Annotated in this window: 109 protein-coding genes and 1 tRNA gene; 83 read left to right on the top strand and 27 right to left on the bottom strand. The window is 72.3% G+C overall.

Features of this window, described 5'->3' with window-relative positions:
* The first annotated feature begins 38 nt into the window (after positions 1–38).
* Together ACIBIW_RS03900 and ACIBIW_RS03895 are read left to right on the top strand one after the other, a co-directional pair.
* Entirely contained in the window at positions 39–608 is a 570-nt protein-coding gene (locus tag ACIBIW_RS03900) for a TetR/AcrR family transcriptional regulator (RefSeq protein WP_399331569.1), read from the top strand.
* Positions 609–763: 155 nt separating this feature from the next.
* Complete coding sequence (locus tag ACIBIW_RS03895) at positions 764–2,230, top strand: MFS transporter (protein ID WP_399331915.1); 1,467 nt, start codon at positions 764–766, stop codon at positions 2,228–2,230.
* 150 nt (positions 2,231–2,380) lie between these two features.
* Here the strand turns inward: ACIBIW_RS03895 and ACIBIW_RS03890 are convergent, their stop codons facing one another.
* From ACIBIW_RS03890 to ACIBIW_RS03880, 3 genes are read right to left on the bottom strand one after another with little or no spacing between them, the layout of a single operon-like run.
* Positions 2,381–2,761 carry a YrdB family protein gene (locus ACIBIW_RS03890; RefSeq protein WP_399331567.1) on the bottom strand — a complete coding sequence of 127 codons (381 nt, stop codon included), beginning with the start codon at positions 2,759–2,761 and terminating at the stop codon, positions 2,381–2,383.
* 35 nt (positions 2,762–2,796) lie between these two features.
* On the bottom strand, positions 2,797–4,017 hold the full coding sequence (locus tag ACIBIW_RS03885; RefSeq protein ID WP_399331565.1) for a cytochrome P450: 1,221 nt from the start codon (positions 4,015–4,017) through the stop codon (positions 2,797–2,799).
* Positions 4,014–5,306, bottom strand: coding sequence for an FAD-dependent monooxygenase (locus tag ACIBIW_RS03880; RefSeq protein WP_399331563.1), 1,293 nt, complete (start codon positions 5,304–5,306; stop codon positions 4,014–4,016). Before ACIBIW_RS03880 ends, ACIBIW_RS03885 begins: the two co-directional genes overlap by 4 nt.
* Positions 5,307–5,516: 210 nt before the next feature.
* On the opposite strand from ACIBIW_RS03880, the gene ACIBIW_RS03875 reads away from it, so the two are divergent.
* Entirely contained in the window at positions 5,517–6,581 is a 1,065-nt protein-coding gene (locus ACIBIW_RS03875; protein WP_399331561.1) for a UDP-N-acetylmuramate dehydrogenase, read from the top strand.
* An 89-nt stretch (positions 6,582–6,670) separates the two neighbouring features.
* Here the strand turns inward: ACIBIW_RS03875 and ACIBIW_RS03870 are convergent, their stop codons facing one another.
* Positions 6,671–7,315 carry an NAD(P)-dependent oxidoreductase gene (locus ACIBIW_RS03870; protein ID WP_399331559.1) on the bottom strand — a complete coding sequence of 215 codons (645 nt, stop codon included), beginning with the start codon at positions 7,313–7,315 and terminating at the stop codon, positions 6,671–6,673.
* 186 nt (positions 7,316–7,501) lie between these two features.
* Between ACIBIW_RS03870 and ACIBIW_RS03865 the strand changes: the two genes are divergently transcribed.
* Positions 7,502–8,137 (top strand): TetR/AcrR family transcriptional regulator, encoded by a 636-nt coding sequence (locus ACIBIW_RS03865; protein ID WP_399331557.1) that lies wholly within the window; start codon positions 7,502–7,504, stop codon positions 8,135–8,137.
* Between the two features lie 48 nt (positions 8,138–8,185).
* Here the strand turns inward: ACIBIW_RS03865 and ACIBIW_RS03860 are convergent, their stop codons facing one another.
* Both ACIBIW_RS03860 and ACIBIW_RS03855 read right to left on the bottom strand, forming a co-directional pair.
* On the bottom strand, positions 8,186–9,235 hold the full coding sequence (locus tag ACIBIW_RS03860; protein WP_399331555.1) for an adenosine deaminase: 1,050 nt from the start codon (positions 9,233–9,235) through the stop codon (positions 8,186–8,188).
* Between the two features lie 155 nt (positions 9,236–9,390).
* Positions 9,391–10,617, bottom strand: a complete 1,227-nt coding sequence (locus tag ACIBIW_RS03855) for a pyridoxal phosphate-dependent aminotransferase (RefSeq protein ID WP_399331554.1) — start codon at positions 10,615–10,617, stop codon at positions 9,391–9,393.
* Between the two features lie 269 nt (positions 10,618–10,886).
* Between ACIBIW_RS03855 and ACIBIW_RS03850 the strand changes: the two genes are divergently transcribed.
* The 11 genes from ACIBIW_RS03850 (at position 10,887) to ACIBIW_RS03800 (ending at position 25,741) form a co-directional block, all read left to right on the top strand.
* Positions 10,887–10,959 (top strand) — tRNA-Trp (locus tag ACIBIW_RS03850).
* Between the two features lie 112 nt (positions 10,960–11,071).
* On the top strand, positions 11,072–11,362 hold the full coding sequence (gene secE, locus ACIBIW_RS03845) for a preprotein translocase subunit SecE (protein ID WP_399331552.1): 291 nt from the start codon (positions 11,072–11,074) through the stop codon (positions 11,360–11,362).
* Between the two features lie 76 nt (positions 11,363–11,438).
* Entirely contained in the window at positions 11,439–12,410 is a 972-nt protein-coding gene (gene nusG / locus ACIBIW_RS03840) for a transcription termination/antitermination protein NusG (protein WP_399331550.1), read from the top strand.
* A gap of 383 nt (positions 12,411–12,793) precedes the next feature.
* Entirely contained in the window at positions 12,794–13,318 is a 525-nt protein-coding gene (locus tag ACIBIW_RS03835; RefSeq protein WP_399331548.1) for a hypothetical protein, read from the top strand.
* Positions 13,319–13,565: 247 nt separating this feature from the next.
* Positions 13,566–14,000: a 50S ribosomal protein L11 gene (rplK, locus tag ACIBIW_RS03830; protein ID WP_399331545.1), complete on the top strand. Its 435-nt coding sequence runs from the start codon at positions 13,566–13,568 to the stop codon at positions 13,998–14,000.
* Positions 14,001–14,196: 196 nt separating this feature from the next.
* Entirely contained in the window at positions 14,197–14,925 is a 729-nt protein-coding gene (gene rplA / locus ACIBIW_RS03825) for a 50S ribosomal protein L1 (protein ID WP_399331543.1), read from the top strand.
* 235 nt (positions 14,926–15,160) lie between these two features.
* Complete coding sequence (locus tag ACIBIW_RS03820) at positions 15,161–16,129, top strand: hypothetical protein (protein WP_399331541.1); 969 nt, start codon at positions 15,161–15,163, stop codon at positions 16,127–16,129.
* Between the two features lie 417 nt (positions 16,130–16,546).
* Positions 16,547–17,077 carry a 50S ribosomal protein L10 gene (gene rplJ, locus ACIBIW_RS03815; protein WP_399331539.1) on the top strand — a complete coding sequence of 177 codons (531 nt, stop codon included), beginning with the start codon at positions 16,547–16,549 and terminating at the stop codon, positions 17,075–17,077.
* 119 nt (positions 17,078–17,196) lie between these two features.
* The gene (rplL, locus tag ACIBIW_RS03810; RefSeq protein WP_399331537.1) at positions 17,197–17,583 is read left to right on the top strand and encodes a 50S ribosomal protein L7/L12; all 387 of its coding nucleotides are present in this window, start codon (positions 17,197–17,199) and stop codon (positions 17,581–17,583) included.
* A 598-nt stretch (positions 17,584–18,181) separates the two neighbouring features.
* On the top strand, positions 18,182–21,667 hold the full coding sequence (rpoB, locus tag ACIBIW_RS03805; protein WP_399331535.1) for a DNA-directed RNA polymerase subunit beta: 3,486 nt from the start codon (positions 18,182–18,184) through the stop codon (positions 21,665–21,667).
* A 150-nt stretch (positions 21,668–21,817) separates the two neighbouring features.
* Positions 21,818–25,741 (top strand): DNA-directed RNA polymerase subunit beta', encoded by a 3,924-nt coding sequence (locus tag ACIBIW_RS03800; RefSeq protein ID WP_399331533.1) that lies wholly within the window; start codon positions 21,818–21,820, stop codon positions 25,739–25,741.
* An 87-nt stretch (positions 25,742–25,828) separates the two neighbouring features.
* Here the strand turns inward: ACIBIW_RS03800 and ACIBIW_RS03795 are convergent, their stop codons facing one another.
* The 6 genes from ACIBIW_RS03795 to ACIBIW_RS03770 form a co-directional block, all read right to left on the bottom strand.
* Positions 25,829–27,046, bottom strand: a complete 1,218-nt coding sequence (locus tag ACIBIW_RS03795; RefSeq protein WP_399331531.1) for a M48 family metalloprotease — start codon at positions 27,044–27,046, stop codon at positions 25,829–25,831.
* 73 nt (positions 27,047–27,119) lie between these two features.
* Positions 27,120–27,638 (bottom strand): Pycsar system effector family protein, encoded by a 519-nt coding sequence (locus ACIBIW_RS03790; RefSeq protein ID WP_399331529.1) that lies wholly within the window; start codon positions 27,636–27,638, stop codon positions 27,120–27,122.
* Positions 27,635–28,807 carry a hypothetical protein gene (locus tag ACIBIW_RS03785; RefSeq protein ID WP_399331527.1) on the bottom strand — a complete coding sequence of 391 codons (1,173 nt, stop codon included), beginning with the start codon at positions 28,805–28,807 and terminating at the stop codon, positions 27,635–27,637. Before ACIBIW_RS03785 ends, ACIBIW_RS03790 begins: the two co-directional genes overlap by 4 nt.
* Entirely contained in the window at positions 28,720–31,062 is a 2,343-nt protein-coding gene (locus ACIBIW_RS03780) for a hypothetical protein (RefSeq protein ID WP_399331525.1), read from the bottom strand. The genes ACIBIW_RS03785 and ACIBIW_RS03780 overlap by 88 nt, the downstream gene beginning before the upstream one ends.
* Positions 31,059–31,895 (bottom strand): hypothetical protein, encoded by an 837-nt coding sequence (locus tag ACIBIW_RS03775; RefSeq protein WP_399331522.1) that lies wholly within the window; start codon positions 31,893–31,895, stop codon positions 31,059–31,061. The genes ACIBIW_RS03780 and ACIBIW_RS03775 overlap by 4 nt, the downstream gene beginning before the upstream one ends.
* A 129-nt stretch (positions 31,896–32,024) precedes the next feature.
* A complete protein-coding gene (locus tag ACIBIW_RS03770) occupies positions 32,025–32,783 on the bottom strand; it encodes a Crp/Fnr family transcriptional regulator (protein WP_399331520.1) in 759 nt (252 codons plus the stop codon).
* 595 nt (positions 32,784–33,378) lie between these two features.
* On the opposite strand from ACIBIW_RS03770, the gene rpsL reads away from it, so the two are divergent.
* From rpsL to tuf, 4 genes are all read left to right on the top strand, one after another.
* Positions 33,379–33,750, top strand: a complete 372-nt coding sequence (gene rpsL, locus ACIBIW_RS03765) for a 30S ribosomal protein S12 (RefSeq protein WP_003948652.1) — start codon at positions 33,379–33,381, stop codon at positions 33,748–33,750.
* 3 nt (positions 33,751–33,753) lie between these two features.
* Positions 33,754–34,224, top strand: a complete 471-nt coding sequence (gene rpsG, locus ACIBIW_RS03760; RefSeq protein WP_014674364.1) for a 30S ribosomal protein S7 — start codon at positions 33,754–33,756, stop codon at positions 34,222–34,224.
* A gap of 39 nt (positions 34,225–34,263) precedes the next feature.
* Positions 34,264–36,384, top strand: coding sequence for an elongation factor G (gene fusA / locus ACIBIW_RS03755; protein WP_399331517.1), 2,121 nt, complete (start codon positions 34,264–34,266; stop codon positions 36,382–36,384).
* A 178-nt stretch (positions 36,385–36,562) separates the two neighbouring features.
* Positions 36,563–37,756: an elongation factor Tu gene (gene tuf, locus ACIBIW_RS03750; protein ID WP_399331515.1), complete on the top strand. Its 1,194-nt coding sequence runs from the start codon at positions 36,563–36,565 to the stop codon at positions 37,754–37,756.
* 167 nt (positions 37,757–37,923) lie between these two features.
* On the opposite strand, the gene ACIBIW_RS03745 is transcribed toward tuf, so the two are convergent.
* From ACIBIW_RS03745 to ACIBIW_RS03730, 4 genes are all read right to left on the bottom strand, one after another.
* Complete coding sequence (locus ACIBIW_RS03745; RefSeq protein WP_399331513.1) at positions 37,924–38,880, bottom strand: GlxA family transcriptional regulator; 957 nt, start codon at positions 38,878–38,880, stop codon at positions 37,924–37,926.
* Positions 38,877–39,428 (bottom strand): cysteine hydrolase family protein, encoded by a 552-nt coding sequence (locus ACIBIW_RS03740; RefSeq protein ID WP_399331511.1) that lies wholly within the window; start codon positions 39,426–39,428, stop codon positions 38,877–38,879. The genes ACIBIW_RS03745 and ACIBIW_RS03740 overlap by 4 nt, the downstream gene beginning before the upstream one ends.
* A gap of 132 nt (positions 39,429–39,560) precedes the next feature.
* Entirely contained in the window at positions 39,561–40,754 is a 1,194-nt protein-coding gene (locus ACIBIW_RS03735; RefSeq protein ID WP_399331509.1) for a Gfo/Idh/MocA family protein, read from the bottom strand.
* A 122-nt stretch (positions 40,755–40,876) separates the two neighbouring features.
* Positions 40,877–41,929: a zinc-binding dehydrogenase gene (locus ACIBIW_RS03730; RefSeq protein ID WP_399331507.1), complete on the bottom strand. Its 1,053-nt coding sequence runs from the start codon at positions 41,927–41,929 to the stop codon at positions 40,877–40,879.
* A 93-nt stretch (positions 41,930–42,022) separates the two neighbouring features.
* On the opposite strand from ACIBIW_RS03730, the gene ACIBIW_RS03725 reads away from it, so the two are divergent.
* The gene (locus ACIBIW_RS03725; RefSeq protein WP_399331505.1) at positions 42,023–42,583 is read left to right on the top strand and encodes a TetR/AcrR family transcriptional regulator; all 561 of its coding nucleotides are present in this window, start codon (positions 42,023–42,025) and stop codon (positions 42,581–42,583) included.
* On the opposite strand, the gene ACIBIW_RS03720 is transcribed toward ACIBIW_RS03725, so the two are convergent.
* Positions 42,580–42,996, bottom strand: a complete 417-nt coding sequence (locus ACIBIW_RS03720; RefSeq protein WP_399331503.1) for a VOC family protein — start codon at positions 42,994–42,996, stop codon at positions 42,580–42,582. The genes ACIBIW_RS03725 and ACIBIW_RS03720 overlap by 4 nt on opposite strands.
* 101 nt (positions 42,997–43,097) lie before the next feature.
* Between ACIBIW_RS03720 and ACIBIW_RS03715 the strand changes: the two genes are divergently transcribed.
* Together ACIBIW_RS03715 and ACIBIW_RS03710 are read left to right on the top strand one after the other, a co-directional pair.
* On the top strand, positions 43,098–43,889 hold the full coding sequence (locus ACIBIW_RS03715) for a helix-turn-helix domain-containing protein (protein WP_399331501.1): 792 nt from the start codon (positions 43,098–43,100) through the stop codon (positions 43,887–43,889).
* Between the two features lie 203 nt (positions 43,890–44,092).
* Positions 44,093–47,317: a glycosyl hydrolase 115 family protein gene (locus ACIBIW_RS03710; RefSeq protein WP_399331499.1), complete on the top strand. Its 3,225-nt coding sequence runs from the start codon at positions 44,093–44,095 to the stop codon at positions 47,315–47,317.
* A gap of 145 nt (positions 47,318–47,462) precedes the next feature.
* Here ACIBIW_RS03710 and ACIBIW_RS03705 read toward each other — a convergent pair whose 3' ends face one another.
* Positions 47,463–48,650, bottom strand: a complete 1,188-nt coding sequence (locus ACIBIW_RS03705) for an MFS transporter (RefSeq protein ID WP_399331913.1) — start codon at positions 48,648–48,650, stop codon at positions 47,463–47,465.
* A 236-nt stretch (positions 48,651–48,886) separates the two neighbouring features.
* On the opposite strand from ACIBIW_RS03705, the gene ACIBIW_RS03700 reads away from it, so the two are divergent.
* Together ACIBIW_RS03700 and ACIBIW_RS03695 are read left to right on the top strand one after the other, a co-directional pair.
* A complete protein-coding gene (locus ACIBIW_RS03700) occupies positions 48,887–49,750 on the top strand; it encodes an AraC family transcriptional regulator (RefSeq protein ID WP_399331497.1) in 864 nt (287 codons plus the stop codon).
* 40 nt (positions 49,751–49,790) lie between these two features.
* A complete protein-coding gene (locus tag ACIBIW_RS03695; protein WP_399331495.1) occupies positions 49,791–51,626 on the top strand; it encodes a protein kinase in 1,836 nt (611 codons plus the stop codon).
* A gap of 174 nt (positions 51,627–51,800) precedes the next feature.
* Here the strand turns inward: ACIBIW_RS03695 and ACIBIW_RS03690 are convergent, their stop codons facing one another.
* Complete coding sequence (locus ACIBIW_RS03690; RefSeq protein WP_399331493.1) at positions 51,801–52,238, bottom strand: ATP-binding protein; 438 nt, start codon at positions 52,236–52,238, stop codon at positions 51,801–51,803.
* 121 nt (positions 52,239–52,359) lie between these two features.
* Between ACIBIW_RS03690 and ACIBIW_RS03685 the strand changes: the two genes are divergently transcribed.
* From ACIBIW_RS03685 to truA, 32 genes are all read left to right on the top strand, one after another.
* On the top strand, positions 52,360–53,196 hold the full coding sequence (locus tag ACIBIW_RS03685) for a helix-turn-helix transcriptional regulator (protein ID WP_399331491.1): 837 nt from the start codon (positions 52,360–52,362) through the stop codon (positions 53,194–53,196).
* Positions 53,197–53,683: 487 nt separating this feature from the next.
* Positions 53,684–53,992 (top strand): 30S ribosomal protein S10, encoded by a 309-nt coding sequence (rpsJ, locus tag ACIBIW_RS03680; RefSeq protein WP_003948644.1) that lies wholly within the window; start codon positions 53,684–53,686, stop codon positions 53,990–53,992.
* Between the two features lie 14 nt (positions 53,993–54,006).
* The gene (gene rplC, locus ACIBIW_RS03675; RefSeq protein WP_399331489.1) at positions 54,007–54,651 is read left to right on the top strand and encodes a 50S ribosomal protein L3; all 645 of its coding nucleotides are present in this window, start codon (positions 54,007–54,009) and stop codon (positions 54,649–54,651) included.
* Positions 54,652–54,659: 8 nt separating this feature from the next.
* Positions 54,660–55,319 (top strand): 50S ribosomal protein L4, encoded by a 660-nt coding sequence (rplD, locus tag ACIBIW_RS03670; RefSeq protein ID WP_399331487.1) that lies wholly within the window; start codon positions 54,660–54,662, stop codon positions 55,317–55,319.
* Positions 55,319–55,735, top strand: coding sequence for a 50S ribosomal protein L23 (rplW, locus tag ACIBIW_RS03665; RefSeq protein WP_399331485.1), 417 nt, complete (start codon positions 55,319–55,321; stop codon positions 55,733–55,735). The genes rplD and rplW overlap by 1 nt, the downstream gene beginning before the upstream one ends.
* Before the next feature lie 37 nt (positions 55,736–55,772).
* On the top strand, positions 55,773–56,609 hold the full coding sequence (rplB, locus tag ACIBIW_RS03660; RefSeq protein WP_399331483.1) for a 50S ribosomal protein L2: 837 nt from the start codon (positions 55,773–55,775) through the stop codon (positions 56,607–56,609).
* Positions 56,610–56,621: 12 nt separating this feature from the next.
* Positions 56,622–56,903, top strand: a complete 282-nt coding sequence (rpsS, locus tag ACIBIW_RS03655; protein ID WP_399331481.1) for a 30S ribosomal protein S19 — start codon at positions 56,622–56,624, stop codon at positions 56,901–56,903.
* A gap of 42 nt (positions 56,904–56,945) precedes the next feature.
* Complete coding sequence (rplV, locus tag ACIBIW_RS03650; protein ID WP_399331479.1) at positions 56,946–57,293, top strand: 50S ribosomal protein L22; 348 nt, start codon at positions 56,946–56,948, stop codon at positions 57,291–57,293.
* Positions 57,293–58,156 carry a 30S ribosomal protein S3 gene (rpsC, locus tag ACIBIW_RS03645; protein ID WP_399331477.1) on the top strand — a complete coding sequence of 288 codons (864 nt, stop codon included), beginning with the start codon at positions 57,293–57,295 and terminating at the stop codon, positions 58,154–58,156. The genes rplV and rpsC overlap by 1 nt, the downstream gene beginning before the upstream one ends.
* A gap of 5 nt (positions 58,157–58,161) precedes the next feature.
* Positions 58,162–58,581: a 50S ribosomal protein L16 gene (gene rplP, locus ACIBIW_RS03640; RefSeq protein WP_399331475.1), complete on the top strand. Its 420-nt coding sequence runs from the start codon at positions 58,162–58,164 to the stop codon at positions 58,579–58,581.
* Complete coding sequence (gene rpmC, locus ACIBIW_RS03635) at positions 58,581–58,805, top strand: 50S ribosomal protein L29 (protein WP_399331473.1); 225 nt, start codon at positions 58,581–58,583, stop codon at positions 58,803–58,805. The genes rplP and rpmC overlap by 1 nt, the downstream gene beginning before the upstream one ends.
* Entirely contained in the window at positions 58,805–59,089 is a 285-nt protein-coding gene (rpsQ, locus tag ACIBIW_RS03630; RefSeq protein ID WP_399331471.1) for a 30S ribosomal protein S17, read from the top strand. The genes rpmC and rpsQ overlap by 1 nt, the downstream gene beginning before the upstream one ends.
* 157 nt (positions 59,090–59,246) lie before the next feature.
* Positions 59,247–59,615, top strand: coding sequence for a 50S ribosomal protein L14 (rplN, locus tag ACIBIW_RS03625; RefSeq protein ID WP_399331469.1), 369 nt, complete (start codon positions 59,247–59,249; stop codon positions 59,613–59,615).
* Positions 59,615–59,950 (top strand): 50S ribosomal protein L24, encoded by a 336-nt coding sequence (rplX, locus tag ACIBIW_RS03620; RefSeq protein WP_399331467.1) that lies wholly within the window; start codon positions 59,615–59,617, stop codon positions 59,948–59,950. The genes rplN and rplX overlap by 1 nt, the downstream gene beginning before the upstream one ends.
* Positions 59,950–60,507, top strand: a complete 558-nt coding sequence (gene rplE / locus ACIBIW_RS03615; protein WP_399331464.1) for a 50S ribosomal protein L5 — start codon at positions 59,950–59,952, stop codon at positions 60,505–60,507. Before rplX ends, rplE begins: the two co-directional genes overlap by 1 nt.
* 40 nt (positions 60,508–60,547) lie before the next feature.
* Positions 60,548–60,733, top strand: a complete 186-nt coding sequence (locus ACIBIW_RS03610; protein ID WP_390146790.1) for a type Z 30S ribosomal protein S14 — start codon at positions 60,548–60,550, stop codon at positions 60,731–60,733.
* A gap of 276 nt (positions 60,734–61,009) precedes the next feature.
* Entirely contained in the window at positions 61,010–61,408 is a 399-nt protein-coding gene (gene rpsH, locus ACIBIW_RS03605) for a 30S ribosomal protein S8 (protein WP_399331461.1), read from the top strand.
* A gap of 21 nt (positions 61,409–61,429) precedes the next feature.
* Positions 61,430–61,969: a 50S ribosomal protein L6 gene (gene rplF, locus ACIBIW_RS03600; RefSeq protein ID WP_399331459.1), complete on the top strand. Its 540-nt coding sequence runs from the start codon at positions 61,430–61,432 to the stop codon at positions 61,967–61,969.
* A gap of 3 nt (positions 61,970–61,972) precedes the next feature.
* Positions 61,973–62,356: a 50S ribosomal protein L18 gene (gene rplR / locus ACIBIW_RS03595; RefSeq protein ID WP_399331457.1), complete on the top strand. Its 384-nt coding sequence runs from the start codon at positions 61,973–61,975 to the stop codon at positions 62,354–62,356.
* A gap of 35 nt (positions 62,357–62,391) precedes the next feature.
* The gene (rpsE, locus tag ACIBIW_RS03590) at positions 62,392–62,997 is read left to right on the top strand and encodes a 30S ribosomal protein S5 (RefSeq protein ID WP_399331455.1); all 606 of its coding nucleotides are present in this window, start codon (positions 62,392–62,394) and stop codon (positions 62,995–62,997) included.
* Entirely contained in the window at positions 62,997–63,179 is a 183-nt protein-coding gene (gene rpmD, locus ACIBIW_RS03585; RefSeq protein ID WP_391352836.1) for a 50S ribosomal protein L30, read from the top strand. Before rpsE ends, rpmD begins: the two co-directional genes overlap by 1 nt.
* A gap of 2 nt (positions 63,180–63,181) precedes the next feature.
* Positions 63,182–63,637, top strand: a complete 456-nt coding sequence (gene rplO, locus ACIBIW_RS03580; protein ID WP_399331452.1) for a 50S ribosomal protein L15 — start codon at positions 63,182–63,184, stop codon at positions 63,635–63,637.
* Between the two features lie 399 nt (positions 63,638–64,036).
* Complete coding sequence (gene secY, locus ACIBIW_RS03575) at positions 64,037–65,350, top strand: preprotein translocase subunit SecY (protein WP_399331450.1); 1,314 nt, start codon at positions 64,037–64,039, stop codon at positions 65,348–65,350.
* Complete coding sequence (locus ACIBIW_RS03570) at positions 65,350–66,000, top strand: adenylate kinase (protein ID WP_399331448.1); 651 nt, start codon at positions 65,350–65,352, stop codon at positions 65,998–66,000. Before secY ends, ACIBIW_RS03570 begins: the two co-directional genes overlap by 1 nt.
* 623 nt (positions 66,001–66,623) lie before the next feature.
* Positions 66,624–67,463 (top strand): type I methionyl aminopeptidase, encoded by an 840-nt coding sequence (map, locus tag ACIBIW_RS03565; protein ID WP_399331446.1) that lies wholly within the window; start codon positions 66,624–66,626, stop codon positions 67,461–67,463.
* Positions 67,464–67,878: 415 nt separating this feature from the next.
* Positions 67,879–68,100, top strand: coding sequence for a translation initiation factor IF-1 (gene infA / locus ACIBIW_RS03560; RefSeq protein ID WP_003948620.1), 222 nt, complete (start codon positions 67,879–67,881; stop codon positions 68,098–68,100).
* Between the two features lie 55 nt (positions 68,101–68,155).
* Positions 68,156–68,269, top strand: coding sequence for a 50S ribosomal protein L36 (rpmJ, locus tag ACIBIW_RS03555; protein ID WP_003974245.1), 114 nt, complete (start codon positions 68,156–68,158; stop codon positions 68,267–68,269).
* 255 nt (positions 68,270–68,524) lie between these two features.
* Positions 68,525–68,905 (top strand): 30S ribosomal protein S13, encoded by a 381-nt coding sequence (gene rpsM / locus ACIBIW_RS03550; protein ID WP_399331444.1) that lies wholly within the window; start codon positions 68,525–68,527, stop codon positions 68,903–68,905.
* Between the two features lie 60 nt (positions 68,906–68,965).
* Complete coding sequence (gene rpsK, locus ACIBIW_RS03545) at positions 68,966–69,370, top strand: 30S ribosomal protein S11 (protein ID WP_003948617.1); 405 nt, start codon at positions 68,966–68,968, stop codon at positions 69,368–69,370.
* A 212-nt stretch (positions 69,371–69,582) separates the two neighbouring features.
* Complete coding sequence (locus tag ACIBIW_RS03540) at positions 69,583–70,605, top strand: DNA-directed RNA polymerase subunit alpha (RefSeq protein WP_399331442.1); 1,023 nt, start codon at positions 69,583–69,585, stop codon at positions 70,603–70,605.
* A gap of 237 nt (positions 70,606–70,842) precedes the next feature.
* Positions 70,843–71,373 (top strand): 50S ribosomal protein L17, encoded by a 531-nt coding sequence (gene rplQ / locus ACIBIW_RS03535; protein ID WP_399331440.1) that lies wholly within the window; start codon positions 70,843–70,845, stop codon positions 71,371–71,373.
* A 91-nt stretch (positions 71,374–71,464) separates the two neighbouring features.
* Positions 71,465–72,313, top strand: coding sequence for a tRNA pseudouridine(38-40) synthase TruA (gene truA / locus ACIBIW_RS03530; RefSeq protein WP_399331438.1), 849 nt, complete (start codon positions 71,465–71,467; stop codon positions 72,311–72,313).
* 58 nt (positions 72,314–72,371) lie between these two features.
* Here the strand turns inward: truA and ACIBIW_RS03525 are convergent, their stop codons facing one another.
* Positions 72,372–73,400 carry a hypothetical protein gene (locus tag ACIBIW_RS03525; RefSeq protein ID WP_399331436.1) on the bottom strand — a complete coding sequence of 343 codons (1,029 nt, stop codon included), beginning with the start codon at positions 73,398–73,400 and terminating at the stop codon, positions 72,372–72,374.
* 429 nt (positions 73,401–73,829) lie between these two features.
* Between ACIBIW_RS03525 and rplM the strand changes: the two genes are divergently transcribed.
* From rplM to glmM, 3 genes are all read left to right on the top strand, one after another.
* Positions 73,830–74,273 (top strand): 50S ribosomal protein L13, encoded by a 444-nt coding sequence (gene rplM, locus ACIBIW_RS03520; RefSeq protein WP_399331434.1) that lies wholly within the window; start codon positions 73,830–73,832, stop codon positions 74,271–74,273.
* A 41-nt stretch (positions 74,274–74,314) separates the two neighbouring features.
* The gene (rpsI, locus tag ACIBIW_RS03515) at positions 74,315–74,857 is read left to right on the top strand and encodes a 30S ribosomal protein S9 (protein WP_399331432.1); all 543 of its coding nucleotides are present in this window, start codon (positions 74,315–74,317) and stop codon (positions 74,855–74,857) included.
* Positions 74,858–75,180: 323 nt separating this feature from the next.
* Positions 75,181–76,539 (top strand): phosphoglucosamine mutase, encoded by a 1,359-nt coding sequence (gene glmM, locus ACIBIW_RS03510; protein WP_399331430.1) that lies wholly within the window; start codon positions 75,181–75,183, stop codon positions 76,537–76,539.
* Positions 76,540–76,589: 50 nt separating this feature from the next.
* Here the strand turns inward: glmM and coaA are convergent, their stop codons facing one another.
* Positions 76,590–77,582, bottom strand: a complete 993-nt coding sequence (coaA, locus tag ACIBIW_RS03505; RefSeq protein ID WP_399331911.1) for a type I pantothenate kinase — start codon at positions 77,580–77,582, stop codon at positions 76,590–76,592.
* A 107-nt stretch (positions 77,583–77,689) separates the two neighbouring features.
* Here coaA and glmS point away from each other — a divergent pair, with 107 nt between their 5' ends.
* The 7 genes from glmS to ACIBIW_RS03470 all read left to right on the top strand — a co-directional run bounded on the left by glmS (position 77,690) and on the right by ACIBIW_RS03470 (position 85,374).
* On the top strand, positions 77,690–79,540 hold the full coding sequence (glmS, locus tag ACIBIW_RS03500; RefSeq protein ID WP_399331428.1) for a glutamine--fructose-6-phosphate transaminase (isomerizing): 1,851 nt from the start codon (positions 77,690–77,692) through the stop codon (positions 79,538–79,540).
* 41 nt (positions 79,541–79,581) lie between these two features.
* On the top strand, positions 79,582–79,950 hold the full coding sequence (locus ACIBIW_RS03495) for a holo-ACP synthase (protein ID WP_399331426.1): 369 nt from the start codon (positions 79,582–79,584) through the stop codon (positions 79,948–79,950).
* A gap of 211 nt (positions 79,951–80,161) precedes the next feature.
* Complete coding sequence (locus tag ACIBIW_RS03490) at positions 80,162–81,604, top strand: NAD(P)H-hydrate dehydratase (protein WP_399331424.1); 1,443 nt, start codon at positions 80,162–80,164, stop codon at positions 81,602–81,604.
* A 386-nt stretch (positions 81,605–81,990) separates the two neighbouring features.
* The gene (gene alr / locus ACIBIW_RS03485; protein ID WP_399331422.1) at positions 81,991–83,136 is read left to right on the top strand and encodes an alanine racemase; all 1,146 of its coding nucleotides are present in this window, start codon (positions 81,991–81,993) and stop codon (positions 83,134–83,136) included.
* Positions 83,137–83,261: 125 nt separating this feature from the next.
* The gene (locus tag ACIBIW_RS03480) at positions 83,262–84,503 is read left to right on the top strand and encodes an alpha/beta fold hydrolase (RefSeq protein WP_399331420.1); all 1,242 of its coding nucleotides are present in this window, start codon (positions 83,262–83,264) and stop codon (positions 84,501–84,503) included.
* Complete coding sequence (tsaE, locus tag ACIBIW_RS03475) at positions 84,460–85,014, top strand: tRNA (adenosine(37)-N6)-threonylcarbamoyltransferase complex ATPase subunit type 1 TsaE (RefSeq protein WP_399331418.1); 555 nt, start codon at positions 84,460–84,462, stop codon at positions 85,012–85,014. The genes ACIBIW_RS03480 and tsaE overlap by 44 nt, the downstream gene beginning before the upstream one ends.
* 99 nt (positions 85,015–85,113) lie before the next feature.
* Positions 85,114–85,374: a hypothetical protein gene (locus ACIBIW_RS03470; RefSeq protein WP_399331416.1), complete on the top strand. Its 261-nt coding sequence runs from the start codon at positions 85,114–85,116 to the stop codon at positions 85,372–85,374.
* 52 nt (positions 85,375–85,426) lie between these two features.
* Here ACIBIW_RS03470 and ACIBIW_RS03465 read toward each other — a convergent pair whose 3' ends face one another.
* Complete coding sequence (locus tag ACIBIW_RS03465) at positions 85,427–85,984, bottom strand: hypothetical protein (RefSeq protein ID WP_399331413.1); 558 nt, start codon at positions 85,982–85,984, stop codon at positions 85,427–85,429.
* Positions 85,985–86,100: 116 nt separating this feature from the next.
* Between ACIBIW_RS03465 and tsaB the strand changes: the two genes are divergently transcribed.
* From tsaB to ACIBIW_RS03435, 6 genes are all read left to right on the top strand, one after another.
* On the top strand, positions 86,101–86,769 hold the full coding sequence (gene tsaB, locus ACIBIW_RS03460; protein WP_399331410.1) for a tRNA (adenosine(37)-N6)-threonylcarbamoyltransferase complex dimerization subunit type 1 TsaB: 669 nt from the start codon (positions 86,101–86,103) through the stop codon (positions 86,767–86,769).
* Positions 86,770–86,804: 35 nt separating this feature from the next.
* Positions 86,805–87,350 carry a ribosomal protein S18-alanine N-acetyltransferase gene (gene rimI / locus ACIBIW_RS03455; protein ID WP_399331909.1) on the top strand — a complete coding sequence of 182 codons (546 nt, stop codon included), beginning with the start codon at positions 86,805–86,807 and terminating at the stop codon, positions 87,348–87,350.
* Positions 87,343–88,512, top strand: a complete 1,170-nt coding sequence (tsaD, locus tag ACIBIW_RS03450; RefSeq protein ID WP_399331408.1) for a tRNA (adenosine(37)-N6)-threonylcarbamoyltransferase complex transferase subunit TsaD — start codon at positions 87,343–87,345, stop codon at positions 88,510–88,512. Before rimI ends, tsaD begins: the two co-directional genes overlap by 8 nt.
* The gene (locus tag ACIBIW_RS03445) at positions 88,497–88,748 is read left to right on the top strand and encodes a hypothetical protein (protein WP_399331406.1); all 252 of its coding nucleotides are present in this window, start codon (positions 88,497–88,499) and stop codon (positions 88,746–88,748) included. Before tsaD ends, ACIBIW_RS03445 begins: the two co-directional genes overlap by 16 nt.
* A gap of 158 nt (positions 88,749–88,906) precedes the next feature.
* Positions 88,907–89,257 (top strand): YciI family protein, encoded by a 351-nt coding sequence (locus tag ACIBIW_RS03440; RefSeq protein ID WP_399331405.1) that lies wholly within the window; start codon positions 88,907–88,909, stop codon positions 89,255–89,257.
* A 77-nt stretch (positions 89,258–89,334) separates the two neighbouring features.
* Complete coding sequence (locus ACIBIW_RS03435; protein WP_399331403.1) at positions 89,335–90,690, top strand: RNA polymerase sigma factor; 1,356 nt, start codon at positions 89,335–89,337, stop codon at positions 90,688–90,690.
* A gap of 60 nt (positions 90,691–90,750) precedes the next feature.
* On the opposite strand, the gene ACIBIW_RS03430 is transcribed toward ACIBIW_RS03435, so the two are convergent.
* Entirely contained in the window at positions 90,751–92,052 is a 1,302-nt protein-coding gene (locus ACIBIW_RS03430; protein ID WP_399331401.1) for a methyltransferase domain-containing protein, read from the bottom strand.
* Positions 92,053–92,478: 426 nt separating this feature from the next.
* On the opposite strand from ACIBIW_RS03430, the gene ACIBIW_RS03425 reads away from it, so the two are divergent.
* The 3 genes from ACIBIW_RS03425 (at position 92,479) to groL (ending at position 95,662) form a co-directional block, all read left to right on the top strand.
* Positions 92,479–93,279, top strand: coding sequence for a polysaccharide deacetylase family protein (locus ACIBIW_RS03425; protein ID WP_399331399.1), 801 nt, complete (start codon positions 92,479–92,481; stop codon positions 93,277–93,279).
* Positions 93,280–93,623: 344 nt separating this feature from the next.
* Positions 93,624–93,932 (top strand): co-chaperone GroES, encoded by a 309-nt coding sequence (groES, locus tag ACIBIW_RS03420; RefSeq protein WP_399331397.1) that lies wholly within the window; start codon positions 93,624–93,626, stop codon positions 93,930–93,932.
* A 107-nt stretch (positions 93,933–94,039) separates the two neighbouring features.
* Positions 94,040–95,662, top strand: a complete 1,623-nt coding sequence (groL, locus tag ACIBIW_RS03415) for a chaperonin GroEL (protein WP_399331395.1) — start codon at positions 94,040–94,042, stop codon at positions 95,660–95,662.
* Between the two features lie 504 nt (positions 95,663–96,166).
* On the opposite strand, the gene ACIBIW_RS03410 is transcribed toward groL, so the two are convergent.
* Both ACIBIW_RS03410 and ACIBIW_RS03405 read right to left on the bottom strand, forming a co-directional pair.
* Positions 96,167–96,940 carry an SDR family NAD(P)-dependent oxidoreductase gene (locus ACIBIW_RS03410; protein WP_399331393.1) on the bottom strand — a complete coding sequence of 258 codons (774 nt, stop codon included), beginning with the start codon at positions 96,938–96,940 and terminating at the stop codon, positions 96,167–96,169.
* Between the two features lie 103 nt (positions 96,941–97,043).
* Entirely contained in the window at positions 97,044–97,727 is a 684-nt protein-coding gene (locus tag ACIBIW_RS03405) for an MOSC domain-containing protein (protein ID WP_399331391.1), read from the bottom strand.
* A gap of 90 nt (positions 97,728–97,817) precedes the next feature.
* On the opposite strand from ACIBIW_RS03405, the gene ACIBIW_RS03400 reads away from it, so the two are divergent.
* On the top strand, positions 97,818–98,759 hold the full coding sequence (locus ACIBIW_RS03400; RefSeq protein ID WP_399331389.1) for a LysR family transcriptional regulator: 942 nt from the start codon (positions 97,818–97,820) through the stop codon (positions 98,757–98,759).
* Positions 98,760–98,873: 114 nt separating this feature from the next.
* On the opposite strand, the gene ACIBIW_RS03395 is transcribed toward ACIBIW_RS03400, so the two are convergent.
* Positions 98,874–99,248, bottom strand: a complete 375-nt coding sequence (locus ACIBIW_RS03395; protein ID WP_399331387.1) for a WhiB family transcriptional regulator — start codon at positions 99,246–99,248, stop codon at positions 98,874–98,876.
* Between the two features lie 406 nt (positions 99,249–99,654).
* Here ACIBIW_RS03395 and ACIBIW_RS03390 point away from each other — a divergent pair, with 406 nt between their 5' ends.
* From ACIBIW_RS03390 to ACIBIW_RS03375, 4 genes are all read left to right on the top strand, one after another.
* Positions 99,655–100,266 carry a response regulator transcription factor gene (locus ACIBIW_RS03390; protein ID WP_003948568.1) on the top strand — a complete coding sequence of 204 codons (612 nt, stop codon included), beginning with the start codon at positions 99,655–99,657 and terminating at the stop codon, positions 100,264–100,266.
* A 250-nt stretch (positions 100,267–100,516) separates the two neighbouring features.
* Positions 100,517–101,092, top strand: coding sequence for a sigma-70 family RNA polymerase sigma factor (locus ACIBIW_RS03385; RefSeq protein WP_399331385.1), 576 nt, complete (start codon positions 100,517–100,519; stop codon positions 101,090–101,092).
* Between the two features lie 128 nt (positions 101,093–101,220).
* Complete coding sequence (gene guaB / locus ACIBIW_RS03380) at positions 101,221–102,732, top strand: IMP dehydrogenase (RefSeq protein WP_399331383.1); 1,512 nt, start codon at positions 101,221–101,223, stop codon at positions 102,730–102,732.
* Positions 102,733–102,872: 140 nt separating this feature from the next.
* Positions 102,873–103,997, top strand: coding sequence for a GuaB3 family IMP dehydrogenase-related protein (locus ACIBIW_RS03375; RefSeq protein ID WP_399331381.1), 1,125 nt, complete (start codon positions 102,873–102,875; stop codon positions 103,995–103,997).
* A gap of 94 nt (positions 103,998–104,091) precedes the next feature.
* On the opposite strand, the gene ACIBIW_RS03370 is transcribed toward ACIBIW_RS03375, so the two are convergent.
* Complete coding sequence (locus ACIBIW_RS03370; protein WP_399331379.1) at positions 104,092–105,354, bottom strand: nucleotide sugar dehydrogenase; 1,263 nt, start codon at positions 105,352–105,354, stop codon at positions 104,092–104,094.
* 293 nt (positions 105,355–105,647) lie between these two features.
* Between ACIBIW_RS03370 and ACIBIW_RS03365 the strand changes: the two genes are divergently transcribed.
* From ACIBIW_RS03365 to ACIBIW_RS03355, 3 genes are all read left to right on the top strand, one after another.
* Positions 105,648–107,351, top strand: a complete 1,704-nt coding sequence (locus tag ACIBIW_RS03365; RefSeq protein WP_399331377.1) for a glycerol-3-phosphate dehydrogenase/oxidase — start codon at positions 105,648–105,650, stop codon at positions 107,349–107,351.
* Between the two features lie 286 nt (positions 107,352–107,637).
* Complete coding sequence (locus ACIBIW_RS03360) at positions 107,638–109,680, top strand: serine/threonine-protein kinase (protein ID WP_399331375.1); 2,043 nt, start codon at positions 107,638–107,640, stop codon at positions 109,678–109,680.
* 253 nt (positions 109,681–109,933) lie between these two features.
* A complete protein-coding gene (locus tag ACIBIW_RS03355) occupies positions 109,934–112,531 on the top strand; it encodes a protein kinase (RefSeq protein ID WP_399331373.1) in 2,598 nt (865 codons plus the stop codon).
* The last annotated feature ends 165 nt before the right edge of the window (positions 112,532–112,696 follow it).

Raw genomic sequence — 112,696 nt, 5'->3', positions numbered from 1 at the left:
GTTGACAAAGTTAGTGCTCAATCACTAACTTTGCATGCATGGTCAGAATGAGTGCGGAAGAGCGACGGGAGAGTGTCGTGCGTGCGGCCCTCCAGGAGTTCGCCCGGGGTGGCTACAACGGCACCTCGACGGACGCGATCGCCAAGCGTGTCGGCGTGTCGCAGCCGTACCTGTTCCGGCTGTTCCCTGACAAGAAGGCCATCTTCCTCGCCGCGGTCGAGCGCTGCATCGCGGAGATGAAGGGGCTCTTCGAGAAGGCCGCCGAAGGGCTTGAGGGCGAGGAGGCCCAGCACGCCATGGCCAGGGCCTATACCGAGGCCGTGGTCGAGGAGCCCCAGTGGCTGCTCATGCAGATGCACGCCTTCGCCGCCGTGGCCACCGCGGAGGAGAGCGGAGACCACGAGTTCGGCGCGGTGGTCAGGGCCAACTGGGAGGACCTGTGGGACACCGTCCACATCCCCCTCGGCGCCGAGATCGACGAGACGACCGCGTTCATGGCGTACGGCATGCTGATCAACTGCCTGCTCGCCATGGGCTTCCCCCCGGAACACCGGCTCTGGGAGGGGCTCAACGCCTCCGCAAGAGCCACCCGCCCCTTCGGCAACTGACCCGCCGGCCCCGCTCCGCCCGCCGACGGACACACGTACAGCGCCGCCACGCCGGTTCCGTCGGCACCCCGTACCCGCTCCTGGGCGCCTCCGCGTGCCCAGGAAAGTTAGTAATCGATAACTAATCGGCAAACACTCCCTCCTTGGAGAAAGCGATGAGCAAGGCCCGGCACACCACTGCCGCCGCCATTTGGGCGCTGGTGATCACCAGCGCAGCGGAGTTCATGGCGGCGCTCGACAACCTCGTGGTCACCACCGCGCTGCCGTCCATCCGCAAGGACCTGGGCGGCGCGCTCGAAGACCTGGAATGGACGGTCAGCGCCTACACGCTGACCTTCGCCGTCCTGCTGATGCTCGGCGCGGCGCTCGGCGACAGGTTCGGCAGGCGGCGGCTGTTCATCTTCGGCGTCGCGCTCTTCAGCGTCTCCTCCGCGGGAGCCGCCATGTCGGACGGCGTCGGCCAGCTCGTCGCGTGCCGTGCCGTCCAGGGCGTCGGCGCCGCGATCATGCTGCCGCTCAGCCTCACCCTCCTCACCGCGGCCGTCCCGGCGGCGCGACGTGGCCTGATGCTCGGCATCTGGAGCGCGATCAACGGCCTGGCGGTCGCCGCGGGCCCGCTCATCGGCGGCGGCCTCACCGAGCACATCTCCTGGCACTGGATCTTTTGGCTGAACGTCCCGATCGGCGTCATCATCCTGCCGCTCGCCGCCCTCAGGCTCGCCGAGTCCAAGGCCCCCGACCCCCGCCTCGACGTCCCCGGCACCCTGCTCGCCAGCGCCGGCCTCTTCGGCATCGTCTACGCGCTGGTCAACGCCAACACCGACGGCTGGACCGACAACCTCGTCCTCACCGGCCTGATCGCGGGCGGCGCGCTCCTGGTCTGCTTCGTGGTCTACGAGCAGCGCGCCGAGCGGCCGATGCTGCCCATGCGGCTCTTCCGCATCCCCGCCTTCACCGGCATCAACGTGGCGGGGCTGCTGATGTTCCTCGGCATGTTCGGCTCGATCTTCCTGCTCAGCCAGTTCCTCCAGAACATCCAGGGCTACACGCCCACCGAGGCGGGGCTCAGGATGCTGCCGTGGACCGCCATGCCGATGCTGGTCTCGCCGATCGCCGGCTACCTCACCGACAAGATCGGCGGCCGGGTCGTCGTGGCCACCGGCATCGCCCTCCAGGGGCTCGGCCTCTGGCTGGCCGCCATGGAGGTGGGCACCGACGCCTCCTACGTCTCCGAACTGCCGTCCTTCATCGTCAGCGGCCTCGGCATGTCCCTCTACTTCGCGCCCGCCGCCGACCTGGCGATGACCAGCGTGCGCCAGGAGGAACAGGGCATCGCCTCCGGCGCCAACAACGCCATGCGTGAACTGGGCGGCGCGATCGGCATCGCGGTGCTGTCCACGATCTTCTCCACGTACGGCAGCTACGCCACGCCGGACGACTTCGTCGACGGCCTGGTCCCGGCGCTGTGGATCGGCGGCGCCGTCGTCGTCCTCGGCGCCCTGACCGCGCTCATCGCGCCGACCCGCCGCAAGCTCGCGGCCCAGGCCGCCGCCGCGGCCCAAGGCGCCCCCGCGGGCGAGAGCGGGAACGCCCCGGGCGACCGGGCCCCCGCCGGGGTCTGACGCCCCCCGAAAACGCCTCGGCCCCCCTACCCCGCACTGGGGGGTCGAGGCACCTTCGCGTCCCGGCGCCTTCGCCAGGGGCTGGGACCGTCGCCGGGGGCCGTGCCCGTCGGGGGAGCCCCCGCTCGGAGCCCCCCGCTCAGGCCCCGTTCAGTGGCTGATCAGCCAGGAGACCCGCTCGTAAGACGCGATGTGGTATGCGATCAGCACCCCCGCCAGCACCATCGCGGGCAGATGCGCCCCCGCCACGTACAGCAGCGCGGCCCCGCCGAACAGGACGAGCAGCTCCAGTACGAGACGGACCGGGCCCGCGGTCGAGACGACGGTGTCCCCGGAGCGCGACTCGTCCCCCGGGGTGGCGAACACCCCCCAGAGCACCGCGACCACCACGGGCGCGACGACCACGCCCACATAGCGCATGGCGCCGGGCGCGGTCTTCCACGCCCAGTACGCGAAGCACGCGAGTGCCACCAGTTCCAGCAGGAACCGCAGGCCGAGCATCGCCGGCGAGTAGGCGAGTGCGGTCTTCATGGGTGTCTCCTCGGTGGCGAGTGGCATGTCGGCGTTCACCACGCCACCGGCAGACTGGTGACGCCGTGCACCAATCGGCCCGCCGGGCGCGGAAGTTCCTCATAGGGAACCGCAAGACGCAGGTTCGGGAAACGGTGCAGCAGCGTCCCGATGGAGATCTGCAGCTCCGCCCGGGCGAGCCCGGACCCGAGGCAGTAGTGCGTGCCCTGACCGAAGGTCAGATGGGGGTTGCCCTCCCGCGTCACGTCGAGCACGTCGGCGTCGCCGAACTCGCCCGCGTCGCGGTTCGCGGAGCCAAGCGACGGCAGCACCGCGCTGCCCGCGGGGATGACCGTGTCGCCGAGCCGCACGTCCTCCAGCGTGATCCGCAGCAGCGCCTCGTCCCCCGGCGGGTACATCCGCAGCAGCTCCTCGGTCGCCCGGCCGATGCGGTCGGGGTGGCCCCGTACCTCCGCCAGTTGCCCGGGGTGGGTGAGCAGGGCGAGCACGCTGTTGCTGATCTGGTTGACGGTGGTCTCGTGCCCGGCGACCAGCAGGCTGATGCCGAGGTGGATCAGCTCCTCCTCGTCCAGCCGCCCGTCGTCCGCGTCGTGGATCGCGACCAGCGCGGACAGCAGGTCCTCGCCCGGGTGCGCCCGCTTCCCCGCGACCAGCATGCCCAGGTAGTCCCGGAGCGCGGCCTGCGAGGCGAGGATCTCCTCGACGGGCCTGCCCCCGGTGGACAGGAACGCCTCCGACCAGGCGGCGAACCGCTCCCGGTCCTCAAAGGGGACGCCAAGCAGCTCGCAGATCATGGTCACAGGCAGCGGGAACGCCAGCGCCGGCACCAGGTCGACCGGCGGGCCCTGCCGCTCCATCGCGTCCAGCAGCAGATCGGTCTGCTCCTGGATGCGCGGGCGCAGCGCGCTCACCCGGCGGGCGGTGAACTCGCGGGAGACCAGCTTGCGCACCCGGGAGTGCTCGGGCGGGTCCATGTTCAGCAGGCTGCGGAAGTTCTGCGGCGCGGGGCCGAGCCGCGGCGCGCCCGGCGCGGTGGTCGCCTCCCGGCTGAAGCGGGTGTCGGAGAGCACCGTGCGCACGTCCTCGTACCGGGTGACCAGGTAGGCGAGGTCGCCGCTCGGCATCCGCACCCGGCTGGTGGGCGCGTTCTCGCGCAGCGCGGCATAGTGGGGGCACAGTTCGAGCGCGGACGGGCGGGTGAACGGGTAGTCGAGCGGCACCGTCCCCTCGGCGGGGACGTCGAGCTGTTCTGTCATGAGGTCGGCCCTCCGGTCGGCGTGGGCGAGGCGGACGCAGCGGGGCGCGGCGCCAGCCGCAGGGTCGTGCTGCCGTCCCTGACGGACTGCTGGAGCTGGTAGTAGACGCCCGCGAGGATGCGCCGCTTCAGCGGCGGGCTCGCCGAGACGCCCCGGTACGCGGCCCTGCGCAGCGCCTTGGCCACCGGGGAGGCCAGTGCGAAGGCGCGCTCCTGGCGCAGTTGCAGCCCACGCGCCCGCGCCACGCCCGGCTCCCGTACCCGCTGGAACTCGGCCGTGGCCCCGGCGAGCGCGGTGCGGGTGCTCCCGGGGGCGGCCAGGGCGTCCGCGACGAGCGGGGCCAGGGTGACCGCGTCGATGACCGCGTGGTTGACGCCCTGGCCGAGGATCGGGGTGAGGGTGTGGGCGGCGTCGCCGAGCAGCACGAGACCGGGCCTCGACCAGCGCGGCACCACCGTCGTGAAGATGTCGAGTACGGACGTGTCGGACCAGCCCCGTACGTGCTCGCGCACCCCGGGCCCCGCCTCGGGCGCCAGTTCGTCGATGCGGGCGTGCAGCGCCCCGATGCCCTGCGCCCGCAGCTCCCGCAGCCCGCCCTTGGGGATGTTGAACCCGATACGCACCTGGTCGGGCACGGTCGGGATGAACAGCCCGTGCCGCTCGCCCAGGATGCGCACCCGGTAGGTGTGCAGGTCCCACTCGGCCGGCATCGGCGCCTTGAACCAGACGAAGTCCCGCTCCAGGGGCGTCTTGTCGTAGGAGAGCCCGGACAGCTCGCGCACCCTGCTGAAGCGGCCGTCGGCGGCGACCGTCAGGTCGGCGCCGATCTCGACGTCACCGTCCGGCCCCTTCGCCACCAGGCCGGTCACGGCGTCGCCGTCGGTCAGCAGCCGCAGCGCCTTCGTCCTGCGCAGCAGCCGGAACGACGGCAGCGTGGACGCCTCGTCGGCGAGCGCGGTCAGCAGCGGCGGCTGGGGCAGCTCCATGGGGTACGGGCACGGCTGGTCGAAGTCGGCGAAGGAGGCGGAGAGGACGATACGGCCCGCGTCGCCGACCTCCATGCGCCGCGTCTCCAGGGTGTGCTCCCTGACCTTGTCGAGGATGCCCAGCTCCCGCAGGAGCCAGACGGAGTCGGGCGAAATGGACTCGCCGCGGAACGAGCGGTCGAACTGGGCGCTCTGCTCCACCACGACCACGTCGACGGAGTGCCGGGCGAGCTGGAGCCCCAGAGCGAGGCCCGCGGGTCCACCTCCCACGACGCACACCTGTGCGGACAGTGTCGCTGACATGAATCCCCTCCAGTTGGCCCCGGCGTCCAGGCCGTGCCGCCCGGTCCGCGTGCTTGCGGAGACCAGCAGGACACGGCCTGGTGGCAGCGTGTGCCGGGGCGCTAAAAGACCGGTTGTGACGGTGCTCAGGACGCGGCGGCGCGGGCGTCCGCGGCGCGGGCGCGCGGGTGTCCGCGGCGGGCGCGCGGCCGTCCGCCGTAAACTTGCCGCGTGCACGAAGCCCTCAACGCCCCCCTCGCCCCCCTCACCACCTTCCGGATCGGTGGTCCCGCCGAGCGTCTTGTGACCGCGGAGACCGACGCCGAGGTGGTCGAGGCGGTACGGGCCGCCGACGCGGCCGGTACGCCGCTGCTGCTGGTCGGCGGCGGCAGCAACCTGGTCATCGGGGACCGCGGCTTCGCCGGCACCGCGCTCAGGATCGCCACCCGGGGCCTCTCGCTCGACGGCACCGCGCTCGAACTCGCCGCGGGCGAGGTCTGGAGCGACGCGGTCGCCGCCACCGTCGCCGAGGGGCTGGCCGGGATCGAGTGCCTGGCCGGAATCCCGGGCTCGGCGGGAGCCACCCCCATTCAGAACGTGGGCGCGTACGGGCAGGAAGTGTCGTCCACCATCACCGAGGTGATCGCCTACGACCGCACCACGGGCGAGACGGTCACCCTGTCGAACGCGGACTGCGCGTTCTCGTACCGCGACAGCCGCTTCAAGTCGGCGCCGGGACGCTTCGTGGTGCTCAGGGTGCGCTTCGCGCTCGAAGCGGCCGACGGGCTCTCCGCCCCCGTCCGCTACCCGGAGGTGGCGCGGGCGCTCGGCGTGGAGACGGGGGAGCGGGTGCCGGTGGCGCGGGCCCGCGAGACGGTGCTCAAGCTGCGCGCGGGCAAGGGGATGGTGCTCGACCCCGACGACCACGACACCTGGTCGGCCGGGTCGTTCTTCACCAACCCGGTGCTCACCGAGGAGGAGTTCGCCCGGCTGCGGCAGGCCGCGCGTGACCTGCTCGGCGACGCGGCCGAGCCCCCCGCGTACCCTGCGGGCGACGGCCGGGTGAAGACGTCGGCGGCGTGGCTGATCGACAGGGCCGGCTTCCGCAAGGGGTACGGGTCGGGCCCCGCCAGGATCTCCACCAAGCACGCGCTGGCCCTGACCAACCGCGGCGGAGCGGACGCGGCGGCCCTGCTCGGCCTCGCGCGCGAGGTGGTGGCCGGGGTGCGGCGCGCGTTCGGCGTGACCCTCGTCAACGAGCCGGTGATGGTCGGGCTGCGCCTCGACGAGACCTGAGCGGGGCGCGGGCACGGCCCCGCCTGGGGCGTCCGCGTCGGGCGCGCCCGCTTCCGCCCCGCCCCGCTCCCCCCTGGCAGCCCCCGCCCTCAGTAGGCCACCCCCACCCCCTGTCGTACCGTCGCCGGGTCGGTGAGGCTCGCGAGCATCGCATGGGCCACGTCCGCGCGGGAGATGGTGCGGCCCGAGCGCGGGTTCACTCCGATCTCCCTGCGGTACGAGCCCGTCAGCGGGCGGTCGACCAGCCGGGGCGGGCGGACCGACGTCCACTCCGTGCCGCTCTCCTCAAGCAGCCCCTCCATCCGCCGCAGATCCGTGTAGATGTCCCGGAGCAGCGCGCTGATCCCGGCCCGCGCCACGCGGTCGAGCAGCGGGGAGCCCGCGGGGTCGGGGCCCACCGGCGCCGCCGACACCACCACGAGCCGCCGTACCCCCTCCGCCCGCATCGCGGACAGCAGCGCCCTGGTGACCCGCTCGGCCACCCCCGCCTCCTTGCGGGCGCGGGCCCCGAGCCCGGAGAGCACCGCCTCCCGGCCCGCCACGGCCGCGCGCATCCGCTCCTGGTCCTCTGCCCCCTCGGAGAGGCCGGTGCGCACCACGTCCAGGGCGTCGCCCGACACGGTCAGCCGCGCCGGGTCCCTCACCACCGCCGTCACCTGGTGCCCGGCGTCCAGTGCCTGCCTGACGATCTCGCCACCGACGCCGCCCGTCGCGCCGAACACGGTCAACTTCATCGGAACGTCCCTCCGCTCTCCCCGGCCGCCTCGACCCACTCGGCCACTTGGTTGGTGAGCGTTCACTCACTCAGGTCCGCAGTGCGGGTGGGTAAGTGTTCACTCACCCCTAGAGTGGGTAAGCACTCACCCATCCGTCAAGTCTCGCCGTGGCCCCCACGCACCGCACCTTCCTGGAGTACCCGAATGGAGAGCAGGCCCACCCGGCAGCGGATTCTCGACGCCGCGCACGAGCTGATGCGCACCGTGGGCCTCGCCAGGGCCACCACCAAGGAGATCGCCCGCGCCGCGGGCTGCTCGGAGGCGGCGCTCTACAAGTACTTCTCCAGCAAGGAGGACCTGTTCATCAGCGTCCTCAAGGAGCGGCTGCCGCGCCTCTTCCCGCTGCTCGACGACGCCGGGGACGCCCCGGGCGGCGGCGCGGGGGAGGGGTTCGCCGGGGACCGCGAAGTCGAGGAGTGCCTGACCGACATCGCCCGCAGGGCCGCGCGCTTCTACGAGCAGAGCTTCCCGATCGCCGCGTCCCTCTACGCCGAGATGCAGCTCAAACACCGCCACGACGAGGCGCTGCGGCAGCTCGGCGCCGGGCCGCACAAGCCGATCGAGGGCCTTGCCGCCTATCTGCGGGCCGAGCAGCGGCGCGGCAGGATCGACCCGGGCGCCGATCCGTTCGCGGCGGCCTCCCTGCTGCTCGGGGCCTGCTCCCAGCGGGCGTACGCGTTCGACATGGTGCCGGAGGGCAATCCGCCCCAGAGCCTCGACGAGTTCGCCGCCTCCGTGGTCCGCACCCTCCTCGCCGGCATCGCGCCCACCGCGCCGTAGCGCGCCGGTGCGCACGGTCCGCCACCGCCCCGCGCGGCCCCGGCGGTGTCAGACGCCGGGGGCCGGGTCGCCCGGCTCGCTCGCCAGCCAGTCGTCCACCCCGGCGAGCAGCTTCTCGCGGGTCGCCTCGGGGGCCGCGCTCGCCCGCAGCGACTGCCGTGCGAGTTCCGCGAGTTCCGCGTCGGTGAAGCCGTGGTGGGCGCGCGCGATCTCGTACTGCGCGGCCAGCCTTGAGCCGAAGAGCAGCGGGTCGTCCGCGCCGAGCGCCATCGGGACCCCGGCCTCGTACAGCATTCGCAGCGGTACGTCCTCCGGCTTCTCGTACACGCCGAGCGCCACGTTCGAGGCCGGGCAGACCTCGCAGGTCACGCCGCGCTCGGCGAGCCGGTGCAGCAGCCTCGGGTCCTCGGCGGCGCGCACCCCGTGCCCGATGCGCGCCGCGCCCAGGTCGTCGAGGCAGTCGCGCACCGACGCGGCGCCCGTCAGCTCACCGCCGTGCGGCGCGGCGAGCAGCCCGCCGTGCCGGGCGATCGCGAACGCCCGGTCGAAGTCGCGTGCCAGGCCGCGGCGTTCGTCGTTGGACAGGCCGAAGCCGACCACCCCGCGGTCCGCGTACCGCACCGCGAGCCGCGCCAGGGTGCGCGCGTCGAGGGGGTGCTTCATCCGGTTCGCCGCGACCAGCACCCGCATCCCGAGCCCGGTGGCCCGCGCCGCCGAGTCGACCGCGTCGAGGATGACCTCAAGGGTGGGGATCAGACCGCCGAGCCGGGGCGCGTACGACGTCGGGTCCACCTGGATCTCCAGCCAGCCGGAGCCGTCCCGCAGGTCCTCCTCCGCCGCCTCCCGCACCAGGCGCTGGATGTCCTCGGGCGCCCGCAGACAGGACCGCGCGGCGTCGTAGAGCCGCTGGAAGCGGAACCAGCCCCGCTCGTCCGTCGCGCGCAGCTTCGGCGGGGTCCCGGCCGTCAGCGCGTCCGGGAGCCGGACGCCGTACTTGTCGGCGAGCTCCAGCAGGGTGGTGGGGCGCATCGCCCCGGTGAAGTGCAGATGCAGATGCGCCTTCGGGAGCCGGGCCACATCTCGTACCACTCGTGCCATCCCAGGATCTTGCCGCATCAGGGTGCCACGCCGATAGCGGGCGTCCCCTTTAGGGCGCTTGCCCGAACGCGGAAGCGGGCCCCGCGCCCGTACACGCGCGCGGGCCGCCCCCCTCTCCGGGAGACGGCCCGCGTGCGTGCGTGCGGCGGCCGGGGTCAGTCGCGGGCCTCCCCCAGGAGCGCCTGGAGCCGGGACACGCCCTCGACCAGGTCGTCGTCGCCGAGCGCGTAGGACAGCCGCAGATAGCCGGGGGTGCCGAACGCCTCGCCCGGTACGACCGCCACCTCGGCCTCCTCCAGGATCAGCGCGGCGAGGTCCACGGTGTCCTTCGGCCGCTTGCCCCTGATCTCCTTGCCGAGCAGGGCCTTGACCGACGGGTACGCGTAGAAGGCGCCCTCGGGCTCGGGGCAGACGACGCCGTCGATCTCGCCGAGCATCCGCACGATCGTCCTGCGCCGCTGGTCGAACGCGTCCCGCATCCTCGCCACCGCGTCCAGGTCGCCGGAGACCGCGGCGAGCGCCGCGGCCTGGGAGACGTTGGCCACGTTCGACGTCGCGTGCGACTGGAGGTTCGCTGCGGCCTTCACCACGTCCTTCGGCGCGACCATCCAGCCGACCCGCCAGCCGGTCATCGCGTACGTCTTCGCGACGCCGTTGACCACGACGCACTTGTCGCGCAGCTCGGGCAGGAGCGCGGGCAGCGAGACGGAGGCCGCGTCGCCGTACACCAGGTGCTCGTAGATCTCGTCGGTGAGCACCCACAGGCCGTGCTCGACCGCCCAGCGGCCGATCGCCTCCGTCTCCGCCTCGCCGTAGACCGCGCCCGTCGGGTTCGAGGGGGAGACGAACAGCAGCACCTTGGTGCGCTTCGTGCGCGCCGCCTCCAACTGCTCCACCGTGACCCGGTAGCCCGTGGTCTCGTCGGCGACGACCTCCACCGGCACCCCGCCCGCGAGCCGGATGGACTCCGGGTACGTGGTCCAGTACGGCGCCGGGACGATGACCTCGTCGCCCGGGTCGAGCAGCGCGGCGAACGCCTCGTAGATCGCCTGCTTGCCGCCGTTGGTGACCAGCACCTGGGAGGCGTCGACCTCGTAGCCCGAGTCCCTGAGCGTCTTCGCCGCGATGGCGCTCTTCAGCTCGGGCAGGCCGCCCGCCGGGGTGTACCGGTGGAACTTCGGGTTCTTGCAGGCCGCGACGGCGGCCTCGACGATGTAGTCGGGGGTGGGGAAGTCGGGTTCACCGGCACCGAAGCCGATGACCGGCCTCCCGGCGGCCTTCAGCGCCTTGGCCTTGGCGTCGACGGCGAGGGTCGCGGACTCGGAGATCGCCCCGACCCGGGCGGAGACCCGGCGTGCGGAGGGAGAGGTTGCAGCGCTCATACAGCCCATCGTTTCAGACCCGAAACGCGCCCGGCACACGGGTTTCATGTGCCGAACACTTGGGGACAGGCCCCTCCCGCCCAACTGCCGGGAGGCGTGCGTCCCCTATTGTTCGACGTCGACCCCCAGGACCACGTACACTCTCACCTCGTTGGCCTTCGGCGTCTCCGCGTTCAGCGCCCGGTGTTCTGTCGGATGTACGGTGCGGTCGGATTCCGGATCGGAAACCCGTTGCACTCGTGCGGATGCGGTACGTTGGGGGCGATCGAAGGGCCGTAGCTCAATTGGTAGAGCACTGGTCTCCAAAACCAGTTGTTGGGGGTTCGAGTCCCTCCGGCCCTGCTCCACACGTCTTCTGGACAGAAGGTGTGCGCAGGAACGTACGTACCGCAATGATCGCCGTGCGGCTCTACCGGGCGCGGCACGGCCACGACCCGGGATCAGGTGAGGAAGAGTGGCGGACGCCGTGAGCTCCATCGATACGCCTGATGCTCAGGACGAGGCGGAAGAGCCCAAGAAGAAGCGGGCCCGCAAGGGCGGCAAGCGCGCCAAGAAGGGCCCCTTCAAGCGGCTGGCGCTCTTCTACCGCCAGATCGTCGCGGAGCTGCGCAAGGTCGTCTGGCCCGCGCGTTCGCAGCTCACCACGTACACCACCGTGGTGATCGTCTTCGTCGCCATCATGATCGGCCTGGTGACCGTGATTGACTATGGACTCAATCACGTCGCCAAGTACGTTTTCGGCTGAGCCGAGTGCGAAGGGCGCCGTGGACCGGCGCCCCTTTTCGCATGTTCCACCCAGTAACGAGGAAGAAGCAGTCACCGTGTCTGACCCGAACGTGAACGACGCCGCGCACGCCGCGAGCTTCGAGTCCACCGAGGACCGGCTCGACAACGCCGAGGCGGCGGACACGCGCCAGGACCAGGCAGAGGCTGCCGACGCCCCCGAGGCGGACGACTCCTTCGCGCAGGCCCCGGGCGACGCTGACATCGCCGAAGGCGCCGACACCGCCGAGGCCGAAGAGGACGCCGCGCAAGGCGACGACACCGCGGAGCCGGACGATGCCGCCGAGTCGGACGACGCCGCGGAGCCGGACGACGCCGCGGAGCCGGACGACGCCGAGGCCGCCGAAGCAGGCGAAGACGCGGAGGAGGGCGCCGAGGACGACGCCGAGCCCGTCGACCCCGTCGCCGCGCTCCGCGAGGAGCTGCGCACCCTCCCCGGCGAGTGGTACGTGATCCACACCTACGCCGGTTACGAGAACCGCGTGAAGACCAACCTGGAGCAGCGCGCCGTCTCGCTGAACGTCGAGGACTACATCTTCCAGGCCGAGGTGCCCCAGGAAGAGGTCGTCCAGATCAAGAACGGCGACCGCAAGACCATCAGGCAGAACAAGCTCCCCGGCTACGTCCTCGTCCGCATGGACCTGACGAACGAGTCCTGGGGCGTCGTGCGCAACACCCCAGGCGTCACCGGCTTCGTCGGCAACGCGTACGACCCGTACCCCCTCACCCTCGACGAGATCGTCAAGATGCTCGCCCCCGAGGCCGAGGAGAAGGCGGCCCGCGAGGCCGCGGAGGCCGAGGGCAAGCCCGCGCCGCAGCGCAAGGTCGAGGTCCAGGTGCTCGACTTCGAGGTCGGCGACTCGGTCACCGTCACCGACGGCCCCTTCGCCACCCTCCAGGCCACGATCAACGAGATCAACGCCGACTCCAAGAAGGTCAAGGGCCTCGTGGAGATCTTCGGCCGCGAGACCCCGGTCGAGCTGAGCTTCGACCAGATCCAGAAGAACTAGACGTGGGGTGTCGGATCTCCCGTCGTCATCCCATGGGGTGCGGTGAGGGGTCCTGCTCCGGTTCGTAGGGCTTGCTCTTCGGTGAAGGCGAAAAGCGGCTTGTGGTGATTGGTCCCCCGTTGTCGCCCATAGGGCGGCGGCGGGGGATTTCTGTGTGTCCGGCCGGAACGGGACTGTTTCGTACGGCCGGTAAAGGCGCCGCAATGTTGTGGCGCAGGGCACAACCATCGGCCGGGCGCCTTGGTCTGACTTGGTACCGAAACGCAGCAACGGTGCCTCTATCGGTTGATCCACTGGTTTTTGCGGTGTTTTCCAGTGGATGACCGCATCGCGGCATATGCGCCTCGGCACCCGTCGACCACACTGCAAGGGGGAACCACCTCATGCGCGCTCGCAAGACCCTCATCGCGGCGGCCACCTGCGCCGCCGTACTCGTCCCCGCCTCCGCCGCGATGGCGGGCACAGGACCCGCGCCCGCACCCAGAGCCACGCCCAAGGCACAGTCCACCGCCCCCTCCGCCGAGGGCAACCCGATGAGCGCCAAGGCCCAGGCCGCGGGCGTCTGCTCCGACGCGTACCAGATCGGCACCACCGCCTACATCGACCGCGGCGGCCAGCACGCGGCCTCCGTCAAGCAGTTCTACTCGCCCAAGTGCAAGCGGAACTACGGCTACCTCTGGGTGTGGCAGAGCTTCCGCGACAAGATCAAGGACTACGACGTGAGCGTCGGCGTCTACAGCTACTCCAAGGACAAGGTCGTCGGCTCGGTCTCCTGGGCGCCCACCAACGCGCAGGAGTTCTGGTCGCAGCCCGCCGCCACCGTCTCCGACTGCACCGCCGCTGTCGGCAGCCTGCGCGCCCCCGGCGACCCGCAGCCCGGCCAGGCCACCTCCTCCAAGCGCTGCTGAACCGGCGCACACCGAGCGGCGGCCGGGTCCCCACGCGGGCCCGGCCGCCGCTTCGGCATGCCCACGCCGCCCCCGTGCACCCGCGTACGCCCGCGACGGTACGGGCCCGGGGGCGGGGAGTCAGGACGGACGGCGGGGAACGGATTCGTGCGCGGAGGGGCGCATCCGTTACCGTTGCTCGGTATGCCTCCGTACGGGCGAGCCCGTCGGGCGGCAGAAAACCTCTCACTAGGACCCGGAAGAGAACATGCCTCCGAAGAAGAAGAAGGTCACGGGGCTGATCAAGCTCCAGATCCAGGCCGGAGCAGCGAACCCGGCGCCGCCGGTCGGCCCCGCGCTCGGCCAGCACGGCGTCAACATCATGGAGTTCTGCAAGGCGTACAACGCCGCGACCGAGTCGCAGCGCGGCTGGGTGATCCCGGTGGAGATCACGGTCTATGAGGACCGCTCCTTCACCTTCGTCACCAAGACCCCGCCGGCCTCCAGGATGATCCTCAAGGCCGCGGGCGTGGAGAAGGGCTCGGGCGAGCCGCACAAGACCAAGGTCGCGAAGATCACCAACGCGCAGGTCCGCGAGATCGCCACCACCAAGATGCCCGACCTCAACGCCAACGACCTGGACCAGGCCGCGAAGATCATCGCCGGTACGGCCCGCTCGATGGGCATCACGGTCGAGGGCTGACGCCCCGTCCGGCACGGAGCCCGTACGGCGCCGCCCGAGCGGCGCGCCCAGGACGCCCCGTGCACAGCCCCCGGGCGGTGCGGCCCCGGATCACCGGGACCGTACAGGAACGCCTGTGGTAGGGCCGAGCGCTGGCCCGCCCCACGACTCCCCTCCGCCGCGCGACGCGCGGCGCCATCCGTTCACAGGAGCAGAAGTGAAGCGCAGCAAGACTCTCCGCGCTGCCGACGCCAGGATCGACCGGGACAAGCTCTACGCCCCGCTTGAGGCCGTCCGGCTCGCCAAGGAGACCTCGGCGACCAAGTTCGACAGCACCGTCGAGGTCGCGTTCCGTCTCGGCGTCGACCCCCGCAAGGCCGACCAGATGGTCCGCGGCACCGTGAACCTGCCGCACGGCACCGGCAAGACCGCCCGGGTCCTGGTCTTCGCGACCGGTGACCGTGCAGCGGCCGCGGAGGCCGCGGGCGCCGACATCGTCGGCTCCGACGAGCTGATCGACGAGATCTCCAAGGGCAACCGCCTGAACGAGTTCGACGCGGTCGTCGCCACCCCCGACCTCATGGGCAAGGTCGGCCGCCTCGGCCGGGTCCTCGGCCCCCGCGGCCTCATGCCCAACCCGAAGACCGGCACCGTGACGCCCGACGTCACCAAGGCCGTCACGGAGATCAAGGGCGGCAAGATCGAGTTCCGCGTCGACAAGCACTCGAACCTGCACTTCATCATCGGCAAGGTGTCGTTCGACGACAGCAAGCTGGTGGAGAACTACGGTGCGGCGCTCGACGAGATCCTCCGTCTGAAGCCTTCCGCGGCCAAGGGCCGTTACATCAAGAAGGCCGCCATCACCACCACCATGGGTCCCGGCATCCCGCTGGACCCCAACCGCACCAGGAACCTCCTCACCGAGGAAGACCCGGCCGCGGTCTGATCGCACGTCGGCGGGCCCCGCACATCCCCCTCGGGATGGGCGGGGCCCGCTTTTCGCTGCCCGCTCCCCGGGTACGGGCACGGGAGGAAGCGAGCGCCGGCGCGACGGTGCGGTTCCGGCCGGTCGCCCGCGGGCCGGGCGATATCCGGGCCCGGGCTGTCGGTGCGGTCGTATAGCCTGCGCTCACTGTGCGGGAACTGTGCGCTTACTGAGGGGTGGACACGTGGGGAACGGCATGCGTACGAGGAGTGGCGGGGCCAGGACGGCGGGCGCGGCGATAGCGGCCGTACTGCTGTGCGCGGGGGCGAGCGCCTGTTCCGGGGGCGGCGACGACGCCAAGGACCACGCGTCGGACGGCTCTTCGCAGAAGTCGGCCGCCCCGGGGGGCTCCGCGGTCCAGGCGCTCTCCGCCGCGTACGAGAAGACCTCGGGCGCCAAGTCCGCCAAGGTCGACATGGAGGTCTCGGGCGCGGGCGTGTCCGAGAGGGGCTCGGGCAACGTCACCATGAAGGGTGTCATGGCCTGGGACCCGATGGAGATGGACTACACGATCCACAGCGACGCCAAGGGGGCGTCGGGCGAGCCCCAGCAGACCCGGATGATCTGGGTCGACAACGTCATCTACATGGACATGGGCGCCGACGCCCCCCAGCAGATGGACGGCAAGCGCTGGATGAAGATGGACATCAAGGCCATGGCCAAGGAGAACGGCACCGACAAGGACATCCTCGACCAGTTCACCAAGATGACCGAGGGCGCCGACCAGGACCCCTCCCAGCAGATCGCCATGCTCACCAAGTCCCCCGACCTGAAGATGGTCGGCACGGAGCAGATGGACGGCGTCGATACCCGGCACTACAAGGGCTCCGTTTCCGTCGAGAGCATGCTGAAGTCCCAGCGCGGCGTCGACGGCCTCGACGACGACTACTGGAACAAGCTGACCGAGGGCATCAAGAAGTCCGGCGTCAGCGCCTACGACATGGACCTCTGGGTGAACGACGAGAACTACCCGATCCGTGTCGACTCCGACGCCGACACCAAGGAGGGCCCCGTCAAGTCCAGCACCCACTACTCCGACTACGGCGTCGAGTCCGGCGTCGAGGCGCCCCCCGCCAAGGACTCCGTCGACCTGATGAAGATGCTGGAGGAACTGCGCAAGCAGGGCGGCGACAGCGGCGCGGACGGCCTGGGAGGCTCCGCCTGACGCCCCGCCCCGAGCGGCCTCCGCATCCTCTGCGGCCTCCGCGCTCTCCGCGCTCTTAAAGGGAGCCCGCCCCCGGCCCCCTGGGCGGCGGGAGGCCGGCGATTTGCCCCGGCCGCCCGCGCTCCCGTACTCTTCCCGCGTAGCCAAAGACCGCAGGTCGTTGTCGTGCCCCGACGGGGTGTGACGGCCGAAGGACTCGCAGGACGCGAGCGACCCGCGCAGGTGACGTGGACAGTGTTCCCGAGCGTCGGCTCTCTTCCGATGCCCGGTCGAGCCATCGCCCCGTGCGCCTGCGCCGGGGCGTTTCTTCTGCCCCGCCTTCTTCTCCGGAACGCCTGATCCGGGCGGTCCTTCGGCTCGTGGCGGTCGGCCGTGAGGCCGGCCGAAGCTCACCACCCCGGAAGGAGGCCGAGGCTCATGGCGACGTCCGACAAGGTCGCAGCCGTCGAGGAGATCGCGGGCAAGCTCCGCGCTTCCAACGCGACGGTCGTCACTTCGTACACCGGACTGTCCGTGGCACAGCTCAAGGAGCTGCGCCGTTCTCTCGGCGAGGACGCTCAGTACCGAGTGGTGAAGAACACGCTCACCAAGATCGCGGCCAAGGAGGCCGGGGTTCTTGAGCTGGACGAGCACCTCAAGGGCTCGACCGCCGTCGCCTTCGTGACCGGTGACCCGGTCACGGCCGCGAAGGGTCTGCGTGACTTCGCCAAGGACAACCCCGCGCTCGTGATCAAGGGCGGTGTCCTCGACGGCAAGTCGATGTCCGCCGACGAGATCAAGAAGCTCGCGGACCTTGAGTCCCGCGAGGTTCTGCTCGCCAAGCTGGCGGGCGCCATGAAGGCCAAGCCCTCGCAGGCTGCCGCGGTCTTCCAGGCGCTCCCGTCGAAGTTCGTCCGCACCGCGGAGGCGCTTCGCGTCAAGCGCGACGAGCAGGGCGGTGCCGAGTAACTCGGCTCGCACATTGACCGACGGGCCCCGTCACACGGGCCACGACGGTCGCCGCGGGCCACGTACGCCCGCCGTCATGTACATCCGGCACCAGCCGATTTAGTGGAAGGACCGCCATCATGGCGAAGCTCAGCCAGGAAGACCTCCTCGCGCAGTTCGAGGAAATGACCCTCATCGAGCTGTCCGAGTTCGTGAAGGCGTTCGAGGACAAGTTCGACGTCACCGCCGCCGCCCCCGCGGCCGTCGCGGTCGCCGGCGGCGTCCCCGGCGCGCCCGTCGAGGCCGAGCCGGAGAAGGACGAGTTCGACGTCGTGCTCACCGGCGCCGGTGAGAAGAAGATCCAGGTCATCAAGGTCGTGCGGGAGCTGACCTCGCTCGGCCTCAAGGAGGCCAAGGACCTGGTCGACGGTGCGCCGAAGCCGGTCCTTGAGAAGGTCGCCAAGGACGCCGCCGACAAGGCCGCCGAGTCCCTCAAGGGCGCGGGCGCGTCCGTCGAGGTCAAGTGACCTCGCAGCGTTGACGGGATCGGGGCGTGTCCCCGGGAAGCCGCGGGCCCTTGTGGTCCGCGGCTTTCGCGTGTGCGGGCACCCGCCCGGCACGGCAGGACACCGGCCGCCGCCCGGCCCCGTACGCGGCCGCGTGGGCGCCCCCGCGGGACACGCCCCCAGGTTTCCGGGTGGTTGCGTCACACCCGCAGGCGGGTATCGTGATCGGCGGTCGGCTCGGGCGGCAGCCGGCAGCGCCGAGGGCCCCTTGACGAACCGCACGCAGCGCGCAATTCTCAGGACGAGTCGTCACATCGATCCGATTCCGAGGCATGGATCGACGGTGAAGCGGGAAGCATCGATATGCGCACGAGGGCGTGACCTACCGCAGGTGTTGAGAACAGCGAGGGCAAAAAAAGCTCGCACTGGACATCAGTGGGCCAAGTGGCTACACTGACCCTTTGCGCTGCCTGTTAGCTGCCTCCTGCCCGTCACCAGGAGCTTGCCCATGAGCGAGCATGCCGGACCGAAGCTACCCTGACCAGGGATTTCGGCCCGTCTGCCGCTCGTGGGACAGGGTACGCGCGTAGTGAGTCCGAGCCCTCGGAAGGACCCCCTCTTGGCCGCCTCGCGCACCGCCTCGACCGCGAATACGAACAACGGCGCCAGCACCGCCCCGCTGCGCATCTCCTTTGCAAAGATCAAAGAGCCCCTTGAGGTTCCGAACCTTCTTGCTCTCCAGACCGAGAGCTTCGACTGGCTGCTCGGCAATGACGCGTGGAAGGCTCGTGTCGAGGCGGCTCTTGACAGCGGACAGGACGTCCCCACCAAGTCCGGCCTCGAAGAGATCTTCGAGGAGATCTCCCCGATCGAGGACTTCTCCGGGTCGATGTCGCTGACCTTCCGCGACCACCGCTTCGAGCCCGCGAAGAACTCCATCGACGAGTGCAAGGAGCGCGACTTCACGTACGCCGCCCCGCTCTTCGTCACCGCCGAGTTCACCAACAACGAAACCGGCGAGATCAAGTCCCAGACGGTCTTCATGGGCGACTTCCCCCTGATGACCAACAAGGGCACCTTCGTGATCAACGGCACCGAGCGTGTCGTCGTCTCCCAGCTCGTCCGCTCGCCCGGTGTCTACTTCGACTCCACCATCGACAAGACGTCCGACAAGGACATCTACTCCGCCAAGATCATCCCCTCCCGGGGCGCCTGGCTGGAGATGGAGATCGACAAGCGCGACATGGTCGGCGTCCGCATCGACCGCAAGCGCAAGCAGTCCGTCACCGTCCTGCTCAAGGCGCTCGGCTGGACCACCGAGCAGATCCTGGAGGAGTTCGGCGAGTACGAGTCGATGCGCGCCACCCTGGAGAAGGACCACACCCAGGGCCAGGACGACGCGCTCCTCGACATCTACCGCAAGCTGCGCCCCGGCGAGCCCCCGACCCGCGAGGCCGCGCAGACCCTGCTGGAGAACCTGTACTTCAACCCCAAGCGCTACGACCTCGCCAAGGTCGGCCGCTACAAGGTGAACAAGAAGCTCGGCGCCGACGAGCCGCTCGACGCCGGGGTCCTCACCACCGACGACGTCATCGCCACCATCAAGTACCTGGTGCGCCTGCACGCCGGTGAGACCGAGACCGTCGGCGAGTCGGGACGCTCGATCATCGTCGAGACCGACGACATCGACCACTTCGGCAACCGCCGCATCCGCAACGTCGGCGAGCTGATCCAGAACCAGGTCCGCACGGGTCTCGCCCGTATGGAGCGCGTCGTGCGCGAGCGCATGACCACCCAGGACGTCGAGGCGATCACGCCGCAGACCCTGATCAACATCCGGCCGGTCGTCGCCTCCATCAAGGAGTTCTTCGGCACCAGCCAGCTCTCCCAGTTCATGGACCAGAACAACCCGCTGTCGGGCCTCACCCACAAGCGCAGGCTCAACGCGCTCGGCCCCGGCGGCCTCTCCCGTGAGCGCGCGGGCTTCGAGGTCCGCGACGTGCACCCCTCGCACTACGGCCGCATGTGCCCGATCGAGACCCCCGAGGGCCCGAACATCGGCCTCATCGGCTCGCTCGCCTCCTACGGCAGGGTCAACGCGTTCGGCTTCATCGAGACCCCGTACCGCAAGGTCACCGAGGGACAGGTCACCGACGACGTCGACTACCTGACCGCCGACGAGGAAGACCGCTTCGTCATCGCCCAGGCCAACGCGCCGCTCACCGACGACATGCACTTCGCCGAGGGCCGCGTGCTCGTGCGCCGGCGCGGCGGCGAGGTCGACTACGTCGCCGGGGACGACGTGGACTACATGGACGTCTCGCCGCGCCAGATGGTGTCGGTCGCGACCGCCATGATCCCGTTCCTTGAGCACGACGACGCCAACCGCGCCCTCATGGGCGCGAACATGATGCGCCAGGCCGTGCCGCTGATCAAATCCGAGGCGCCGCTCGTCGGCACCGGCATGGAGTACCGCTGCGCCACCGACGCGGGCGACGTGATCAAGGCCGACAAGGACGGCGTGATCCAGGAGGTCTCCGCCGACTACATCACCGTCGCCAACGACGACGGCACCTACACCACGTACCGCATCTCCAAGTTCACCCGCTCCAACCAGGGCACCTCGGTGAACCAGAAGGTCGTCGTCTCCGAGGGCGACCGCGTCATCGTCGGACAGGTGCTGGCCGACGGCCCCGCCACCGAGCGGGGCGAGATGGCGCTCGGCAAGAACCTCCTGGTGGCGTTCATGCCCTGGGAGGGGCACAACTACGAGGACGCGATCATCCTGTCGCAGCGCCTCGTCCAGGACGACGTCCTCTCCTCCATCCACATCGAGGAGCACGAGGTCGACGCCCGGGACACCAAGCTGGGCCCCGAGGAGATCACCCGGGACATCCCGAACGTCTCCGAGGAGGTCCTCGCCGACCTCGACGAGCGCGGCATCATCCGCATCGGCGCCGAGGTCATCGCGGGCGACATCCTCGTCGGCAAGGTCACCCCCAAGGGCGAGACCGAGCTGACCCCCGAGGAGCGGCTGCTGCGCGCGATCTTCGGCGAGAAGGCCCGCGAGGTCCGCGACACCTCCCTGAAGGTGCCGCACGGCGAGACCGGCAAGGTCATCGGCGTCCGCGTCTTCGACCGCGAGGAGGGCGACGAACTGCCGCCCGGCGTCAACCAGCTCGTGCGCGTGTACGTGGCGCAGAAGCGGAAGATCACCGACGGCGACAAGCTCGCCGGACGCCACGGCAACAAGGGCGTCATCTCGAAGATCCTCCCCATCGAGGACATGCCGTTCCTTGAGGACGGCACCCCGGTCGACATCATCCTCAACCCCCTGGGCGTGCCCTCCCGGATGAACCCGGGCCAGGTCCTGGAGATCCACCTCGGCTGGCTCGCCAGCCAGGGCTGGGACGTCTCCGGGCTCGGCGACGAGTGGGCCCGCCGCCTCCAGGTGATCGGCGCCGACCAGGTCGACGCCCGCACCAACGTGGCCACCCCGGTCTTCGACGGCGCCCGCGAGGACGAGCTGGCCGGGCTGCTGGAGAACACCCTGCCCAACCGCGACGGCGACCGCATGGTGCTGCCGTCCGGCAAGGCCCGGCTGTTCGACGGCCGCTCGGGGGAGCCGTTCCCCGAGCCGATCTCGGTCGGCTACATGTACATCCTCAAGCTCCACCACCTCGTCGACGACAAGCTGCACGCCCGCTCGACAGGGCCCTACTCGATGATCACCCAGCAGCCGCTGGGCGGTAAGGCCCAGTTCGGCGGCCAGCGCTTCGGCGAGATGGAGGTGTGGGCGCTGGAGGCGTACGGCGCCGCCTACGCCCTCCAGGAGCTGCTGACCATCAAGTCCGACGACGTCACAGGACGTGTGAAGGTCTACGAGGCCATCGTCAAGGGCGAGAACATCCCCGAGCCCGGCATCCCCGAGTCCTTCAAGGTCCTCATCAAGGAGATGCAGTCGCTGTGCCTGAACGTGGAGGTGCTGTCCTCCGACGGCATGTCCATCGAGATGCGTGACACGGACGAGGACGTCTTCCGTGCCGCGGAAGAGCTCGGAATCGACCTGTCCCGGCGCGAGCCGAGCAGCGTCGAAGAGGTCTGACGGGTCGGGCGGGAGCCTGTCCCGGCAAGCCCCCGCCTCCCCCGGGACCGCAAGGACCCGGAGGCCCCCATCCGGACCCCAGTCAGACCACACGGCGCCCTTCGTCCGCTACACGAAGGGCACGACCCCCGAAAGAGGGATTGACGACAAGTGCTCGACGTCAACTTCTTCGACGAGCTGCGCATCGGCCTTGCCACCGCTGACGACATCCGCCAGTGGTCACACGGCGAGGTCAAGAAGCCAGAAACCATCAACTACCGCACCCTCAAGCCCGAGAAGGACGGCCTCTTCTGCGAGAAGATCTTCGGCCCCACCCGGGACTGGGAGTGCTACTGCGGCAAGTACAAGCGCGTCCGCTTCAAGGGCATCATCTGTGAGCGCTGCGGCGTCGAGGTCACTCGCGCCAAGGTGCGCCGTGAGCGGATGGGCCACATCGAACTGGCCGCGCCCGTCACCCACATCTGGTACTTCAAGGGCGTCCCGTCCCGCCTTGGCTACCTGCTGGACCTCGCCCCGAAGGACCTGGAGAAGGTCATCTACTTCGCCGCGTACATGATCACGTACGTGGACGAGGAGCGCCGCACCCGCGACCTGCCGTCCCTGGAGGCCCATGTCTCCGTGGAGCGCCAGCAGGTCGAGCAGCGCCGCGACGCCGACCTGGAGGCCCGCGCCAAGAAGCTTGAGACCGACCTGGCCGAGCTTGAGGCCGAGGGCGCCAAGGCCGACGTGCGCCGCAAGGTCCGCGAGGGCGCCGAGCGCGAGATGAAGCAGCTCCGCGACCGCGCCCAGCGCGAGATCGACCGGCTCGACGAGGTGTGGAACAGGTTCAAGAACCTCAAGGTCCAGGACCTGGAGGGCGACGAGCTGCTCTACCGCGAGCTGCGGGACCGCTTCGGCACCTACTTCGACGGCTCGATGGGCGCCGCCGCGCTCCAGAAGCGCCTGGAGTCCTTCGACCTCGACGAGGAGGCCGAGAAGCTCCGCGAGATCATCCGTACCGGCAAGGGCCAGAAGAAGACCCGCGCGCTCAAGCGCCTCAAGGTCGTCTCCGCGTTCCTCCAGACCAGCAACAGCCCCAAGGGCATGGTGCTGGACTGCGTCCCGGTGATCCCGCCGGACCTGCGCCCCATGGTGCAGCTCGACGGCGGCCGCTTCGCGACCTCCGACCTGAACGACCTGTACCGCCGCGTCATCAACCGCAACAACCGCCTGAAGCGGCTTCTCGACCTCGGCGCGCCCGAGATCATCGTGAACAACGAGAAGCGCATGCTCCAGGAGGCCGTGGACGCGCTCTTCGACAACGGCCGCCGCGGCCGCCCGGTCACGGGCCCCGGCAACCGCCCGCTGAAGTCGCTGTCCGACATGCTCAAGGGCAAGCAGGGCCGGTTCCGCCAGAACCTGCTCGGCAAGCGCGTCGACTACTCGGCCCGCTCCGTGATCGTCGTCGGCCCGCAGCTCAAGCTGCACCAGTGCGGTCTGCCCAAGGCGATGGCGCTCGAACTGTTCAAGCCGTTCGTGATGAAGCGCCTGGTGGACCTCAACCACGCGCAGAACATCAAGTCCGCCAAGCGCATGGTCGAGCGCGGCCGCACGGTCGTGTACGACGTCCTGGAAGAGGTCATCGCGGAGCACCCGGTGCTGCTCAACCGCGCGCCGACCCTGCACCGCCTCGGCATCCAGGCGTTCGAGCCGCAGCTCGTCGAGGGCAAGGCCATCCAGATCCACCCGCTCGTGTGCACCGCGTTCAACGCGGACTTCGACGGTGACCAGATGGCCGTGCACCTGCCGCTGTCCGCGGAGGCGCAGGCCGAGGCCCGCATCCTGATGCTGTCCTCGAACAACATCCTCAAGCCGGCCGACGGCCGTCCTGTGACGATGCCGACCCAGGACATGGTGCTGGGCCTGTTCTTCCTCACCACCGACGGCGGCGAGCGCGACCTCAAGGGCGAGGAGCGTCCCTTCGCGTCCGTCGCCGAGGCGATCATGGCGTTCGACGCGGGCGACCTGTCGCTCCAGTCGAAGGTCGACATCCGCTTCCCGGTGGGCACCATCCCGCCGCGCGGCTGGACGCCCCAGGTGCCCGAGGACGCCGAGTCGTACACCGCCGAGGTGGGCGCGGCCGAGTGGCAGCCCGGCGACCCGTTCCGGCTGAAGACGACCCTGGGCCGCGCGCTCTTCAACGAACTGCTGCCCGAGGACTACCCGTTCGTCGACTACGAGGTCGGCAAGAAGCAGCTCTCCGAGATCGTCAACGACCTCGCCGAGCGCTACCCGAAGGTCATCGTGGCGGCCACGCTCGACAACCTGAAGGCGGCCGGCTTCTTCTGGGCCACCCGCTCCGGCGTCACCGTCGCCATCTCGGACGTCGTCGTCCCCGAGGCGAAGAAGGAGATCGTCCGGGGTTACGAGGCCCAGGACGAGAAGGTCCAGAAGCAGTACGAGCGCGGTCTCATCACCAAGGACGAGCGCACCCAGGAACTCATCGCGATCTGGACGAAGGCGACCAACGAGGTCGCCGAGGCCATGAACGCGAACTTCCCGAAGACCAACCCGATCTTCATGATGGTCAACTCGGGTGCGCGCGGAAACATGATGCAGATGCGGCAGATCGCCGGTATGCGCGGTCTGGTGTCCAACGCCAAGAACGAGACCATCCCGCGTCCCATCAAGGCGTCGTTCCGCGAGGGCCTGTCCGTGCTGGAGTACTTCATCTCCACCCACGGCGCCCGTAAGGGCCTCGCCGACACCGCGCTGCGCACCGCCGACTCCGGCTACCTCACCCGGCGCCTCGTGGACGTCTCCCAGGACGTCATCATCCGCGAGGAGGACTGCGGCACCGACCGCGGCCTGCGCCTGGCGATCGCCGAGCGCGGCGCCGACGGCGTCCTGCGCAAGGCGGACAACGTCGAGACCAGCGTGTACGCGCGCGCCCTCGCCGAGGACATCGTCGCGGACGGCAAGGTGCTGGCCCCGGCCAACACCGACCTGGGCGACGTGCTCATCGACGAGCTGGTGCGGCACGGCATCGAGGAGGTCAAGACCCGCTCGGTGCTGACCTGCGAGTCCGCCGTCGGCACCTGCGCCATGTGCTACGGGCGTTCGCTGGCCACCGGCAAGCTGGTGGACATCGGCGAGGCCGTCGGCATCATCGCCGCGCAGTCCATCGGCGAGCCCGGCACCCAGCTCACGATGCGCACCTTCCACACCGGCGGTGTGGCGGGTGACGACATCACGCAGGGTCTGCCGCGTGTCGTCGAGCTGTTCGAGGCCCGTACCCCGAAGGGCGTCGCCCCGATCTCCGAGGCGTCGGGACGGGTGCGGATCGAGGAGACCGAGAAGACCAAGAAGATCATCGTCACCCCGGACGACGGCAGCGACGAGACGGCGTACCCGATCTCGAAGCGCGCCAGGCTCCTGGCCCAGGAGGGCGGCCGGGTCGAGGTGGGCGAGAAGCTCACCGTGGGTGCCACCAACCCGCACGACGTGCTGCGCATCCTCGGCCAGCGCGCGGTGCAGGTGCACCTGGTCGGCGAGGTCCAGAAGGTCTACAACTCGCAGGGCGTGTCGATCCACGACAAGCACATCGAGATCATCATCCGGCAGATGCTGCGCCGGGTGACGATCATCGAGTCCGGCGACGCGGAGCTGCTGCCCGGCGAGCTGGTCGAGCGCTCGAAGTTCGAGACCGAGAACCGCCGCGTGGTCCAGGAGGGCGGTCACCCGGCCTCCGGGCGCCCGCAGCTCATGGGCATCACGAAGGCGTCGCTTGCCACCGAGTCGTGGCTGTCGGCGGCGTCGTTCCAGGAGACGACGAGGGTCCTCACGGATGCGGCGATCAACGCCAAGTCCGACTCCCTCATCGGCCTCAAGGAGAACGTGATCATCGGCAAGCTCATCCCGGCAGGAACGGGCCTGTCCCGCTACCGCAACATCCGGGTGGAGCCCACCGAGGAGGCGAAGGCCGCGATGTACTCGGCCGTCGGCTACGACGACATCGACTACTCGCCCTTCGGCACCGGCTCGGGCCAGGCGGTACCGCTGGAGGACTACGACTACGGGCCTTACAACCAGTAGTCCGCGCCACCGGGTCAATACCGGCGTCACCACGGGGCGGCCGCTCCCTTCGGGGGGTGGCCGCCCCGCGGCGTTCCACGGGCCCGCTCAGCGCCCCTTCTCCAGCAGCGGGATGAGCCGGTGCATGCGCGCGTACGGCTCGGGGTGGGTGGCGAGCAGGGCGGCCAGGCGCTTGCGCCGCACCGGGCCCCCCGCCTGCCGCGCCGCGATCAGCCGCTCCTGCTCCTCGGCGGTGTGGAACCGGCGCAGCACCGTCAGCAGCGGCGCGCCGAAGCCCAGCGCCGCGGCCTGCCGGTCGGCCCGCAGCTCGGCGCGGCGGCTCACATACGCCAGCAGGTACGGCAGCACAAGGAAGAACAGCGGGAGCCCGTACAGGGTGCCCACGCTGACCACCGCCACCAGCGCGAACCCGCCGTACACGGCGAGCACCCCGACCGCGCCGAAGCACGACGACACCCGCAGCCAGAACCGCACCCAGGCGAGCCACACCCGGAAGACGATCCTGCCCGGCAGCGCGTACCAGATGCCGAGGAGCGACGACCAGGCGTGGCCGCCGACATGGTGGCCGAGTTCGTGCGCGAGCACCGCGGCCAGCTCCTCCGCGGGCAGCTCCTCAAGCGCGAAGCGGGTCACGGCCACCACATGCCCGGCCGCCGCAAGCGCGTTCAGCTCACGCGACTCCTGCACCCACAGCTCGTACCGGGACGCGTCGGCCCCGGCGCGCGCGGTGACCTCGCGCCAGACGGGCGCCATCCGGTCGCGCTCGTCGGGCGCGGGGCGGCGCAGCTTCAGCACCCGGTGCGCGAAGACGCGCTCCACGCGCCGGTTGAAGACCAGCGCGCCGCTCAGCAGCCAGGCCAGCGGCAGGAACTGCCCCGCCGTGCCGAACGGCAGCGCGACCACCTCCATCACGAGGAGGCTGCACACGAAGTTGGGCATGTGCAGCAGCAGGTTGCCGACGGCGGCGAGGTCGGTGCGCCGCTGCCGCCTGGTGATGTGGACGCGGCCCGCCGCCGCGCCGCCCGGCTCCGGCGCCTGCCGCGGTGGCGGCCCGGGCGGCCGGGAGCCCGGAGTGTGGGCGACGGGAGGCGGCAGCGGCCGCTGCACGGGAGCGCCGGGCGGCGCCTGCGGCAGGGGCGGCGCGGGCGGCGCGGTGGCGGCAGCGGGGGCCGGTGCCGCCGCTGCCGGTTCCACGGGCGCGGGGCGGTCGGGGTAGGAGGGCGGGGCCGGGTACGAGGGCGGTCGTGGGGCGCTCGGGTAGCCGGGCGGCTGCCCGGGTGCGGTCGGTTCCTGCGGCTGGGGCATGGGTGTTCTTCCCTTCTGGGTGCGGCGTGGGGGGTGCGGTGTGCGGGGCGGGCGGCCGCGGCTGAGGCGGCGGTCAGTTCAGGAGCAGGGCGAGCGGGAGCAGCACCGCGGCAGCGCACAGGGCGAGCAGCCCCCGGTGTATCCACTGGTGCTTGCGCAGGGCGATCCGGCTGTTCTCGGTGAGCGCGGTCACCAGGCCCGCGACCGGTTCGCGTTCCGTCGCGGCGAGCGCGTCGGCCAGCCGCCCCTCGCGGGCGGCCTGCCGGACGTCGCCGAAGTACGTGAGCGGGGCGCCGGGGCGCCACACGGGGCCGCGGTAGCGGGGCAGCACCGCGAGCATCAGGCAGGTGATCGAGACCGCGAGCGCGGCGAGCCCCGTCCACCAGAGTGGGGCCGCGGCCCCGGCGAACCGGCCGGGCGGCGGCTCACGGTCGCCGAGGGTGCCGCCGCCGAGCGCCCCGGCTCCCGAGCCGAGCACGGCGACCAGGATCGACGCCTTGGTGTCGGCGCGGGCGATGTCCGTACGCAGGTCCCGCAGCAGCCGTTCCGCGGTGCGCACGCCCGCGGTGCCCTGGGCGCCCGCGGCGGTCATGGCGCGCCGTCCGGCTCCGCGGGTGGCGCGGTCCCGGTGCCGGGGGCCAGCGGGGAGGCGCCGTATCCGGGCGGCGGCTGCCAGTCGGCGGGCGGCGCCGGCGGGTCGGCAGGGGGGAGCGCGGTGCCGTGGGGGACCCCGGGCAGGCGCTGGGTGAGGATGTCGCTGACGGTGCGCAGGGCGAGCCGCTTGGGCTCGGCGAGTTCGTGGTCCTCGGCGCTCTCGCCGCCGAGGAGTTCGCGTACGAGCTGCATCTGGGACTGGATCAACTGGAGCTGGTCGGCCCGCAGGCTCTCCATCACGAGCCGGGAGTCCTCCGGGTGCTCCGCGAGGTGCAGCGCCCAGCCGTGCACCCCGCCCTGCTCCAGGTACCACTGGTAGAACGCGATCTTCTCGGCCTCCCAGGCCCGCAGTTCTGCCTCGTACCCGGCCTGCCGCAGGGCGCGAGCGTGGTCGCGGGCGTCCTGGTCCCTGGTGCGGTCGGCCACCGCGGCGTCGTGCTCGCCGCCGCGGTGGGTCTCGCGGATGCGCTCGGCCGCGGTGTGGTCGATCGCCCGGAGCCGCAGTTGGTGGTCGATGTTGTCCTGGTCCCTGCGCAGCCGCAGGGTGAGCCGGGCGCGCAGCCCCGCGGCCGTGCCCAGCGGCCCGTATCCGGCCAGCGCCCGGGCGAGCGCGGCCTCCGCGCCCGCGCTCGCCGCGATCGGGTACTGCCGGGCCAGCGGGCGCGCCATGAGCTGTAGCTCCGCGAGCAGCAGCCCCGGTACGTCGCGCTGCCCGCTGCCGACGAACAGGGCGGGGTCCACCACCTGCCAGGACAGGTCGAGGTCCGCGTCGAACTCGAACGCGTCGTTGTCGCTCGGCAGCCGCAGCGACGTGTGCACCGGGTGGACCCCGGTGTCGACCTCGTACACGGCCGTGAAGCGGCGGGCCGCGACGGTGGCCCTGCCGGGGCGGCGCGGCGGCAGATAGGCGACGTGGGCCCCGCCCGGGGTGGCGAACACCAGGGCGTGGTCGATACGGCTGTGGGACCTGCGGGTGAACTCGAAGGCGCCGAGCTGTCTGATGCTGACGACCGGGTCGGTCAGCTCGCTGCCCCGGTCGGCCCCCTGGTCCCACTCGGGCGGGGGGACGGGCCGGGGCCCGGGGGCGCGGGCGTGGAATTCCGACATGGCTCCTCGTCTCCTTCTCCGGTTTTTCTTGCTTCTCTTGCTTCTCTGGTCTCTCCGGCGGGCTGTTGCGGCGCGGGCCGCCGGCGGGGCGCGGCGAGGACGGTGCGCAGCCGGGCCGCGGCCGCGGGCGGGGCCCCGCCGCCCGCGCCGGGTACGGAGCCGAGCAGGTGGTCGAGGCGCCGCCGTTCCTCCGCGGTGGTGACGAGGGAGGGCAGCAGCGCGGCGAGCGCCCACTCGGTGTCCCGTGAGCCGTCGGCGGCGTACACCCAGCGCCGCAGCGCGTCGAGGGCGCGGCGGCGGTGGGCCGGGTCGTCGAGGGCGGCCCGCCACAGCGCGGTGACGGGGGCGCGCACGGCGGCCGAGCGCGCGTACCGGTGCAGGACCGGGGGTGTCGGGCCCTCGTCCTGGGGGTGCTCGCAGGCGAGCAGGAAGCCGCCGAGGGCGGCGGCGCGCACCGCGGGGTCGGGGTCGCGCAGGTCGGCCGCCAGCTCCGCGGCGACCTGCGCGCACGCCGGGGACAGGAGCAGCAGCGCCACCGCCTCCGCGAGCGCCGTGGCGAGGGCGCCGGGAGCGCCGTCGGCGCCGTCGGGCCGCGGGTGGGCGCGGGCCGCCCCGCGCAGCGCGGTGAGGGCCGGGCCCGGGTGTTCGGGGCCGAGGAGGCAGAGCGCGCGGATCGCGCTCCAGCAGCGGGCCTCGGCGGCGGCGGGGTTCTCGGGGGCGCCGCCGCACCAGTCGTCGAGGACGCGGAGCACGTTCGGGGCGCCGATGCGGTGGGCGAGGGTCAGCGCGGTGGCGGCGACGGTGCGGTGCCGGTAGCGGCGGGAGTCGGCCAGCCTCCCGATGACGAGTGCCATCGCGGAGGGCAGGTCGTGCAGGGCGAACACGGCCGCGGTCGCCGCGGCCCGGGTGCGGACCAACGGGCGTGCGTCGTCGGCGAGTTCGAGGAGCCAGCGGACCAGTGCGGGCCGGGCGGAGGGGTGGGAGGTCCACACCTCGCGCAGCAGGACGGGGGCGGTGTCCTCGTCGTGGAAGGCGGCGGTGAGCTGGTTCACCGGCCCCCACTCGGTGTCCGCCATCCGCGGGCGCTGGTGGGCGCGGGCGAGGCGCAGCCGCCGCGCGGGGTGGGTGCCGAACACCGGGACCCTGGGCGGCAGGGCCGGGTCCTGGGTGCGCTGGAGCAGCGCGTGCAGCAGGTCCCCGAGTTCGGCGGTGAGCGCGTACGGGGCCCCGTCGAAAGCGGCGAGCGCGACGAGGAACGCCTTCTCCCGCAGCGGCAGCTCCTCCTCGTCGGCGCCGAGCCACTCGGCCACCTGCTCCTGCGCCGCCCGCGCGGGGAACAGGCGCAGCTCCTCCTCGTCGGCCTCGCCCGCCGCGTACCGGGCCAGCAGCCCGGCGAAGGCGGCCAGTTCCCGCGGCTGCCGGGCGCCCGTGAGCAGCCCGGCCGCGGTGGGGTGGGCCAGCAGCCGCGCGACGGCGGCGGCGTCGGCGCCCGCCGCGCCGAGGTGGGCCGCGAGCACGTCGCGCGGCGGCGGCGGTGCCCAGCGGGCGACGGCCACGTCGCCGAGCCGGGGGGCGGCGTCCGCGGTGACGACGAGGTAGGCGTGGTGCGCGGCCAGCGCCTCGCGCGCGGCGAGCAGCGGCGCCTCGCCCAAAGCCCGGTCGGCCCCCGCGCCCGGCGCGGGATCGCAGAGCAGCAGCCCGCGCGGGGTGTCCCCGTCCCCGTCGGCCTTCGCGGCGCACCGCGCGGCCAGTTCGTCCTGCGGGGTGTCGGGGGCGAGCACCCGCAGCGGGGCGGCGCCCAGCCGGCGCAGCAGCATCAGGGCGGCGGTGCGGCGTCCGGAGTGCGCGGGGCCCGTCAGGACGAGGACGCGCTCGGTGCGCAGCCGCTCCACCAGGTCGCGGAAGGCGGGCTCGGGGGCCGCGAACGACGCGGCGAGCCCGGCGACCGCGGCCGCGGGCACCTCGCCCGCGGCGCGGGCCGGGGAGCCGGGGACGGTGTAGTGGATCTCGGTGGTGCCGCCGAAGAAGACGTCGCGTGCGTCGCCGCCGACGCCCTGGAAGTCCCCGCCGACCATGCTGCCGTCGAAGGAGGCGCGGTGTCCGACGCGCATGCTCGTCGGGGCGTGGCTGCGCAGGTCGCGCCGGGCCGACCAGGCGTCCTGGGGCCGGTCGGGCTCCTCGGCCGCCTCGTCGGGCGGCGGCTCGTCGGGCGGTGCGTGGTCCGCGTGCGGCGAGGCGGGTGCGGGGGTGCTCACTCCGGCTCCCCCGTGCCGTCGTCGGAGGGCGAGGGCACGGGGCCGCGTGCGTCGCCGCCGACGCCCCTGAGGTCACGTCCGACCATGCTGCCGCCGAACCTGGCACGGTCGCCGACGGTCATCACCGTGCCCGCGGGCGCCTGCCCGTCCGCGCTCGCGCGGCCCCCGTCCGCCCCGTCCCGGGCCCGGCCGTCCTGCTCCCGCGCGCCGCCCTCCGCCGCGGGCGCCGGGGCGGGTTCCGGGGTGGATGCCGGGGTGTCCTGCGGCGGTGCGCCGTACAGCCAGGCGGCGAGCGGGCCGTTCTTGCTCGGCACCGTCATCGGGTGGAACGCGGTCGTCGGGATGCCGGGGTGGCCGTGGCGGACGACGCCGCTGTGCACCTCGGCGGAGACACAGAGCGCGAAGTCGTCGGCGCGCGCGGCGAGTGCGGCCCGCAGCGGGTCGGCGTCGAGGAGCCGGCAGGCGAGGTTCAGATCGCTGCCGACCCAGCCGTCGTAGGGGTCGACGGCGACCTGTCCGACGGCGACGACGCCGCGCAGCCGCATCCGCGCGGTGGCCGACGCCATCCGGTTCACGGCGTGCAGCCGCGCCGGGATCTCCACGAGCACCGTGCGCAGCACCCGGGTGAGGGGGATGTTCGCGTCGATGAGGACCATCAGCCCGTCGCCGCGGTCGGCGCGCAGCGCCCCGGTGCCGTCGGCGCCCGTGCTCTCCAGCGTCGGCTCGACGACGTCGTAGAGCATCCGGCGCAGATACGCCTGCTCGACGTCGTCCCGGTGGCTGAACCGTTCGATGTCGAGGAGCAGCATGGTGCGGCTGACGGGGTCGGTCATGGCGGGCCTCCGGTCGTGTGGCGTGCGACCAGGCTGGCCGCGCGCCCGCCGGAGTGGTGAGGGCGGATGTCCCACTCGGAGTGTGACCGTGTGCACAGTTGCCCGGGCCTGGCCCGCGGGCCCCGGTGCTCAGCCCGGCGACAGCGGCTCCGTGCCCGCGATACGGCGCAGCACCTCGGGCCTGGTGATCACCATGCGCCGCCTGCCGGTGCTGACGACCCCGCGCTCGCGCAGGTCCCGCAGGAGCCGCTGCACCATCTCCCGCGAGGCCCCCACCGACCCCGCCAGCTCCTGCTTGCTGAGCGGTATCGACAGCTCGACGCCCTCCGCGGTGTGCTGCCCATGGGTCCTCGCCAGGTCGAGCAGCAGCGCCGCAAGACGCTCCCTGACGCTCATCGAGGCGAACTGGAGCCTGCGCCGGTCGGCGGCCCTCGTACGGTCGGAGGTGAGGCCGAGCAGCGCGAGGGAGGCGCTGGCCGACGAGGCGAGGAAGTCGGTGAAGTCCCGCCGCGGCACGGCGTTGGTGCGCACTTCCTCCAGCGCGGTCACGGTGGCGGCGCGCGGCCGGCCGGTGAACACGGCGGACTCGCCCACGATGTCGCCGGGGCCGCGCAGCGCGAGCAGCGCCTCGTAGCCGTTGCTCGCCGAGGCGGTCACCTTGGTCCAGCCCTGGTGCAGCACGAGCACATGGGACGACGGCTCGTACTGGTGCAGCAGGACGGTGCGGGCGGGGAAGCGCATCGCGGTGCCGAGGCCCATCAGGGCGGTGCGGTCGCCGCCCTCAAGACGGGCGAGGAAGGGCACGCGGTCGTCGAGGCCGGTGTCGCCGGGTTCGCGGCGGGGCTGCCGTCCTGAGGCGGGGCGGTCCGGTATCTGGGCCGATGTCATGACGGTCCCCCGATTCGATGGCGGGCGCTCAAGCTACTGAGTTATGGCCTGAAGTACACGGGAATGAACCGAAACGGAGCGGCCATATCGAGCCATTTCCCCCAGGGGACTCCCCGGCGTCGCCCCCGATCCGCCCGCCGCCCGCCCCGGCCCCGCGTCCGCGCTCGTCCTCGCAGGTCAGAGGGGCGCTCGCCGGGGCGGTTCTGTACGGGCGCCGTGCGGGAGGCGGGACAGAAGCGGGTGCGCGCGGCCGGTGCGCACGCCCTCGGTGCGCGCCCCGGGCGCCGGGCGGGGGCGGCCCGCTCCCGGGGGAGGAATCCGGGCTGCTCGGGCGGGGCCCGGTTTCATTTTGACCGAAGGGGGCGCGCCGGTTACGCTCAGACCTTGTGCCTGGGGTGTGCCCTGGCCCCCGTGTGTGCCTCGAAACGGCCCTTCCGTGGTCATGTGCCACGCGCGGGGAGTCCGAGACGGCCACCGTGACTCCGTGCTTGAACCGCCTTCGCGGGGGCCGTGCGGAGTCCGACACACCCGACCTCGTGGGTCGGAGAAGTTCCAGGTTAGCTTTACTACTCGGCACAGAGAAACCGGAGAAGTAGTGCCTACGATCCAGCAGCTTGTCCGCAAGGGCAGGCAGGACAAGGTCGAGAAGAACAAGACGCCCGCACTGGAGGGTTCCCCCCAGCGGCGCGGCGTCTGCACGCGTGTGTTCACGACCACCCCGAAGAAGCCGAACTCCGCTCTGCGGAAGGTCGCACGTGTGCGTCTGACCTCGGGCATCGAGGTCACGGCCTACATTCCGGGTGAGGGACACAACTTGCAGGAGCACTCCATCGTGCTCGTGCGCGGCGGCCGTGTGAAGGACCTGCCGGGTGTTCGCTACAAGATCATCCGTGGCTCGCTCGACACCCAGGGTGTCAAGAACCGCAAGCAGGCCCGCAGCCGTTACGGCGCCAAGAAGGAGAAGTAAGACATGCCTCGTAAGGGCCCTGCCCCGAAGCGCCCGGTCATCATCGACCCGGTCTACAGCTCTCCTCTGGTGACCTCCCTGATCAACAAGGTGCTGCTGAACGGCAAGCGCTCCACCGCCGAGCGCATCGTCTACGGCGCCATGGAGGGGCTGCGCGAGAAGACCGGCAACGACCCGGTCATCACCCTCAAGCGCGCCCTGGAGAACATCAAGCCCACCCTTGAGGTGAAGTCCCGCCGCGTCGGCGGTGCCACCTACCAGGTCCCGGTCGAGGTGAAGCCGGGCCGTGCCAACACGCTCGCGCTGCGCTGGCTGGTCGGCTACTCCCGTGCCCGCCGCGAGAAGACCATGACCGAGCGGCTGCTCAACGAGCTGCTCGACGCCTCCAACGGCCTCGGCGCGGCCGTGAAGAAGCGCGAGGACACGCACAAGATGGCCGAGTCCAACAAGGCGTTCGCGCACTACCGCTGGTAGTCGCTTCCCCATCGAGAACCGAGAGAAGACTGAAGCCTCATGGCTACCACTTCACTTGACCTGGCCAGGGTCCGCAACATCGGGATCATGGCCCACATCGACGCGGGCAAGACGACGACCACCGAGCGGATTCTGTACTACACCGGCGTCTCGTACAAGATCGGTGAGGTCCATGACGGCGCAGCCACCATGGACTGGATGGAGCAGGAGCAGGAGCGTGGCATCACGATCACCTCTGCTGCCACCACCTGTCACTGGCCTCTTGAGGACGTCGACCACACCATCAACATCATCGACACCCCGGGCCACGTCGACTTCACGGTCGAGGTGGAGCGCTCGCTGCGCGTCCTCGACGGTGCCGTCACGGTGTTCGACGGCGTAGCCGGTGTCGAGCCGCAGTCCGAGACCGTGTGGCGTCAGGCGGACCGCTACGGCGTGCCGCGTATCTGCTTCGTCAACAAGCTCGACCGCACCGGCGCCGAGTTCCACCGCTGTGTCGACATGATCGTCGACAGGCTGGGCGCCACCCCGCTGGTCATGCAGCTCCCGATCGGCGCCGAGGCCGACTTCAAGGGCGTCGTGGACCTGGTCCGCATGAAGGCGCTCGTGTGGTCGGCCGAGACCGCGCTCGGTGAGGCGTACGACGTCATCGAGATCCCCGACACCCACAAGGAAGCCGCCGACGAGTGGCGCGGCAAGCTCCTTGAGGCCGTCGCGGAGAACGACGACGCGATGATGGAGCTGTACCTGGAGGGCGAGGAGCCCTCCGAGGAGCAGCTCTACGAGGCGATCCGCCGCGTGACCATCAACTCCGGCAAGGGCGATGGCACCACCGTCACCCCGGTCTTCTGCGGCACCGCGTTCAAGAACAAGGGCGTGCAGCCCCTGCTCGACGCGGTGGTGCGCTACCTGCCCTCGCCCCTCGACATCGAGGCGATCGAGGGCCAGGCCGTGGGCAACCCGGACGAGGTCATCAAGCGCCGCCCCTCCGAGGAGGAGCCGCTCTCCGCCCTCGCCTTCAAGATCGCGAGCGACCCGCACCTGGGCAAGCTCACGTTCGTACGGGTCTACTCGGGCCGCCTGAACGCGGGCTCGCAGGTGCAGAACTCGGTGAAGGGCAAGAAGGAGCGCATCGGCAAGATCTACCGTATGCACGCGAACAAGCGTGAGGAGATCGAGTCGGTGGGCGCCGGTGACATCGTCGCCGTGATGGGTCTCAAGCAGACCACCACCGGTGAGACGCTGTCCGACCCGGCGAACCCGGTGATCCTGGAGTCCATGGACTTCCCGGCCCCCGTCATCGAGGTGGCGATCGAGCCGAAGTCCAAGGGCGACCAGGAGAAGCTGGGCGTGGCCATCCAGCGCCTCGCCGAGGAGGACCCGTCCTTCCGCGTCAAGACCGACGAGGAGACCGGCCAGACCATCATCTCCGGCATGGGCGAGCTGCACCTCGACGTGCTGGTCGACCGCATGCGCCGCGAGTTCAAGGTCGAGGCCAACGTCGGCAAGCCGCAGGTGGCGTACCGCGAGACGCTGCGCAAGGCGGTCGAGCGGCTCGACTACACGCACAAGAAGCAGACCGGTGGCTCCGGTCAGTTCGCCAAGGTCCAGATCGCGATCGAGCCCCTTGAGGGCGACGGTTACGAGTTCGAGAACAAGGTGACCGGTGGCCGCATCCCCCGGGAGTACATCCCCTCGGTGGACGCCGGCTGCCAGGAGGCCATGGAGTTCGGCGTGCTCGCCGGCTACCCGCTCACGGGTGTCCGGGTGATCCTCCTCGACGGTGCCTACCACGAGGTCGACTCCTCCGAGATGGCCTTCAAGATCGCCGGTTCGATGGCCTTCAAGGAGGCCGCCCGCAAGGCCAGCCCGGCCCTGCTCGAACCGATGATGAAGGTCGAGGTGACGACGCCCGAGGACTACATGGGCGACGTCATCGGCGACATCAACTCCCGCCGCGGTCAGATCCAGTCCATGGAGGACCGCCACGGGGCCAAGCTGGTCACGGGTCTGGTGCCGCTCTCGGAGATGTTCGGCTACGTCGGCGACCTCCGCAGCAAGACATCGGGTCGCGCCAGCTACTCGATGCAGTTCGACTCCTACGCCGAGGTTCCGCGGAACGTCGCCGAGGAGATCATCGCGAAGGCCAAGGGCGAATAAGTCCGCGGGTGAAAGACAGGCAGAACGTACCCGCGTCAACGCCTTAGGCTTGACTCCGGAGCCTACCGGGGCATTCCACCGCGAACCTGGCGGAATGCCCCGGACTCCGGGATTCCCAGCAAAGATCACCTGGCGCCGATGAGTAAGGCGTACAGAACCACTCCACAGGAGGACCCCAGTGGCGAAGGCGAAGTTCGAGCGGACTAAGCCGCACGTCAACATCGGCACCATCGGTCACATCGACCACGGTAAGACGACCCTCACGGCCGCCATTACCAAGGTGCTGCACGACGCGTACCCGGACCTGAACGAGGCTTCGGCCTTCGACCAGATCGACAAGGCCCCTGAAGAGCGCCAGCGCGGTATCACCATCTCCATCGCGCACGTCGAGTACCAGACCGAGACGCGTCACTACGCCCACGTCGACTGCCCCGGTCACGCGGACTACATCAAGAACATGATCACCGGTGCCGCCCAGATGGACGGCGCGATCCTGGTGGTCGCCGCGACCGACGGCCCGATGCCGCAGACCAAGGAGCACGTGCTCCTGGCCCGCCAGGTGGGCGTCCCGTACATCGTCGTCGCCCTGAACAAGGCCGACATGGTGGACGACGAGGAGATCCTTGAGCTGGTGGAGCTTGAGGTCCGCGAGCTGCTCACCGAGTACGAGTTCCCGGGCGACGACGTCCCGGTCGTCAAGGTCTCGGCCCTGAAGGCCCTTGAGGGCGACAAGGAGTGGGGTGAGTCCGTCCTCAACCTGATGAAGGCCGTGGACGAGTCCATCCCCGAGCCCGAGCGCGACGTCGACAAGCCGTTCCTGATGCCGATCGAGGACGTCTTCACGATCACCGGTCGTGGCACCGTCGTCACCGGTCGTATCGAGCGCGGCATCCTCAAGGTCAACGAGACCGTGGACATCATCGGCATCAAGCCGGAAAAGACCACCACCACGGTCACCGGCATCGAGATGTTCCGCAAGCTGCTCGACGAGGGCCAGGCCGGTGAGAACGTCGGTCTGCTGCTCCGTGGCGTCAAGCGCGAGGACGTCGAGCGCGGCCAGGTCATCATCAAGCCCGGCTCGGTCACCCCGCACACGGAGTTCGAGGCGCAGGCGTACATCCTGTCGAAGGACGAGGGCGGCCGCCACACCCCGTTCTTCAACAACTACCGCCCGCAGTTCTACTTCCGTACCACGGACGTGACCGGTGTGGTGAACCTCCCCGAGGGCACCGAGATGGTCATGCCGGGCGACAACACCGAGATGCGCGTCGAGCTGATCCAGCCCGTCGCCATGGAGGAGGGCCTGAAGTTCGCCATCCGCGAGGGTGGTCGTACGGTGGGCGCCGGCCAGGTCACCAAGATCATCAAGTAGTACTCACGGGTTCCGGCGGCGGCAACCGTCTCGCCGCCGGGGCCCGCGACCTTCTGGAAGGGGCTCCCGCGGTTCGCCGCGGGGGCCCCTTCCGGCGTTCCCGCGGGCGGTACGGGACGGCGTTCCCGGGGGCGGTACGCGGCCGGGCGGTACGGGTCCCGTGGGGCTCAGCGCCGCGGGGGAGCGGCGGCGGTGCCGTCGTCGGCGGCGGGGACGGCGCGGTGGCGGGCGCGCAGGCGGCGCAGGGCGCGGGCGTCCTCGAAGCCGACCTCGCGGGCCGCGGCCTGCGCGGTGCTGCCCTGGCTGACCAGGTGCTCGGCGCGCTCAAGACGCAGCGACTGCTGGTAGCGCAGCGGGGTCACGCCGGTGGCGCGGGTGAAGAGCCGGGTGAGGGTGCGTTCGCTGACCCCGGCACCGGCGGCGAGCCCGGCGAGCGGCAGCGGCTGCGCGTACCGCTCGTCGAGCACGTCCTGCACCCGGTGCACCGTGTCGTCGAGATGGGAGCGGTGCCGCAGCAGGGCGCTGGCCTGCGGCTCGTGGCCGCCCCTGCGGGCGTACACCACCATCTCCCTGGCGACCCGGGAGGCGAGCGCGGGCCCGTGCCGCCCGGCGAGCAGATGCAGCGCGAGGTCGATACCGCTGGCGATACCGGCAGAGGTCACCACCCGGTCGTCGGTGGTGAACAGCACGTCCCGCACCACGACCGCCCTGGGGTAGCGGGCCGCCAGCGCGTCCTGGACGTCGTGGTGGGTGGTGCAGCGCCGCCCGTCGAGCAGCCCCGCCCTGCCCAGCGCGTCGGTACCGGCGCACACCCCGGCGACGGTGCCGCCCGCCGCGTGGTGCGCGCGCAGCCGCTCCAGCGTGGCGGCGGCCAGCGGCGGCCCGGCGGCGCCGCCCGCGGTGTGCCAGCCGGGGACCACCACCAGGTCGCCGGGGCCGAGGCGGGGCCAGTCGGTGCGGGCGTGCAGCGTGAGGCCCTGCGCGCTGGCGACCCGCTCCCGCTCGGCCACGTAGTGCAGCCGGTAGCGGCACCCGAGGTCGTCGGCGGTGCCGAAGACCTGGGCGGGGCCCGCCAGGTCGAGCAGGTGCACGCCGGGCAGCAGCAGGAAGACGACACGGCTCACGCCGCCGCGCCCTCCCGCTCCGCGGCCAGCTCCGCCACGGTGGCGATACGCGCGAAGCGGTCCCGCAGCACGGCCTCGGTGCGCTCGACGATCTCCGCCGCGCCGAGCCCGCCGACCGGTTCCGTGGTGGTGGCGTCGGTGACGAACACCATGCGGTAGCCGAGGTCGCTGCCGACCCTGGTGGTGGTCTCCACGCACTGCTCGGTGCGGATGCCGCACACCCACAGCTCGCCCACGCCCGCCGCGGTCAGCCGCTGCTGGAGGTTGGTGGTGGTGAACGCGTTGTGGGACGTCTTGTACAGCACGGGTTCGCCGGGGCGCGGCCCGTCCAGCTCCGCGAGCGGCCGTACGTGGCCCTGCCCGGGGTCGAAGGTGCCGCCGCTGTCCGGCTCGGTGTGCAGCACCCAGTACACCGGGACGGCGTGGGCGCGGGCGAGGCCGACCAGGCGGCCGATCGGCTCCGCGATGTCCGGGTTGGCGATCGCGCTCCACTGGGCGCGGGCGCGGAAGGACTCCTGCGCGTCGATCACAATCAGTGCTCGGCTCATGTCCACCATTCTGAGCTGCGGTGACGCCGTGCGGGCAGGGCCGATGTGGTCCGGGGGCGGACCGATCGGGCCAGGGGGAGGAGGCCGCCTGAGGGGGGAGGCGGCCACCGCGGACCGCCTCCCCCGCCCCGGTCAGCCGTGCTGCTCCTGCCCCGCGGTGGCGCGGCGGGTGCCGGTGGTGGCGGAGAGCCGCACCGTGTCCAGGAGCCGGTGCAGCCGCACCCCCGCCGCGAAGTCCGGCACCCGGAGGGAGCCGGTGCGGATGTCGTCGGCGAGCGCCGCGTACATCCGGGCGACGTTGTGCGCCTGGGCGCCCGGGTCACCTCCCTCGGGCCAGGGGGCGCCCGCGGGCAGCGGCACCTCGCGGTAGCCGCCGCCCTCCGGGTCGGTGGCGAGCAGCCGCAGCGCGCCGATCTGGAGGCCCGCGGGCCCGCCGGTCTCGGTGGAGACGAGCGCGAGGTCGCCCTCGGTGCCGGAGACCTCGATCCTGGTACGGCCCTCGGTGATCTTGCCGTCGTGGATGTGGGCGCCCACCACCGCGCCGTCCGCGACGGTGCCGCCGAGCAGCAGGTGGTCCGGGCTGGTCACCGCCACCGGCTCGCCCGTCTCCTCGACCCGCTGCACGCCGGAGCGCACCGCGAGCGTGGCGGACAGCTCCGCGATGTCGCCGACGACGTACTGGAGCGCGTCCAGGGTGTGCCCGGCGCCGACCTCGACGAGCCCCGCGCCGTTGGAGGTGTCCAGGGTGTACGCGGCCCAGCCCTCGACCTGCTCCCGCGCGCCCTTGCCGCGCGCCGCGTACACCGTCGCGGACAGCACCCGGCCGATCGCGCCCTCGGCCAGCAGCTCCCTCGCGGCGCGCACGGCGGGCGCGTAGCGCGCCTGGAGGCCGATGGCGTCGTGCACGCCCGCGGCGCGCGCCGCCCCGGCCAGCGCCTCGGCCTCCTTGCTGTCGCGGGCGAGCGGCCACTCGCAGTAGACGTGCTTGCCCGCCGCGAGCGCGGCGCCGACAAGCTCGGCGTGCGCGGGCACCTTCACGGTGACGGCGACGAGGTCCACCTCGGGGTGCTCGGCGAGCCTTCGGGCGTCGGTGAACGCGTGCGCCGCGCCGAACTGCCGCGCGGCGGCCTCGGCGCTCTCCCGGCGGCTGGTGCCGACCGCGGTGATCTCGTACTGCGGCAGCGCGCGCAGCGCGGGGATGTGCGCGCGTACGGCCCAGCCGCGGTCGGGGCTCGCGCCGAGGATGCCGACGCGGATGGGCGGCCCGCCCGGGTCCGCTCCCCGCCCGCCGTGCCGCGCCGCCGCCCCGTCAGCCTCTGCCGCCATGTCCCGGCCCCTCTCCACTGGCCCCCGCGCGGGGGCGCCCCGTTGGTCGGTGGCCTCAACCGGGGCCGCGCGCCGGGTATTCCGACGGAATCCCTCGGGGCGTGGGCGGCGCGGGCCACGCCCTACGCGGCCCGCGGATGCAGGACGATCTTTCCCACGTGGCTTCTGGCGGCGAGCCGCTCCTGTGCGCGGGCGGCCTGCTCCAGCGGGAACGCGGCGGCGATGACGGGCCTGAGCGCGCCGCGGCGTGCCAGGTCCATGAGGAGGCCGAAGTGCCTGGGCGTGTGCATCGCGGAGCCGATGAGCTGCGCGTTGTGCAGGTAGAGGCGGCGTACGTCGAAGGCGACGCCGTAGCCGCCGAGCGCCCCCGCGACGACCCAGCGGCCGCCCTCGCGCAGCAGCGGCAGCCCCTCGGCCAGCAGGTCCCCTGCGACGACGTCGAGCGCGACGTCGACGCCCTCGGGGGCGGCGGCGCGGAGCTGCCCGCCGAGGTCGCGCCCGCGGTCGACGACGGTGTGCGCGCCCGCCTCGCGCACCGCGTCGGCCTTGGCCCCGCTGCTGATGGCGAGCACCCGGGCGCCGCGCGCCCGGGCGATCTGGACCAGGGCGAGCCCGACACCGCCGGACGCGCCGGAGACCAGGGCGGTCTCCCCCTTCGCGAGCCGGGCGCGTTCGACCATGCCGAGCGCGGTGCCGTAGGCGGTCGGCAGCGCCGCGAGCTGGTCGTCCGTGAGCGGGGAGTCCGTGACGTCGTGGACGCGCCCGGCCGGTGCGGTCACATACTCGGCGTAACCGCCGTCGCGTTCGCTGCCCATCAGGCCCACCGGGTTCGCGTCAGGCCCGTCGGAGTCGTAGACCGCCGGGTCGACGACGACGCGGCGGCCCACGGCGTCCCCGGCCACCCGGGCGCCGACCGCGGCGATCCGCCCGGCCACGTCGGCGCCCTGGATACGCGGGAAGTCGACCGGGCCGCGCCAGCCCGACAGCGCGTCCGGGTCGCCGGGGCGGCCGTAGGCGCCCTCCCGGGTCCACAGGTCGGTGTTGTTCAGCGCCACGGCCGCGACCCGGACCAGTACCTCGTCCGCGCGCGGCTCGGGCACCGGCACCCGTACGGGACCGAGGACCTCGGTACCCCCGTGGCCCGTGATCCGCACCGCGCGCATCGTCTCCGACATGGCCCTCACCCACCTTCATAGATATACTGATCTGTGTACTTCAGCCACCGTACACGACCAGGCAGGGGGTGCCCCGTGGGGGAAGCGCGGCCGATGACACCGGCCGGCCGCCGTATCGTCGCGGCCGCGGAGGAGCTGTTCTACGAGCGCGGCATCACGGCGGTCGGCGTGGACCTGATCGCCGAGCACTCGGGCGTGACCAAGCGGACCCTGTACCAGCGGTTCGGCTCCAAGGACGGCCTCGTGGCGGCCTACCTCGCCGAACGCGACCGGCGCTGGCGTGCGCTCGTCCGCGCTGCCGTCGACGCCTGCGGCGACCCCGTCGAGGCGGTCACCGCGCCCTTCGACGCGCTGCGCACCTGGAGCGGGGCCAGGGGGTGCGCGTTCATCAACGCGCTCGCCGAACTCCCCGACCCCGGGCACCCCGCGCACCGTGTCGCCGCCGACCAGAAGCTCTGGCTGCGGAACCTGTTCGCGGACCTCGCCACCGCCGCGGGCCGCTCGGACCCGGCCGCCCTCGCCACCCAGCTCCTCGTGCTGCACGAGGGCGTCCTCGCCACCAGGCCGCTCGCCCCCGACACCCTCGCGGAGGGCGCCGCCCTGGCACGGGAGCTGGTCAGGGCCGCCGCGTCCGTGAGGGCTCGCCGCTCCTAGAACCCCTCCGCCGTGGGCCGGTGCTCGACGTACTCGACGGTGGTGCCGTCGGGGTGGCGGGCCGTGAAGCCCGCGCCTGTGGGGACCCTCGCGGGGGCGACGGTGATCTCGGCGCCCTCGGCGACGAGGCGTTCGTGGTAGGGGGCGATCTCGTTCACCAGCAGGGTCCCGGTGGTCGAGCGGTACGGGCGCAGGTCGTCGGCCGTGCCCTCGATGAGCAGGAACGCCCCGACCATCGCGAGCCGCAGCGTTTTGAAGGCGAACCTGCCGTCCGCCGTCACGCCCTGGGCGCGCTCGTAGCAGGCGACGGCCCGCTCCAGGGTGCCGGGTTCGAGGAACGCCCGGATGAACACGCGTGGTTCCCGCAGCCCCGAGGAGTCGTCCGACACGCGCCACATGAGTTCGTCTGTCATACGGCGAGCCTCGCCGCGCCCGGCCGCCGGGGGCAGGCGTGCGTTCATGGTGTGACAGGGACTCACAGGCTCGGCGGGCCCCGGTCTCCTAAAATCTCCCCATGTCCGCCTCCCTCCGCAGAGAGCTGGGCGCCCATCTGCGGGCCGCCCGGGAGCAGGTCAGACCGCAGGACGTGGGGCTGCGGGGCGGCGGGCGGCGGCGCGCCGTGGGGCTGCGGCGCGAGGAGGTCGCGGCGCTCGCCGGGGTCAGCGTGGCCTGGTACACCTGGCTCGAACAGGGCCGGGTCCGCACCTCGCGCGAGGTGGTCGACGCGGTGTGCGGGGCGCTGCGGATGGGCCCCGACTCCCGTCGCCACGCCCTTGCCCTGGCCGGGTTCCTGCCCGCCTCCCCGCTCGCCGGGCCCGGCACGACGCGGCCCCCCGACGCCCTGTGCGCCCTGCTGCCCACCCTCGGCGACACCCCGGCCCTGGTGCTCGACGAGCGCCTCGACATCCTCGCCGCCAACGCCGCGTACACCCCCCTCTGGGGCGACCCGCAAGCCCTCCCCGCCGCCCGGCGCAACCTGCTCCTCCAGGCCGCGTCCGGCACCGCCCCGTACCGCGTCACCGAGCCCGAGCCGCTGGTGCGCGCGCTCCACGAGCACTTCCGCTCGGCGGTCGGGCACGCCCCCGACGACCCCAGGGCGGCGGAGATCGTCGCCCTGCTGCACACGCTGCGGCCGGACGCCGCGCACTGGTGGCGGTGCCGCGCGGTGGCGGAGTTCCGCACGATGACGGTGCCGCTCACCGGGCCCGGCGGCGCCGCGGCGGCGGTGGCGCTGACGCTGCTGCGCCCGGTGGGGGAGCGGGGCCTGGTGGTCCTGCTGGCGAGATGGGCCGACGCCGCCCGGTGAGGGCCGGGTAAGTGCCCTCCTGGTCGCGCGAAAAACTTTCGGGACTTCCCAGGCATTGTTTCGGGGAAATTCTCGGCCCAAGATGTGGCACGGCCGCATCCGCGCGTGTGGTCGCGGCGCCGCCACGCCCGCCTGCCCACCGGCAGGGCCCGCGGTGCAAGGCCCCTCGGCACGGCGCGGCGTACCGGCACGAAGGAGCGCGCATGGACACGGACGACTCCGCCGTACCCCCGCCGGGCGCGGGGCCGCCGAGCCGGCGCGCCGTGGTGGCGGCCGGCGCCGCGGGGGCCCTCGCCCTCGGCGCCATGCCGGGGCTCGGCGCCGCGCCGGGCCTCGCGGGCGCCGCGGAGGCCGCTCCCGGCCGCCCGAACGGAGGCCCGCTCCGGCCCACGGACCCCGGCTCCTACGTCTCCTTCACCCCCCGCCCCGGCTCTTTCCCGCTGGTCGCGCGCCGCCGCGCCGCACCCCTGCTGGTCTCCGCCGACGACCACCCGGGCGTACGGCGCGCCGCGGCCGACCTGCGTGCCGACATCGAGCGGGTCACCGGGATCGAACCCGCCCTGGAAAAGACCCGTAAGCCACCGAAACATTCCGGGGCACACTCCGAAATAACCGTGGTGGGGACCCTCGGCCACAGCCATCTGGTCGACGACCTCGTACGGCGCGGCAAGCTCGACGTCACCGGCGTCGAGGGCGCGTGGGAGACCTCGCTCCAGGCCGTGGTGGAGCACCCGTACCCCGGCGTCGAGCGGGCCTTCGTGATCGCGGGCAGCGACCAGCGCGGCACCGTCTTCGGGATCTACGACGTCAGCCTCGGCATCGGCGTCTCGCCCTGGTACTGGTGGGACGACGTGCGCCCGCGCCACCGCGACGCCCTCCACATCCTCCCCGGCCGCCACACCCAGGGCACCCCCGCCGTGAAGTACCGCGGCGTCTTCATCAACGACGAGAACCCCGCACTCGGCACCTGGGCCCCCGCCCACTTCGGCCCCGGCAAGGCCGAGGGCTACGAGGGCGGCTTCAACGCCGACTTCTACGCCAAGGTCTTCGAGGTCGTCCTGCGGCTGAAGGGCAACTACCTCTGGCCCGCGGTGTGGGGGCGCGCCTTCGCCGAGGACGACCCGGACAACCACGCGCGCGCCACCGAGTACGGCATCGTCATGGGCACCTCCCACGAGGCCCCCATGATGCGCGGCATCGAGGAGTGGAACCGGCACGCCAGGCCCGCGGTGCGCGACGCCGAAGGCACCATCACCACCCCGGGCTCCGACCCGTACGGCGGCACCGGCGAGTGGTCCTTCCGCAACAACGCCGACGCCATCAAGAAGTACTGGGCCGACGGCATCCGGCGCATGGCCGACCAGGGCTTCGAGGGCGTCGTCACCCTCGGCATGCGCGGCAACGGCGACACGGGACTGCCCGACGGCGACGGCATCGAGCTGATGCGGGACATCATCGCGAGCCAGCGCCAGATCCTCGCCGACGTCACCGGCAAGGACGTCACCTCCATCCCCCAGGTGTGGACTCTCTACAAGGAGGTGCAGCACTACTGGGACCGCGGTCTTCGCGCCCCCGACGACGTCACCGTCGTCCTCACCGACGACAACTGGGGCAACGTCCGTATGCACCCCGACCCGGCCGAGCCTGAGCGGGCCGGCGGCTACGGCCTCTACTACCACTTCGACTACGTCGGCGTGGGCCGCAACTACAAGTGGGTCGACACCACCTCGCTGCCGAACATGTGGGACCAGCTCCACCAGTGCTTCGCGTACGGCAACCGCGGCCTGTGGGTGACCAACGTCGGCGACCTCAAGGGCAACGAGGCCGCCACCCAGTTCTTCCTCGACTACGCCTTCAGCCCCGGCCGCTGGGGCCCCGACGCGCTCCCCGAGTGGGAGCACCGCTACGCCCGGCAGAACTTCGGCGAGGCCCAGGCCGGGGCGATCGCCGGCATCCTCGCCCGCTACGGGCAGCTCCAGGCCGCCCGCAAGCCGGAACTGCTCAACCGCAGGATCACCCTCGACCCGGCCAAGGACCCCGCCACCGACGACACCGCCGTCGTCTACGACGACGAGGCCACCCCCTTCGCCGAGACCGGCCACCGCGAGCTGGAGCGGGTCACCGCCACCTGGCGCAGGCTCGCCGAGGACGCCGAGCGCGTCGGCAAGCGGCTGCCCGAAGGGGACCAGGACGCCTGGTTCGAACTCGTCGGCTACAACGTCGCCGCCACCGCCAACCTCTACCGGCTGCGCGAGGACGAGTTCACCAGCATCCGCTACGCCGCCCAGGGCCGCGCCGCCGCCAACGACCGCGCCGCGGCGGCCGAGGCGGGACTCGACCGCGACTTCGCCCTCCAGGACCGCTTCAACACCAGGACCGCGGGCGGCAAGTGGCGGGGCTTCCAGACCCAGCCCCACATCGACTACGGCGACGTGGAGCGGTACGGCCCCAACGCCCCCTGGCAGCAGCCGGAACTCGACGACGTCGCCATCCCCGACGTCCTCTTCCCCGCCGTGCGCCGCGTTGACCTGCCCGCCGCCGCCGAGATGGGCGTCGCCGTCGACGGCAGCGACCTGTGGTGGCCGCACGCGGGTTCCAGGCCCCGGCTGCCCGTCTTCAGCCCTTACCAGACCCGCCCCGACCAGTACATCGAGGTGTTCAACCGGGGCCGTACCCCCTTCGACTACCGCATCGAGCCCGCCGTCCCCTGGCTGCGCGTCAGCCGCCCGCGCGGCCGGGTCACCAAGGAGGTGCGGGCCGAGGTCACCGTGGACTGGGCGAAGGCGCCGCGGGCCAGGACGGAGGCGGACATCCTCGTCCACGGCCCCGGCGGCTCCCTGGTCACCGTCACCGCCGTCGTCGACCGCCCGCGCGCCCGCGGCCTCTCCGGCTTCGTGGAGGCGGGCGGCTACCTCGCGATCGACGCCGCGCACACCACCCGCAGGGTCGGCGCCGACGGCGTCGGCTGGCTGCTGGTCGAGGGCCTCGGCCGCGCGGGCGCCGGCCTCACCCCCTGGCCGGTCACCGCGGTCGCCAGGACCCCCGGCGGCGCCGCACCGCGCCTTGAGTACGAGGTGAGCGTGCTCACCCCCGGCGAGGCCACCCTCTGGGCGTACCTCTCGCCCCGCAACCCGGCGCTCGCCCGCGAAGGACTGCGCTACGCCGTCTCCTTCGACGGCGCCGAGCCGCAGACCGTCGACATCATCGCCGCCACCGGCTCCGACGACGGCCTGATGAACCAGCGCTGGGCCCGCAACACCTCCGACAACATCTCCCGCACCGCCACCCGGCACACCCTCACCACGGGCAGGCACCGGCTGAAGTTCTGGATGGTCGACCCCACGGTCGTACTGCAACGCCTGGTGCTGGACACCGGCGGGCTCACCCCCACCTACTTCGGCCCGCCGGAGAGCCGCCGACTGCCCTGACGGCGCCACCGCCACGCCCCCGGGCGGGCGGGCCCGCGGCTCCCGGGACGGGCGACCGGTCCTTCCCGGGACCGGGTTGGTGGGACATGCCCCTGGCTCACCAGCCCACGGACGGCCGGCGCCCGAGCCGGCGCCGGCCGTCCGCTCACGGCTCGCGCAACGGCCGCAGCAGCAGCCAGCCCACGGCGGGCAGGACGATCAGCGGCGCGAGCGCGGCCTGGAGCGACGCCGCGTCGGCGAGGGCCCCGATCAGCGGGCTCGCGATGCCGCCGACGGTGACCGCGAGCCCCAGCGTGACACCGCTCGCGGTGCCCACCCGGCTCGGCAGGTAGTCCTGGCCGAGCGTGATGTGCAGCGAGAACGGCACGTAGAGACCGGCCGACGTGAGCGCCACGCACCCGTACAGCGCGGGCCCCGGCACGAGCACCACACCGGCCACCGCGAGCACCGTCAGCGCGTACGACCACCGCACCACCGGCAGCCGCCCGAACCGCGAGGCGAGCCTCCCGCCCGCCACCGTCCCCACCGCGCCCCCGAGGTAGAGCACGAAGAGCGCCGCCGTGCCCGCCGCCGCGCCGCCGCCCGCGCGATGGCGCGCGTACAGCGAGACGAACGTGCTCAGCCCGACGAACACGACCGAACGACAGGCGATCGCCCCCGACAGCCTCAGGAACGACGCCCAGTCGTCCCGGCCGCGCACACCACCCGCGCCGTCAGGACCCGGCCCCGCCTCCGGCCCCGGCGTCCGTACCCCTGCTCCCGCCCCAGGACGTGCCCCGGCCCCCGCCGCCGGGCCGCCACCCTCCGCCTTCCGCCGCCGCAGCGCCGCCGTGCTCGCCGCCGCGCCGAGGGCGGCGGGCACGACGAGCAGCGGCGAGGCGCCGAGGCCGCCGGTGGCGACGACGGCGGACACCAGCAGCGGCGCGGCGGCGAAGCCGAGGTTGCCGCCGAGCGAGAACCAGCCCATCGCGGTGTGGCTGCCCCGGCTCGCCGCGCGCGCCACCCGCGCCGCCTCCGGGTGGTAGGCCGCGATACCGATCCCGGACAGCGCCACGGCCCCCAGCGTCAGCGGATACGAGCCGCACACCCCCGCACACGCCACCCCCGCCCCGCCGAGCAGCGTGCTCACCGGCAGCAGCCAGGGCAGCGCCCACCGGTCCGTGACCGCGCCGAACAGCGGCTGGACCACCGAGGAGAGCAGCGAGGCGGCGAGGACGATGCCGGACGCGGCGGCGTAGGTGTAGGCGCGCTCGGCCACGAAGAAGGGCACCAGCGCCGCCACCGCCCCCTGGTACACGTCCACGCAGGAGTGACCGAGGGAGAGCAGGGGGATGGCGCGGGCGGTGCGGCGGCGGGGCTGTGGGGTGGATGAGGGATACGGGGCCGGTGGGCTGGACGGGGTGGACGTGTCCGGGGAGTCGGACGGGCCCGGGGAGTTGGAGGGGTCCGGCGGGTTGGAGGGGGTGGGCGGGGTGGATGCCTGGGGTGGGCGCGGGGTGGGCTGCTGGCTGGGCACGGGTCCATCGTGGCCGTCCGCCTGCGGGCGCACTTCCGATAAAATGCCAACCTATGCCGGAGATCCGCCATGTCGCCGCTGCGCCCGCCGCCGTCCGCGCGCTGGGACCGGGCCAGAGCATCGACGCGCACCGCCATGACGAGCACCAGATCGTCTACGCGGGCTCCGGTGTCGTGGCCGTCACCACCGACGCGGGCACCTGGTTCGCGCCCGGCACCCGCGCCATCTGGGTTCCGGCCGGATGCGTCCACGCGCACCGCGCCCACGGCCACCTCGCGCTGCACCTCATCGGCCTGCCCCGGGCCACGAACCCCCTCGCGCTCGACGGCCCCGCGGTCCTCGACGTGAGCCCGCTGCTGCGGGAGCTGATCCTCGCCTACACCGGGGGCGGCGGGGCCGAGCAGGACGGCAGGGACGGGCGGGAAGGCCCCGGCGGCCGGGACGGGCCCGCCACGACCCCGCAGCGGCGGCGGCTGCGCGCGGTGCTTCTCGACCAACTGCGTACCTCGCCCAGGCCGCCCGTCCACCATCTGCCGACCCCGGCCGACCCCCGGCTGCGTACCGTCTGCGCGCTGCTGCGCCGACACCCCGACGACCCGCGCACCCTCGCCGCCCTGGCCGCGGAGGCGGGGGCGGGCGAGCGCACCCTCAGCCGCCTCTTCCGCAGCGAACTCGGCATGACGTTCCCGCAGTGGCGCACCCAGCTACGCCTCTACCACGCGCTGCGCATGCTCGCCGACGGGCTCCCGGTCACCACCGTCGCCCACCGCTGCGGCTGGGCCTCGGCGAGCGCCTTCATCGACGTGTTCCACCACGCCTTCGGCCACACGCCGGGCAGCCACCACCACCGCACGGACACGTGCCCCCAACTCGGCCGCCCCCTGAGGCCGCCGAGCCGGGGGCACGACTTAGGCTGACGAGGCCGGTCGGACGACCGGGCAGGGGGGGCGAGGACTGGTGAACGACGCTACCGGGATGTTCCAGCCGCTACAGCGGGACGATCCGCCCGCGGTCGCCGGATATCGCCTCGCGGCCCGGCTCGGCGCGGGCGGCATGGGCCGGGTCTATCTGTCGCACACACAGGGCGGCCGACCGGTGGCGATCAAGGTGATCAGGCCGGAGCTGGCCGACGACCCCGCCTTCCGGCGCCGGTTCGGCCGGGAGATCAAGGCGGCCCGGCGGGTCAAGGGCGCGTACACCGCGGAGCTGATCGACGCCGACGCGGACGGCACGCCCCCGTGGTTGGCCACCCTCTATGTGCAGGGTCCTTCACTGACGGAGGCCGTCGCCCGCCGTGGGCCGCTGCCGGTGCCCACGGTGCTGTGGCTGATGGCGGGCGTGGCCGAGGCGCTCCAGGCCGTCCACGGAGTGGGGATCGTGCACCGGGACCTCAAGCCGTCGAACGTGCTGCTCGCCGCCGACGGCCCCCGGGTGATCGACTTCGGCATCTCGACGGCCGCCGACGCCACCGCCTACACGGCCACGGGCGGGGCGATCGGCACGCCCCAGTTCATGGCGCCCGAGCAGGCGGTCGCCGGTGAGATCACCACGGCGACCGACGTCTTCGCGCTCGGCCAGACGGCCGCGTTCGCCGCGCTCGGCAGATCGCTGTACGCGGACGGCCCCTCGGCCACCGTGCTCTACCGCATCGTCCACTCAAGGCCCGACCTGTCGGTCCTCCCGGAGCAACTGCGCCCCTTGGTCGCCCGCTGCCTCGCCGCCGACCCCGGAGAGCGCGCCACCACGGCGGAGATCGTCGAGTGGTGCCGGGGCCGACTGGGCCCGCAGGACGCCGCGGACGCATGGCCCGCCGTCTGGCGCGAGGTCAGGGGCCCCGAGACGGCGCTCCCGCCCCCCGTCCCCGACCCCACTCCTGCCCTCACCCCCCTGCTCCCGCCCCCGTCGGCGGCGGGACCCACGGGGTACGCGGGGCCGGTGGGACCGGCCGGACCAACGGGGCCGGCGGGGGCGGCAGGTCCCCTGGGACAGGGAGGCCCCATGGGCTCGGCAGGTCCCATGGAGCCGATGCGGCCCACGCATTCCCCGGAGCCTCAGGGGCCTCTGCGACCTCCCGGGCCTCTGGGGCCGGTGGGACAGATGGGTCCGATGCAACCCGGGGGGCCGGGAGCACAGGACGGCCGCCAGGCCCGTCGGCGCCGTACCGCGCTGATCTCCACGGCGGTGGCGACCGGCGTGCTGCTCCTCGCGGTCCTCGGCTGGACCTTCGCGAACCTGGTGCACTCCTTCGACCGGGGCCGGGACGCGTCCGCCTCGGGCCCGTCGTCCTCCGCCCGGTCCCCGGAGGCAACAGGGGACCCGGCGGCGTCGGGAGAGTCGCAGGCCCCCGCGGGCCCGGGCGGCTCCGGCCGGCAGGACGTCTCCGAGGAGTCCCCGGACACACCCCGGTCGCCACGGGCCTTCCCCTATCCCCAAGAGTGGCTGGACGAGAAGACCTCGCTGAGCTTGGACGAACCTGTCGAGCACAAGGACCGCACCGGGGACATCCGCTTCACCTGCAACGATCACGACTGCTCACTGGAGAGCGACACCACCACGATCGCGCTGCTCTACGACAAGCCGGGAGCGGGCCTCGACGCCTGCCGCAGCGTCCTCGCCGACGCGCACGCCCACGACCTCCCGCTCGCCGCGGTGGCGCCGGGCAGCGAGATCTGCGTCAAGGACGGCTCGGGGACCATCGGGCTGCTCGTGGTCCAGGTGAAGTCGACCGCGCTGCCGACGAGCGGGTCCAGCTTCCTGACCGCCGACATGACGGTATGGCGGAAGGGGACGTAACACCGCCGCCCCGTCCGCATCCGCGCCGGGGGCCGGGCGCGCGGCGGGCTCCGGCGTCGCGTTGATCGTCGCCACCAGGGAGTGGTACCTGGTCAGCAGCTTCAGACCGGGCGAACCACCGCCGGCCCAACCACGGGGCAGGCCCCGGCACGGCCTGGCGGGGCCCGGCGTGGCTCAGTACGGCAGCTCGACCTCCGCCCACACCGTCTTGCAGGGCGGCGGTCCCGAACGTGTGCCCCAGCGGGTGGCCAGCAGTTCGACGACGACGAGGCCGCGGCCCGACTCCGCGTCGGGCGCCGCCCGGTGCTCCCGGGCCGGGAGGCGGTCGCCGCGGGTGTCCGTGACCTCGACCCGCAGCAGCCGGTCCCACGCCACCATCCGCAGCCGGAAGTCACGGTCCGACACCCGCCCGTGCAGGGCGGCGTTCGCCGTCAGCTCCGCGACCACCTGCACCGCGGCGTCGAACAGCAGGCCCCACGAGCGCAGTTGCTCGGTGGCGAGCAGCCGCCCGAGACGGGCGCCGCGCCGGGTCGAGGAGAGCTGGACGGTGAACTCGCGTGCGGGCCCCGAGGGTTCCCGTCGCGGCCGGGTGACGGGGATTTTCTGATTCACATCCCCCAGGGTGGCCGTGCGTGGTTACGCTCACCGGTAACGACACAGGTACGCGCAGTCACCATCCGTGACGCCGCCCACGCCCCCAGGAAGCCGGAGCCCGACGCACCGTATGCCCGTCATGGAAGTCCAACGCAGAGAGCTGGCCGCGTTCCTGCGCAGCCGGCGAGAACGGCTCAGCCCCGAGGCCGCCGGGATCACGCCCACCCGCGGCCGCCGCCGCACCCCGGGGCTGCGGCGCGAGGAGGTGGCGCAGCTCGCCGGGGTCAGCCCGTCCTGGTACATGTGGCTGGAGCAGGCCCGCAGGATCAGGGTGTCGGAGCAGGTGCTGCGCGGCATCGGGGCCGCGCTGCGGCTGGACGAGACCGAGACCGCGCACATGCTCAGACTGGCGGGCGCCCTGATACCGGGGCCGCGCAAGCCGTGTGCGCGGGAGCAGATACCGGGGGAGTACCTCGCCTTCCTCGGGGCGCAGGAGCCGAACCCGGCGTTCATCGCCAACCGGCGCCTCGACCTGCTGGCGTGGACGGCGGGCTTCGCCGTCCTTGTGCCGTACCTGGAGACGCTGGAGCCCGAGCGGCGCAACGTCCTCGACCTGACCTTCGACCCCCGGGCGCGCGAGCTGCTCCCCGAGTGGGAGAGGGACGCCTCGCACACGCTGGCACTGTTCCGCGCGCAGATCGCCGACCGCGTCACCGAGCCGCCGTACACGGAGCTGATCGAGCGGCTGCGCCGCGAGCACCCGGCCTTCTGCGCCCTGTGGGAGCGCCGCGACCTCGCTACGGCCGCCCCGCCGATACGGACCTTCTCCCACCCCGAGGCCGGACAGCTCGCACTGGCACGCGTCACACTGCGACTCCCGGACGTGGAGGCGACACTCGTGGCACATCAGCCGCCGCCGGGAACGACACTCCCCTCAAGATTCCTGGAACTGGTGGCGGGCCACCCGGCGACATGACCGGCTTCGCCGGTCCCGACGCCAGAAAACGGCGAGTGTGTGTGCGATGCGGGTGCCGATGTTTCGGTCGCGCTCGCCCCCGGGTACACCCCTGGGCCGCGATTGGCCAGGCGGCGCAGGCGTATGGCAGACTGGCCCGGTTGCTCGGTTGAGTGTTGATGCTGCGTGCCTCCCGCCGGGAGGACCGGAAGCGAGTCCCACGGTACTCGTCGCCCCAACTGCCCCCTGGGTGGTGCTGGGGCGGACGTACGGGAATCTTCCGGGAAGCGTCGGCGGAGCACTCACCAGGCACTCGGTGGGACCACCGCGGTAAAACGCGGCGGGCGCCCCCTCGCGCGATCGTACGGTCGCCTCCCTCGCAGGGAAATCCCGCAGCGGACATCTCTGTCAGCAGGAGCGCGACACGCCCGACCGCGTGGGTCGGAGGTCCAGGCAGGACGGCCGCCGGGTTCCAGAGCGTGACGAGAGACAGGACTACGAAGTAGCCATGGCGGGACAGAAGATCCGCATCCGGCTCAAGGCTTACGACCACGAGGTCATCGACTCCTCGGCGAAGAAGATCGTCGAGACGGTGACCCGCACTGGTGCGTCGGTCGCGGGCCCGGTGCCGCTGCCCACAGAGAAGAACGTGTACTGCGTCATCAAGTCGCCGCACAAGTACAAGGACTCGCGCGAGCACTTCGAGATGCGTACCCACAAGCGTCTGATCGACATCCTCGACCCGACTCCCAAGACTGTTGACTCGCTGATGCGCCTCGACCTCCCGGCGGGCGTCGACATCGAGATCAAGCTCTGAGAGGCGCGGAAGAGATGACCAAGCAGATCAAGGGCATCCTGGGCGAGAAGCTCGGCATGACCCAGGTCTGGGACGAGAACAACCGTGTCGTCCCCGTGACCGTGGTCAAGGCCGGGCCCTGTGTCGTCACCCAGGTCCGCAGCAACGACAGCGACGGCTACGAGTCGGTCCAGATCGCCTTCGGCGAGATCGACCCGCGCAAGGTGAACAAGCCCCTCAAGGGCCACTTCGCCAAGGCCGACGTCACCCCGCGCCGCCACCTCGTCGAGATCCGCACCTCCGACGCCTCCGAGTACACCCTCGGGCAGGAGGTCAAGGCCGAGACCTTCGAGGCCGGCGTCAAGGTCGACGTCACCGGCAAGAGCAAGGGCAAGGGCTTCGCCGGCGTCATGAAGCGCCACAACTTCGGCGGCCTCGGCGCCGGACACGGCACTCAGCGCAAGCACCGCTCGCCCGGCTCCATCGGCGGCTGCGCCACGCCCGGACGCGTGTTCAAGGGCCTGCGCATGGCAGGACGCATGGGCAACGAGCGCGTCACCACCCAGAACCTGACCGTCCACGCCGTGGACGCGGACAAGGGCCTGCTCCTCATCAAGGGCCCCGTCCCCGGTCCGAACGGCGGCCTCGTCCTGGTTCGCACCGCGGCCAAGGGGGCCTGAGGTTAACCATGACCACGAGTGTTGACATCCTTTCGCCCGCGGGCGACAAGTCCGGAGCCGTCGAGCTGCCGGCCGAGATCTTCGACGCCAAGGTGAGCATCCCGCTCATGCACCAGGTCGTCGTCGCCCAGCTCGCCGCCGCCCGCCAGGGCACGCACAAGACGAAGACCCGCGGCGAGGTCCGCGGCGGCGGCAAGAAGCCGTACCGCCAGAAGGGCACGGGCCGCGCCCGCCAGGGCTCGACCCGCGCGCCCCAGTTCGCCGGCGGTGGCGTCGTGCACGGCCCCGTGCCGCGCGACTACTCGCAGCGCACCCCGCGGAAGATGAAGGCAGCCGCCCTGCGCGGCGCCCTCACCGACCGGGCCAGGAACAGCCGTATCCACGTCGTCACCGGCGTGATCGACGGCGACGCGCCCTCCACCAAGGCCGCCCGCACCCTCCTCGGCAAGATCAGCGAGCGGAAGAACCTGCTGCTCGTCATCGACAGGACCGACGAGGCCGGCTGGCTCTCCGCCCGCAACCTGCCCCAGGTCCACATCCTGGAGCCGGGCCAGCTGAACACGTACGACGTGCTCGTCTCCGACGACGTGGTCTTCACCAAGGCCGCCTTCGAGTCCTTCGTGTCCGGCCCGCAGCAGGCCAACGACACCGAAGGGAGTGACGCCTGATGGCCACGCGTCACCCGAGCATCGCGTCCAAGGCGGCCAAGGCCGCCAAGGCCGCCCGCGTCGCCAAGGCGCGGCGCCGCGCCACCGAGGGCGTGCAGACCGTCGAGACCCCCGCCAGCAAGGCGTTCACGGACCCCCGCGACATCCTGCTGAAGCCGGTCGTCTCCGAGAAGAGCTACGCACTGCTCGACGAGAACAAGTACACGTTCGTCGTCGACCCGCGTGCCAACAAGACCCAGATCAAGCAGGCCGTACAGCAGGTCTTCGAGGTCAAGGTCACCGGGGTCAACACGATCAACCGGCAGGGCAAGCGCAAGCGCACCCGCACCGGCTTCGGCAAGCGCGCCGACACCAAGCGGGCAATCGTGACCCTCGCCGAGGGCGACCGCATCGACATCTTCGGCCAGGTCTCCTGACGGAGGCCCTGGTCCGATATCGGACGAGGACTTAAGAATGGGTATCCGCAAGTACAAGCCGACGACCCCGGGCCGTCGCGGCTCCTCCGTCGCCGACTTTGTCGAGGTCACGCGGTCCACGCCGGAGAAGTCGCTGGTCCGCCCCCTGCACAGCAAGGGCGGCCGTAACAACGCCGGTCGTGTGACCGTCCGCCACCAGGGCGGCGGGCACAAGCGCGCCTACCGGGTGATCGACTTCCGTCGCCACGACAAGGACGGCGTGCCGGCCAAGGTCGCGCACATCGAGTACGACCCCAACCGCACCGCCCGCATCGCGCTGCTGCACTACGCCGACGGCGAGAAGCGCTACATCATCGCCCCCCGCGGCCTCGGCCAGGGCGACCGGGTGGAGAACGGCCCCGGGGCCGACATCAAGCCCGGCAACAACCTGTCGCTGCGCAACATCCCGGTCGGTACGACGGTGCACGCCATCGAGCTGCGACCCGGCGGCGGCGCCAAGCTGGCCCGCTCCGCGGGCGCCTCGGTGCAGCTCCTCGCGAAGGAGGGCGCCATGGCGACCCTCCGTATGCCGTCCGGTGAGATCCGCATGGTGGACGTGCGCTGCCGCGCCACCGTCGGCGAGGTCGGCAACGCCGAGCAGTCGAACATCAACTGGGGCAAGGCCGGCCGCAAGCGGTGGCTCGGCGTGCGTCCCACCGTCCGCGGCGTCGCGATGAACCCCGTCGACCACCCCCACGGCGGTGGTGAGGGCAAGACCTCGGGTGGCCGCCACCCGGTGTCCCCCTGGGGTCAGAAGGAAGGACGTACTCGGGCTCCCAAGAAGGCGAGCAACAAGTACATCGTCCGCCGCCGCAAGACGAACAAGAAGCGCTAGGAGCGGGTTGAGATGCCGCGCAGTCTGAAGAAGGGGCCCTTCGTCGACGACCACCTGATCAAAAAGGTGGACGCCCAGAACGAAGCAGGCACCAAGAACGTCATCAAGACCTGGTCCCGCCGCTCGATGATCGTCCCGGCGATGCTGGGCCACACCATCGCGGTGCACAACGGCAAGATGCACATCCCGGTGTTCGTCACCGAGTCGATGGTCGGTCACAAGCTCGGCGAGTTCTCCCCGACGCGGACCTTCAAGGGCCACGTCAAGGACGACCGCAAGTCGAAGCGCCGCTGACGGCGGAGCGAAACGAACATGTCAAAAACCGAAGGGACAACCATGGAAGCCAGGGCCCAGGCGCGGTACATCCGTGTCACGCCCATGAAGGCCCGCCGTGTGGTGGACCTCATCCGTGGCATGGCCGCCACGGAGGCTCAGGCGGTCCTGCGTTTCGCCCCGCAGGCCGCGAGCGTGCCGGTGGGCAAGGTGCTCGACAGCGCCATCGCCAACGCCGCGCACAACAACGACCACACCGACGCCGACACCCTCTACATCGCCGAGGCGTACGTCGACGAGGGCCCGACGCTGAAGCGGTTCCGGCCGCGCGCCCAGGGGCGTGCGTACCGCATCCGCAAGCGGACCAGCCACATCACCGTGGTCGTCGCCAGCAAGGAAGGAACCCGCTGATGGGCCAGAAGGTAAACCCGCATGGGTTCCGGCTCGGTATCACCACCGACTTCAAGTCGCGCTGGTACGCCGACAAGCTCTACAAGGACTACGTCAAGGAAGACGTCGCCATCCGCCGGATGATGACGTCGGGCATGGAGCGGGCCGGCATCTCCAAGGTGGAGATCGAGCGCACCCGCGACCGCGTCCGGGTGGACATCCACACCGCGCGCCCCGGCATCGTCATCGGCCGCCGCGGCGCCGAGGCCGACCGCATCCGCGGCGACCTGGAGAAGCTGACCAGCAAGCAGGTCCAGCTCAACATCCTTGAGGTCAAGAACCCCGAGACCGACGCGCAGCTCGTGGCCCAGGCGGTCGCCGAGCAGCTCTCGTCCCGGGTCTCCTTCCGCCGCGCCATGCGCAAGAGCATGCAGTCGTCGATGAAGGCCGGCGCCAAGGGCATCAAGATCCAGTGCGGTGGGCGGCTCGGCGGCGCGGAGATGTCGCGCTCCGAGTTCTACCGCGAGGGCCGGGTCCCGCTGCACACCCTGCGCGCCAACGTGGACTACGGCTTCTTCGAGGCCCGTACGTCCTTCGGCCGCATCGGCGTCAAGGTGTGGATCTACAAGGGCGACGTGAAGAACATCGCCGAGGTCCGCGCCGAGAACGCCGCGGCCCGCGCGGGCAACCGCCCGGCCCGCGGCGGCGCCGACCGCCCGGCCCGCGGTGGCCGCGGCGGCGAGCGCGGCGGCCGCGGCCGCAGGCCGCAGCAGCAGTCGGGAGCCGGTGCGCCGGCCGCCGCCACGGAGGCCCCCAAGGCCGACGAGGGCGCCCCGAGCACTGCTCAGGCGGCGCCCGCCGAGACCAGTGGAACGGAGGGCTAGGAGCCATGCTGATCCCCCGCAGGGTCAAGCACCGCAAGCAGCACCACCCCGGGCGCAGCGGGATGGCCAAGGGCGGCACCCAGGTGTCGTTCGGCGAGTACGGCATTCAGGCCCTCACGCCGGCGTACGTCACCAACCGCCAGATCGAGGCGGCCCGTATCGCGATGACCCGCCACATCAAGCGTGGCGGCAAGGTCTGGATCAACATCTACCCGGACCGCCCGCTCACCAAGAAGCCCGCCGAGACCCGTATGGGCTCCGGCAAGGGCTCCCCGGAGTGGTGGATCGCGAACGTCAAGCCGGGACGGGTGATGTTCGAACTGTCCTACCCCAACGAGAAGATCGCGCGTGAGGCGCTGCTGCGCGCCGCACACAAGCTTCCGATGAAGTGCCGCATTGTCCGGCGCGAGGCAGGTGAGGCGTGATGTCGGTCGGTACCAAGGCGTCCGAGCTGCGCGAGCTGGGCAACGAGGAGCTGCTCGAAAAGCTCCGCGAGGCCAAGGAAGAGCTGTTCAACCTCCGCTTCCAGGCGGCGACCGGGCAGCTTGAGAACCACGGCAGGCTGAAGGCCGTGCGCAAGGACATCGCCCGGATCTACACCCTGATGCGCGAGCGCGAGCTGGGCATCGAGACGGTGGAGAGCGCCTGATGAGCGAGAGCACTGTGACTGAAGAGAACACCGCCCGCGGTTTCCGCAAGACCCGTGAGGGCCTTGTGGTCAGCGACAAGATGGACAAGACCGTCGTCGTCGCCGTCGAGGACCGTGTGAAGCACGCGCTGTACGGCAAGGTCATCCGCCGTACCAGCAAGCTGAAGGCGCACGACGAGCAGAACGCCGCCGGCGTCGGTGACCGAGTCCTTCTCATGGAGACCCGGCCGCTCTCCGCCACCAAGCGGTGGCGGATCGTGGAGATCCTTGAGAAGGCGAAGTAGCCCGTAACGCGGGGGGCCCAGCCCCCTGTGAGCCCCCCGCCGGGGCGCGGTCCGCGAGGGCGGCCCCCGGCACCAGTTCCGCCAGGCTCGCGGGGCACGCGCACGGCAGACGCCGTGGGCGTCCCCGCGGGAACCGGCAGACGATCAGGAGATAGACGTGATCCAGCAGGAGTCGCGGCTGCGTGTCGCCGACAACACGGGCGCGAAGGAGATCCTTTGCATCCGTGTTCTCGGTGGCTCCGGCCGCCGCTACGCGGGCATCGGTGACGTCATCGTCGCCACCGTCAAGGACGCGATCCCCGGTGGCAACGTGAAGAAGGGTGACGTCGTCAAGGCGGTCATCGTTCGCACCGTCAAGGAGCGCCGCCGCCAGGACGGCTCGTACATCCGCTTCGACGAGAACGCCGCCGTCATTCTGAAGAACGACGGCGACCCCCGCGGCACCCGCATCTTCGGCCCCGTCGGCCGTGAGCTGCGCGAGAAGAGGTTCATGAAGATCATCTCGCTCGCGCCGGAGGTGCTGTGATGAAGATCAAGAAGGGTGACCTGGTCCAGGTCATCACCGGCAAGGACAAGGGCAAGCAGGGCAAGGTCATCGCCGCCTTCCCGCGCGAGGACCGCGTCCTTGTCGAGGGTGTCAACCGGGTCAAGAAGCACACCAAGACCGGTCAGACGGCCCGCGGCTCGCGCACCGGCGGCATCATCACCACCGAGGCCCCGATCCACGTGAGCAACGTCCAGCTCGTCGTCGAGAAGGACGGCAAGAAGGTCGTGACCCGCGTCGGCTACCGCTTCGAGGACGACGAGAACGGCAAGAAGCGCAAGATCCGCGTTGCCCGGCGGACCGGTGAGGACATCTGATGACCACAGCCACCGCGCCGCGTCTCAAGACGCGCTACCGCGAGGAAATCATCGGCAAGCTGCGTGACGAGTTCAAGTACGAGAACGTCATGCAGGTGCCAGGACTCGTCAAGATCGTGGTCAACATGGGTGTGGGCGACGCCGCCCGCGACTCCAAGCTGATCGAGGGCGCCGTGCGCGACCTCGCCACGATCACCGGGCAGAAGCCCGCCGTCACCAAGGCCCGCAAGTCCATCGCGCAGTTCAAGCTGCGCGAGGGCCAGCCGATCGGTGCCCACGCCACCCTCCGTGGCGACCGCATGTGGGAGTTCCTCGACCGCACCCTGTCGCTCGCGCTGCCGCGCATCCGCGACTTCCGCGGTCTGTCCCCCAAGCAGTTCGACGGCCGTGGCAACTACACCTTCGGTCTCACCGAGCAGGTCATGTTCCACGAGATCGACCAGGACAAGATCGACCGCGTCCGGGGTATGGACATCACCGTGGTGACCACGGCGACCAACGACGCCGAGGGCCGCGCGCTCCTCCGTCACCTCGGCTTCCCTTTCAAGGAAGCGTGAGCAGTCATGGTGACTGAGGATCGCAACAAGGAGGCGTGAGATGGCGAAGAAGGCTCTGATCGCGAAGTCCGCCCGCAAGCCGAAGTTCGGCGTGCGCGCGTACACCAGGTGCCAGCGGTGCGGCCGTCCGCACTCCGTGTACCGCAAGTTCGGCCTCTGCCGTGTGTGCCTGCGTGAGATGGCGCACCGCGGCGAGCTGCCGGGCGTCACCAAGAGCTCCTGGTAGTACGCGCGCCAAGCGCGAGCTTCCAGGACTCTCGGTAAGCAGCAGGACGGCCGGCGCACCCCGTCGTGATCCACGCGGGAGGCGCCGGGCGCCGGCCCCGGATGCCTTAGGCTTACGGGGCCCGGCGCCACGCCGTCCGGACATATCCGCGGACCCCCGGTCCGCGCGTAACGCTTACTACGCCGTAGGTCCCCGTGCCGCACCCGTCCCGTCCCGGATCGGGGAGAGGGATGGCACAGACAGGAAACCCCGGCGAGAGAGGCCCAAGGCCAATCCATGACCATGACTGATCCGATCGCAGACATGCTGACCCGTCTGCGGAACGCGAACTCGGCGTACCACGACGCAGTGTCGATGCCGCACAGCAAGATCAAGTCTCATATCGCGGAGATCCTCCAGCAGGAGGGCTTCATCACCGGCTGGAAGACCGAGGACGCCGAGGTCGGCAAGAGCCTCGTCCTTGAGCTGAAGTTCGGCCCGAACCGTGAGCGCTCCATCGCGGGCATCAAGCGGATCTCCAAGCCGGGCCTGCGGGTCTACGCGAAGTCCACCAACCTGCCGAAGGTCCTCGGCGGCCTGGGAGTGGCGATCATCTCCACCTCCCACGGTCTGCTCACGGACAAGCAGGCGGGCAAGAAGGGTGTGGGCGGGGAAGTCCTCGCCTACGTCTGGTAACTCGGGAACGGAGGAACGGCAATGTCGCGCATCGGCAAGCTCCCCATCCCGGTTCCCACCGGCGTGGACGTCACCATCGACGGGCGCACGGTCTCGGTGAAGGGCCCCAAGGGCGCCCTCGCCCACACCGTGGTGGCGCCGATCGAGGTCGGGCAGGGCGAGGACGGCACCCTCCAGGTGACCCGCCCCAACGACGAGCGTCAGAACAAGGCCCTGCACGGCCTGTCCCGCACGCTGGTGGCGAACATGATCACCGGTGTGACCCAGGGATACGTCAAGAAGCTCGAAATCAGCGGCGTCGGCTACCGCGTCGTGGCGAAGGGCTCCAACCTGGAGTTCTCCCTCGGCTACAGCCACCCCATCGTCGTCGAGGCCCCCGACGGCATCAGCTTCAAGGTCGAGAACCCCACGCACTTCTCGGTGGAGGGCATCGACAAGCAGAAGGTCGGCGAGGTCGCCGCCAACATCCGCAAGCTGCGCAAGCCCGACCCGTACAAGGCCAAGGGCGTCAAGTACGAGGGCGAAGTCATTCGCCGCAAGGTCGGAAAGGCGGGTAAGTAAGCCATGGCTTACGGTGTGAAGATCGCCAAGGGCAAGGCGTACAAGGCCGCTGCCATCAAGCGCCGCCACATCCGGATTCGCAAGAAGGTCTCCGGCACCGCGGAGCGGCCCCGCCTGGTCGTGACGCGCTCCAACCGCCACATCGTGGCCCAGGTCATCGACGACCTGAAGGGCCACACCCTGGCGTCCGCGTCCACCCTGGACGCCTCCATCCGCGGCGGCGAGGGCGACAAGTCCTCGCAGGCCGGGAAGGTCGGCTCCCTGGTGGCGGAGCGTGCCAAGGCGGCGGGTATCGAGGCCGTCGTGTTCGACCGTGGCGGCAGCCAGTACGCGGGGCGCATCGCCGCCCTCGCGGACGCCGCTCGCGAAGCCGGGCTCAAGTTCTGAGCCTGCCGTAACAGCGGAAAGAGAGAGGTAATCCAATGCCTGGACCCCAGCGCCGCGGTGGCGGTGCCGGTGGCGGCGAGCGGCGGGACCGGAAGGGCCGTGACGGTGGCGCTGCCGCCGCCGAGAAGACCGCGTACGTCGAACGCGTCGTCGCGATCAACCGCGTCGCCAAGGTTGTGAAGGGTGGTCGCCGCTTCAGCTTCACCGCGCTTGTCGTGGTGGGCGACGGCGACGGCACCGTCGGTGTCGGCTACGGGAAGGCCAAGGAGGTGCCGGCCGCCATCGCCAAGGGCGTTGAGGAGGCCAAGAAGCACTTCTTCAAGGTCCCCCGCATCCAGGGCACCATCCCCCACCCCATCCAGGGTGAGAAGGCGGCGGGCGTCGTCCTGCTCAAGCCCGCGTCCCCCGGTACCGGCGTCATCGCCGGCGGCCCGGTGCGCGCGGTGCTGGAGTGCGCCGGTGTCCACGACATCCTGTCGAAGTCGCTCGGCTCGGACAACGCGATCAACATCGTGCACGCCACCGTGGAGGCCCTGAAGGGCCTCCAGCGTCCCGAGGAGATCGCGGCCCGCCGCGGTCTGCCCCTGGAGGACGTGGCCCCCGCGGCCCTGCTGCGTGCGCGTGCCGGGGCGGGTGCGTGATGGCCCGCCTCAAGATCACGCAGAAGAAGTCGTACATCGGCAGCAAGCAGAACCACCGTGACACGCTGCGTTCGCTCGGCCTGAAGAGGGTCAACGACGTGGTCGTCAAGGAGGACCGCCCCGAGTTCCGCGGCATGGTGCGCCACGTCCGCCACCTCGTGACGGTCGAGGAGGTCGACTGATCATGGCTGAACAGGGCCCGATCAAGATTCACAACCTCCGTCCCGCCCCCGGCGCCAAGACCGCCAAGACCCGCGTGGGTCGCGGTGAGGCGTCGAAGGGCAAGACGGCAGGCCGCGGCACCAAGGGCACCAAGGCCCGCTACCAGGTTCCGGAGAGCTTCGAGGGCGGCCAGATGCCGCTCCACATGCGGCTCCCGAAGCTGAAGGGCTTCAAGAACCCGTTCCGCACCGAGTACCAGGTCGTCAACCTGGACCGGCTCGCCGACCTCTACCCCGAGGGCGGCGAGGTCACGGTGGCCGACCTGGTGGCCAAGGGCGCCGTTCGCAAGAACAGCCCCGTCAAGGTCCTCGGCCAGGGCGAGGTCTCCGTGGCGCTGACCGTGACGGTGGACGCCGTCTCCGGCTCCGCCAAGGAGAAGATCACCGCCGCGGGCGGCAGCGTGAGCGAGTCCCGCTGAGGACCCGCTGAGTGCCTGCTGTGAAAGACATGACCGGGGATGCCCACAAAAGGGGTATCCCCGGTCGGTCGTTTCGCGTCCGCCATCGGTGGGTCATTCCACGGCGGGACAGTCGCCGGTAAGGTGGCCCACGCTGCCGCTCCACCCTCCGGGACCATGTTGATTGCGTCTCCCGGGCCGCGAAGGCGCCGACGGCACGGTACGCCGCCGGGACGTCTTCCGTGGGTAGTACGACCGCGGGCGTGCCGCGGGCCGTCGTCGCGCGTTAGACCGCGAGGGCGCCCGGGCACTTACCGCGGGCTCCACCCGTTCACTAGTCGTTTGTCGTCCCCCAAGTCGTTTCCGTCCCTCAAAGAGCGTCGCAGAAGACGCCGCGCGGGGGTCGCGCCAGGAGGCACCGTGCTCACCGCGTTCGCCCGAGCGTTCAGGACACCCGACCTGCGCAAGAAGCTGCTGTTCACGCTCGGCATCATTGTGGTCTACCGGGTGGGTACGCACATTCCCATCCCGGGCGTCAGCTACAAGAACGTCCAGACCTGCATGGACCAGGCCAACGCCAACCAGGGCCTGTTCGGCCTCGTCAACATGTTCAGCGGTGGCGCGCTGCTCCAGATCACGGTCTTCGCGCTCGGCATCATGCCGTACATCACGGCGAGCATCATCCTCCAACTGCTGACCGTCGTGATCCCCCGTCTCGAAGCCCTGAAGAAGGAGGGCCAGTCGGGCACGGCGAAGATCACCCAGTACACCCGCTACCTGACGGTCGCCCTCGCGGTGCTCCAGGGCACGGGCCTGGTGGCCACGGCCCGCAGCGGCGCGCTCTTCCAGGGCTGCCCCGTGGCCGGTGAGATCGTGCCCGACCAGGCGATCTTCACCACCATCGTGATGGTGGTCACGATGACCGCGGGCACCGGCATGGTGATGTGGCTCGGCGAGCTGATCACGGACCGCGGCATCGGCAACGGCATGTCGATCCTTATGTTCATCTCCATCGCGGCGACCTTCCCGTCCGCGCTGTGGGCCATCAAGAAGCAGGGCACGCTCGCCGACGGCTGGATCGAGTTCGGCACCGTGATCCTGGTCGGCCTCGTCATGGTCGGCCTCGTGGTCTTCGTGGAGCAGGCCCAGCGCCGTATTCCGGTGCAGTACGCGAAGCGGATGATCGGGCGGCGTTCGTACGGCGGCACTTCCACCTACATTCCGCTGAAGGTCAACCAGGCGGGTGTGATCCCCGTCATCTTCGCGTCCTCGCTGCTCTACATTCCGGCGCTCGTGGCGCAGTTCGCGGGCGGCGACTCCGGCTGGAAGAGCTGGATTCAGGCGAACCTCACCAAGGGCGACCACCCCATTTACATCACGCTGTACTTCCTGCTGATCGTCTTCTTCGCGTTCTTCTACGTGGCGATCTCGTTCAACCCCGAGGAAGTCGCGGACAACATGAAGAAGTATGGTGGCTTCATCCCGGGTATCAGGGCTGGTCGGCCCACCGCCGAGTACCTGAGCTACGTGCTCAACCGGATCACCTGGCCGGGATCGCTGTATCTGGGACTGATCGCTCTCGTGCCGACAGTGGCGTTGGTTGGCTTCGGGGCAAGCCAGAACTTCCCGTTCGGTGGTACGAGCATCCTGATCATCGTGGGTGTCGGCCTCGAAACGGTGAAGCAGATCGAGAGCCAGCTTCAGCAGCGCCATTACGAAGGGTTCCTCCGCTGATGCGAATCGTCCTCGTCGGGCCGCCCGGTGCGGGCAAGGGAACGCAGGCCGCGCTCCTCGCCAAGAACCTCTCGATCCCGCACATCTCGACGGGCGACCTCTTCCGCGCCAACATCAGCCAGGGCACGGAGCTGGGGCGGAAGGCCAAGTCCTATATGGACGCGGGGAACCTGGTGCCCGACGAGGTCACCATCGAGATGGCCAAGGACCGGATGGAACAGCAGGACGCCGCGGGCGGTTTCCTGCTCGACGGCTTCCCCAGGAACGTCCCCCAGGCCGAGGCGCTCGACGACATGCTGAAGGCCGAGTCCATGAAGCTGGACGCGGTGCTCGACCTGGAGATCCCCGAGGAGGAGGTCGTCGAGCGGATCGCGGGCCGCCGCATCTGCCGTAACGACTCGGCGCACGTCTTCCACGTGGTGAACAAGCCGCCGAAGAGGGACGGCGTCTGCGACGTCTGCGGCGGGGAGCTGTACCAGCGGGACGACGACAGTGAGGGCACGGTCCGCAAGCGGCTTGAGGTGTACCACCAGAAGACCGAGCCGATCATCGACTACTACCGCCGCCAGGACCTGGTCGTGACCATCTCCGCGTCGGGTCCTGTGGAGGAGGTCACGGCTCGCGCGATGCAGGCGCTGGGCGTGTCCTGAGCGGGTGCCCGGCGTGTCCTGACCCTTCTCCGGGCCTTCGGCCCTGGCCTGGTGGTCGGGGGTGGGGTGGGGGTTGAGGGCCGTGCCTTTGGCCGCGGTCGTGGCTGGGCCGGTGTCCCGTGGGACCGGTGCGTGGCGATTCCGCCGGACCCTCACCATCGTGGTTACGCGCCGTACCGGCGATCAGAGGGGGGCCTGCCGGCCCCCCTTTCTGCTTCCCCCCACGGACCAGCACTCGCCCACTACCCCGGCCCCTTCCCTCCCTTCGCCCCCCCGGCCCGCACCCGCCCACGAGACGGAAGGCGTGGGAGGCGCCGGCAGGTGACTCCCACGCCGCCCCGAAGACGACAACCCGCAGGTCCGAGGGGCCCCGCCCCTCGCATCGCCGCGACGGCGAGCACTCCCCACCCAGAGGGTCCGGCGAAACAACAGGACGACCCCCCGGGACCGAACGAGGCCACGACCCCCGAGAAGGAACGGGGCGCCCAGCCCCGAAAAAGAGGGACAGCGGCGCCCACCCCCCCGCCCCCCGACAGCGACCGGGAGGCGCCTCACGCGGCTGACCGTCGGAGACGTAAGGTGGGGGAGTTGTCGAGCATCCGTCAAGGAGGGCGTAAGCCGCCATGGTCCAGATCAAGAGTCCCGAGCAGATCGCCACGATGCGCGCGGCGGGGCTCGTGGTGGCGGCGGTGCACGAGGCGACCCGGGCCGTGGCCGTCCCCGGCGCCTCCACCAAGGACCTCGACGACGTCGCCCGCAAGGTACTCGCCGAGCACGGCGCCAAGTCCAACTTCCTGGGCTACGGCGGCTTCCCCGCCACCATCTGCACCTCCGTGAACGACGTCGTCGTCCACGGCATCCCCCGCGAGGACGTGGTCCTCAAGGACGGCGACATCATCAGCATCGACGCCGGTGCCATCGTCGACGGCTGGCACGGCGACGCCGCCTACACCGCCTTCGTCGGCAGCGGGCACGCCCCCGAGCTTGTCGAGCTGTCCCGGGTGACGGAGGAGTCCATGTGGGCCGGGCTCGCCGCCGTGAAGAACGGCAACAGGCTGGTGGACGTCTCCCGCGCCATCGAGACGTACATCCGCCGCCAGCCCAAGCCGGGCGGCGGCCGCTACGGGATCATCGAGGACTACGGCGGCCACGGCATCGGCACCGAGATGCACATGGAGCCCCACCTCCTGAACTACGTCGAGCGCCGCCGCGGCCGCGGCCCCCGGCTGGTGCCCGGCTTCTGCCTCGCCATCGAGCCCATGGTCAGCCTCGGCACCGCGAAGACCCGGGTCCTCGACGACGACTGGACCGTGATCACCACCGACGGCACCTGGTCGTCCCACTGGGAGCACTCCATCGCCCTCACCGAGGAGGGCCCGCTGGTCCTGACCGCCCCCGACGGCGGCCGGGCCAAGCTCGCCGAGTACGGCATCACCGCCGCCCCCGACCCACTGGCCGACTGAACCGACCCGGGTCACCGGGACCTGTGGTATCGGGAGCCCGAGGGTTTTGGGTCTGACCAGTGGACTGCGGTGGCGAGGCTGCTCGTCCCCCCCCGGCTCGTCCCCCCTGGCTCGGGCCCACCGGCATCCGGCGCGCAACCGGCGCTCGGCCCGCCGCTGCCCCGCGCCCCGCGCCCCTCATCCCGGCTTAAAGATCTCCTCCGCCGGGCATCCATCCCCCGAAGCCCCCTGCCAAGGGCGATTCGTCTTTCCGGGTGCGCTGACGTAGACTGACTCGTCGGCTCTCGCGCACCCGCATGTCTGCATGTCCACGACGAAGCCACGCTCCTCCCCACCCTGGGATGCGGCCGTGGCCGGACGTGTCTCATGCCACTGCCCAGGAGTCGATCAAGGTAGTCGATTCGAAGGGCGAAGCGTGGCCAAGAAGCAAGGTGCCATCGAGATCGAGGGCACTGTCGTCGAGTCTCTGCCGAACGCCATGTTCAAGGTCGAGCTCCAGAACGGCCACCAGGTCCTGGCACACATCAGCGGCAAGATGCGGATGCACTACATCCGTATCCTCCCTGACGACCGGGTCGTGGTGGAGCTGTCTCCGTACGACCTCACCCGTGGCCGGATCGTCTACCGATACAAGTAGATCCCGCCCCGCCCCTCCCGTGGGGCGTGGCGCTGACCCGGAGAACCTCAATCCCATGAAGGTCAAGCCGAGCGTCAAGAAGATCTGCGACAAGTGCAGGGTGATCCGCCGTCACGGCCGGGTCATGGTCATCTGCGACAACCCCCGCCACAAGCAGCGCCAGGGCTGACGCAGCAGGACCGCACCCTCTGCCCATCGCAGAGCTTCGCGCGACGCAGCACGATACGCACCATCGACGTACATACGCAGGACCCGTCACTCCCCGTGGCCGCATGCGGCCGTGGAGGACGACACCCCCGGTTCGGAGGCCGGGGACCCACGGCGTACCGACTCCCCGGCACCCGCGCCCACGGCCGGGACCGGAGGGAACGGCGGGTGGGAGCGGCCCTGCGGAAGACCTCCGAAGACCAACTGGAGCCATTGCATGGCACGCGTTTCCGGTGTCGACATCCCGCGCGACAAGCGCGTGGAGGTCGCCCTCACCTACGTGTTCGGCATCGGCCGGACCCTCTCCCAGCAGACGCTGGCCGCCACCGGAGTCCACCCCGACACCCGCGTCCGTGACCTGTCCGAAGAGGACCTGGTCAAGATCCGCGAATATGTCGACGGCAACTTCCGCACCGAGGGCGACCTGCGCCGCGAGATCCAGGGCGACATCCGCCGCAAGATCGAGATCGGTTGCTACCAGGGCCTGCGGCACCGCCGCAACCTGCCCGTCCACGGGCAGCGCACCAGCACCAACGCCCGCACCCGCAAGGGCCCGCGTCGCGCGATCGCCGGCAAGAAGAAGCCGGGCAAGAAGTAGTCCTCAGCGGTCGATCGACAGCGAACGCTGCGGGACCGACCACCTCCACGGGAGATTTATATGCCTCCGAAGGGCCGTCAGGGCGCTGCCAAGAAGGTGCGCCGCAAGGAAAAGAAGAACGTCGCTCACGGGCACGCCCACATCAAGAGCACGTTCAACAACACCATCGTCTCGATCACCGACCCCACGGGCAACGTGATCTCCTGGGCCTCCGCCGGCCACGTCGGCTTCAAGGGCTCGCGCAAGTCCACCCCCTTCGCCGCGCAGATGGCCGCCGAGTCGGCCGCCCGTCGCGCGCAGGAGCACGGCATGCGCAAGGTCGACGTCTTCGTGAAGGGCCCCGGCTCCGGCCGGGAGACCGCGATCCGCTCCCTCCAGGCCACCGGCCTTGAGGTCGGCTCCATCCAGGACGTCACCCCCACCCCGCACAACGGCTGCCGTCCGCCGAAGCGGCGCAGGGTCTGACCCCCCCTCCCGGCGCACCCCCCGCGCGAGCGGAGGTGGGCCGCGGCACAGGGGCCGAACCCCGCGTCCCTGACGCGAGGAGCCTCCGGATACGGGTGGCGGGTCCGTTTCGGGCGCGTCACCCGTACCCTTGCAGTACCCCGCGCGGTCGGCCGCGCGGACCGTCGGGCGTCAAATAGCGGGCGTCCACGACTGAAGGATCTGATCCACACATGCTGATCGCTCAGCGTCCCTCGTTGACCGAAGAGGTCGTCGACGAGTTCCGCTCCCGGTTCGTGATCGAGCCGCTGGAGCCGGGCTTCGGCTACACCCTCGGCAACTCGTTGCGCCGTACCCTCCTCTCCTCGATCCCGGGTGCGGCGGTCACGTCCATCCGTATCGACGGCGTGCTGCACGAGTTCACCACCGTGCCGGGCGTCAAGGAGGACGTCACCGACCTCATCCTCAACATCAAGCAGCTCGTCGTCTCCAGCGAGCACGACGAGCCCGTCGTGATGTACCTGCGCAAGCAGGGCCCCGGCCTGGTCACCGCCGCCGATATCGCCCCGCCGACCGGCGTCGAGGTGCACAACCCCGACCTCGTCCTCGCCACCCTCAACGGCAAGGGCAAGCTGGAGATGGAGCTGACCGTCGAGCGCGGCCGCGGCTATGTCTCCGCCGTGCAGAACAAGCAGGTCGGCCAGGAGATCGGCCGTATCCCGGTCGACTCGATCTACTCGCCGGTGCTCAAGGTCACGTACAAGGTCGAGGCGACCCGTGTCGAGCAGCGCACCGACTTCGACAAGCTGATCGTCGACGTCGAGACCAAGCAGGCCATGCGGCCCCGCGACGCGATGGCGTCCGCGGGCAAGACGCTGGTCGAGCTGTTCGGCCTCGCGCGCGAGCTGAACATCGACGCCGAGGGCATCGACATGGGCCCGTCGCCGACGGACGCCGCGCTCGCGGCGGACCTGGCGCTGCCCATCGAGGAGCTGGAGCTGACGGTCCGCTCCTACAACTGCCTCAAGCGCGAGGGCATCCACTCCGTGGGCGAGCTGGTGGCCCGCTCGGAGGCGGACCTCCTCGACATCCGTAACTTCGGCGCCAAGTCGATCGACGAGGTCAAGGCGAAGCTCGCTGGAATGGGTCTTGCCCTTAAGGACAGCCCGCCTGGATTCGACCCCACGGCTGCGGCTGACGCCTTTGGGGCCGATGAGGATGCGGACGCCGGGTTTGTTGAAACCGAGCAGTACTGATCGTTCCCTGGGGTGGGTGGTCGCCGTTGGTTTGCGGCTGCCCGCCGCCGGGGGTCTGTAGCCTCCGTCGCCGAAAGCTCGTCCTCAAACGCCGGACGGGCTTGATGTGTGGCGGAGGCTGCTCGTCAGTGAGAGCCGTGGGGCTCGATGTGGCGAGGTGTAGCCCAGGGGCGACCGCCTCTGGGGACTGTTGCCGGTACCTGGTACGGCCGGTGCAGATGTGAAGGAGAAAGAGCAATGCCCAAGCCCACCAAGGGTGCTCGTCTGGGCGGCAGTGCCGCGCACGAGCGGCTGATCCTGTCGAACCTGGCCAGGTCGCTGTTCGAGCACGGACGGATCACCACCACCGAGGCCAAGGCCAGGCGGCTGCGTCCGTACGCCGAGAAGCTGGTGACCAAGGCCAAGAAGGGCGACCTGCACAACCGTCGCCAGGTGCTCCAGGTCATCACCGACAAGAGCGTCGTGCACACCCTGTTCACCGAGATCGGTCCCCGTTACGAGAACCGTCCCGGTGGCTACACCCGCATCACCAAGATCGGCAACCGCCGCGGGGACAACGCCCCCATGGCAGTGATCGAGCTGGTCGAGGCGCTGACGGTGGCCCAGCAGGCGACCGGCGAGGCCGAGGCCGCGACGAAGCGGGCCGTCAAGGAGGACGCGGCCAAGCAGGACGCCAAGCCCGAGACGCCCGAGGTCGAGGACGCCAAGCCCGCGACCGCCGAGGTCGAGGACGCGGCCCCCGAGGACGCGAAGCCCTCGGAGGACTGACGGGTCCTGAGCGTTGTGGCGGGTCCGTTCCCCCGGGAACGGGCCCGCTTCCCTTTTCTACGGTGGTTCCTACGGTGGTTCAGGAGTGCGCGTGGTCGTTCGGGTGCGGCTGGGGATTTCGTACGACGGCTCAGGCTTCGCCGGCTGGGCGCGGCAGAAAGAGGGGCAGCGGACCGTCCAGCAGGAGATCGAGGACGCGCTGCGGATCGTGACCCGCTCGGGCGGGACGGTGTACGAGCTGACCGTGGCGGGGCGCACCGACTCCGGAGTGCACGCCAGGGGCCAGGTCGCGCACGTCGACCTGCCCGACGAGGTGTGGGCGGCCCACCGGGAGAAGCTGCTGAAGCGGCTCGCGGGCCGGCTGCCCGCCGACGTACGGGTGTGGGAGGCGACCGAGGCGGCGCCCGGCTTCGACGCCCGCTTCTCCGCGGTCTGGCGGCGCTACGCCTACCGGATCACCGACCACCCCTCCGGCGTGGACCCGCTGCTGCGCGGGCACGTGCTGTGGCACGACTGGCCCCTCGACGTCGACGCCATGAACGAGGCGGCCCGCGGGCTCCTCGGGGAGCACGACTTCGCCGCGTACTGCAAGCGCAGGGAGGGCGCCACCACCATCAGGACCCTCCAGGAGCTGAGCCTGCTGCGGGGCGGCGACGGGATCGTCACGGCGACGGTGCGCGCCGACGCCTTCTGCCACAACATGGTGCGCTCCCTGATCGGCGCCCTGCTCTTCGTGGGCGACGGCCACCGGCCGCCCGACTGGCCGGCGAAGGTGCTGGCGGCGCGGGTGCGGGACTCGGCGGTCCATGTCGTACGGCCGCACGGGCTGACCCTCGAAGAGGTCGGCTACCCCGCCGACGAACTGCTCGCCGCCCGCAGCCGCCAGGCCAGGAACCGGCGCACCCTGCCGGGCGGGGGCCCCGCGGCGGGCTGCTGCTGAGCGGCCGCCGCCACCCGCCGCCGGGCGGCCGCCGTGCTGCCGCGCGAGCGCCCGTGGGCTACTGCTCCTTGGCCGCCTGCGACGCCTGGATCTCGCCGCGGTGCCTGATCTGCCGGAAGGCGTACTCGCCGAGGTCGTCGGTGGCGGTGAAGACGTCCGCGTCCTTCTCGGTGACGTCCTTGCCCGAGGTGTAGCCACCCACCGTGAAGTAGGCGTAGCGGCCGGTGAAGTTCACCGTGGTGCGGCAGACCTTGGTGTTGCAGAAGCCGGGGACGCCGTGGCCCGCGAGGGAGTCCACGTTGCCCTTCGACGCCTGCTGCGTCGTCTTGCGCGCCTGCGACTCGGTGTCGAAGACCGCGACGCCGACGGTGACCGCGAGCCCCTTGTCAGGGGTGTAGGTGGCGCGCAGCAGCCGGGTGCAGTCGTTCTTCTTCAGCACGTCCACCAAGGGGCCCTTGGCCGCCGAGCCGCAGTTCCCGGTGTCGGCGGTGGCGCCCCTGGTGTAGCCGTGGTCGCTGACCGTGATCTTCGCGTCGGGGAAGAGGTTCCCGGGGCTGAGCGGCGCCTTGTCCTTCTTGGCGCTGGAGATGAAGTCGGCGGGGTCGGGCGGCGGCGGGGGAGTGGTCGCGGCGAAGCTGGGGCCGGGGCTGCGGCTGTCGGTGGGCGGTATGTCCGCGGTGGCCGGCAGCTTGCCGTCGGGCTTGTCCGCGGTGTCGCTGCCGCCGGTGGAGACCACGGCGACCGCGACGACGGCGGCGACCACGGCGGTGGCGAGCGCCCCGCCGCCGATCATCAGCCATCTGCGGCGGCGGGCGCGGGCCGCGGACTGCTCGGCCATGGCCGCCCAGTCCGGGGTCGCGGTCCCCGCCCCGGAGTCCCAGGGCGTCGCCGCGGGCCGCTGGACCTGTGTCGGCTGCTGGGCGGACGACTCCTGCGGCAGGGGCTGTCCCCCCGGCTGCCGCGGGGCGTCGTACCAGGGGGCGCCGCCCTGGTCCTGCCCGGTGCTGCGGGGATCAGGCTGCTGCGGCCGCTGCCGCGGGTCGTCTCCCCCGGAACCCCACCCGGGTCCCCCCTGCCCAAAGCTCATGGCGCCCATGTTATGCGGGCCGGCACCCGTCTGGAACGTGTGTCTCCCCTTCGACACCTAGCCTCAACGCCGTTGGTATCGAGGGGGAGTGGGGCCGTGGCAGGGGTCGTGGTGCGGAGGAGGGAGCGGGCCCGCCGGGTGCGGGGGTGCGGGGGCGGGGTGAGACGGGCGGTAGGCCGCCGTGGGGCCCGGGGTGGGGGGCCGGAGGCGTTTTGACCCGCGGGGCGGGGCCTCGGTATCCTTCTGGTTTGTTATGTGTATTGGCTTTCTCATTCTCACGTGAGGGGCCCTTACACCGGTCCACCGGGCCGATGACCAGCGGCCTGCACTCGGTTGCGTCACCGATGTGCGGCCAGGGCTGTCGTGATCGTCCGTGGTGGCCTTGTCAGGACCCTGTCCCCATCACTTGAGAAGCGAAGGCTACGAACCGTGCGTACGTACAGCCCCAAGCCAAGCGACGTGACGCGCCAGTGGCACGTCATCGACGCCCAGGACGTCGTCCTCGGCCGCCTGGCGTCCACCGCCGCCAGCCTCCTGCGGGGCAAGCACAAGCCGATCTACGCGCCGCACGTCGACACCGGTGACTTCGTCATCGTCATCAACGCCGACAAGGTGCACCTCTCCGGCAACAAGCGGACCCAGAAGCTGGCCTACCGCCACTCCGGATACCCGGGCGGTCTCCGCTCCGTCCGCTACGACGAGCTGCTCGCCAAGAGCCCCGAGAAGGCCATCGAGAAGGCCGTCAAGGGCATGCTCCCGAAGAACACCCTCGGCCGTCAGATGCTCACCAAGCTGAAGGTCTACGCGGGCGACCACCACCCGCACGGCGCCCAGCAGCCGGTGCCGTTCGAGATCACCCAGGTCGCGCAGTAAGTCCGGCCACCCCCAAGACTGAAGAGAATCAGAGGAGCATCGTGGCCGAGACCACCGCAGAGCAGCCGATCGAAGAGCCCGTCAACGGGGCCGAGGTGACGGACCTGGCGGACGTCGAGCAGTACACCACCGAGTCCGAGGCGCCCGTCGAGGGCGAGTACACCACGGAGTCGCTGTCCTCCCGCTTCGGCGAGCCCCAGCCCGCCGCGGGCCTCGGACGCCGCAAGAACGCCATCGCCCGGGTGCGCATCATCCCCGGCAGCGGCAAGTGGAAGATCAACGGTCGCACCCTGGACAACTACTTCCCGAACAAGGTGCACCAGCAGGAAGTCAACGAGCCCTTCAAGGTGCTCGAACTCGAAGGCCGTTACGACGTCGTCGCCCGTATCGCGGGCGGCGGGGTCTCCGGGCAGGCCGGGGCGCTGCGCCTCGGCGTGGCCCGCGCGCTCAACGAGGCCGACGTGGACAACAACCGCGGCCCCCTCAAGAAGGCCGGGTTCCTGCGCCGCGACGACCGTGCGGTCGAGCGGAAGAAGGCCGGTCTGAAGAAGGCCCGCAAGGCCCCGCAGTACAGCAAGCGCTGATCGGGGCCGCCGTACCGGCACCCCCGCCGCGCCCCCGGGCGCGCGCGGCCCGGCGCCCGGTACGGCGGCGTCCGCAGCACCCCTCCGCCCCGGGGGCACCTCCCGTGCCACCGGGGCGGACGCGTCGTGCCCGGCGGTCCTCACCGCACATTCACGTCCCGCCCTCGCGGGTACGCGGCCACCCATGGCGTATAACGGCACAAGACGCTCACGCGCCCGCGCGAGCGGACCCGGCACCGTCCACACGCCCGCCGGGCCCCGCGGGCGGTCGCACCAAGGGCCGCGGCCCGGATCGAAGCAGCAGATCGAGGCGGAGGACAGCAGTGGGACGACTCTTCGGCACGGACGGTGTACGCGGCGTGGCCAACGCGGATCTCACGGCCGAGCTGGCGCTCGGCCTGTCCGTGGCGGCGGCGCACGTGCTCGCGGAGGCGGGCACCTTCGCAGGGCACCGGCCGGTCGCCGTGGTCGGCCGCGATCCCCGGGCCTCCGGGGAGTTCCTGGAGGCCGCCGTCGTCGCGGGCCTCGCCAGCGCCGGGGTTGACGTGCTGCGCGTCGGTGTGCTGCCGACCCCCGCCGTGGCCCACCTCACCGGCGCGCTCCGTGCCGACCTCGGCGTGATGCTGTCCGCCAGCCACAACGCCATGCCGGACAACGGCGTCAAGTTCTTCGCGCGCGGCGGGCACAAGCTCGCCGACGATCTGGAGGACAGGATCGAGCAGGTCTACGAGGAGCACCGCACCGGCGCCCCCTGGGACCGCCCGACCGGCGCCGGGGTGGGCCGGGTGCGGGACTACGGCGAGGGCTTCGACCAGTACGTCGCCCATCTCGTCGGCGTGCTGCCGAACCGGCTCGACGGCCTGAAGGTCGTCCTCGACGAGGCGCACGGCGCCGCCGCCGGGGTCTCGCCCGAGGCGTTCTCGCGGGCCGGTGCCGACGTCGTCACCATCGGCGCAGAACCCGACGGGCTCAACATCAACGACGGCTGCGGCTCCACCCATCTCGACCTGCTGAAGGCGGCCGTGGTGGAGCACGAGGCCGACTTCGGCATCGCCCACGACGGCGACGCCGACCGCTGCCTCGCCGTCGACCACACCGGCGCCGAGGTGGACGGCGACCAGATCCTCGCCGTCCTCGCGCTCGCGCTGCGCGAACGCGGCGCGCTGCGCGAGAACACCGTCGTCGCCACCGTGATGTCCAACCTCGGCTTCACCCTCGCCATGGAGCGCGAGGGCCTGTCCCTGGTGCAGACCGCGGTCGGGGACCGCTATGTGCTGGAGGAGATGAAGCGGCACGGCTACGCGCTCGGCGGCGAGCAGTCAGGGCACGTGATCATCCTCGACCACGCCACCACGGGCGACGGCACCCTCACGGGACTGATGCTGGCCGCCAGGGTCGCCGCGACCGGCCGCACCCTGGCATCGCTCGCGTCGGTGATGACCCGGCTGCCGCAGGTGCTGATCAACGTGCCGGACGTGGACAGGAGCCGGGTGCACAGCTCGTCCGAGCTGTCCGCCGCCGTCGCCGAGGCCGAACGCGAACTCGGCGCCACGGGCCGCGTCCTGCTGCGCCCCTCGGGCACCGAGCCGCTGGTGCGGGTGATGGTCGAGGCCCAGGACCTGGACCAGGCCCGCACGGTGGGCCAGCGCCTGGCGGACGTCGTCAAGGCCACCCTGGGCTAGCACGGTCGTATCGGGGCCCGGGGCGAGGCCGGGGCCCGCGTCGGCGGCCCTCAGAGCTTGCGCAGCCGTACCCGCCGCACCTTGTGGTCGGCGCCCTTGCCGAGCACCAGGGTCGCGCGGCCCCTGGTGGGCGCGATGTTCTGCGCCAGGTTGGGGCCGTTGACGGTGCGCCAGGTCGAGCGGGCGTACGCCAGCGCCTCCTCCTCGGGGACCGCCGTGTGCCTGCGGAAGTACGAGGACGGGTCCTTGAAGGCGGTGCGCCGCAACTGCCGGAAGCGCTCCAGGTACCAGCGCTCGATGTCCTCGGTGCGGGCGTCCACGTACACGCTGAAGTCGAAGTAGTCGGCGAGGCCCACCCTGGTGCGCCCGTCGGGCGCGGGCACGGCGGGCTGGAGGACGTTCAGGCCCTCCACGATCAGGATGTCGGGGCGGCGCACCGTCTGCCGCCCGCCCGGCACGATGTCGTACGTCAGATGCGAGTACACCGGCGCCGACACCTCGTCGCGCCCCGCCTTCACCTCCGCGACGAACCGCAGCAGCGCCCGCCGGTCGTACGACTCGGGGAACCCCTTGCGCCGCACCAGGCCACGCGCCTCAAGATCCCGCAGCGGCAGCAGGAAGCCGTCGGTGGTGACCAGCTCCACCCTCGGGTGCTCCGGCCAGCGGGTCAGCAGCGCCCGCAGCAGCCTGGCCACCGTCGACTTGCCGACCGCGACGGACCCGGCCACCGCTATCACGAACGGGGTGCCCGGCTGGCTGCCTGACTCCCCGAGGAAGGTGTTGAGGGCGCCGCGCAGCCCATGGCTCGCGGTCACGTACAGGTTGAGCAGCCGGGAGAGCGGCAGGTAGACGTCCCGCACCTCGTCGAGGTCCACGGCGTCGCCGAGCCCCCGCAGCCGCTCCACCTCCCCGGCGGTCAGCGGCAGCGGCGTCCGCTCGCGCAGCGCGCTCCACTCGGCGCGGCCGAGGTCGACGTACGGGCTCGGGGCCGCGGGGCGGCCGGTGCGGACGCCGGGCGACGGCGGCCCGGCGGGCGGGCTCAGGGGGTGCGGGGGAAGCGGTGACACAGGTTGCACGGTACGAGTGGGGCCCCGGGGCCGCGCGGAGGGGTGCGGGGCGCGGGGGTGCACCGGGCCGTATCGTGCCGTTTATGTGTGGAATCGTAGGTTATGTCGGTGGACGGTCGGCCCTCGACGTGGTGCTCGCGGGGCTGAGACGGCTCGAATACCGGGGCTATGACTCCTCGGGAGTGGCGGTGCTCGGCGGCCACGACGGGCTGGCCTCGGCGCGCCGCGCGGGCAAGCTGGTCAACCTGGAGAAGGCGCTCGCGCAGCGGCCGCTGCCTCCGGGCACCACGGGCATCGGGCACACCCGCTGGGCCACCCACGGCGCCCCGACCGACGGCAACGCCCACCCCCACCTCGACAACGCGGGCCGGGTCGCGGTCGTCCACAACGGCATCATCGAGAACTTCGCGGCCCTGCGCGCCGAGCTTGCCGGGCGCGGCCACCGGCTGCCCTCGGACACCGACACCGAGGTGGTGGCCCATCTGCTCGCCGAGGAGTACGCGGCCGTGCGGGACCTCGCCGCCACGATGCGGCGGGTGTGCCTGCGGCTCGAAGGGGCGTTCACGCTGGTCGCGGTGCACGCGGACGCGCCGGGCACGGTGGTCGGGGCGCGCCGCAACTCGCCGCTCGTGGTGGGGGTCGGCGACGGCGAGTACTTCCTCGCGTCCGACGTCGCCGCCTTCATCGCGCACACCAGGTCCGCGATCGAGCTGGGCCAGGACCAGGTGGTGGAGCTTGGCCAGGGCGGCGTCACGGTCACCGGGCTCGACGGGCGGCCCGCCGAGGTGCGCGCGTACCACGTCGACTGGGACGCCTCGGCCGCCGAGAAGGGCGGCTACGACTACTTCATGCTCAAGGAGATCGCCGAGCAGCCCAGGGCCGTCGCCGACACCCTCCTCGGCAGGATCGACGCGGCCGGCTCCCTCACCCTCGACGAGCTGCGCATCCCGGCCGCCGAACTCCGCGAGACCGACAAGGTCGTCATCGTCGCCTGCGGCACCGCCTTCCACGCCGGGCTCATCGCCAAGTACGCGATCGAGCACTGGACCAGGGTGCCCTGCGAGGTGGAGCTTGCCAGCGAGTTCCGCTACCGCGACCCCATCCTCGGCCCCCGCACCCTGGTCGTCGCGATCTCCCAGTCGGGCGAGACCATGGACACCCTGATGGCGCTGCGGCACGCCAGGGAGCAGGGGGCGCGGGTGGTCGCCATCTGCAACACCAACGGCTCCACCATCCCCCGCGAGTCCGACGCCGCCCTGTACACCCACGCGGGGCCCGAGGTCGCCGTCGCGTCCACCAAGGCGTTCCTCACCCAGCTCGTCGCCTGCTACCTGGTGGCGCTCTACCTGGGGCAGGTGCGCGGCACCCAGTGGGGCGACGAGATCAGGGCCGTGATCAGGGACCTCGCCGGGATCTCCCGGTCCGTCGAGCGGGTCCTCGACACCATGGAGCCGGTACGGGAACTCGCCCGCTCCCTCGCGGACAAGCGGACGGTGCTCTTCCTCGGCCGGCACGTGGGCCACCCGGTCGCGCTCGAAGGCGCCCTGAAGCTGAAGGAGCTGGCGTACATGCACGCCGAGGGCTTCGCGGCGGGCGAGCTGAAGCACGGCCCCATCGCGCTGGTCGAGCCGGACCTCCCGGTGGTGGTGATCGTGCCGTCGCCCGGCGGCAGGTCGCTGCTGCACGACAAGATCGTGTCCAATATCCAGGAGATCAGGGCGCGCGGCGCACGTACCGTCGTCATCGCCGAGGAGGGGGACGAGTCCGTCGTCCCGTACGCCGATCACCTGATCAGGGTCCCGGCCACCCCGACCCTGCTGCAACCGCTGGTCACGACCGTGCCGTTGCAGGTGTTCGCCTGCGAACTCGCCACGGCCAGGGGCAACGAGGTCGACCAGCCGCGTAATCTCGCCAAGTCGGTGACGGTGGAGTGAGCGGCGTGGCGGTGGGCCGCGGGGCGCGGGGATGAGGCGTGATGATCATCGGGGTGGGGATCGACGTGGCCGGTATCGACCGGTTCCGGGCGGCGGTGGAGCGGACCCCGGCCATGCTCGACCGGCTCTTCCTGCCGGAGGAGATCCTGCTGCCGGGCGGTGAGCGGCGCGGTTACGCGTCACTCGCCGCCCGGTTCGCGGCCAAGGAGGCCCTGGCGAAGGCGCTGGGCGCGCCGCCCGGCATGCAGTGGACCGACGCGGAGGTGTGCGTCGAGCCGGGCGGCCGCCCCTGGCTGCGGGTCACCGGCACGGTGGCCGCCCGCGCGGACCGGCTGGGCGTCCGCTCCTGGCACCTGTCGCTCAGCCATGACGCCGGGGTGGCCTCGGCTGTGGTCATCGCGGAGGGGTAGCGGGCGGGGATTCACCGGTTGTGGGGTGGTACGCCTTGTCGAACCCGCCGTAGCCGGGGGAGGCCGCGGCGCCGCGACAGGGGCGTGGCGCTCGCGCGCGGTTCGCCCTTACGTGCTTTTCGTGGGCGGGCGGCCGAACACCCCCCGTACGCCGGGCGGCTGACGGCGGGCCTGAGGCGCACGGCGCCGGGGCCCGGGGCAGACTCGTGGCATGCGTACTGCTTATGACGTCCAGACCGTGAGGGCGGCGGAACGCGCGCTGCTGGACCGGCTGCCCGAGGGCGAGCTGATGCGGCGCGCCGCCACCGGACTCGCCGTGGTCTGCGCGGAAGTGCTCGGCCGGGTGTACGGGACCCGGGTCGTCCTGCTCGTCGGCAGCGGTGACAACGGCGGCGACGCCCTCTACGCCGGGGCCGCGCTCGCCCGCCGCGGCGCCGGTGTCACCGCCCTGCTGCTCAGTCCGGAACGCGCCCACCCGGGCGGCCTCGCGGCGCTGCGCGCGGCGGGCGCCGCGGCCGCCCCCGTCGGCGACGCGGACACCGCCACCGCGCTGATCGCCCGCGCGGACCTCGTGGTGGACGGCATCGTGGGCATCGGCGGCAGCGGCGGGCTGCGCCCCGCCGCGGTCCCACTCGCCGAGGCCGCCGCGGCCTCCCGCGCCGCGGTGGTCGCCGTCGACCTGCCGAGCGGGGTCGACGCCGACAGCGGCCGGGTGCGCGGGGCCGCCGTGCGCGCCGACGTCACCGTCACCTTCGGCACCCACAAGCCCGGCCTGCTGATCGACCCCGCGCGGGAGTACGCGGGCGTGGTCAGGCTCGTGGAGATCGGCCTCGCGCTGCCCGTGCCGCCGCTGCTCGAAGCCGCCCAGCACGCCGACATCGCCGCCCTGCTGCCGCGCCCCTCCGCGGAGAGCGACAAGTACCGGCGCGGTGTGGTCGGCATCGTCGCGGGCTCCGAGCGGTATCCGGGCGCGGCGGTGCTCTGTGTCGCCGGGGCCCAGCACGGCGGCGCGGGCGCGGTGCGCTACGCGGGCCACGCGGCGGACGCCGTGGTCTCCCGCTTCCCCGAGACGCTGGTGTCCCAGGGGCCGCCCGCGAAGGCGGGGCGGGTGCAGGCGTGGGTGGTAGGACCCGGGCTCGGCGACGACGCGGCGGCGGTCGAGGAGGTGCTGGCGCAGAGCGTGCCGGTGCTCGTCGACGCCGACGCGCTGCGGCTCGCGCCGGTCGGTGCGGTACGGGCGCGCAGCGCGCCCACGCTGCTGACACCGCACGCGGGCGAGGCGGCCGCGCTGCTGAACACGGCCCGCGAGGAGGTGGAGGCGGCCCGCCTCGACGCGGTCCGCGAACTCGCCGCCCGCTACGGCGCGACCGCCCTGCTGAAGGGCTCCACCACCCTGGTCGCCGACGAGGGCGCCGCCGTGCGCGTGAACCCGACAGGCACCCCCTGGCTCGCCACCGCGGGCAGCGGCGACGTCCTCTCCGGTGTCACCGGCTCCCTGCTCGCCGCCGGGCTCGACGCCAGGGACGCCGCCACCGTAGGCGCGTATCTGCACGGCCTTGCCGCCAGGGAGACGGCCGACGCCGCCCCCATCGGCGCCCTCGCGGTGGCGGCGGGGCTGCGCGCGGCGTGGCGTGGGGTGGCCGCGGGGGAGTGAGCGGGGTGCCTCGGGCCCGTCCGGCTGCGGGAGGCGGGGCGTCTGTGGCGGGAGGGGCATCCGCTGCGGGGACCTGTGGCGGGCTGCCCGCGCCTGCGGCGTGCTGCCCGTGTGCCGGGACGCCCGAGCCGGGTTGCGCGCCTCGCGCCCGCCCCGCCGGGCGCGAGGCGCGCGGGCAGTGTCACGCGGGCTCCCCGCCACTCCCGCGCGCCCGCCGCGCGCCGGGCCCGCCACGCTCGCGCCGCGCGCGGCGCCCCCCGCAGGGAACGGGCGTACGCTCCCGCGAAGGCGCGAGCCGCCGCGCCCCTGCGGACCCGCCGAGCGGCGGCGGTGGCCCCGGGGCGGGGCGTCGGGGTCCGGCCATCTCCATTTGCGAGACTTGCGACATGAGAGGGAGCGAGCCAATGCGCGCGTGGGCGGACATCGACCTGGCGGCGATCAGGAACAACGTACGAGCGCTGCGCTCCCTCGCGCCCACCGCGGCCTTCATGGCGGTGGTGAAGGCAGACGGCTACGGCCACGGCATGGTCCCCTGCGCGAAAGCGGCCCTGGACGCGGGCGCCACCTGGCTCGGCACCGCCACCCCCGAGGAGGCGCTCGCCCTGCGGGCGGCCGGTATCGGCCCCGACAGGGCGCGCGTGCTGTGCTGGCTGTGGGCGCCTGGCGACCCCTGGCGGGAGGGCGTCGAGGCCGGTCTCGACCTGTCCGTCGGCGGCCGCAGGGCGCTCGACGAGGCTATCGGGGCCGCCCGCGCCGTGGGGCGCACCGCCAGGGTGCAGTTGAAGGCGGACACCGGGCTCGGCCGCGGCGGCTGCCAGCCCGCCGACTGGCCGGAACTCGTCGCCGCCGCCCTCGCCGCCGAGGCCGACGGCCATATCCGTATCACCGGTCTCTGGTCCCACTTCGCCTGCGCCGACGAGCCCCACCACCCCTCCATCGCCCCCCAACTCGCGCTGTTCCGGCGGATGACGGACCACGCCGTGGACCGCGGCGCCCGCCCCGAGGTGCGGCACATCGCCAACTCGCCCGCCACCCTCACCCTCCCCGAGGCCCACTTCGACCTGGTGCGCCCCGGCATCGCGATGTACGGCATCTCCCCGAGCCCCGAGATCGGCACCCCGGAGGACTTCGGACTGCGCCCCGCGATGACGCTGTCCGCCGCGCTCACCCTGGTCAAGAAGGTCCCCGGGGGACACGGCGTCAGCTACGGCCACACCTATGTCACCCCCGGCGAGACCACCCTCGGCCTCGTCCCCCTCGGCTACGGCGACGGGGTGCCCAGGCACGCGTCCGACAGCGGGCCCGTCCTGGTGTCGGGCAAGCGGCGCACCGTCGCGGGACGGGTCGCCATGGACCAGTTCGTCGTCGACCTCGGCGGCGACGAGCCCCCCGAGGGCACCACCGCCGTGCTCTTCGGGCCCGGGGACTCGGGCGAGCCGACCGCGGAGGACTGGGCGCGCGCGGCGGGCACCATCGCGTACGAGATCGTCACGCGCGTCGGCGGCCGGGTGCCGCGCGTCCTGCATGAGTGACGGGCGCCCGCACGGGGGATGACCGCACGAGTGAGCGAGTGCCGTCCGCGTCCCGCGCGCGGGAGGCGGGGCGGAGCGGCACGAGACGGCCGGCAGGCAGGCACGAGGCACCGAAGGAGCGGCACGTGAGCGAGAGCAGCCCCGAGCCCACCGAGGCGGTGGAGACCGTCGCGGCGGTCGCGGACGCGTGGCGCAAGGCGGGCGTCGCGGGTGCCGCCATCGGCGTGGTCGCGGCGGGCGCCGCGGCGGGATTCGTCATCGAGCGGTTCACCTCGGGCCGCGGCATGCGCAGGAAGGCCCAGCTCGCCCTGGACGTCGCGGGCCCGTACGGCACGCTGCGCGGCGCCCCCGGCATGGCGTACGCGGACGACGGCACCGAGCTGTACTACGAGATCGACGAGGTGGAGCCGGACGGCGGGCCCACCGCGCGCCGCCGCAGGCTCTTCGGCCGCAGACGCCCGGCGCCCGAGGTCACCGTGGTGTTCTGCCACGGCTACTGCCTCACCCAGGACTCCTGGCACTTCCAGCGGGCCGCGCTGCGCGGCGTGGTGCGCACCGTGAGCTGGGACCAGCGCAGCCACGGCCGTTCGGGCCGCGGCGTGGCCCAGCGGGACGGCGCGCCCGTCACCATCGAGCAGCTCGGGCGTGACCTGCGGGCGGTGCTCGACGCGGCGGTCCCCGAGGGCCCCGTGGTCCTCGTCGGGCACTCGATGGGCGGGATGACGATCATGGCGCTCGCGGACGCCTTCCCCGAGCTGGTCAAGGAGCGGGTCGCGGGGGTCGCCCTCATCGGCACCTCGGCGGGGCGGCTCGGCGAGGTCAGCTTCGGCCTGCCGGTCGCGGGCGTGAAGGCGGTACGGCGGATACTGCCGGGGCTGCTGAACACCCTCGGCCGCCGCGCCGACCTGGTGGAGCGCGGCAGACGCGCCACCGCCGACCTCGTCACCCCGCTGATCCGGCACTACTCCTTCGCGCGCAAGGACGTCGACCCCGCGGTCGCCCGCTTCGCCGAGCGCATGCTGTCCGCGACCCCGGTGGACGTGGTCGCCGAGTTCTACCCGGCGTTCACCGACCACGACAAGGCCGCCGCCCTCGAACGCTTCGCGGAGCTGCCGGTCCTCGTCCTCGCGGGCGACCAGGACCTCATCACGCCGAGCGAGCACAGCGAGGCCATCGCGGGCCTGCTGCCCGAGGCAGAGCTGGTCCTGGTGCCCGAGGGCGGGCATCTGGTCATGATGGAGCACCCGGAGGCCGTCAACGACCGCCTGGCGGACCTCCTGGTGCGCACCGGCACCGCCGCCGGGGCCGCTACCGTGGGCCACTATGAACGAACCAGCTCCCGCCGCGCCGGAGGCCGAGGCGCCTGACGAGGCCCCCGCCGTACGGCTCACCGTCCCCACCGCCGAGCGCATGCGCGAGGTGGGCCTCCGGCTCGCCGGGCTGCTGCGGCCCGGGGACCTGGTGCTGCTCACCGGCGAGCTGGGCGCGGGCAAGACCACCCTCGCCCGGGGCCTCGGCGCCGGGCTCGGGGTGCGCGGCGCCGTCACCTCGCCGACGTTCGTGATCGCCCGGGTCCACCCCCCGCTCGGCGAGGGGCCCCCGCTCGTGCACGTGGACGCGTACCGGCTCGGCGGCGGGCTCGACGAGATGGAGGACCTCGACCTCGATGTGTCGCTGCCGGATTCCGTGGTGGTCGTGGAGTGGGGCGAGGGCCGGGTCGAGGAGCTGTCGGACGACCGGCTGCACGTGGTGATCGAGCGCCGTACCGGCGCCGCGCAGATCCCCGAGCACGCGGGCGACGCGGGCGACGAGGAGCGCACGGTGACCGTGTCGGGGCACGGCCCCCGGTGGGCGGGGGCGGCGCTCGGCGGGCTCTGAACGAGGGGGCGCCGTAAAACGCCTGTTGCGCGATGCCCCGCCCCCGTGGTCACATGGTCTGGTTAGGCTTACCTAACTAAGTCTCGTACGGAGGTGGCCGTGCCGATCCCCGAACCCGCGACGGCGGGAACGCCGCCCTCGATGAAGCAGTTGCTCGCGTCCTGCGCCGCGGCCCGCGCGATCTCCACACCGCCACCGCACCCGGCCTTCCAGCCGACCCACGAGCTGCCCGCCCGCGACCCCCACGCGGCCCGTGACACCCATGCGCCCCGCGATGCTCACACGGCCCGCGACGCCCGTACGGAACCGGCGCCGGACGACGAACCCGGGGCGGGAACGGACACCGCCCGAGCGGCCTGAGCGGCAGAGCACCGGGGCACCCCCGGCGGCAGCTCCCGCGGCCGCGGCTCGCTCAGGGAACGACCACGACCTTCTCGCCGACCTTGGCGAAGTTCCACATCGTGGTGCCGTCCTTGCGGGACTCCCTGATGCCGCCGGTGCGCTGTGCCGGGTCGGGCTTCGGCGTCGAGCCGTCGACCGCCGCGCTGAACCCGATCGTCACGCCGTCGACCACCGCGAACCTGACCACGTGCTCGATCTGCACCCCGTCCGAGCCCGGCGTCGCCGCCGAGCGCGAGGTGACGGTGAACTCGCCGACGTCCGGGTCGACCGTGCTCGGCGTCACCTCGAACGTGGACACCAGGTGCCCGCCGTCGTCGACCAGCCACACCCGGTCGGCGCCCAGCGAGTACACCACCCGCCCGCCGACCCCGGAGCCCGACGGCGGCTTCGTCGGCTCCTTCTTGCGCGGCGGCGCCTGCGTCCCGCTCGGCTTGCCGCCCGCGTGCGGCGGCGGCGCCTTGCCGAGCGAGTCGGGCACGTTCGCCGACGCCTGGTAGGCGAGGAAGCCGACCACCGCGACCGCCGAGGCCGTGAGCGCGGTCACGAACGTCGAACTGCTCTTCGGCATCCGCGTCACACTCCTCGGTTCGGCTTACGGCACCGCTTTCGAACGTGACGGTAGCAGCAGCGGGCCCCGTGCCACGGACGGACGAAGGGACCTTCCGGGAGCCGTAGGCTGTTGGTGTGCTGCTGCTCGCTCTGGACACCGCCACGCCCGCCGTCACCGTCGCGCTCCACGACGGCACGGAGGTACTCGCCGCCTCGACGGTGGTGGACGCCCGCAGACACGGGGAGCTGCTGATGCCCTCGGTCGACAGGACGCTCGCCGAGGCCGGAGTCTCTCTCGGCGACGTCACCGCCGTCGTGGCGGGCGTGGGCCCCGGCCCCTACACGGGCCTGCGGGTCGGGCTCGCCACCGCGGAAGCGTTCGGCCTCGCCCTCGGCGTGCCCGTACACGGCGTGTGCACGCTCGACGGGATCGCGTACGCGTACGGGACCTCGCACGGGCACCGCGGCGGCCCCTTCGCCGTCGCCACCGACGCGCGCCGCAAGGAGGTCTACTGGGCGCGCTACGACGACGCGCGCACCCGCGCGAGCGAGCCCGCAGTGGACCGCCCCGCCGACCTCGCGGAGCCCCTCGCGGGCCTGCCCGTGGCCGGGGCGGGCGCCCTGCTCCACCCGGACGCGTTCCCCGGCGCCGCACCGCCCGAGCACGTCACCGCAGGTGCGCTCGCCGCCCTGGCCGCCGAGCGGCTGGCCGCGGGCGCCGCCCTCGCGCCGCCGCGCCCCCTGTACCTGCGCCGCCCCGACGCCCAGGTACCCAGGAACTACAAGGTGGTCACCCCGCGGTGACCGCCCAGAACCCCGGCCTTCCGGTGCTGCGCGAGATGCGCTGGTGGGACATCGACCCGGTACTCGTGCTCGAACGCGCGCTCTTCCCCGACGACGCCTGGTCACGCGGCATGTTCTGGTCGGAACTGGCCCACGCGCGCGGGCCCGGCTCCACCCGCCGCTACGTGGTCGCCGAGGCCCCCGAAGGACACGAGCGGCCCGGGGCACTGCTCGGCTACGCGGGCCTCGCCGTCTCCGGCGACCTCGCCGACGTCCAGACCATCGCCGTCGACGGCGACCACTGGGGCACCGGGCTCGGCGCCCGCCTCCTCGCCGAACTGCTGCGGCACGCGACCGCGTTCGAGTGCGCCGAGGTCATGCTCGAAGTGCGCGTCGACAACACCAGGGCGCAGAAGCTCTACCACCGCTTCGGCTTCGAGCCCATCGGCGTGCGCCGCGGCTACTACCAGCCCGGCAACGTGGACGCCCTCGTCATGAGGCTCGCCGACCCCGCCCTCGCCCGCGCCACGGAAACCCCCGCGGACGGCCCAGCGAAGCACGCGCCGGGCGACGGCGCGGAAGGAACCGACACCCATGGCTGAAGAACCCCTCGTCCTCGGCATCGAGACCTCCTGCGACGAGACCGGCGTCGGCGTCGTACGCGGCACGACCCTGCTCGCCAACGCGGTCGCCTCCAGCGTCGACGAGCACGCACGCTACGGCGGCGTCGTCCCCGAGATCGCCTCGCGCGCCCACCTGGAGGCCATGGCGCCCACCATCGGCCGCGCCCTCAAGGAGGCCGGTGTCGCCCCCCGCGACCTCGACGGCATCGCGGTCACCGCGGGCCCGGGGCTCGCGGGCGCCCTGCTCGTCGGGGTCGCCGCCGCGAAGGCGTACGCGTACGCGCTCGGCAAGCCGCTGTACGGGGTCAACCACCTGGCCTCGCACATCTGTGTCGACCAGTTGGAACACGGCGCCCTGCCCGAGCCCACCATGGCGCTGCTGGTCTCCGGCGGCCACTCGTCGCTGCTGCTCTCCTCCGACATCACCTCCGACGTCCGGCCACTCGGCGCCACCATCGACGACGCCGCGGGCGAGGCGTTCGACAAGATCGCCCGGGTGCTGCACCTCGGCTTCCCCGGCGGCCCCGTCATCGACCGCTACGCGCGCGAGGGCGACCCCGCCGCCATCGCCTTCCCCCGCGGCCTCACCGGGCCGCGCGACGCCCCGTACGACTTCTCCTTCTCCGGTCTGAAGACCTCCGTGGCCCGCTGGATCGAGGCGAAGCGTGCGGCGGGCGAGGACGTGCCGGTGCGCGACGTGTCCGCGTCCTTCCAGGAGGCCGTCGTGGACGTGCTGACCCGCAAGGCGGTACGCGCCTGCCGCGACGAGGGCGTGGACCATCTGATGATCGGCGGCGGAGTCGCGGCCAACTCCCGGCTGCGGGCGCTCGCCGCCGAGCGGTGCGAGCGCGCCGGGATCAGGCTGCGGGTGCCACGGCCCGGTCTTTGCACCGACAACGGCGCCATGGTCGCCGCGCTCGGCGCCGAGATGGTCGCCCGCGACCGCACCCCCTCCGCGCTCGACCTGCCCGCCGACTCCTCGTTGCCCGTCACGGAACCCCACGTCCCGGGCGCGCCCGGGACGCACGCGCACCCGCACGACCACTCCGCCGCCCACCAGGCGAGCGGCGCGAACCTGTACCCGGCGGACGACACGGGGAACCAGAACGAGAGGAAGGCAGCGGTATGGCCGTCGCGTTGATGTGGGAGGCGCGTGCCGTCGAGGGTCGCGGCGCGGAACTGCTCGCCTGGGCGAGGGGGAGCACGCTGGCCCCCGCCCCGCTGCGCCGCGAGACCCTGACCGCGCCCGCCGACCGTGTCCTCGTCCTGACCTGGTGGGACGCCGCCTACGACGCCGACCTGCCGGAACTGCCCGAGCCGCCCGCCGACCTCCTGCACCGCCCCGTGCACCGCTGGCGCTTCGAGTCCGCGGACTGAGCACGCTCCGGGCAGGGGCCGAAAACCCCTGTACGTCAGATGGTCTGAAAAAAACTTCTGCCACGATGTCGCACCGGCCGCGTCCCGTTCGACGCACGGGGTGAGAGGCGGGGACCGACCCCGCCCCGCGGCCCCCCGCAGCGATGGGAGAAGAGCGCATGCCCCGCTATCTGCTGATCGTCGAGACCGACGAGAACAACGTGCCCGACGAGGCCCTGATCGAGCGCATGGACGCCCTGGTCGAGGAGATGACCGAGGCCGGCGTCATCACGCTCCCCGGCGGTGTGGGCGGCCTCAAGCCCACCGCCGACGCCACCCGGGTGCGTATGGAGGGCGGGGACCTGGCCGTCACCGACGGCCCGTTCACCGAGACCAAGGAGGTCGTCGGCGGCTACGTGATCCTCCAGACCGAGGACAGGGCCGGGGCCGTCGAGTGGGCCTCCCGCTTCCTGAAGGTCCACGAGGGCTGGACGATGACCGGCGAGATCCGCGAGATCCGCACCGCCTGACCCCCGGCGGCGCGACCGCGCGCCGCCGCCCCTGGCGTTTTGCCGGTGCGCGGGCACGGCTGCTGGGATGGGGCACCGTGACCCCCCAGCCTCCGCGCCCGCCCCGTGCCGCCACGCCACCGCAGGAGAACGTCCGCACCGCGGCGACCGTCGAAGCCGTCTTCCGCGCCGAGTCGCCCCGTATCGTCGCGGGCCTCACCAGAGTCGTCCGGGACGTCGGCAGCGCCGAGGAACTGGCCCAGGACGCCCTCGTCGCCGCCCTTGAGCAGTGGCCGAGGGACGGCGTCCCGCACAACCCGGGCGCCTGGCTGATGGCCACCGCACGGCACCGCGCCATCGACCTCGTACGCCGCCGCCTACGCTACGCGGGCCGCCTCGCCGACCTCGGCCGCCTCGCCCCCGCGCCCGGCGACGACCCCGCCGACCTCGACCCCGACGCCATCGACGACGACCCGCTGCGCCTCCTCTTCACCGCCTGCCACCCCGTGCTGCCCGCCCCCGCCAGGGTCGCCCTCACCCTGCGGCTGCTCGGCGGGCTCACCACCCGCGAGATCGCCCGCGCCCTGCTGACCGGCGAGTCCGCCGTGGCGCAGCGCATCGTACGGGCCAAACGGACCCTCGCCGCCCGGCGCGTACCGTTCGAGGTGCCCTACGGGCCCGACCGCGCCGCCCGCCTCGGCCCGGTCCTCGAAGTCATCTACCTGATCTTCAACGAGGGTTACGCGGCCACCGCGGGCGATGACCTGCTCAGACCCGCCCTCTGCGACGAGGCGCTGCGGCTCGCCCGAGCGCTGACCGGCCTCATGCCGCACGAGCCCGAGGCGCACGGCCTCGCCGCGCTGCTGGAACTCCAGGCGTCGCGCGCCGCGACCCGCACCGCGCCCGACGGCACGCCCGTCCTGCTCGCCGCGCAGGACAGGGCCCACTGGGACCGGCAGTCCATCAGGCGCGGCTACACCGCCCTGACCAGGGCGGGCCGGGCCGCCGCCGGGGCGCGGCCCGGCCCGTACACGCTCCAGGCCGCCATCGCGGCCTGCCACGCGCGGGCCGCCACCTACGAGGAGACCGACTGGCGGCGGATCGCCGCGCTCTACGCGCGCCTTGCCGCGCTCACCCCCACCCCGGTCGTCGAGCTGAACAGGGCCGTCGCCGTCGCCATGGCCGAGGGCCCGCTGGCGGGCCTCGCCCTGACCGACGCGCTCGCCACCGCCCCCGCGCTCGCCTCCTACCATCTGCTGCCCAGCGTCCGCGGCGACCTGCTGGCCAGGCTGGGCCGCACCGCGGAGGCCGCCGCCGAGTTCGCACGCGCGGCGTCCCTCACCCGCAACAGCAGGGAGGGCGAACTGCTGCGGCGCCGGGCACGGGAGTGCGGCGGCACGCGGCAGGCGGGGGCCGAGGCCACGGGCGGGCGGTACGCGGGCGCGCCGGTGTGAGCGCACGCGCGCGTGGTGCCCGGCGGGGCGTACGCGCGTGTGGGGCGCGGGGCGGTTCGTTCAGGGGGCGTCGGGTGTCGCCGGGTGTCCGAGGAGCATGACGGGGGCGCCCGCGGCCCTGGTGAGGAACACCGTGGCCGAGCGCGTCCCCTGGAGCCGCATCCGGCGCCGCAGCTCCTCGGGCTCCACGGCCGAGCCCCGCTTCTTCACGGTGAGGGTGCCGACGCCGCGCTCCCGCAGCAGCGCCTTGAGCCGCTTCAGATGGAACGGCAGCACATCGGTGATCTCGTACGCCGTCGCGTAGGGCGTGGGCCGCAGCTCGTCGGCGGTGACGTAGGCGATGGTGGCGTCGAGCAGCCCGCCGCCCACCTGCCGCGCCACGTCCGCCACCAGGTGCGCCCTGATGACCGCGCCGTCGGGCTCGTACAGATAGCGCCCCGCGGGCCGCACGGCGGGCGCGGGCAGCGCGGCGCCGAGCAGGGAGACGACGGACGATCCGGGCGCCCCGGATGGTTCCGATCCCCCGGGCGTCCTGGCGGCTGCGGGGATCAGCGTGGCGCGCCGCGGCCCGCTACCTGCCGCGCGTGCCGTGTCCGCGCCGGTCCCCACGGCGGCGCCGAACCAGAGGACCGCCTCCTTGACGTCCCCGCCGTAGGACACCCACTCCGCCTCGGCGCCTTCGGGGATCACCTCGTGCGCAATCCCCGGCGCGATCTTCAGCGCCGCGAAGGGCGCCGCGGCCGCCGCCCCGACGGCCCAGGACAGCGGCGGCGAGTACGCCTCAGGACTGAACACCCTGCCCCGGCCGCCGCGCCGCGCGGGGTCGGCGAACACGGCGTCGTACGCGCCGAGCGGCACCTCCTCGACGTCGGCGCACCGCACCTCGACCAGTCCTCCGAGGCCGAGCGCCGCCATGTTGGCCCGCGCCACCGCGCACGTCAGCGGGGAGCGGTCGACCGCGAGCACGGAGATCCCGGCCCGCGCGAAGGCGATCGCGTCGCCCCCGACGCCGCAGCACAGGTCGGCCACGCCGCGCACCCCGTGCCGCCAGAACCGCGCGGCGCGGTGCGCCGCGACGGGGGCGCGGGTGGCCTGCTCCACACCGCCCGCGGTGAAGTACATCCGCCCGGCGTCCGCCCCGAACTTCGCCGCCGCCCGCTGCCGCAGCCGCGCCTGGGTGAGCGCCGTGGCGACCAGCTCAGGGGGGTGGTGCCTGCGCAGCCGGGTGGCGACGGCGAGGGCGCGCTCCTGCGGCACGTCGCGCACCTCGTCGAGCAGCGCGGCACCCTCGGGTCCGAGCAGCGCGTCGAACAGCGCGACCTCGCGGGCCTCGTCGCCGGCCACCGGCCCAGCCTCCGCCACGCCGACCACTCCTGACACTCCGGCCACCTCCGCGGTAGCCCGTTCGGGGACATTCACCCCGCCCATTGTGGTTCACCCACGCCCCGGCACCGGCACCACCGCCGCGCCCGGCGGTACGGGTGGTCCGGCGGCGGGCGGGAGCGGGTCCCGTACGACGGCCGTACGGGGCCTTGGAAGCCTCGGGGGCTCTTGGGGGCAGCGCCCGACGCCGGGGCAACGGCGGGGCCCCTGGCGCCCTTCCAGGGCCTGCGGCAGCCTCCGGCGGACGGACCGGAACATGCCGGAACATGCGCGAGGCGACAAGGGAGTACGCACATGAGGTGGAGCCACGGCGAGACACGGTGCCGGGCGGGGGGAATGAGGGGCGACCGGCCGACGGCCCGCGCGGACCGTCGCCGAAGGACGGGTGCCGTCCGCCGTCGCGCCGTGCCCCGCCGTCTCGCGGCCGTACTGCTGACGGCGGCGGCGCTGGCGGCGGTGGCGGCGTGCGGCGACGACGGCCGCGCGGCGCGCGCGGGCCGCAGCGCGCCGGGCGCGGAACCATGGCAGCGCTGGGGCCTCGACGCGCCCCCGCTGCGCCCGCCCGCGCCCCCCTCCGGGAAACCGGAGCTGCCCGCCCCGCAGGAGCCAGGGCTGCCGCCCGTGGTGTCCACCGTGCCCACCAAGGAGAAGATCCTCTTCCTCACCATCGACGACGGCGTGGAGAAGGACCCCGACTTCGTCCGCATGATGAGCGAACTGGACCTGCCCTACACGGCGTTCCTCAGCGACCGCTTCATCAAGGACGACTACGCCTACTTCGCGCGCCTGCGCACCGAGCACGGCACCGTCCTCGGCAACCACACCCTCACCCACCCCCGCCTCACCGACCTGACCGCGGAGCGGCAGTCGGCCGAGATCTGCGGAATGCAGCAGGTCCTCGACGACCAGTACGGACAGCGCCCCGACATCTTCCGCCCCCCGTACGGGACCTACGACACGACGACCCTGGAGGCGGCGGCGGGCTGCGGCATCCGCACGGTGCTGCGCTGGCAGGAGCAGGTGTTCCCGGACCGCGTCGCGTACGACCGCCCCGAAGGCGACTTCGCCCCGGGGGACGTCGTCCTGACCCACTTCAAGGGCGAGGCCCAGTGGAACGCCCCCATGGCCGACGCGATCCGCAGGCTCCTGAACACGATCACCCCCAAGGGCTACGCCCTTGCCGCGCTGATGGACTACCTGCCGTGACCCGGGCCCGTCCGGCGGTCGCGACATGCACGGTGGAGGCCGTGCGCGAGGGCACCCTCCGCCGTCGCACTCCACGCACGGTGACGCGGGCCGCCGGGGCGTGTGAGAAGCGAGGGGGCGCCGGTCGGAGCCGCGTCCGCCCCCCGCGCGATACGGGCGCAGCCCGCCGCGCTGGCACTCCGCTTGACCGAGTGCTAATCGCGGTCATAGGCTCAGCCCTGGCACTCCCCGTAGGAGAGTGCCAAACACGCGACGGGCAGGTCCGGCACCCGCGACGACGGATCGACCTGGTCGCCACCTCAGACAGTTAACCCCGTGAGATCTCCGAAGGGGGAGGTCGGATCGTGACGACCGCCAGCACCAAGGTTGCCATCAAGCCGCTCGAGGACCGCATTGTGGTCCAGCCGCTGGACGCCGAGCAGACCACGGCCTCGGGCCTGGTCATCCCGGACACTGCCAAGGAGAAGCCCCAGGAGGGCGTCGTCCTGGCCGTGGGCCCGGGCCGTTTCGAGAACGGCGAGCGCCTGCCGCTCGACGTGAAGACCGGTGACATCGTGCTCTACAGCAAGTACGGCGGCACCGAGGTGAAGTACAGCGGCGAGGACTACCTCGTGCTCTCGGCTCGCGACGTCCTCGCGATCATCGAGAAGTAATTCACCACGTTCTGCATTCTGCGCCCCTGGCCCCGCGTCCTTAACAAGCCGGGCGGCTGGGGGCGCAGTTCGTTCACGACAGTCTCCGAGAGGGCTGAAACGCTCCCATGGCGAAGATCCTGAAGTTCGACGAGGACGCCCGTCGCGCCCTTGAGCGCGGCGTCAACAAGCTTGCCGACACCGTCAAGGTGACCATCGGCCCCAAGGGCCGCAATGTCGTCATCGACAAGAAGTTCGGCGCCCCGACCATCACCAACGACGGCGTCACCATCGCCCGCGAGGTCGAGGTCGACGACCCGTACGAGAACCTCGGCGCCCAGCTCGTCAAGGAGGTGGCGACCAAGACCAACGACATCGCGGGCGACGGCACCACCACCGCCACCGTGCTGGCCCAGGCCCTGGTCAAGGAGGGCCTGCGCAACGTCGCCGCGGGCGCCTCCCCGGCCGCCCTGAAGAAGGGCATCGACGCCGCCGTCAAGGCGGTCTCCGAAGACCTCCTCGCCTCGGCGCGCCCGATCGACGAGAAGTCCGACATCGCCGCGGTCGCCGCGCTCTCCGCCCAGGACGAGCAGGTCGGCGAGCTGATCGCCGAGGCCATGGACAAGGTCGGCAAGGACGGCGTCATCACCGTCGAGGAGTCCAACACCTTCGGCCTCGAACTGGACTTCACCGAGGGCATGGCCTTCGACAAGGGCTACCTCTCGCCGTACTTCGTCACCGACCAGGAGCGTATGGAGGCCGTCCTCGACGACCCGTACATCCTGATCCACCAGGGCAAGATCGCCTCGATCCAGGACCTGCTGCCGCTGCTCGAGAAGGTCATCCAGGCCAACTCCTCCAAGCCGCTGCTGATCATCGCCGAGGACGTCGAGGGCGAGGCCCTGTCGACCCTGGTCGTCAACAAGATCCGCGGCACCTTCAACGCGGTCGCCGTCAAGGCCCCCGGCTTCGGCGACCGCCGCAAGGCGATGCTGGGCGACATGGCCACCCTCACCGGCGGCACCGTCATCGCCGAGGAGGTCGGCCTCAAGCTCGACCAGGTCGGCCTCGACGTACTGGGCAGCGCCCGCCGCGTCACCGTCACCAAGGACGACACCACCATCGTCGACGGCGGCGGCAAGTCCGAGGACGTCGCGGGCCGGGTCAACCAGATCAAGGCCGAGATCGAGACCACCGACTCCGACTGGGACCGCGAGAAGCTCCAGGAGCGCCTCGCGAAGCTGGCCGGCGGCGTGTGCGTCATCAAGGTCGGCGCCGCCACCGAGGTGGAGCTGAAGGAGAAGAAGCACCGTCTGGAGGACGCCATCTCCGCGACCCGCGCCGCGGTCGAGGAAGGCATCGTCTCCGGCGGCGGCTCCGCCCTGGTCCACGCCGCGAAGGTGCTCGACGGCAGCCTCGGCAAGGAGGGCGACGAGGCCACCGGTGTCGCCGTCGTCCGCCGCGCCGCGGTCGAGCCGCTGCGCTGGATCGCCGAGAACGCGGGCCTTGAGGGCTACGTCATCGCCTCCAAGGTCGCCGAGCTTGACAAGGGCAACGGCTACAACGCCGCCACCGGCGAGTACGTCGACCTGGTCAAGGCCGGCGTCATCGACCCGGTGAAGGTCACCCGCTCCGCCCTGGAGAACGCGGCCTCCATCGCGTCCCTGCTGCTGACGACCGAGACCCTCGTCGTCGAGAAGCCCGCAGAGGACGAGCCCGAGGCCGCCGCGGGCCACGGCCACAGCCACTGACCCACCCCGCTTCACCCCGGCCCCCACGGCAACCACCGCGGGGGCCGGGCCCGTTTCGGCAGGGGCGCGTTCGCGTCGGGCTCTTTGCATCGGGGCCTCTTCGGACGAGCCACCCTTGCCGCCGCGTTCTCTTCGGGCCCGGCCTTCTTCGCGCCAGACCCTTTTGCACCAGGCCGCCCTTTCCGCGCGCCCTCCTTCTGCCGACCCGCCCTCTGCGCCGGGCCTTCACCAGGCGGCCTGCCCCCCCCACGCCGGGCCTTCACCAGGCGGGCCGCCCTTCCCACCGGGCGCCTTCCCACTGGGCGCTGGCGCCTTCGCGCCGGGCGCCCTTGCGCACGCCGGGTCGCGGTTCCGTGGCATTTCGGTACGCCTGACCGGGGTTCGGCCGGGCGGCAAGCCCGGTGTTTCTCTCCCCCCGCCCCCGCCCCCGCCCCACCCCCGCCGTTCGAGCCTCCGCCACTGCGCCCTTACACGCACCCACCGCGGATACCGCGGCTACCGCACCTACCGCGGCCCATACTTGCGCCCCGTCCTGGACGAGATCCCCGCGAGCAGCCCGCGTGGCACCAGCTTCGCCGCGCCCAGCAGCACCTTGTAGCGAGGGTCGGGGATCGACACCGTCTTGCCCCGGTCCAGGTCGGCCAGGCCCGCGGACACCACCCGGTCCGCGTCCAGCCACATCCAGCCCGGGATGTTGTCCGTGCCCATCCCGGCCCGCCGGTGGAACTCCGTGCGCACGAACCCCGGACACAGCACCATCAGCCGCAGCCCCGACCCGGCCAGGTCCTTCGCCACGCCCTGCGTGAACTGCACCACCCACGCCTTCGACGCCCCGTAGGTGCCGCGCGGTACGAACGCCGCCACCGACGCCACGTTCACCACGCCGCCCCTGCCGCGCTCCCGCATCGGCCCCACGGCCGCCCTCGTCAGCCGCAGCACCGCCTCACAGTGCACCTTCAGCATCAGCAGCTCGTCCGCCACCGGCACGTCGGTGAAACGGCCCTTGTTGCCGAACCCGGCGTTGTTCACCAGCAGGTCGACCGGGTCCCTGCCGTCCGCGAGGCGCTTCTCCACCGCCCCGATGCCCCGCTCCGTCGACAGGTCGGCCGTCAGCACCCGCGCCTCGATGCGGTGCCTGTCGTGCAACTCGGTGGCCTGGGCGCGCAGCCTCTCGGTGTCACGGGCCACCATGACGAGATCGTGCCCGTCCGCCGCGAGCCGCCGTGCGAAGGCAGCGCCGATGCCCGAGGTGGCGCCCGTAATCAGAGCCGTAGTCATGGCGCAAGGTTAATGAGCGCCCGCACCCCGCCAGGGGGCGTGTCCCACCGCCGCGCGCGCCGCCGCCGCACGCGGGCCCGCGTCGACCGGCCGCGCCGCAGCCTCAGTTCCCCCTAACCCCCTCACCGCCCGCCGCCACATAGGCCCGAGCCCTGTCCAGCGACTCGGGATGCAGCGCCTCCCCGGCCGCAAGCAGCTCCGGCAGCAGGTGCCGCTCCCTCGTGACCGCGCGGAACTGGAGGGAGACGGTGACCTGGTGGTCCGGGCGGTGCTCCACCCGTATCGGATCGCCCGCGCGGATCTCGCCCGGCTCGATCACCCGCAGATACGCGCCGGGCTCCGCGCGCAGCGTGAACCGCTTGATGAGGTCCGACTGGCCCACGCCGCCCGCGAACGTACGGCACGGGATACGGCCGCACGTCACTTCGAGCAGCAGAGCGGGCCCCACACGCCAGCGCTCCCCGATCAGCGCCCCCGACACGTCGACACCCTCCGTGGTCAGATTCTCCCCGAAGGCCCCCGAGGCGGGCACCCGGCCGAATACCTCGGCCCAGGAGTCCAGGTCCTCCCTGGCGAAGGCGTACACCGCCTGGTCGTTCCCCCCGTGGTGGCGCAGGTCGCACACCGCGTCACCGGTGAGGCCGCTGCCGCCCTTGCCCTTCGGGCCGGGCGCCGCCACCCACACGGGGCCCTCGACGGGACGCTTGTTGAGCCCCGTCACGCCTTCCGGCTGATTGGTGTAAGGAACCCGCACGGGGCGTCCCACGTTCAACGACTGAAGCCTCATGCACTCACAGTAAGCGACGGACCTCAAAGGATCGACCCGTTTTTGGCGCTCCGGGTCAAAGGAACCCTTATGAGTGACTATGCTGCTGCCATGATCGAGGCACGACACCTCAGGGTCCTGCGCGCCGTGGCCCACACCGGCTCGTTCTCCGCCGCCGCCCGCAGGCTCGGCTGCACCCAGCCCGCCGTCAGCCAGCAGATGAAGGCACTCGAAGCCTCCGCGGGCACCCCCCTGCTGATCCGTACCAACCGCTCCATGCGGCTCACCCAGGCGGGCGACGCCCTCCTGCGGCACGCCACCGGCATCCTCGCCGGGCTCACCGCGGCCGAGGAGGAGATCGCCGCCATCGCGGGCCTGCGCGCCGGGCGGGTGAGACTCGCCTCGTTCCCCAGCGGCAGCTCCACCCTGGTGCCCGCCGCGCTCGCCGCGCTCCGCGCCGACCACCCGGGCACCAGCGTCTCGCTCGTCGAGGCCGAGCCGCCGCACTCGGCGCGGCTGCTGCGCGAGGGCGACTGCGAGATCGCCCTCGCCTTCCGCTACGAGAGCGCCGCCGAGGACACCGCGCAGGAGTGGGAGGGGCTCGTCGTGAGACCCCTGCTCACGGACCGCATCGTGGCCCTGGTGCCGGACGGGCACACGGTCGCGGACGCGGGCGCCGTGTCCATCGAGGAGTTCGCGGACGAGCCCTGGATCGCGGGCTGCCCCCGCTGCCGCGGCCAACTCGTCCAGGTCTGCCGGAACGCCGGTTTCGAACCCCGTATCGACTTCGCCACCGACGACTACCCCGCCGTCATCGGCCTCGTCGGCGCGGGGCTCGGCGTGGCGGTCCTGCCGGAACTCGCCCTCGCGCCCGTGCGGCCCCGCGGGGTGCGCACGGTGACGGTGCAGCCCGCGGTGCGCCGCGAGATCGTCGCCCTCACCCTCCCCGACCTGTCCCGCGTCCCCGCGGTCGCCGCCACCCTCGACCACCTCGCGGGCGCGGCCCGCCGGGCCGGGGCGTACGAACGGGAGGCGGCTCCCGCGGGGCTGTGACGGGCGGAAGGACCGGCTACGGGGGCACAGTGGGGGCGGCGCCGCGACGGGGGGCGGAGTGGTGTGGCGGGGGGCGTGAAGAAACGTTCCTTCAGAGGGGTTCCGGTCGGGGCTTCAGTCGAGGTCGCCCGGTGGCTCCTCCTCGGGCTCCTGTCGCGCGGGCGCGCCCCCTCCGGGGCGCCCGGCCGCCGCCGAGGCCGTGACCAGGCGGTTCCTCGCCCTGCCCATCAGCTCCTCGCGCTCGTCCTCGGTCAGGCCGCCCCACACGCCGTACGGCTCGCGCACCGCGAGGGCGTGGGCCGCGCACTCCGCCCGCACCGGGCACCGCATGCAGACCTCCTTGGCCGAGTTCTCGCGCGCGCTGCGTGCCGCGCCCCGCTCGCCCTCCGGGTGGAAGAAGAGCGAGCTGTCCACCCCTCGGCAGGCCGCGAGGAGCTGCCAGTCCCACAGGTCTGCGTTGGGTCCTGGAAGGCGGGAGAAATCTGCCATTGGTGTCCCCTTGCTGGCGTTACCGGGCGTCGAGAGGTGCGGCCGTTCACGCGGACTGTGTCCACGACGGTACATCTACTGTCTAAGGAGATGAAAATATGACTCTTTATGAATCTAGCCTCAGACACTAGGAACAGGGAAGAAAAGCAGCTAAATGGGGCATAGCTCTGTAGGGAAGCCCTGATGACCCCCGGCGGCCCTCGGTAGGTGCGCGCTCCCTCGCGAAGTGCCGAAGGCGGCCGACCCGACCCGTAACTCTTTCGAGTGACCGTCGTTGAGAGTGCGGAAGCGGTTGACGTATCACGCGCCCGGACCCGGCTCGGGGCGCGCCGCGGCAGCCGCAGAGGTGACGATTCGTACCAGCCTGGAGGCTCAAGGTGACGCGCATCAGCAGCGGAGGGCGGCCATGACATCCGTCCTCGTGTGTGACGACTCCCCGCTCGCCCGAGAGGCGCTGCGCCGCGCGGTGGCCACCGTGCCCGGCGTCGAGCGCGTGACCACGGCGGCCAACGGCGAGGAAGTCCTCCGCCGCTGGGGCGCCGACCGCTCCGACCTGATCCTCATGGACGTCCGGATGCCGGGCCTCGGCGGGGTGGAGACCGTACGGCGGCTGCTCTCCGCCGACCCGGGCGCCCGCATCATCATGCTGACCGTCGCGGAGGACCTGGACGGCGTGGCGCTCGCCGTCGCCGCGGGCGCCCGCGGCTACCTGCACAAGGACGCCTCCCGCGCGGAGCTGCGGGCCACCGTGACCCAGGCGCTCGCCGACCCCACCTGGCGGCTCGCCCCGCGCCGGCTCAGGTCCGCCGAGATGGGCGCGGCACCCACCCTCACCGCCCGTGAGATCCAGGTGCTCGAAGGTATGAGCCACGGCAGGTCCAACGCCGAGATCGGCCGCGAGCTGTTCCTCTCCGAGGACACGGTGAAGACCCACGCACGGCGCCTGTTCAAGAAGCTCGGCGCCTCGGACCGCGCGCACGCGGTGGCGCTCGGCTTCCGCTGGGGCCTGGTCCGCTGAATGCCCGGCAGCGGGGGTGCGCGCTCCCCGTCCGCCTTTCGGTGGACGGGGCGACGGATGCCCGCTGCTCGTTTCGCGGCCGATGGCGCATCCTTGATATGTGGAGTTCCTCGGGGACGATTCGGTCGGGCGGAACGAGCGTGAGGGGAGAGCGCAGGGGATGAGTACCGGCGCACCTGCTCATAACGCTTCAGTGCACAACTACACGGGCGGTGCCGCGGAGCAGCCGGCCGCGAGGCACCATGGACCGATGCGCGACGACGGGACGACGGTGATCGGTGCCCTCGTGCACCGTGCCGCGGACGGAGACGAGCAGGCCACGCACGATCTGCTCGCCCACGTCCACCCGCTCGCCCTGCGCTACTGCCGCACCAGGCTCTCCCGTCTCCCGGGCGACGCCCGCCACTTCGTCGAGGACCTCGCGCAGGAAGTCTGCGTCGCCGTCCTCCTCGCCCTCCCGCGCTACCGGGACACCGGGCGCCCGTTCGAGGCGTTCGTCTTCGCCATCGCCTCGCACAAGGTCGCCGACCTCCAGCGGGCCGCCATGCGCCACCCGGGCTCCACCGCGGTGCCCTCCGACGAGATGCCCGAGCGGCCCGACGACTCCCTCGGCCCCGAGGAGCGCGCCCTGCTCAGCAGCGACGCCGAATGGGCCAAGAAGCTCCTCGCCAGCCTCCCCGACAACCAGCGCGAGCTGCTGCTGCTGCGCATCGCCGTCGGACTCACCGCCGAGGAAACCGGTCAGATGCTCGGCATGTCCCCCGGAGCGGTACGGGTCGCCCAGCACCGGGCCCTCAGCAGGCTGCGGGCGCTCGCCGAGCAGTAGGTCACCCCGGTCACGCCGGGAAACCCGCAGCCCGTGACGGAGCGTGCCGTTCCGGCCGTGGAATTCGGGACTCGCCGAGCCCGTTAGCATGGACATCCGCACCGATCAAGGCCATTGGGGAAGGTGTCATGTCTGCTAGCGACATCGACGGAGTGCCCGCGAAGTTCGCCGCACTAGGGCTCACATACGACGATGTGCTGCTGCTGCCCGGCGCCTCCGACATGGCGCCCGACCAGATCGACACCTCCTCGGCCGTCTCCAAGAACGTCAGGGTGAACATTCCCCTGCTCTCTGCCGCGATGGACAAGGTCACCGAGTCCCGTATGGCCATCGCCATGGCCCGCCAGGGCGGCGCGGGCGTGCTGCACCGCAACCTGTCCATCGCCGACCAGGCCAACCAGGTCGACCTGGTCAAGCGCTCCGAGTCCGGCATGGTCAGCGACCCCATCACGGTGCACCCCGACGCCACCCTCGCCGACGCCGACGCGATCTGCGCCAAGTTCCGCATCAGCGGCGTCCCCGTCGTCGACGGCGGCGGCCGGCTGCTGGGCATCGTCACCAACCGCGACATGGCCTTCGAGCCCGACCACGGCCGCCAGGTCCGCGAGGTCATGACGCCGATGCCGCTGGTCACGGGCAAGGTCGGCATCTCCGGGGTGGACGCCATGGAGCTGCTGCGCCGCCACAAGATCGAGAAGCTGCCGCTCGTCGACGACGCGGGCGTCCTCAAGGGCCTCATCACCGTCAAGGACTTCGTCAAGGCCGAGAAGTACCCCAACGCCGCGAAGGACTCCGAGGGCAGGCTGATCGTCGGCGCCGCCGTCGGCGTCGCGGGCGACGCCTTCGAGCGGGCCCAGGCGCTGATCGAGGCGGGCGCCGACTTCCTCGTCGTCGACACCGCGCACGGCCACTCCCGGCTCGTCGGCGACATGGTCGCCAAGATCAAGTCCAACCACGCGGGCGTCGACATCGTCGGCGGCAACATCGCCACCAGGGACGGCGCCAAGTCCCTCATCGACGCCGGGGTCGACGGCATCAAGGTCGGTGTAGGACCGGGCTCCATCTGTACGACCCGGGTGGTCGCCGGTATCGGCGTCCCCCAGGTCACCGCCATCTACGAGGCGTCGCTCGCCGCCCGCGAGGCCGGGGTGCCGGTCATCGGCGACGGCGGCCTCCAGTACTCGGGCGACATCGCCAAGGCGCTCGTCGCCGGCGCCGACACCGTGATGCTCGGCTCCCTCCTCGCGGGCTGCGAGGAGTCCCCCGGCGAGCTGCTGTTCATCAACGGCAAGCAGTTCAAGTCGTACCGCGGCATGGGCTCCCTCGGCGCCATGCAGAGCCGCGGCGAGCAGCGCTCGTACTCCAAGGACCGCTACTTCCAGGAGGGCGTCGCCTCCGACGAGAAGCTGGTCCCCGAGGGCATCGAGGGCCAGGTGCCCTACCGCGGCCCGCTGTCCGCCGTCGTCCACCAGCTCATCGGCGGCCTGCGGCAGTCCATGTTCTACGTCGGCGGGCGCACCGTCCCCGAGGTGCAGGAGCGCGGCAAGTTCGTACGCATCACCTCGGCGGGGCTCAAGGAGAGCCACCCCCACGACATCCAGATGACGGTCGAGGCGCCCAACTACAACGGCAGAGGCTGACCAGGGCCGCGAGGCCCCGCGCGGGAGCCACGCGGCGGCCCGCGGGCGCGGCCACGCGCGCGGCGGCGTTCCCACCGGCTCCCCGCGGCACCCCTTCGGCGATACTGGGACGGCTGAGACGCAGAGGGAAAGGCCACATCGTGACTGAGATCGAGATCGGGCGCGGCAAGCGCGGGCGCAGGGCGTACGCCTTCGACGACATCGCCGTCGTCCCCAGCCGCCGCACGCGGGACCCGAAGGAGGTCTCGATCGCCTGGCAGATCGACGCCTACCGTTTCGAGCTGCCGTTCCTCGCCGCGCCGATGGACTCCGTGGTCTCCCCGGCGACCGCCATCCGCATCGGCGAACTCGGCGGCCTCGGCGTCCTCAACCTCGAAGGTCTCTGGACTCGCTACGACGACCCCCAGCCGCTGCTCGACGAGATCATCGCGCTCGACCCGGAGACCGCCACCCGCCGCCTCCAGGAGATCTACGCCGCCCCCATCAGGGAAGAGCTGATCGGGCAGCGCATCAAGGAGGTGCGGGACTCCGGGGTGATCACGGCCGCCGCGCTCTCCCCGCAGCGCACCGCCCAGTTCTCCAAGGCGGTCGTGGACGCGGGCGTCGACATCTTCGTCATCCGCGGCACCACCGTCTCCGCGGAGCACGTCTCCGGCGCCGCCGAGCCGCTCAACCTGAAGCAGTTCATCTACGAGCTGGACGTGCCCGTCATCGTCGGCGGCTGCGCCACGTACACGGCGGCGCTGCACCTGATGCGCACCGGCGCCGCGGGCGTCCTCGTCGGCTTCGGCGGCGGCGCCGCCCACACCACCCGCAACGTCCTGGGCATCCAGGTGCCGATGGCGACCGCGGTCGCCGACGTCGCCGCCGCCCGCCGCGACTACCTCGACGAGTCCGGCGGCCGCTATGTGCACGTCATCGCGGACGGCGGCGTCGGCTGGTCGGGCGACCTGCCGAAGGCCGTCGCCTGCGGCGCCGACTCCGTGATGATGGGCTCCCCGCTCGCCCGCGCCACCGACGCGCCGGGGCGGGGCTACCACTGGGGCATGGAGGCCACCCACGAGGAGGTCCCGCGGGGCCGCAAGGTCGGCCTCGGCACCGTCGGCACCATCGAGGAGGTCCTGACCGGGCCCTCCCACACCGCCGACGGCTCCATGAACTTCTTCGGCGCGCTGCGCCGCGCCATGGCCACCACCGGCTACAGCGAACTCAAGGAGTTCCAGCGGGTCGAGGTCACGGTGGCGGACTCCCAGCACAAGCGCTGAGCCAGGGGCGGTCGCACCACGCGCGTGATACGCCGTTTCCGCCTCCCGCGCGTGCGGCGATCCGCCGGGGGTCCCGCCCGGCGGGGCGCCGGGTTCAGAGGCGTTCCGCCGCGCCCGCCGGGGTCGTGCCGCGGGTGTCGAGCAGCAGTTGCGCCTTCACCGAAAGGCCCTGGAGGTCGTAGGTGCGGTGGTGCTGGAGCAGCAGCGTCAGATCGGCCCGTGCCGCCGCCTCGTAGAGGGAGTCGGCGCGCGGCACGGGCCGGTCGAGCACCGTCCAGGCCGGGACGTGCGGGTCGTGGTAGCTGACCGCGGCGCCCAGCTCGCGCAGCCGTTCCGCGATCTCACGCGCGGGTGAGCCCTGCTGGTCGGCGACGTCCGGCTTGTACGTGACGCCGAGCAGCAGCACCCGGGCGCCGCGCGCCGACTTGCCGTGCTCGTTGAGGAGGGCGGCGGCGCGCTGGACGACGTACTGGGGCATCTGGCTGTTGACCCGCTGCGCCAGCTCCACCATCCGCAGCGGCCCGGGGGAGCCGGGCAGGCCCGCCAGGTCCTGGGGGACGCCGTGGCCGCCGACGCCGGGGCCCGGGCGGAACGCCTGGTAGCCGAACGGCTTGGTCTCCGCGCAGCGGATGACGTCCCACAGGTCGACGCCGAGGCCGCGGCAGAGCACCGCCATCTCGTTGACGAGGGCGATGTTGACATGCCGGTAGTTGGTTTCGAGGAGGTGCACCGCCTCCGCCTCGCGCGGCCCGCGCGCGCGGACGACCTTGTCGGTGAACCGGGCGAAGAACGCCGCGGCGGACTCGGTGCAGGCGGGGGTGAGGCCGCCGATGACGCGGGGGATCGCGGCCAGGCTCTCGCCGCGGTGTCCCGGGTCGGTACGCGCGGGCGAGTACGCGAGGTGGAAGTCGCGCCCGGCCCGCAGCCCCGAGCCCTCTTCGAGCAGCGGCAGCAGGAAGCCCTCGGTGGTGCCGGGCGGTACGGGGGACTGGAGGATCACGGTGGTGTGCGGGCGCAGCCGCGCGGCGAGGGCGCGGGCGGCCTCGGCGACGTGGCCGAGCCCGGGGCCGCCGTCGGGTCCTGGCGGCGTGGGGACGCAGATGACGGCGGTGCGCACCCGGCCAAGGCCCCCGGGCTCGGTGCGCGGCGGCGGCCCCCCGGAGGCGACCCGGCGCAGGTCTGCGGTGGTGAGCACACCGGTCGTGGCGCCGTCGCCCGGCCGCCGTCCCGGTGCCGGGTCGGCGGCGTCGGCCGGGCCGGGGTCGTAGCCGAGGGTGGGCACGCCCGCCGCGACGGCGGCCTGGGCGAGGGGCAGTCCGAAGGGGCCGAGACCGATGACGGCGAGATCCGCGGGCATGGTGATGGTCCGCCTCCCTTTAGCCGGAGTAAGGGGTTCGCGCAAGTCCTGTGGATACAGTGAGCGGAGTGAACCGGCGCAATGTCACACTAGGAGTAAATATGACCGTTATGACGTATTGACGGGCCGGGAATCCGGGGAATGTCGGCGCCCGCCGCGTGGAACACGAGTTATCCACAGGTTCGGGGGGTGCGGTGGCTGAAGACGGGCACCACCGTCAGAATCTGGGCAGGGGATGCGGATGGGGCGCGGCCGCGGGGCACGTCCACGAGACGGGTGACAGGAGACCGCAAGTGAGGACAGCGACACTGGACCCGGCGCAGCGCGCCGAGTCCCTGGCAGCGATGGCCGACCGCGAGCTGGACATCCTGGTCGTGGGCGGCGGGGTGGTCGGCGCGGGCACCGCGCTCGACGCGGTCACACGCGGCCTCGCCACCGGACTCGTCGAGGCCCGCGACTGGGCGTCCGGCACGTCGAGCCGGTCGAGCAAACTGATCCACGGCGGCCTGCGCTATCTGGAGATGCTCGACTTCGCCCTGGTCCGGGAGGCGTTGAAGGAGCGCGGCCTGCTGCTTGAGCGGCTGGCGCCGCACCTCGTGAAGCCCGTCCCCTTCCTCTACCCGCTCCAGCACGAGGGCTGGGAGCGGCTCTACGCGGGCTCGGGCGTCGCGCTCTACGACGCCATGTCCATGGCACGCGGCCACGGCAGGGGCCTGCCGATGCACCGCCACCTGACCCGCCGTCACGCCCTGCGCGTCGCCCCCTGCCTGAAGAAGGACGCCCTCGTCGGCGCCCTCCAGTACTACGACGCGCAGATGGACGACGCCCGCTACGTCGCCACCCTGGTCCGCACCGCCGCCGCCTACGGCGCCCAGGTCGCCAACCGCGCGCGCGTGACCGGCTTCCTGCGCGAGGGCGAGCGCGTCGTCGGCGCCCGCGTCGAGGACGTCGAGGCCGGCGGCGAGTACGAGATCCGCGCCAAGCAGGTGGTCAACGCGACGGGCGTGTGGACCGACGACACCCAGGCCATGGTCGGCGAGCGCGGCCAGTTCCACGTGCGCGCCTCCAAGGGCATCCACCTGGTGGTCCCCAAGGACCGTATCCACTCCACCACAGGTCTGATCCTGCGCACCGAGAAGAGCGTCCTGTTCGTCATCCCCTGGGGCAGGCACTGGATCGTCGGCACCACCGACACCGACTGGGACCTCGACAAGGCGCACCCCGCCGCGTCGAGCGCCGACATCGACTACGTCCTCCAGCATGTGAACGCCGTCCTCGCCGTCCCCCTCACCCGCGACGACGTCCAGGGCGTGTACGCGGGCCTGCGGCCCCTGCTGGCCGGGGAGTCCGACGCCACGAGCAAGCTCTCCCGCGAGCACACGGTCGCCCACCCCGTCCCCGGGCTCGTCGTCGTCGCGGGCGGCAAGTACACGACGTACCGCGTCATGGCCAAGGACGCCGTCGACGAGGCGGTCCACGCCCTCGACCAGCGCGTCGCCGACTGCGTCACCGAGGAGATCCCCCTCGTCGGCGCCGAGGGCTACCGCGCGCTGTGGAACGCACGCGCGCGCATCGCCGTCCGCACCGGCCTTCACGTGGCCCGCGTCGAGCACCTGCTCGACCGCTACGGCTCCCTCGCCGAGGAGGTCCTCGACCTCATCGCCGCCGACCCGTCGCTCGGCGCCCCCCTCGCCGCCGCCGACGACTACCTGCGCGCCGAGATCGTCTACGCCGCCTCCCATGAGGGCGCCCGCCACCTCGACGACGTCCTCACCCGCCGCACCCGTATCTCCATCGAGACGTTCGACCGCGGCACCCGCAGCGCCCGCGAGGCCGCCGAGCTGATGGCGCCCGTGCTCGACTGGGACGCGGACAGGATCGAGCGCGAGATCGAGCACTACGAGAAGCGGGTGGAGGCCGAGCGCGAGTCCCAGCGCCAGCCCGACGACCTCACCGCCGACGCCGCCCGCCTCGGCGCCCCCGACGTCGTCGGATAGCCCGACACGCCCGGCGGGCCCCCGGGGCGCCGCCCGACCGCCGTGGCCCGTGGGGCGCGCGTGCCCCGCCGCCCGCCGTCCCGCGGCCACGCAGGCTTGCCCTTCCAGCGGCCCGGCGCAAGAGTGGCTGTCAGCTACCGTGGGCCGGGTGCGCCGCAGGGGCTGCCGGCGGGGGGAGCGGGGGGCGTGTCGAGAGCGCGTGCCCCGAGGGACGACCCTGGCAGAGCGACGGTCCCTGTGTGGGGGACAATGAAGGCTCTGTCGGGGCGGGTTGCAGAGGGGACGCATGTCGGACGCGGAAGAGACGGGGGAGGCCCGTCGTGACGAGGACGCGCGTCTCCTCGCCGGGCGGTACCGGCTGGGGCAGGTTCTCGGCCGCGGCGGCATGGGCACGGTATGGCGGGCGCTCGACGAGACACTGGGCCGCACCGTCGCGGTCAAGGAGCTGCGGTTCCCCTCCTCCATCGACGAGGACGAGAAGCGGCGGCTGATCACCCGCACCCTGCGCGAGGCCAAGGCCATCGCCAGGATTCGCAACACCAGCGCCGTCACCGTCTACGACGTCGTGGACGAGGACGACCGCCCCTGGATCGTGATGGAACTCGTCGAGGGCAAGTCGCTCGCCGAAGTCATCCGCGAGGACGGCCTGCTGACGCCCGCGAGGGCCGCGGAGGTCGGCCTCGCCGTCCTCGACGTGCTGCGCTCCGCCCACCGCGAGGGCATCCTGCACCGCGACGTGAAACCGTCCAACGTGCTCATCGCCGAGGACGGCCGCGTCGTCCTCACCGACTTCGGCATCGCCCAGGTCGAGGGCGACCCCTCCATCACCTCCACCGGCATGCTCGTCGGCGCCCCCTCCTACATCTCGCCCGAGCGCGCCCGCGGCCACCGCCCCGGCCCCGCCGCCGACCTCTGGTCGCTCGGCGGCCTGCTGTACGCCGCCGTCGAGGGCGTCCCGCCGTACGACAAGGGCTCCGCGATCGCCACGCTCACCGCCGTGATGACGGAGCCGCTGGAGAAGCCCAAGCACGCGGGCCCCCTGGAGCCCGTCATCTACGGCCTCCTCGCGAAGGACCCCGAGCAGCGCCTCGACGACGCCGGTGCCCGCGCCCGCCTCACCGAGGTCATCAACACCCCCAAGGCGCCCGAGGCCCCGGCGAAGCCCGCCGACTCCAGGACCAGGGCCCTGCCGCTGCCCCCGGCCCCCGACGAGGGCGGGGACAAGCCCGCCGAGACCCCGGCCGACACCCCGGCCGAGGCGCCCGCCGCGCCCGCCAAGAAGACCGAGGAGCGGCTGCGCGGCGCCCTGCGCTCCGTGCGCAAGGCCGCCGCCGCTGCCACGCCCGCCGCGGCCAAGCCCCGCGAGGTCCCGCCGCCGCCCGGCACGCCCCCGGCCACCCCGGCACCCGCCGCCACCGCGTCGGGCACACCCGAGGCGCCCGCCGCCCCCGCGGGCGGGCAGCAGCCGCAGGACCCCCGCAAGCCCAGCACGCCGGAACGCACCACCGTGTCCCCCGCGTCGGCGCCCGCCGCGCCTGCCGCACCCGCCGCGCCGCCGCCCGGCAGACCCCCCAGGGCCTCCCTCTTCGAGACCGTGCCACGGCGCACCGTCGCCCTCGTGGTCGCGGTCGTCGTGCTCGCCGTCATAGGCATCGTGCTCGGCCTCACCCTCGGCGGCGACGACGGCGACAAGAAGGGCGACACCAGCGCGTCGAGCAGCCCCACGGCAGGCGACGACGAAGGACACAAGGGCGGCGGCCAGGACACCGACGGCGGCAAGGGCAAGCCGAGCGACACCCCGAGTTCCAGCGCGTCGCAGGGTCAGGAGAGCGAGGGCGGCCAGGGCGCCACCCCGGGACACGACGACTCCCCCGGCGGCTCGGGCTCCGAACCCGAGGGCGTCTCCAGCCACTACACCGACGGCCAGGGCTTCAGCATCGGCCTCCCCAAGGGCTGGAAGCACACGGGCAACGACACGGCCGGCGCCCGCTTCGCCGGACCTGACGGACAGAAACTCCTCGTCGGCTGGACCGACAAGCCCAAGTCCGACCCGGTGGCCGACTGGGAGGAGCAGTCGCACCACATGGTCAAGGCGGACTACCACACCGTCAGCATCAAGCCCGCCACCTACCGCGACTGGCTCACCGCGGACTGGGAGTTCACCTACACCGAGGGCGGCACCAAGCTCCACTCCGTGGACCGCGGCTTCGTCGTGAACTCCCATCTCGGCTACGGCCTGTTGTACACGGCGCGTGACCACGACTGGGACGGCGACCACCGCGCGGACACCTGGAAGACGCTGACGGATTCGTTCGAACCCAAGTCCTGAGCCCGGTAAAAAGGCCCTCCCGGGGATGAGACCGATGAGTTATCCACAGCCACTCGAATGACTCGCCCCCAGCACGTATCGTGAGTGCCCGCGGACCGTACGCAGTCACATCGGCCCGCACACCGGCAGCCCGCGCCGACCAACGGGCCGCCGGTCGAACGCAACTGACCGGCGGGTAGAAGAAGCGGCCGCCGGGGCAGAAGGACCATCAGGACCATCCACCGGGGAACCGAGCGCCCGAAGGGGGGAAGCCGTGGACGAATACGCCGGCCGGGTACTCGCCGACCGCTACCGCCTGCCCCTGCCCCCCTCCGACGAGTACGAGTTCGCCCACACCCGCGCCTTCGACACCTACAGCGGACAGGAAGTCCTCATCCGCCAGGTGCCGTTGCCCGAGGTCGTCGAGGCCGAGATCCTCGACGCCGACGGGCTCCCCGAGGGCTTCACCGGGCGCCGCGCGGGCAGCCCCGGCGGTGCTGCCGCCACCCGCGCCCCCGCCGACCCCGCGGTCCGCCGCGCCATCGAGGCCGCCCAGGCGGCCGCCCAGATCCCCGACCACCCCCGGCTCGACCAGGTCTTCGACGTCTTCGCCGAGGACGGCTCCCTCTGGATCGTCAGCGAGGACGTCCCCGCGCGCCCGCTCGCCGCCCTCCTCGCCGAGCGTCCCCTCTCGCCGTACCGCGCGGCGGAGGTCGCCGCCGACGTCCTCACCGCCCTGCGCGCCCTCCACGCGCACGGCTGGGTCCACCGCAACATCACCTCGCGCACCGTCCTCGTCTGCGACGACGGCCGCATCCTGCTCACCGGCCTCGCCGCGGGCGCCGCGGAGGAGGCACTCTGCGGCTACGACCCCACCCCGGACACCGCCGCCGACGCCCCCCTGCCCCCCGTCCCCGGCGGCCAGCCCCCGCCCCCGCCCGGCACCGCGGCGACCCACCCGGCGATCGAACAGGGCGGCCCCCCGCGGCAGCAGGGCCCCGACGGCGCCCCCGCCCTGCCCGCCGCCCCCGGCCCCACGGGACCCGCCGGAGCCCAGCCCGCGGAGAACGACGCGCGCGCCGCCCGCGCCGGAGCCATCGCCGCCTACCGCGCGGGCGCCAAAGCCGCCGCCGCCCGCAACGCCCAGCGGGGCCGCCCCGCACCCGGCGCACCGCCCGCCCCGGGACAGCCGCAGCCCACATCCGCCGCCGAGGCCCCCCGACCCCCGGGCGTCCACGGCCAGATCAACGACCCCTACGGAGTCGCCGCATCCCCGGCGCCGGGCCCCGACGGCCCCCAGCACCCCGACGGCTGGCACGGCGCCCTCCCGCGCTCCGGTGCCCCCGCGCTCCCCGGCCCCGCCACCGACGACCCCGGCGCCCCCCAGCCCGCCGCCCCCGCACCCCGCCCCGTCCCTGCGGTACGCCCCCTCGGCGCGGGACTCGCACCCGCGCCCCCCGCGCCCTCCGAGCCCGCGGCCCCAGGACAGCAGCCCGCACCGCACGCCCCCGCGGGCCATGCCCCCGTACCGCCGCAGGCACAGCCGCAGGAGCAGGGCCAGGACACCCCGCCCGGCTGGGGCGACACCGCGGGCTGGGGCGAGGAGGCCCCCAGCGGCCCGCGCCGCGGCCCCGCCACCGCCCTCGCCGCCCAGCGCGCCCGCCAGGCCCGTATGGCCCTCGTCGGCCCCGTCACCGAGCGCTGGGCCCCGGAGCAGGCGGGCCCCGTCCACGAGAACTGGCAGCTCGCCCCGCCCATCGGCCCCGCCACCGACCTCTGGGCGCTCGGCGCCCTGCTCTTCCGCGCCGTCCAGGGCCACGCGCCCTACCCCGAGGAGAGCACGGCCGAGCTGGTCGAGATGGTCTGCTCCGAGCCGCCCGCCTTCGCCGAGGAGTGCGGCCCGCTGCGCCCCGTCGTCGAGTCACTGCTCCGTCAGGACCCCGAGGAGCGGCCCGACATAGAGGAACTGCGCGGCTGGCTGCGCTCCCTCATCCGCTCCGCCCCGGAACCCGACGTGGGCACCCACGTCGTCGCCGCCCCGCCCCTCGACACCGAGCACCTTCCCGTCATACGGCGCCGTGGGGAGCTGGTGCGCAGGCGCAGGGCCGGACTCCCCGACCGCCACGGCAGGCACAAGCGCGGCAGCGAGCCCAAGCCCCGCCGCCTCGGCAGGACCCTGCTCGTCGCGATCGTGGTGGTGCTCGCCGCCGCCGTCGCCTACGCGATGGTGTTCATGCCCAAGAACGACAACTCCGGCCAGGAGGCACCCGACCGCGCGGGCACCCCCGCGGGCGACCAGAGCCCCACCCCCGGCCACTCCTCCGGCACGGGCCCCGGCTCCGACAGCTCGCCCGACGGCCAGGGCGGCGACTCCCCGTCCGGCTCCCCGGGCTCCGAGCAGCCCCGGAGCAGCGACACGGGACTGCCCGACGGCTTCCAACTCCGCAAGGACAGCGAGGGCTTCCGGATAGCCGTGGCCGACGGCTGGCAGCGCCAGCCGAAGAACAGCCGCGGCCAGGTCGTCTACAGCCAGGGCGCGTACGAGCTGATCGTCGTCCCCGGCAGGGACACCACGCAGCAGTACGGCAGCGACCCGCTCGGCTACCAGGAGAAGGAGCGCGAACTGCAACCCTTCCGCGACTCCACCTGGGCCGTCTCCAGCGGCATACGCCGCATCCAGGTCGGCCAACGCGTCATGGCCGAGGGCCAGTACACCTGGAGCAGCGACGCCGGAGACCTCTACGTGCGCAATATGGCGCTACTGGTCGACGGCCACTACCACGTCGTCCAGGTCCGCGGACCCGAGTCGGAACGCGACAAGATCACCAGCCTCTACGACCAGGCGTCGGCCAGCTACCAGTACACGGGCTGACCCACGCACCCCCGCCACCCGCCCCTCCCGGCCACGGGCCCGCAGCCCATGACCGCCCGTCACCTCCCGCTGCGCTGCGCACATTTCGGCACCCGGCCCCCGCGCGGGAACCATCGACCCCGCCCCCGTAGTCCCCCACACCAAGCGCCGCCAGGGGACCCCGCG

Source organism: Streptomyces sp. NPDC050560, assembly GCF_044457285.1.
GTDB lineage: Bacteria > Actinomycetota > Actinomycetes > Streptomycetales > Streptomycetaceae > Streptomyces.
This window is presented reverse-complemented; position numbering and strand designations above follow the sequence as displayed.

Coding starts and splice junctions, on each gene's coding strand:
- rplV (WP_399331479.1), top strand. CDS start 56,946: ATGGAAGCCAGGGCCCAGGCGCGGTACATCCGTGTCACGCCCATGAAG.
- ACIBIW_RS03610 (WP_390146790.1), top strand. CDS start 60,548: ATGGCGAAGAAGGCTCTGATCGCGAAGTCCGCCCGCAAGCCGAAGTTC.
- rplJ (WP_399331539.1), top strand. CDS start 16,547: ATGGCGACGTCCGACAAGGTCGCAGCCGTCGAGGAGATCGCGGGCAAG.
- rplW (WP_399331485.1), top strand. CDS start 55,319: ATGGCCACGCGTCACCCGAGCATCGCGTCCAAGGCGGCCAAGGCCGCC.
- rpsK (WP_003948617.1), top strand. CDS start 68,966: ATGCCTCCGAAGGGCCGTCAGGGCGCTGCCAAGAAGGTGCGCCGCAAG.
- ACIBIW_RS03465 (WP_399331413.1), bottom strand. CDS start 85,984: ATGCCGAAGAGCAGTTCGACGTTCGTGACCGCGCTCACGGCCTCGGCG.
- ACIBIW_RS03390 (WP_003948568.1), top strand. CDS start 99,655: ATGACATCCGTCCTCGTGTGTGACGACTCCCCGCTCGCCCGAGAGGCG.
- ACIBIW_RS03870 (WP_399331559.1), bottom strand. CDS start 7,315: ATGAAGTTGACCGTGTTCGGCGCGACGGGCGGCGTCGGTGGCGAGATC.
- rplE (WP_399331464.1), top strand. CDS start 59,950: ATGACCACAGCCACCGCGCCGCGTCTCAAGACGCGCTACCGCGAGGAA.
- ACIBIW_RS03410 (WP_399331393.1), bottom strand. CDS start 96,940: ATGACTACGGCTCTGATTACGGGCGCCACCTCGGGCATCGGCGCTGCC.
- ACIBIW_RS03445 (WP_399331406.1), top strand. CDS start 88,497: ATGGCCGTCGCGTTGATGTGGGAGGCGCGTGCCGTCGAGGGTCGCGGC.
- ACIBIW_RS03400 (WP_399331389.1), top strand. CDS start 97,818: ATGATCGAGGCACGACACCTCAGGGTCCTGCGCGCCGTGGCCCACACC.
- ACIBIW_RS03370 (WP_399331379.1), bottom strand. CDS start 105,354: ATGCCCGCGGATCTCGCCGTCATCGGTCTCGGCCCCTTCGGACTGCCC.
- ACIBIW_RS03725 (WP_399331505.1), top strand. CDS start 42,023: ATGACACCGGCCGGCCGCCGTATCGTCGCGGCCGCGGAGGAGCTGTTC.
- rplR (WP_399331457.1), top strand. CDS start 61,973: ATGGCTTACGGTGTGAAGATCGCCAAGGGCAAGGCGTACAAGGCCGCT.
- ACIBIW_RS03490 (WP_399331424.1), top strand. CDS start 80,162: ATGCGTACTGCTTATGACGTCCAGACCGTGAGGGCGGCGGAACGCGCG.
- ACIBIW_RS03495 (WP_399331426.1), top strand. CDS start 79,582: ATGATCATCGGGGTGGGGATCGACGTGGCCGGTATCGACCGGTTCCGG.
- rpmJ (WP_003974245.1), top strand. CDS start 68,156: ATGAAGGTCAAGCCGAGCGTCAAGAAGATCTGCGACAAGTGCAGGGTG.
- rpsQ (WP_399331471.1), top strand. CDS start 58,805: ATGAGCGAGAGCACTGTGACTGAAGAGAACACCGCCCGCGGTTTCCGC.
- ACIBIW_RS03890 (WP_399331567.1), bottom strand. CDS start 2,761: ATGAAGACCGCACTCGCCTACTCGCCGGCGATGCTCGGCCTGCGGTTC.
- ACIBIW_RS03740 (WP_399331511.1), bottom strand. CDS start 39,428: ATGAGCCGAGCACTGATTGTGATCGACGCGCAGGAGTCCTTCCGCGCC.
- ACIBIW_RS03900 (WP_399331569.1), top strand. CDS start 39: ATGGTCAGAATGAGTGCGGAAGAGCGACGGGAGAGTGTCGTGCGTGCG.
- rplK (WP_399331545.1), top strand. CDS start 13,566: ATGCCTCCGAAGAAGAAGAAGGTCACGGGGCTGATCAAGCTCCAGATC.
- rpmD (WP_391352836.1), top strand. CDS start 62,997: ATGGCCCGCCTCAAGATCACGCAGAAGAAGTCGTACATCGGCAGCAAG.
- rplF (WP_399331459.1), top strand. CDS start 61,430: ATGTCGCGCATCGGCAAGCTCCCCATCCCGGTTCCCACCGGCGTGGAC.
- rplO (WP_399331452.1), top strand. CDS start 63,182: ATGGCTGAACAGGGCCCGATCAAGATTCACAACCTCCGTCCCGCCCCC.
- ACIBIW_RS03385 (WP_399331385.1), top strand. CDS start 100,517: ATGCGCGACGACGGGACGACGGTGATCGGTGCCCTCGTGCACCGTGCC.
- ACIBIW_RS03440 (WP_399331405.1), top strand. CDS start 88,907: ATGCCCCGCTATCTGCTGATCGTCGAGACCGACGAGAACAACGTGCCC.
- ACIBIW_RS03715 (WP_399331501.1), top strand. CDS start 43,098: ATGTCCGCCTCCCTCCGCAGAGAGCTGGGCGCCCATCTGCGGGCCGCC.
- ACIBIW_RS03360 (WP_399331375.1), top strand. CDS start 107,638: ATGTCGGACGCGGAAGAGACGGGGGAGGCCCGTCGTGACGAGGACGCG.
- ACIBIW_RS03735 (WP_399331509.1), bottom strand. CDS start 40,754: ATGGCGGCAGAGGCTGACGGGGCGGCGGCGCGGCACGGCGGGCGGGGA.
- alr (WP_399331422.1), top strand. CDS start 81,991: ATGAGAGGGAGCGAGCCAATGCGCGCGTGGGCGGACATCGACCTGGCG.
- ACIBIW_RS03720 (WP_399331503.1), bottom strand. CDS start 42,996: ATGACAGACGAACTCATGTGGCGCGTGTCGGACGACTCCTCGGGGCTG.
- rplQ (WP_399331440.1), top strand. CDS start 70,843: ATGCCCAAGCCCACCAAGGGTGCTCGTCTGGGCGGCAGTGCCGCGCAC.
- ACIBIW_RS03820 (WP_399331541.1), top strand. CDS start 15,161: ATGCGTACGAGGAGTGGCGGGGCCAGGACGGCGGGCGCGGCGATAGCG.
- ACIBIW_RS03880 (WP_399331563.1), bottom strand. CDS start 5,306: ATGTCAGCGACACTGTCCGCACAGGTGTGCGTCGTGGGAGGTGGACCC.
- ACIBIW_RS03730 (WP_399331507.1), bottom strand. CDS start 41,929: ATGTCGGAGACGATGCGCGCGGTGCGGATCACGGGCCACGGGGGTACC.
- rpsH (WP_399331461.1), top strand. CDS start 61,010: ATGACCATGACTGATCCGATCGCAGACATGCTGACCCGTCTGCGGAAC.
- map (WP_399331446.1), top strand. CDS start 66,624: ATGGTCCAGATCAAGAGTCCCGAGCAGATCGCCACGATGCGCGCGGCG.
- ACIBIW_RS03700 (WP_399331497.1), top strand. CDS start 48,887: ATGCCGGAGATCCGCCATGTCGCCGCTGCGCCCGCCGCCGTCCGCGCG.
- guaB (WP_399331383.1), top strand. CDS start 101,221: ATGTCTGCTAGCGACATCGACGGAGTGCCCGCGAAGTTCGCCGCACTA.
- ACIBIW_RS03770 (WP_399331520.1), bottom strand. CDS start 32,783: ATGACATCGGCCCAGATACCGGACCGCCCCGCCTCAGGACGGCAGCCC.
- ACIBIW_RS03865 (WP_399331557.1), top strand. CDS start 7,502: ATGGAGAGCAGGCCCACCCGGCAGCGGATTCTCGACGCCGCGCACGAG.
- rplP (WP_399331475.1), top strand. CDS start 58,162: ATGCTGATCCCCCGCAGGGTCAAGCACCGCAAGCAGCACCACCCCGGG.
- rpsG (WP_014674364.1), top strand. CDS start 33,754: ATGCCTCGTAAGGGCCCTGCCCCGAAGCGCCCGGTCATCATCGACCCG.
- ACIBIW_RS03405 (WP_399331391.1), bottom strand. CDS start 97,727: ATGAGGCTTCAGTCGTTGAACGTGGGACGCCCCGTGCGGGTTCCTTAC.
- rpsJ (WP_003948644.1), top strand. CDS start 53,684: ATGGCGGGACAGAAGATCCGCATCCGGCTCAAGGCTTACGACCACGAG.
- ACIBIW_RS03855 (WP_399331554.1), bottom strand. CDS start 10,617: ATGAGCGCTGCAACCTCTCCCTCCGCACGCCGGGTCTCCGCCCGGGTC.
- glmS (WP_399331428.1), top strand. CDS start 77,690: ATGTGTGGAATCGTAGGTTATGTCGGTGGACGGTCGGCCCTCGACGTG.
- ACIBIW_RS03710 (WP_399331499.1), top strand. CDS start 44,093: ATGGACACGGACGACTCCGCCGTACCCCCGCCGGGCGCGGGGCCGCCG.
- ACIBIW_RS03525 (WP_399331436.1), bottom strand. CDS start 73,400: ATGAGCTTTGGGCAGGGGGGACCCGGGTGGGGTTCCGGGGGAGACGAC.
- tsaE (WP_399331418.1), top strand. CDS start 84,460: ATGAACGAACCAGCTCCCGCCGCGCCGGAGGCCGAGGCGCCTGACGAG.
- ACIBIW_RS03795 (WP_399331531.1), bottom strand. CDS start 27,046: ATGCCCCAGCCGCAGGAACCGACCGCACCCGGGCAGCCGCCCGGCTAC.
- tsaD (WP_399331408.1), top strand. CDS start 87,343: ATGGCTGAAGAACCCCTCGTCCTCGGCATCGAGACCTCCTGCGACGAG.
- fusA (WP_399331517.1), top strand. CDS start 34,264: ATGGCTACCACTTCACTTGACCTGGCCAGGGTCCGCAACATCGGGATC.
- ACIBIW_RS03395 (WP_399331387.1), bottom strand. CDS start 99,248: ATGGCAGATTTCTCCCGCCTTCCAGGACCCAACGCAGACCTGTGGGAC.
- rpsM (WP_399331444.1), top strand. CDS start 68,525: ATGGCACGCGTTTCCGGTGTCGACATCCCGCGCGACAAGCGCGTGGAG.
- rplD (WP_399331487.1), top strand. CDS start 54,660: ATGACCACGAGTGTTGACATCCTTTCGCCCGCGGGCGACAAGTCCGGA.
- rplX (WP_399331467.1), top strand. CDS start 59,615: ATGAAGATCAAGAAGGGTGACCTGGTCCAGGTCATCACCGGCAAGGAC.
- rpsS (WP_399331481.1), top strand. CDS start 56,622: ATGCCGCGCAGTCTGAAGAAGGGGCCCTTCGTCGACGACCACCTGATC.
- groL (WP_399331395.1), top strand. CDS start 94,040: ATGGCGAAGATCCTGAAGTTCGACGAGGACGCCCGTCGCGCCCTTGAG.
- ACIBIW_RS03540 (WP_399331442.1), top strand. CDS start 69,583: ATGCTGATCGCTCAGCGTCCCTCGTTGACCGAAGAGGTCGTCGACGAG.
- rimI (WP_399331909.1), top strand. CDS start 86,805: ATGCGCTGGTGGGACATCGACCCGGTACTCGTGCTCGAACGCGCGCTC.
- ACIBIW_RS03785 (WP_399331527.1), bottom strand. CDS start 28,807: ATGTCGGAATTCCACGCCCGCGCCCCCGGGCCCCGGCCCGTCCCCCCG.
- rplC (WP_399331489.1), top strand. CDS start 54,007: ATGACCAAGCAGATCAAGGGCATCCTGGGCGAGAAGCTCGGCATGACC.
- rplB (WP_399331483.1), top strand. CDS start 55,773: ATGGGTATCCGCAAGTACAAGCCGACGACCCCGGGCCGTCGCGGCTCC.
- rpsC (WP_399331477.1), top strand. CDS start 57,293: ATGGGCCAGAAGGTAAACCCGCATGGGTTCCGGCTCGGTATCACCACC.
- ACIBIW_RS03885 (WP_399331565.1), bottom strand. CDS start 4,017: ATGACAGAACAGCTCGACGTCCCCGCCGAGGGGACGGTGCCGCTCGAC.
- ACIBIW_RS03775 (WP_399331522.1), bottom strand. CDS start 31,895: ATGACCGACCCCGTCAGCCGCACCATGCTGCTCCTCGACATCGAACGG.
- rpmC (WP_399331473.1), top strand. CDS start 58,581: ATGTCGGTCGGTACCAAGGCGTCCGAGCTGCGCGAGCTGGGCAACGAG.
- ACIBIW_RS03570 (WP_399331448.1), top strand. CDS start 65,350: ATGCGAATCGTCCTCGTCGGGCCGCCCGGTGCGGGCAAGGGAACGCAG.
- ACIBIW_RS03895 (WP_399331915.1), top strand. CDS start 764: ATGAGCAAGGCCCGGCACACCACTGCCGCCGCCATTTGGGCGCTGGTG.
- rplL (WP_399331537.1), top strand. CDS start 17,197: ATGGCGAAGCTCAGCCAGGAAGACCTCCTCGCGCAGTTCGAGGAAATG.
- ACIBIW_RS03685 (WP_399331491.1), top strand. CDS start 52,360: ATGGAAGTCCAACGCAGAGAGCTGGCCGCGTTCCTGCGCAGCCGGCGA.
- rpsE (WP_399331455.1), top strand. CDS start 62,392: ATGCCTGGACCCCAGCGCCGCGGTGGCGGTGCCGGTGGCGGCGAGCGG.
- ACIBIW_RS03790 (WP_399331529.1), bottom strand. CDS start 27,638: ATGACCGCCGCGGGCGCCCAGGGCACCGCGGGCGTGCGCACCGCGGAA.
- ACIBIW_RS03835 (WP_399331548.1), top strand. CDS start 12,794: ATGCGCGCTCGCAAGACCCTCATCGCGGCGGCCACCTGCGCCGCCGTA.
- ACIBIW_RS03860 (WP_399331555.1), bottom strand. CDS start 9,235: ATGGCACGAGTGGTACGAGATGTGGCCCGGCTCCCGAAGGCGCATCTG.